Source organism: Hymenobacter miniatus, assembly GCF_016427455.1.
GTDB lineage: Bacteria > Bacteroidota > Bacteroidia > Cytophagales > Hymenobacteraceae > Hymenobacter > Hymenobacter armeniacus.
Map to the genome: position 1 here is coordinate 1 of NZ_JAELXR010000019.1, position 92,185 is coordinate 92,185.

At 62.9% G+C, this 92,185-nt stretch carries 89 protein-coding genes; 52 read left to right on the plus strand and 37 right to left on the minus strand.

Features of this window, described 5'->3' with window-relative positions; all coding sequences use genetic code 11:
• The first annotated feature begins 138 nt into the window (after positions 1 to 138).
• From JAO73_RS20965 to JAO73_RS21010, 10 genes are all read left to right on the plus strand, one after another.
• The gene (locus JAO73_RS20965) at positions 139 to 1,083 is read left to right on the plus strand and encodes an alpha/beta fold hydrolase (protein ID WP_198979217.1); all 945 of its coding nucleotides are present in this window, start codon (positions 139 to 141) and stop codon (positions 1,081 to 1,083) included.
• Between the two features lie 43 nt (positions 1,084 to 1,126).
• Positions 1,127 to 1,732, plus strand: coding sequence for a DUF7010 family protein (locus JAO73_RS20970; RefSeq protein ID WP_198979302.1), 606 nt, complete (start codon positions 1,127 to 1,129; stop codon positions 1,730 to 1,732).
• Positions 1,719 to 2,870, plus strand: a complete 1,152-nt coding sequence (locus tag JAO73_RS20975; protein ID WP_198979218.1) for a sensor histidine kinase — start codon at positions 1,719 to 1,721, stop codon at positions 2,868 to 2,870. The genes JAO73_RS20970 and JAO73_RS20975 overlap by 14 nt, the downstream gene beginning before the upstream one ends.
• Positions 2,870 to 3,613 (plus strand): LytR/AlgR family response regulator transcription factor, encoded by a 744-nt coding sequence (locus JAO73_RS20980; RefSeq protein ID WP_198979219.1) that lies wholly within the window; start codon positions 2,870 to 2,872, stop codon positions 3,611 to 3,613. The genes JAO73_RS20975 and JAO73_RS20980 overlap by 1 nt, the downstream gene beginning before the upstream one ends.
• A 136-nt stretch (positions 3,614 to 3,749) precedes the next feature.
• Positions 3,750 to 4,580: a metallophosphoesterase family protein gene (locus tag JAO73_RS20985; RefSeq protein WP_198979220.1), complete on the plus strand. Its 831-nt coding sequence runs from the start codon at positions 3,750 to 3,752 to the stop codon at positions 4,578 to 4,580.
• 4 nt (positions 4,581 to 4,584) lie between these two features.
• Positions 4,585 to 5,217, plus strand: coding sequence for a hypothetical protein (locus tag JAO73_RS20990; RefSeq protein WP_198979221.1), 633 nt, complete (start codon positions 4,585 to 4,587; stop codon positions 5,215 to 5,217).
• A gap of 127 nt (positions 5,218 to 5,344) precedes the next feature.
• The gene (locus JAO73_RS20995; RefSeq protein WP_233169332.1) at positions 5,345 to 6,070 is read left to right on the plus strand and encodes an SGNH/GDSL hydrolase family protein; all 726 of its coding nucleotides are present in this window, start codon (positions 5,345 to 5,347) and stop codon (positions 6,068 to 6,070) included.
• Positions 6,071 to 6,189: 119 nt separating this feature from the next.
• On the plus strand, positions 6,190 to 6,918 hold the full coding sequence (locus tag JAO73_RS21000) for a hypothetical protein (RefSeq protein WP_198979222.1): 729 nt from the start codon (positions 6,190 to 6,192) through the stop codon (positions 6,916 to 6,918).
• A gap of 43 nt (positions 6,919 to 6,961) precedes the next feature.
• The gene (locus tag JAO73_RS21005) at positions 6,962 to 7,972 is read left to right on the plus strand and encodes an MBL fold metallo-hydrolase (RefSeq protein WP_198979223.1); all 1,011 of its coding nucleotides are present in this window, start codon (positions 6,962 to 6,964) and stop codon (positions 7,970 to 7,972) included.
• Positions 7,973 to 8,531: 559 nt separating this feature from the next.
• Positions 8,532 to 11,309 carry a TonB-dependent receptor gene (locus JAO73_RS21010; RefSeq protein ID WP_198979224.1) on the plus strand — a complete coding sequence of 926 codons (2,778 nt, stop codon included), beginning with the start codon at positions 8,532 to 8,534 and terminating at the stop codon, positions 11,307 to 11,309.
• 97 nt (positions 11,310 to 11,406) lie between these two features.
• On the opposite strand, the gene JAO73_RS21015 is transcribed toward JAO73_RS21010, so the two are convergent.
• Both JAO73_RS21015 and JAO73_RS21020 read right to left on the minus strand, forming a co-directional pair.
• On the minus strand, positions 11,407 to 12,786 hold the full coding sequence (locus JAO73_RS21015; protein ID WP_198979225.1) for a hypothetical protein: 1,380 nt from the start codon (positions 12,784 to 12,786) through the stop codon (positions 11,407 to 11,409).
• A gap of 171 nt (positions 12,787 to 12,957) precedes the next feature.
• Positions 12,958 to 13,971 (minus strand): OmpA family protein, encoded by a 1,014-nt coding sequence (locus JAO73_RS21020; protein WP_317191265.1) that lies wholly within the window; start codon positions 13,969 to 13,971, stop codon positions 12,958 to 12,960.
• Between the two features lie 358 nt (positions 13,972 to 14,329).
• Between JAO73_RS21020 and accD the strand changes: the two genes are divergently transcribed.
• From accD to JAO73_RS21050, 6 genes are all read left to right on the plus strand, one after another.
• Positions 14,330 to 15,235, plus strand: coding sequence for an acetyl-CoA carboxylase, carboxyltransferase subunit beta (gene accD / locus JAO73_RS21025; RefSeq protein ID WP_198979226.1), 906 nt, complete (start codon positions 14,330 to 14,332; stop codon positions 15,233 to 15,235).
• Between the two features lie 111 nt (positions 15,236 to 15,346).
• Positions 15,347 to 16,096: a YiaD family glycine zipper/OmpA-like lipoprotein gene (locus JAO73_RS21030; protein WP_198979227.1), complete on the plus strand. Its 750-nt coding sequence runs from the start codon at positions 15,347 to 15,349 to the stop codon at positions 16,094 to 16,096.
• A 169-nt stretch (positions 16,097 to 16,265) separates the two neighbouring features.
• Positions 16,266 to 16,541, plus strand: coding sequence for a YMGG-like glycine zipper-containing protein (locus tag JAO73_RS21035; RefSeq protein ID WP_198979228.1), 276 nt, complete (start codon positions 16,266 to 16,268; stop codon positions 16,539 to 16,541).
• Positions 16,542 to 16,764: 223 nt separating this feature from the next.
• Positions 16,765 to 17,481 carry a YiaD family glycine zipper/OmpA-like lipoprotein gene (locus JAO73_RS21040; protein WP_198979229.1) on the plus strand — a complete coding sequence of 239 codons (717 nt, stop codon included), beginning with the start codon at positions 16,765 to 16,767 and terminating at the stop codon, positions 17,479 to 17,481.
• Positions 17,482 to 17,614: 133 nt separating this feature from the next.
• Positions 17,615 to 18,388 carry an endonuclease III domain-containing protein gene (locus JAO73_RS21045; protein WP_198979230.1) on the plus strand — a complete coding sequence of 258 codons (774 nt, stop codon included), beginning with the start codon at positions 17,615 to 17,617 and terminating at the stop codon, positions 18,386 to 18,388.
• Between the two features lie 106 nt (positions 18,389 to 18,494).
• The gene (locus tag JAO73_RS21050; RefSeq protein WP_198979231.1) at positions 18,495 to 19,478 is read left to right on the plus strand and encodes a radical SAM protein; all 984 of its coding nucleotides are present in this window, start codon (positions 18,495 to 18,497) and stop codon (positions 19,476 to 19,478) included.
• Here the strand turns inward: JAO73_RS21050 and JAO73_RS21055 are convergent.
• On the minus strand, positions 19,475 to 19,966 hold the full coding sequence (locus JAO73_RS21055) for a hypothetical protein (protein WP_198979232.1): 492 nt from the start codon (positions 19,964 to 19,966) through the stop codon (positions 19,475 to 19,477). The two genes, JAO73_RS21050 and JAO73_RS21055, sit on opposite strands and share 4 nt — an antisense overlap.
• Positions 19,967 to 20,034: 68 nt before the next feature.
• Here JAO73_RS21055 and JAO73_RS21060 point away from each other — a divergent pair, with 68 nt between their 5' ends.
• The gene (locus JAO73_RS21060; protein ID WP_198979233.1) at positions 20,035 to 20,547 is read left to right on the plus strand and encodes a gamma carbonic anhydrase family protein; all 513 of its coding nucleotides are present in this window, start codon (positions 20,035 to 20,037) and stop codon (positions 20,545 to 20,547) included.
• A gap of 189 nt (positions 20,548 to 20,736) precedes the next feature.
• Entirely contained in the window at positions 20,737 to 21,435 is a 699-nt protein-coding gene (locus JAO73_RS21065; protein ID WP_198979234.1) for an NINE protein, read from the plus strand.
• Positions 21,436 to 21,459: 24 nt separating this feature from the next.
• On the opposite strand, the gene JAO73_RS21070 is transcribed toward JAO73_RS21065, so the two are convergent.
• Entirely contained in the window at positions 21,460 to 22,794 is a 1,335-nt protein-coding gene (locus tag JAO73_RS21070; protein WP_198979305.1) for a hemolysin family protein, read from the minus strand.
• A gap of 268 nt (positions 22,795 to 23,062) precedes the next feature.
• Between JAO73_RS21070 and JAO73_RS21075 the strand changes: the two genes are divergently transcribed.
• The 9 genes from JAO73_RS21075 (at position 23,063) to dnaE (ending at position 39,220) form a co-directional block, all read left to right on the plus strand.
• Positions 23,063 to 25,270: a protein-disulfide reductase DsbD family protein gene (locus JAO73_RS21075; RefSeq protein WP_198979235.1), complete on the plus strand. Its 2,208-nt coding sequence runs from the start codon at positions 23,063 to 23,065 to the stop codon at positions 25,268 to 25,270.
• Positions 25,271 to 25,686: 416 nt separating this feature from the next.
• Positions 25,687 to 26,151 (plus strand): Lrp/AsnC ligand binding domain-containing protein, encoded by a 465-nt coding sequence (locus JAO73_RS21080; protein ID WP_046244611.1) that lies wholly within the window; start codon positions 25,687 to 25,689, stop codon positions 26,149 to 26,151.
• Between the two features lie 155 nt (positions 26,152 to 26,306).
• Positions 26,307 to 27,329 (plus strand): glycosyltransferase family 9 protein, encoded by a 1,023-nt coding sequence (locus JAO73_RS21085; protein WP_198979236.1) that lies wholly within the window; start codon positions 26,307 to 26,309, stop codon positions 27,327 to 27,329.
• Between the two features lie 94 nt (positions 27,330 to 27,423).
• Positions 27,424 to 28,662, plus strand: coding sequence for a M16 family metallopeptidase (locus tag JAO73_RS21090; protein ID WP_198979237.1), 1,239 nt, complete (start codon positions 27,424 to 27,426; stop codon positions 28,660 to 28,662).
• On the plus strand, positions 28,659 to 29,114 hold the full coding sequence (locus JAO73_RS21095) for a YDG/SRA domain-containing protein (protein WP_198979238.1): 456 nt from the start codon (positions 28,659 to 28,661) through the stop codon (positions 29,112 to 29,114). The genes JAO73_RS21090 and JAO73_RS21095 overlap by 4 nt, the downstream gene beginning before the upstream one ends.
• A gap of 118 nt (positions 29,115 to 29,232) precedes the next feature.
• Positions 29,233 to 29,877 (plus strand): O-methyltransferase, encoded by a 645-nt coding sequence (locus JAO73_RS21100; protein WP_198979239.1) that lies wholly within the window; start codon positions 29,233 to 29,235, stop codon positions 29,875 to 29,877.
• Between the two features lie 90 nt (positions 29,878 to 29,967).
• Positions 29,968 to 32,865 (plus strand): outer membrane beta-barrel protein, encoded by a 2,898-nt coding sequence (locus JAO73_RS21105; protein ID WP_198979240.1) that lies wholly within the window; start codon positions 29,968 to 29,970, stop codon positions 32,863 to 32,865.
• A gap of 148 nt (positions 32,866 to 33,013) precedes the next feature.
• A complete protein-coding gene (locus JAO73_RS21110; RefSeq protein WP_233169337.1) occupies positions 33,014 to 35,278 on the plus strand; it encodes a LysM peptidoglycan-binding domain-containing protein in 2,265 nt (754 codons plus the stop codon).
• A gap of 228 nt (positions 35,279 to 35,506) precedes the next feature.
• Entirely contained in the window at positions 35,507 to 39,220 is a 3,714-nt protein-coding gene (gene dnaE, locus JAO73_RS21115) for a DNA polymerase III subunit alpha (RefSeq protein ID WP_198979244.1), read from the plus strand.
• Positions 39,221 to 39,288: 68 nt separating this feature from the next.
• Here dnaE and JAO73_RS21120 read toward each other — a convergent pair whose 3' ends face one another.
• Positions 39,289 to 40,089 (minus strand): T9SS type A sorting domain-containing protein, encoded by an 801-nt coding sequence (locus JAO73_RS21120; RefSeq protein ID WP_198979245.1) that lies wholly within the window; start codon positions 40,087 to 40,089, stop codon positions 39,289 to 39,291.
• A gap of 277 nt (positions 40,090 to 40,366) precedes the next feature.
• Between JAO73_RS21120 and trxA the strand changes: the two genes are divergently transcribed.
• Positions 40,367 to 40,696 (plus strand): thioredoxin, encoded by a 330-nt coding sequence (gene trxA, locus JAO73_RS21125; protein WP_046244603.1) that lies wholly within the window; start codon positions 40,367 to 40,369, stop codon positions 40,694 to 40,696.
• An 80-nt stretch (positions 40,697 to 40,776) separates the two neighbouring features.
• Here trxA and JAO73_RS21130 read toward each other — a convergent pair whose 3' ends face one another.
• Positions 40,777 to 41,157 (minus strand): hypothetical protein, encoded by a 381-nt coding sequence (locus tag JAO73_RS21130; RefSeq protein WP_198979251.1) that lies wholly within the window; start codon positions 41,155 to 41,157, stop codon positions 40,777 to 40,779.
• A 303-nt stretch (positions 41,158 to 41,460) separates the two neighbouring features.
• On the opposite strand from JAO73_RS21130, the gene JAO73_RS23160 reads away from it, so the two are divergent.
• Together JAO73_RS23160 and JAO73_RS21140 are read left to right on the plus strand one after the other, a co-directional pair.
• Complete coding sequence (locus tag JAO73_RS23160; protein WP_233169333.1) at positions 41,461 to 41,919, plus strand: hypothetical protein; 459 nt, start codon at positions 41,461 to 41,463, stop codon at positions 41,917 to 41,919.
• A gap of 134 nt (positions 41,920 to 42,053) precedes the next feature.
• Positions 42,054 to 43,349 carry an aminopeptidase P N-terminal domain-containing protein gene (locus JAO73_RS21140; RefSeq protein WP_198979255.1) on the plus strand — a complete coding sequence of 432 codons (1,296 nt, stop codon included), beginning with the start codon at positions 42,054 to 42,056 and terminating at the stop codon, positions 43,347 to 43,349.
• A gap of 75 nt (positions 43,350 to 43,424) precedes the next feature.
• Here the strand turns inward: JAO73_RS21140 and JAO73_RS21145 are convergent, their stop codons facing one another.
• The 8 genes from JAO73_RS21145 to JAO73_RS21180 form a co-directional block, all read right to left on the minus strand.
• Positions 43,425 to 43,979 (minus strand): DUF4252 domain-containing protein, encoded by a 555-nt coding sequence (locus JAO73_RS21145; protein WP_198979257.1) that lies wholly within the window; start codon positions 43,977 to 43,979, stop codon positions 43,425 to 43,427.
• A 160-nt stretch (positions 43,980 to 44,139) separates the two neighbouring features.
• On the minus strand, positions 44,140 to 45,738 hold the full coding sequence (locus JAO73_RS21150; RefSeq protein ID WP_198979259.1) for a hypothetical protein: 1,599 nt from the start codon (positions 45,736 to 45,738) through the stop codon (positions 44,140 to 44,142).
• A 103-nt stretch (positions 45,739 to 45,841) separates the two neighbouring features.
• Positions 45,842 to 46,252 carry an EVE domain-containing protein gene (locus tag JAO73_RS21155; protein WP_198979260.1) on the minus strand — a complete coding sequence of 137 codons (411 nt, stop codon included), beginning with the start codon at positions 46,250 to 46,252 and terminating at the stop codon, positions 45,842 to 45,844.
• A gap of 115 nt (positions 46,253 to 46,367) precedes the next feature.
• Positions 46,368 to 47,732 carry a DUF3570 domain-containing protein gene (locus JAO73_RS21160; RefSeq protein WP_198979261.1) on the minus strand — a complete coding sequence of 455 codons (1,365 nt, stop codon included), beginning with the start codon at positions 47,730 to 47,732 and terminating at the stop codon, positions 46,368 to 46,370.
• A gap of 20 nt (positions 47,733 to 47,752) precedes the next feature.
• On the minus strand, positions 47,753 to 47,950 hold the full coding sequence (locus tag JAO73_RS21165; RefSeq protein WP_394354896.1) for a DUF4266 domain-containing protein: 198 nt from the start codon (positions 47,948 to 47,950) through the stop codon (positions 47,753 to 47,755).
• A 63-nt stretch (positions 47,951 to 48,013) separates the two neighbouring features.
• On the minus strand, positions 48,014 to 49,048 hold the full coding sequence (locus JAO73_RS21170; protein ID WP_198979262.1) for an FAD:protein FMN transferase: 1,035 nt from the start codon (positions 49,046 to 49,048) through the stop codon (positions 48,014 to 48,016).
• Positions 49,049 to 49,159: 111 nt separating this feature from the next.
• Entirely contained in the window at positions 49,160 to 49,792 is a 633-nt protein-coding gene (locus JAO73_RS21175) for a thioredoxin family protein (RefSeq protein WP_198979263.1), read from the minus strand.
• 234 nt (positions 49,793 to 50,026) lie between these two features.
• A complete protein-coding gene (locus tag JAO73_RS21180) occupies positions 50,027 to 50,449 on the minus strand; it encodes a hypothetical protein (RefSeq protein ID WP_198979264.1) in 423 nt (140 codons plus the stop codon).
• Positions 50,450 to 50,588: 139 nt separating this feature from the next.
• On the opposite strand from JAO73_RS21180, the gene JAO73_RS21185 reads away from it, so the two are divergent.
• Together JAO73_RS21185 and JAO73_RS21190 are read left to right on the plus strand one after the other, a co-directional pair.
• Positions 50,589 to 52,340 carry a DNA polymerase/3'-5' exonuclease PolX gene (locus JAO73_RS21185; RefSeq protein WP_198979265.1) on the plus strand — a complete coding sequence of 584 codons (1,752 nt, stop codon included), beginning with the start codon at positions 50,589 to 50,591 and terminating at the stop codon, positions 52,338 to 52,340.
• Position 52,341: 1 nt separating this feature from the next.
• The gene (locus JAO73_RS21190) at positions 52,342 to 53,403 is read left to right on the plus strand and encodes a glycosyltransferase family 9 protein (RefSeq protein ID WP_317191266.1); all 1,062 of its coding nucleotides are present in this window, start codon (positions 52,342 to 52,344) and stop codon (positions 53,401 to 53,403) included.
• Here the strand turns inward: JAO73_RS21190 and JAO73_RS21195 are convergent.
• The 3 genes from JAO73_RS21195 to JAO73_RS21205 are packed head-to-tail and all read right to left on the minus strand — an operon-like array spanning position 53,400 to position 55,383.
• Entirely contained in the window at positions 53,400 to 54,116 is a 717-nt protein-coding gene (locus tag JAO73_RS21195) for a pirin family protein (RefSeq protein ID WP_198979267.1), read from the minus strand. The two genes, JAO73_RS21190 and JAO73_RS21195, sit on opposite strands and share 4 nt — an antisense overlap.
• The gene (locus JAO73_RS21200; RefSeq protein WP_198979268.1) at positions 54,094 to 54,627 is read right to left on the minus strand and encodes a hypothetical protein; all 534 of its coding nucleotides are present in this window, start codon (positions 54,625 to 54,627) and stop codon (positions 54,094 to 54,096) included. Before JAO73_RS21200 ends, JAO73_RS21195 begins: the two co-directional genes overlap by 23 nt.
• A gap of 21 nt (positions 54,628 to 54,648) precedes the next feature.
• Complete coding sequence (locus JAO73_RS21205) at positions 54,649 to 55,383, minus strand: dioxygenase family protein (protein WP_198979269.1); 735 nt, start codon at positions 55,381 to 55,383, stop codon at positions 54,649 to 54,651.
• Positions 55,384 to 55,601: 218 nt separating this feature from the next.
• Here JAO73_RS21205 and JAO73_RS21210 point away from each other — a divergent pair, with 218 nt between their 5' ends.
• A complete protein-coding gene (locus JAO73_RS21210; protein ID WP_198979270.1) occupies positions 55,602 to 55,868 on the plus strand; it encodes a UBP-type zinc finger domain-containing protein in 267 nt (88 codons plus the stop codon).
• Positions 55,869 to 55,871: 3 nt separating this feature from the next.
• Positions 55,872 to 56,276, plus strand: a complete 405-nt coding sequence (locus JAO73_RS21215) for a hypothetical protein (protein WP_198979271.1) — start codon at positions 55,872 to 55,874, stop codon at positions 56,274 to 56,276.
• Between the two features lie 63 nt (positions 56,277 to 56,339).
• Here the strand turns inward: JAO73_RS21215 and serS are convergent, their stop codons facing one another.
• Positions 56,340 to 57,614 carry a serine--tRNA ligase gene (gene serS, locus JAO73_RS21220; RefSeq protein WP_198979272.1) on the minus strand — a complete coding sequence of 425 codons (1,275 nt, stop codon included), beginning with the start codon at positions 57,612 to 57,614 and terminating at the stop codon, positions 56,340 to 56,342.
• A 430-nt stretch (positions 57,615 to 58,044) separates the two neighbouring features.
• Here serS and rho point away from each other — a divergent pair, with 430 nt between their 5' ends.
• Positions 58,045 to 60,255, plus strand: a complete 2,211-nt coding sequence (rho, locus tag JAO73_RS21225; RefSeq protein ID WP_198979273.1) for a transcription termination factor Rho — start codon at positions 58,045 to 58,047, stop codon at positions 60,253 to 60,255.
• A gap of 164 nt (positions 60,256 to 60,419) precedes the next feature.
• Here the strand turns inward: rho and JAO73_RS21230 are convergent, their stop codons facing one another.
• On the minus strand, positions 60,420 to 61,322 hold the full coding sequence (locus JAO73_RS21230) for a DUF3667 domain-containing protein (RefSeq protein WP_198979274.1): 903 nt from the start codon (positions 61,320 to 61,322) through the stop codon (positions 60,420 to 60,422).
• A gap of 98 nt (positions 61,323 to 61,420) precedes the next feature.
• On the opposite strand from JAO73_RS21230, the gene JAO73_RS21235 reads away from it, so the two are divergent.
• Positions 61,421 to 62,092: a DsbA family protein gene (locus tag JAO73_RS21235; RefSeq protein WP_190927841.1), complete on the plus strand. Its 672-nt coding sequence runs from the start codon at positions 61,421 to 61,423 to the stop codon at positions 62,090 to 62,092.
• Positions 62,093 to 62,110: 18 nt separating this feature from the next.
• Here the strand turns inward: JAO73_RS21235 and JAO73_RS21240 are convergent, their stop codons facing one another.
• The 4 genes from JAO73_RS21240 to JAO73_RS21255 form a co-directional block, all read right to left on the minus strand.
• A complete protein-coding gene (locus JAO73_RS21240) occupies positions 62,111 to 62,740 on the minus strand; it encodes a hypothetical protein (protein ID WP_198979275.1) in 630 nt (209 codons plus the stop codon).
• An 80-nt stretch (positions 62,741 to 62,820) separates the two neighbouring features.
• On the minus strand, positions 62,821 to 63,693 hold the full coding sequence (locus JAO73_RS21245; RefSeq protein ID WP_233169335.1) for a UbiA family prenyltransferase: 873 nt from the start codon (positions 63,691 to 63,693) through the stop codon (positions 62,821 to 62,823).
• Positions 63,694 to 63,768: 75 nt separating this feature from the next.
• Positions 63,769 to 64,566, minus strand: coding sequence for a class I SAM-dependent methyltransferase (locus JAO73_RS21250; protein ID WP_198979276.1), 798 nt, complete (start codon positions 64,564 to 64,566; stop codon positions 63,769 to 63,771).
• 75 nt (positions 64,567 to 64,641) lie between these two features.
• Entirely contained in the window at positions 64,642 to 65,151 is a 510-nt protein-coding gene (locus tag JAO73_RS21255; RefSeq protein ID WP_198979277.1) for a hypothetical protein, read from the minus strand.
• A 477-nt stretch (positions 65,152 to 65,628) separates the two neighbouring features.
• Here JAO73_RS21255 and JAO73_RS21260 point away from each other — a divergent pair, with 477 nt between their 5' ends.
• The 12 genes from JAO73_RS21260 to JAO73_RS21315 all read left to right on the plus strand — a co-directional run bounded on the left by JAO73_RS21260 (position 65,629) and on the right by JAO73_RS21315 (position 75,868).
• Entirely contained in the window at positions 65,629 to 66,312 is a 684-nt protein-coding gene (locus JAO73_RS21260; RefSeq protein WP_198979278.1) for a hypothetical protein, read from the plus strand.
• Entirely contained in the window at positions 66,309 to 66,602 is a 294-nt protein-coding gene (locus tag JAO73_RS21265; RefSeq protein WP_198979279.1) for a winged helix-turn-helix domain-containing protein, read from the plus strand. Before JAO73_RS21260 ends, JAO73_RS21265 begins: the two co-directional genes overlap by 4 nt.
• A gap of 162 nt (positions 66,603 to 66,764) precedes the next feature.
• The gene (locus JAO73_RS21270) at positions 66,765 to 68,219 is read left to right on the plus strand and encodes a B12-binding domain-containing radical SAM protein (RefSeq protein WP_198979280.1); all 1,455 of its coding nucleotides are present in this window, start codon (positions 66,765 to 66,767) and stop codon (positions 68,217 to 68,219) included.
• 131 nt (positions 68,220 to 68,350) lie between these two features.
• Complete coding sequence (locus JAO73_RS21275; protein WP_198979281.1) at positions 68,351 to 68,617, plus strand: hypothetical protein; 267 nt, start codon at positions 68,351 to 68,353, stop codon at positions 68,615 to 68,617.
• 40 nt (positions 68,618 to 68,657) lie between these two features.
• Complete coding sequence (locus JAO73_RS21280; RefSeq protein WP_198979282.1) at positions 68,658 to 69,458, plus strand: ferritin-like domain-containing protein; 801 nt, start codon at positions 68,658 to 68,660, stop codon at positions 69,456 to 69,458.
• A gap of 88 nt (positions 69,459 to 69,546) precedes the next feature.
• On the plus strand, positions 69,547 to 71,175 hold the full coding sequence (locus tag JAO73_RS21285) for a DUF4153 domain-containing protein (RefSeq protein ID WP_198979283.1): 1,629 nt from the start codon (positions 69,547 to 69,549) through the stop codon (positions 71,173 to 71,175).
• 55 nt (positions 71,176 to 71,230) lie between these two features.
• Positions 71,231 to 71,452 (plus strand): hypothetical protein, encoded by a 222-nt coding sequence (locus tag JAO73_RS21290; RefSeq protein ID WP_190927818.1) that lies wholly within the window; start codon positions 71,231 to 71,233, stop codon positions 71,450 to 71,452.
• Complete coding sequence (locus tag JAO73_RS21295) at positions 71,437 to 71,790, plus strand: hypothetical protein (protein ID WP_198979284.1); 354 nt, start codon at positions 71,437 to 71,439, stop codon at positions 71,788 to 71,790. The genes JAO73_RS21290 and JAO73_RS21295 overlap by 16 nt, the downstream gene beginning before the upstream one ends.
• A gap of 17 nt (positions 71,791 to 71,807) precedes the next feature.
• Complete coding sequence (locus tag JAO73_RS21300) at positions 71,808 to 72,167, plus strand: hypothetical protein (protein WP_198979285.1); 360 nt, start codon at positions 71,808 to 71,810, stop codon at positions 72,165 to 72,167.
• A 284-nt stretch (positions 72,168 to 72,451) separates the two neighbouring features.
• Positions 72,452 to 72,844 carry a hypothetical protein gene (locus tag JAO73_RS21305; protein WP_198979286.1) on the plus strand — a complete coding sequence of 131 codons (393 nt, stop codon included), beginning with the start codon at positions 72,452 to 72,454 and terminating at the stop codon, positions 72,842 to 72,844.
• Between the two features lie 48 nt (positions 72,845 to 72,892).
• Positions 72,893 to 73,354, plus strand: coding sequence for a hypothetical protein (locus JAO73_RS21310; RefSeq protein ID WP_198979287.1), 462 nt, complete (start codon positions 72,893 to 72,895; stop codon positions 73,352 to 73,354).
• Between the two features lie 117 nt (positions 73,355 to 73,471).
• Entirely contained in the window at positions 73,472 to 75,868 is a 2,397-nt protein-coding gene (locus JAO73_RS21315) for a transglycosylase domain-containing protein (protein ID WP_198979288.1), read from the plus strand.
• Here the strand turns inward: JAO73_RS21315 and JAO73_RS21320 are convergent.
• The 4 genes from JAO73_RS21320 to JAO73_RS21335 form a co-directional block, all read right to left on the minus strand.
• A complete protein-coding gene (locus JAO73_RS21320; RefSeq protein ID WP_198979289.1) occupies positions 75,865 to 76,401 on the minus strand; it encodes a hypothetical protein in 537 nt (178 codons plus the stop codon). The genes JAO73_RS21315 and JAO73_RS21320 overlap by 4 nt on opposite strands.
• A 190-nt stretch (positions 76,402 to 76,591) precedes the next feature.
• Positions 76,592 to 77,524 (minus strand): TIGR01777 family oxidoreductase, encoded by a 933-nt coding sequence (locus tag JAO73_RS21325; RefSeq protein ID WP_198979290.1) that lies wholly within the window; start codon positions 77,522 to 77,524, stop codon positions 76,592 to 76,594.
• 93 nt (positions 77,525 to 77,617) lie between these two features.
• Entirely contained in the window at positions 77,618 to 78,277 is a 660-nt protein-coding gene (gene folE, locus JAO73_RS21330) for a GTP cyclohydrolase I FolE (protein WP_190927804.1), read from the minus strand.
• A complete protein-coding gene (locus JAO73_RS21335) occupies positions 78,270 to 78,677 on the minus strand; it encodes a 6-pyruvoyl trahydropterin synthase family protein (protein WP_198979291.1) in 408 nt (135 codons plus the stop codon). The genes folE and JAO73_RS21335 overlap by 8 nt, the downstream gene beginning before the upstream one ends.
• A gap of 340 nt (positions 78,678 to 79,017) precedes the next feature.
• Between JAO73_RS21335 and JAO73_RS21340 the strand changes: the two genes are divergently transcribed.
• Both JAO73_RS21340 and JAO73_RS21345 read left to right on the plus strand, forming a co-directional pair.
• Positions 79,018 to 79,653 carry a DNA repair ATPase gene (locus JAO73_RS21340; protein WP_198979292.1) on the plus strand — a complete coding sequence of 212 codons (636 nt, stop codon included), beginning with the start codon at positions 79,018 to 79,020 and terminating at the stop codon, positions 79,651 to 79,653.
• 160 nt (positions 79,654 to 79,813) lie between these two features.
• Complete coding sequence (locus tag JAO73_RS21345; protein WP_198979293.1) at positions 79,814 to 80,236, plus strand: hypothetical protein; 423 nt, start codon at positions 79,814 to 79,816, stop codon at positions 80,234 to 80,236.
• Between the two features lie 89 nt (positions 80,237 to 80,325).
• Here JAO73_RS21345 and rplS read toward each other — a convergent pair whose 3' ends face one another.
• From rplS to JAO73_RS21395, 10 genes are all read right to left on the minus strand, one after another.
• The gene (rplS, locus tag JAO73_RS21350) at positions 80,326 to 80,706 is read right to left on the minus strand and encodes a 50S ribosomal protein L19 (protein ID WP_190927796.1); all 381 of its coding nucleotides are present in this window, start codon (positions 80,704 to 80,706) and stop codon (positions 80,326 to 80,328) included.
• A 168-nt stretch (positions 80,707 to 80,874) separates the two neighbouring features.
• On the minus strand, positions 80,875 to 81,549 hold the full coding sequence (trmD, locus tag JAO73_RS21355) for a tRNA (guanosine(37)-N1)-methyltransferase TrmD (protein ID WP_198979294.1): 675 nt from the start codon (positions 81,547 to 81,549) through the stop codon (positions 80,875 to 80,877).
• Between the two features lie 86 nt (positions 81,550 to 81,635).
• A complete protein-coding gene (gene rimM / locus JAO73_RS21360; protein WP_198979295.1) occupies positions 81,636 to 82,217 on the minus strand; it encodes a ribosome maturation factor RimM in 582 nt (193 codons plus the stop codon).
• A gap of 96 nt (positions 82,218 to 82,313) precedes the next feature.
• A complete protein-coding gene (locus JAO73_RS21365; RefSeq protein ID WP_198979296.1) occupies positions 82,314 to 82,859 on the minus strand; it encodes a 30S ribosomal protein S16 in 546 nt (181 codons plus the stop codon).
• A gap of 155 nt (positions 82,860 to 83,014) precedes the next feature.
• Entirely contained in the window at positions 83,015 to 83,803 is a 789-nt protein-coding gene (locus JAO73_RS21370) for an acyl-CoA desaturase (protein WP_190927787.1), read from the minus strand.
• Between the two features lie 257 nt (positions 83,804 to 84,060).
• The gene (locus JAO73_RS21375; protein WP_190927785.1) at positions 84,061 to 84,771 is read right to left on the minus strand and encodes an RluA family pseudouridine synthase; all 711 of its coding nucleotides are present in this window, start codon (positions 84,769 to 84,771) and stop codon (positions 84,061 to 84,063) included.
• A 36-nt stretch (positions 84,772 to 84,807) separates the two neighbouring features.
• Positions 84,808 to 85,164, minus strand: coding sequence for a four helix bundle protein (locus JAO73_RS21380; protein ID WP_198979297.1), 357 nt, complete (start codon positions 85,162 to 85,164; stop codon positions 84,808 to 84,810).
• Positions 85,165 to 85,257: 93 nt separating this feature from the next.
• The gene (gene panB / locus JAO73_RS21385; protein ID WP_198979298.1) at positions 85,258 to 86,073 is read right to left on the minus strand and encodes a 3-methyl-2-oxobutanoate hydroxymethyltransferase; all 816 of its coding nucleotides are present in this window, start codon (positions 86,071 to 86,073) and stop codon (positions 85,258 to 85,260) included.
• Between the two features lie 159 nt (positions 86,074 to 86,232).
• Positions 86,233 to 86,616 (minus strand): response regulator, encoded by a 384-nt coding sequence (locus JAO73_RS21390; protein WP_198979299.1) that lies wholly within the window; start codon positions 86,614 to 86,616, stop codon positions 86,233 to 86,235.
• A 124-nt stretch (positions 86,617 to 86,740) separates the two neighbouring features.
• Complete coding sequence (locus tag JAO73_RS21395; RefSeq protein WP_198979300.1) at positions 86,741 to 89,944, minus strand: putative LPS assembly protein LptD; 3,204 nt, start codon at positions 89,942 to 89,944, stop codon at positions 86,741 to 86,743.
• A gap of 181 nt (positions 89,945 to 90,125) precedes the next feature.
• Here JAO73_RS21395 and JAO73_RS21400 point away from each other — a divergent pair, with 181 nt between their 5' ends.
• Both JAO73_RS21400 and JAO73_RS21405 read left to right on the plus strand, forming a co-directional pair.
• Entirely contained in the window at positions 90,126 to 90,872 is a 747-nt protein-coding gene (locus JAO73_RS21400; RefSeq protein WP_190928160.1) for an N-acetylmuramoyl-L-alanine amidase family protein, read from the plus strand.
• Positions 90,873 to 90,990: 118 nt separating this feature from the next.
• Positions 90,991 to 92,001 (plus strand): MlaD family protein, encoded by a 1,011-nt coding sequence (locus JAO73_RS21405; RefSeq protein ID WP_198979301.1) that lies wholly within the window; start codon positions 90,991 to 90,993, stop codon positions 91,999 to 92,001.
• Positions 92,002 to 92,185 lie beyond the last annotated feature (184 nt).

Here is a 92,185-nt window from a genome sequence, read left to right on the forward strand (position 1 = left end):
TTGCGCGAAAAGGCGTGCGGCTCGGCCGGGTTTGCGCCCGTTCGAGGGCCGGAATAACCGTTCGCCCAAATTGCCTTTGGGGTGGGAGCGGGGCGGGGGAAGTTTGAGGAAACAATCACCCAAAAACGCTCCAACGCCATGAACTACGCTACCTTCCGTCGTCCTTTTGCCGCCCTGTTGCTGGGCCTGGCCCTTGCCCAGCCGGTGGTGGCGGCCACACCTCCGACGGCTCATCCGGCCGTGGCCGACAACCCCGCCGCCCACCCCAGCTTCACGGTGCGCGTGGTGGGCAAGGGGCGGCCCGTGCTGCTGATTCCGGGCCTGACCTGCCCCGGTGCCGTGTGGGACGAAACCGTGGCCCGCTACCAAAGCCGCTACCAGTGCCACGTGCTCAGCCTGGCCGGGTTTGGCGGGGTGGCGCCGGCGGCCGGCGTGCCCACGGCCGCGTTTCTGCCCGCCGTGCGCGACCAGCTGCTGGCCTACATCAAAACCCAGAAGCTGGACCGGCCCGCCGTCATCGGGCACAGCCTGGGCGGCTTCATGGGCCTGTGGCTGAGCACTACCCAGCCCGACGCGGTGGGCCCGCTCGTCATTCTCGATTCGCTGCCCTTCATGGCGGCCGTGCAAAACCCGGCCCTGACCGCCGAGGCCGCCCGCCCCATGGCCGAAAGCATGCGGAAGCAGATGAGCGCCGGCAAAATGCCCCTGGCCCAGCAGCGCCAGATGGTGGCCGGCCTGGTAACCGATACCGCCCGCCAAACCCTGGTGGCCCGCTGGGGCCAGGCATCGGCCCCCGCCAGCGTGGGCCAGGCCATGTACGAGCTGTACACCACCGACCTGCGCGCCGAGCTGGGCGCCGTGCGGCAGCCCGCGCTGGTGCTCGGCAGCTGGGCCGCCTACCAGCCCTACGGCGCCACCATGGCGTCGACGCGGGCCATTTTCGCGGCGCAATATGCTAAGCTGCCGCAGCACCGCATCGAGATGTCGGAGGCTGGCCGGCATTTCCTGATGTACGACGACGCGGCCTGGGTTTTTGCGCAGACCGATGCTTTTTTGCAGGCCAATTATGCGGCCCGCAAATAGTGTAACCACGCGTGCTTTTCTCTCCTTTTTTTCTGCTATTGTGATGCCTGCCACCTCCGTTTCTCCGCCTCCTGCCGAATTTCTGGACCAGCTTCGGCTTGAGCTGTCCGTGAAAGCCAAGAATGGTTTGGACTTCATCGTGGCCGCCACGCTGGTGTGGACGGCCATTGCCGGGGTGTGGCTGCTGCCCAACTCGGCCAGCCGCAACGGCTTCATCACCTTCTTCGTGGGGGCCCTCACCTTGCCGCTGGCCCGCCTGCTCTCGAAGCCGCTGCGCACCACCTGGACGCTGCCGCACAACCCGCTGCAGCCGCTGGGACTGTGGCTGAACGTTGCCCAGCTGTTCTACTTTCCGCTGCTGCTGTTTATGTTCGGGCGTTATCCGCAGCATTTTCTCATGGCCTACGGCATCATCACGGGCGCCCACTTCTTCCCCTACGCCTGGTTCTACCGGGCCCCGGCCTTCGCCGTCATGGCCGGGGTGATAAGCGCGGGCTGCCTGGGACTCGGCCTGCGCCTGCCCGCAGGCCAGCTGTACCTGATTCCGGTGTTCATAGCGGTGTGCCTGGCGGTGCTGGCCGTGCTGCTGGCGCGCTCGTATCGCCAAAACCAACGCCTTTATCAGGGCCAAGCCTATGCTGAAAACTAGCTTGCCTTCGTCGCGGCCGTTGCCGCCGGGCCGCCGCTACTGGCGCACGCAGGTGCTGGCCTGGGGGGCATACGCCGTGTTCAACCTGGTGCTGTTCAAAGCCTTCGCGGGCAAGTCGGCCGGGACGTGGGCCTGGGTGCTGAGCCTGGTGATTGCGGCCGCGCTGCTGGCCGCCTCGCACCTGCTGCGCCAGCTGATGCAGCGCCGGGGCTGGCTGGGCCGGCCACCGCTGGCGCTGCTGGGCCGGCTGCTGCTGGCCAATGCGGCCCTGGCGGTGGGCTGCGAGGTGGTAATTGGCCTGCTGGCCTGGCTGCTGCTGCCGCGGCAGTCGGCCGCTCAGGGGCCGCAGGGCTGGCTGCCCTACCTGGGTTACATTTTGAACATGAACGTCATGCTCTGGCTGTGGTCGGCGGCGTACGTGGGCTGGCACTATTTGCAGCGCTCGCAGCGGGCCGAGGTGGAGAAGTGGCGCCTGACGGCCGCCGTGCGCGAGGCCGAGCTGAACACGCTGCGGGCCCAGCTCAACCCGCATTTTCTGTTCAACGGCCTCAACAACATCCGCGGGCTGGTGAGCGAAGACCCTGCCCGCGCCCGGGAGGCCCTGGCCCACCTGGCCGAGCTGCTGCGCTACGTGATGCAGCACAGCGCCACGCCGCTGCTGCCGCTGAGCCAGGAAATGGAAATCGTGACCGACTACCTGGCCCTGGAAGCCCTGCAGCTGGAAGACCGGTTGCAGTACTCGCTCGACGTGGACCCCGCCGCCCGGGCCCTGCCGCTGCCGCCCCTCACGGTGCAGCTGCTGGTCGAAAACGCCATCAAGCACGGCGTGGCGGTGCGGCCGGCGGGCGGGTTTGTGGCCGTCACGGCCCAGCTCGACGCCGAAGGCTGGCTCTGCCTCACGGTGCGCAGCCCCGGGCGCTTCAGCCCCGACGCCGCCACCGGGCGCAGCGGCCTGGGCCTGCGCGGCCTGCGCGAGCGGCTGGCCCAGGCCGTGGGCCCGGCCGCGGAGTTTGAGCTGAGCAACGACCCCGCCGCGCCCGACGCCGTGCGCGCCACGCTGCGCCTGCCCGACCTGCGGACTCAGGCGCCCGGCCCCGCAACAGTTCTTTCTACCTCCCTTTCCCCCGTTGCCTCCTGATGAAAGTGCTCATCGTTGACGACTCCCGCCTGGCCCGCGCCGAGCTGCGCCGCCTGCTGGAAGCGCATCCCGACGTGGAAGTGGCCGGCGAAGCCCGCAACGCCGAAGAAGCCCGCGCCCAGCTCGCCGCCCAGCCCGTCGATTTGCTATTGCTCGACATTCACATGCCCGGCGAGACCGGTTTTGAACTGCTGGCCTCGCTGGAAGCGGCCCCGCCGGTGATGTTCACCACCGCCTACGACGCCCACGCCCTGCGCGCTTTTGAAGTGAACGCGCTCGACTACCTGCTCAAGCCGGTGCAGGAGGCCCGGCTGGGCGCCGCCCTCGACAAGGTGCGCGCCCAGCAGCCCGCCGACGCGCCCGGCCCCGCCGTGGAGGCCGCCCCGGCTCCCGCGCCCGTGACCCCGCTCACGGCCCAGGACCAGGTGTTTGTGAAGGACGGGGAGCGGTGCTGGTTTGTGCGCCTGGGCGACGTGCGGCTTTTTGAAATCAACGGCAGCTACACCCAGATTTACTTTGAGCAGCACCGGCCGCTCATTCCGCGCACGCTCGCACAGCTCGAAGCCCGCCTCGACCCCAAGCTGTTTTTCCGGGCCAACCGCCAGCAGATTATCAACCTCAACTTTGTGGAAGGAGTGGAGCCCTGGTTCAGCCACAGCCTGCGCCTGACACTGCGCGGCGGCGAGGTGGTGGAAGTGTCGCGCCAGCAGTCGGTGAGGTTCCGTGAACTGCTGAGCTTGTAGCTAAAAAACGAACCAAACGGGGCGTCTGCCGGGAATCAGGAATTAAAAGGGGGTTAAATCTCAACGAAGCGGCCGGAATGCCGTTTTAGGCCTTATTTATCTCCTGTTGGGCCGGCTCGGTGCCGGCTTTTTGCCCATGTCTTGTTTTACCCTGGTGCGCGGCCTGAGCCGCGTGGCGCCCGTGCTGGCCCTGCTGAGCCTGACGGGCTGCGACCTCATCGAATTCAGCCCCAACGACCACCGCGTCCCCGAAGAGTTTACCAACCTCACCGAGAAGAACCTGGCCAAGCTGGCGGCCCGGCCCCTGGCGGCAGGCGACACCTTGCGCTTTGTGTTTACCGGCGACTCGCAGCAGTTCTACGACGAGGCCGAAGCCCTGGTGGCCAGCGTGAACCAGCAGCCCGGTATTTCCTTCTTGGTGGTGGCCGGCGACATTTCCGATTTCGGCCTGGCCCGCGAGATGCGGTGGGTCGACGAGAAGCTGCGCCGCCTCACGGTGCCCTACGTCACGGTCATCGGCAACCACGACCTGGTGGGCAACGGCCGGCCCACCTACCAGCACATTTTCGGGGCGTTCAACTATTCGTTCGTGTACGGCAACACCAAGTTCATCATGGTGGACACCAACGGCCGCGAATACAACTTCGACGGCACTGCGCCCGACATGGCCTGGCTCCGGCCCCAGCTCGCCAGCTTCGACGGAGCGCGGCGTAAGGTGGTCGTTTCGCACGTGCCGCCCACCAACGACGACTTCGACCCCGCCCTGCGCACGCCCTACGTGCAGGCCCTGCGCGAGACCCCGGGCCTGGTGTTCGAGATGAACGGTCACAACCACTCCTACAGCATCACGCAGCCCTACAACGACGGCGTGACCTACGTCAACTCCGACGCTTTTTCGGAGCGCCACTACATGGTCGTTACCGTGTGGGGCGACAAGCAGTTTCGCATCAAACGCGTGAAGTTTTAAGGGTATGAAAACGCTATTTTTTGCCTTACTGCTCACCAGCCTCCGCGCTGCCGCCGTCACCCCACCCGATACCACCACCGGCAAGCCCGCGCAGGCCGCGCCCCGCACCGAGCGCCCCTGGTACCGCCCCTCCCACCTGGCCCTGCAAACCGGCGGCGGCCTGGGCATGGTGGCCGCCGGCGCCGGCTATGAGTTCTCGAAAAGCCGCCTCGAAACCGATATCCTCATCGGCTACGTGCCCAAGTACTACGCGGGTTCCACGCTCAGTCTGGCTTCGCTCAAGTTCATGTACTCGCCGTTCCGGCTGCCGGTGGGCGAGAAGTTTCAGGTGGTGCCGCTCACGGTGGGTGCCTATTTCAGCTACACCCACGGCACCATCAACGACGAGCTGAAGGGCCAGTATTCGAGCGACTACTACTGGTTTTCGACCGATACGCGCTACGGACCACTGCTGGGCAGCCGCCTCACGTTTCTGGCGCCGCCCATTTCGGCCACCGGCCAGCCGCGCAAAATATCGGCTTACTATGAGCTCGGCAGCAACGATTTGTACCTGGCCAGTTACCTCAACAACCGCAACGGCGGGCTTGGCGTCGGCCAGCTGCTGACGCTGGCGCTGGGCCTGAAGGTCGACTTCTAGCGCCCGAAAACAGGTCCTGCATAAAAGCCCCTGCGGCCGGTAATGAAAAGCCGGCTGGCAGGGACTTTTGCAATCTGCGCGGGCACCATTGGCGTAGGTGCGGCGGTTGTGGCCTGAAATCGTACGCATGAATCGGTTGTTTTCTCTTGTGCTGGCCGTGCTGCTGGCCGGCAGCATGGGCTGCGCCACGCCGGAAGTGGCGCCGGCGGCGGCCTCCGGCGGGGGCACCGCCAGCCCCACGGCGCTCACCTACCTCGCGCTGGGCGACTCCTATACCATTGGCGAAGGCGCAGCCGCCGCCGACCGTTGGCCCACGCAGCTGGCGGGCCTGCTCACGGCCCAGGGCCCGGCCGTCGCCGCTCCCGACTACATTGCCCGCACCGGCTGGACCACGGCCGAACTGCAAGACGCCATTGCCGCGGCTAAGCCGGCTTCTTCGTACGGGCTGGTGTCGCTGCTGATTGGGGTGAATAATCAATATCGAGGTCAGTCGGTGCCTCAGTACCGCGTCGAGTTCCGGGCGCTGCTGCAACAGGCCGTTGGTTTTGCCGGCGGGCGGCCGGGCCGCGTGGTGGTGCTCTCCATCCCCGATTGGGGGCAGTCGCCTTTTGGCCAGCGCCAGGGGCGCGCCCCGGCCACTATTGGGCTTGAAATCGACCAGTTCAACGCCGTGGCGCAGGACGAATGCCGCCAGGCCAACGTGGCATTCGTCGACATCACGCCCCTGACGCGGGCGGCGGCCGGTACCAGCAGCCAGTTCACCAGCGACGGCCTTCACTACTCGGGCCCGCAGATGCGGCTATGGGCCGAGCGCGCCCTACCCGTAGCGCAGGCGCTGCTTTCCGTAAAATAGCCGGCTGCTGCTGAAGAGGTTGTAGGCTGGAGGCAAAGCCGTGCAACGGCCCGGGGTAGTTGCCGGTCATCGGGGAGCGGGCTGCCGGTCCGGCAACGTCGCACCACCCTTTCCCCGACATGAAAAGCACCCTTCTTCTGTTGCCGCTCCTGGCAGTGGCCCTGCCGGCAGCGGCTCAGCATACCGAAATCAGTGGCCGGGCCGGCGTTGGGCTGTTCTGGTTTGGGGGCCCGAGTGCCGAAGGCACGTCATTCGTCAACTTCGCCAACAATTTTGGGCAGCCCAACGGCTATACCAATAATCCATACAGCAGCCGGCTGGGTGCGGGCCTGGCGCTGGGAGCCCGGGTGCAGCGCGTGGGGCAACGCAATGGTTTGGTGGCCTTCGATTTGGGGTATGAATGGCTGCGCAGCCACACCACGATTACCCAAATCTACTATTCGCAGGCAGCGACCAGTTCATTCTCGGGGGCTTACCGCGCCGATGGCCGCACCGAGCTCATGGCCCAGCACGCGACGGCCTTTGTGGGGGTGGGCCACCGTTTCGACGCGGGGGCGCTGGCCATAGATGCGCTGGCCGGGCCGGAGGCCGCCTACGTGTTCGGCTTTCGGGAAAAAGGCAGCGGCACCTACAACGGCAACCTGAACTGGGCCATCGACCAGCCCAACCGCGCCGCCAGTCGCTTCGACGCCCGCCTGCGGGCCGATGCCACCGTGTGGTACCAGCGCCTGGGCTTCAATGCCAGCTACTCGCACGGCCTGCTGAACTACCAGCGCGGCCTGCTGGGCGCCAGCCCCGAAGTGTTCGCGCGCACGCTGCGCCTGGGTCTGGCCTACAAGCTGCGCTAAGCCGCCGCAAAATATGTGGGCCGGCCGTGCGTCTGCAGCGGCCATGAGCCTCCAAACTGACTCCGCGCCCCGCCTGCAAGCCGCCTACAACGGCAAAACCTACGAAAACACCCTGCCCACCACCGTCAGCCCACCCTCGGGCTACGGCGCGCTGCTGAAGCGCTGGCTGTTTGATAAAGCCGAGCGCGCGCCCCGCGCCCCGTTGGGACCTTTCCGGGCCGATGCCCCTGCGCTGGCCGCGCCCGTGCCGGCCACGGCGCTGCGGGCCACCTGGCTGGGCCACAGCACCCTGCTGCTCGAAGTCGACGGTCGCCGCATCCTTACCGACCCGGTGTGGGCCGAGCGGGCCTCGCCCTCGCAGCTGATGGGGCCCAAGCGCTTTTTTGCCCCGCCGCTGCCCCTGGATAAGCTGCCCCGGCTGGATGCCGTGGTGCTCTCGCACGACCATTACGACCATCTCGACCCGGCTGCCATTCGCTTTCTGGCCAAAACCAACGTGCCGTTTTTCTGCCCGCTGGGCGTGGGCGCGCACCTGCGCCGCTGGGGCGTGCCGGCCGCTCGCATCACCGAGCTAACCTGGTGGGAAACCGCTGCGTTGGCGCCCGACTTCACGCTGGTGGCCACGCCGGCGCGCCACTTTTCGGGCCGCGGCCTCACCCGCAACGACACGCTGTGGGCCTCGTGGTGCCTGCTGGGGCCCACGCACAAGGTCTTTTTCGGCGGCGACTCGGGCCCCTTCGACGAAGCCTTCCGGCAGATAGGGGAGGCCTATGGGCCGTTCGATTTGGTGACGCTGGAAATTGGGGCCTCCGACCCCGAGTGGGCCGACATTCACCTGGGCCCCGACAACGCCCTGGCCGCCCACCGCCTGCTGGGCGGCGGCCCGCTGCTGCCGCTGCACTGGGGCACGTTCAACCTGGCGTTTCACGCCTGGCGCCAGCCCGTGCAGCGCCTGCTCGAAGCCGCCGATGCCGGAGTGCCCTTGCTGCTGCCCGCCCCCGGCCAGCGGGTAGACGTGGCCGCCGGGCCGCTCAACTCGCGCTGGTGGGAATAAAAAAATAAGCCCGGCCGGAAACATTCGGCCCGCGGCCCGCTTATACACGCTCGATTCCGGCCCGCTGCCGCGGTGCCGAAATTCGGTTTTAGCTTTGCCCCGTGATACAGTTTCTCGCAGCCGCCCCCTCCTTGCAGGGAAGCCGGTTGGTCCCAACCCGCTTCTCCTTGACCCCTGCCAACCTGTCGGCGCCCGTGTGCGCCGCCGGCATGGGGTGCTGTTGCTGTTGTTGGTAGAAGGGCGCTAGCCGCCGGCCGGGCCTTGTGGCCCTACAAGCTCGGGGCGTAGCGCAAGCGTTTGGCGCAAATGGTTTTTTGGGGGTGATGCAGCGGAAGCAGGCGGCAAGACCGCCTGCCCTGTTGTGGCTCATGGCGAACCGTCGCGCGGCATTCATTTGTTCATTTATGGGAGTGTAGCTGCTTGATTAATAAAGCGCTACCGTAAAGCGTGTTGGTTCCAACGCCGCCCGGTCCTCTTTTCTTTTTTGGCGTTTCACATGCAAGCGGCCGTTGCGGCGGCTTCGCAAACGCCTTTTTTTTCTCTCCTTATTTTTTTGACGATGACACACCCTACTACTACCCGAACCGGGCTGCTGGCGCTGCTGCTGTGGCTGACCATGGCCGCCGCCTGGGCCCAGAATATCACCGTGACCGGCCGCGTGCTCGACGCCACCAGCCAACCCCAGCCCGGCGTGACGGTGCTGGAGCAAGGCACCAGCAACGGCACCAGCACCGACGGCGACGGCCGCTTCACGCTCAGCAACGTGCCGCCCACGGCCACGCTGGTGTTTTCCGCCGTGGGCTCGCTCACCCAAACCGTGCCGCTGAACGGCCGCACCAGCCTCGACATTCGCCTCGCCGCCAACCAGACCGAGCTGAACGAAGTGGTGGTGACCGGCTCGCGCGCCACCGAAGGCCGCTCCAACATCCTCACCACCGCACCGGTGGACGTGATTTCGGCCCGCGAAATCAAAGCCTACGCCCAAACCGACGTGACGCAAATTCTGACGTACATCGCGCCCTCGTTCCAGAGCACGCGCCAGACCGTGACCGACGGCACCGACTTCGTGGACCCCGCCACCCTGCGCGGCCTTGGCCCCGACCAGGTGTTGGTGCTCGTGAACGGCAAGCGCCGCCACACCTCGGCGCTGGTCAACATCAACGGCACGCCCGGCCGCGGCTCGGTGGGCACCGATATGAACGTGATTCCGCCCGCCGCCATCAAGCGGATTGAGGTGTTGCGTGACGGCGCGGCGGCCCAATACGGCTCCGACGCCATTGCCGGCGTCATCAACATTCAGCTGAAAGACGACACCACCGGCGTGAGCGTGAGCAGCACCGCCGGCCAAACCAGCAAGAGCGACGGCCAACTGTTCCAGGCCGATGCCAACCTGGGCTTCGGCCTCGGCCACCGTGGCTTCGTGAACGTGAGCGGGCAGTTCTCGAACCGCAGCTACGTGGACCGTAGCGGCCTCGACACGGCTCCGCTCATCTATCTGGGCACCAGCGGCGGCGCCTACCCCGGCGGCCTCACCGACGCGCAAAAGCTCGACCTGAAAGCCCGCGACAACGCCCTGGTGGCCCAAAACGGCTTCAATCGCCGCGACATACGGGTGGGCAGCGCCGATACCCGCACCTACGGCAGCTTCGTGAACGCGGCCTACACGCTGGCCCCCAGCATTGGCCTGGAGGCCTACTTTGCCGGCGGGCTCACGCGCCGCACGGGCCGCTCGGGCGCGCTCTACCGGCTGCCCACGGCCGTGACGCAAACCGATGCCAGCATCTACCCGAATGGCTTTTTGCCCTTCATCAACAGCACCGTGAACGACGGCTCGGCCATTGTGGGCCTGCGCGGCCGGGTGCTGGGCTTTGCGGCCGACCTGAGCAATACCTACGGCCGCAACGCGCTGGATTACGACATCACCAACACCATCAATGCCTCGCTGCCGGTGGGCACCAGCCCCACCCGTTTTTACGCCGGTCAGCTGGCGTTCCAGCAGAACACTACTAACCTGGGCTTCTCGCGCAAATTCACCGAAGTGGGGCCGTTGGCGACGCTGAACGTGGCCTTTGGCGGCGAGTTTCGGGTCGATAATTTCCAGATTGTGGCTGGCGAGGAAGCTTCCTACCGCAACTACCAGCGCGTGGTAGCGCCCGCACCCACGCCCAACGGCTCGCCCACTTACGCCGCCGGCGCGGCCCAAGGCTTCCCCGGCTACCAGCCGCAGGACGCTACCAACAAGTCGCGCACCAACGTGGCCGGCTACCTCGATTTGGAAAGCGACATCACCGACAAGCTGCTGGTGGACGTGGCCGGCCGCGCCGAGCGTTACTCCGATTTTGGCTCGAACGTGAGCGGGAAAGTGGCGGCCCGTTACAGCATTCTCGATGGGCTAGCCTTGCGCGGGGCCATCAGCAACGGCTTCCGCGCGCCGTCGTTGCAGCAGCGCTACTTCACCAACTCCAGCACGCAGTTCAGCGGTAGTGTGCTGCGCGATGTGCTCACCACCAACAACGACAGCCCGCTCACCAAGGCTTTCGGAATTGAGTCGCTGAAACAAGAAAAATCGAACAACTACAGCGTGGGCCTCACGGCGCGCCTGTTGCGCACCATCACCCTGACCGTGGATGCCTACCAGATTGACATCCGCGACCGGATTGTGCTCAGCAGCCAGTTCAACCGCGACAACTCCCTCGTGAACACGCTGCTGGGCACGCTGCCGGTGCAGGGCATTCAGTTCTTTGCCAATGCCGTGAACACCCGCACGCAGGGCCTCGACATCGTGGCCAACGAGCGCCTGACCTTCGGCCCCGACAGCCGCCTGACCCTGACGGCCGCAGCCAACTTCAACGAAACCGTGGTGCGCAGCTTCAACAGCTCCAGCTTCATCGACAACAACCCCAGCCTGCAAAACACGCTCTTCGACCGCGCCCAGCGCGCCCGCCTCGAAAACGGCCAGCCCCGCAGCAAAATCAACCTGAGCGCCGACTACGGCTACAAAATTTTCGGCGTGAACCTGCGCACCGTGCGCTTCGGCGAGGTGCAAACCAAAGACCCCAACCCCGCCCGCTCGTACATCGACCAAACCTTCTCGGCCAAGTGGGTGACGGACCTGACCATCAGCGCCCAAATCATCAAGAACATCGGCCTGAGCGTGGGCGTGAACAACCTGTTCAACGTGTACCCCGACCGCCTCTACCAGGACCCCAACAACAACGAGCAAAGCCTGACCTACTCGACGCTGGACGCCACCAACCGCGGCCGTTTCCTCTACAACTCTAATCAGTTTGGCTTCAACGGTGCGTTCTACTTCGGCCGCGTGAATTTTACGCTGTAATCAGTTCGCTTTCGTGAAGTAAAAAGGCCGTTCAGCATCCTGAATGGCCTTTTTTGTTGGCGCATGAGCCAATGCGTGCCCGTCGTTTGGAAAGACGCTACTTACCGCTGTACTGCAGCCGTGCTGCTTGCGTACCCGCCAAATTGCGGGCGAAATAAAGGCCGGCGGGCAGCGCTGTGGCGGGCCGCCATTCCACCCGGCCATCGGGCGCGGTTTCAAGCCGGGCCACCTGGCGGCCCAGCGCATCGGTGATGGCTACGGGCTGCACGCCCTGTTCCGCAAACTGGAACCGCACCGCCTCATTGAACGGAACCGGGGAAGGTAGCTCCGCCAGGGCCCGTCGTGTGCGTGTTGGCAGCGCCGGGCTCGTCACTAGAAACGATAAAGTGAGCACATTGTGGCCCAGTAAAGGGCAGGCATTGTCAATAGCCGTTACCGTCAGGCCATAACGGCCCGGCGGCAGTGTCGCGGGCACCTGCCAGGCCAGCTGGCCCTGGCCGTTGGCCAGTGGCTGAAACGTGGCCCCGGGCACCAGCCCGGCCACTTCGCTGCCCAGCGTCACCGATTGGCCCGCGTCGGCATCGGTGGCGGTGAGAACGAGTGTGGCGGTTTGGCCCGCCGCTACGCGAATGTCCTGCCCCAGCAGCTGGCCCATGGGGTTGCTTGCCAATGCCACGCGGCTGAAAACTGGCGTTTGGTTGGCGCCGCTCGACGCGTAGTAGTCCAGTTCCCGCGTCACACTGCCGACTTTCCGCCAGTTTCCGTTCACGCGCCGGTATTCGTTTACCCGGGCCGCCAGCGCGTAGATGCCCAATTGCCCGGCGGCGCCGGGCACGGTCAGCAGCTCACCCGTGGTGGCGTTCAGCTGGAAGTGCGGAGCCGCCACTCCTCCGGTTGCCGTCCCGCAAGGCATCGCTGGGTTGCTGCCGGGCATCAGGGGTTGCTCCGCCTCATACACCAGCGAATCGCCTTCGCTGTCAAATGCACTGACGCTGTAGCGTTGCGGCTGGGCGCTGACGAGGTGCACCGGCCGCGAAGCCGTGAACCGCGGCGAAGAGTTAATCAAGCCCGTGGAATTGTCAAGCTCCGCGCTCACATACAGCCCGACCGTGCTCGACTGCGGCACGTTGGCCATCGCGGCCATGCGGGCCGTGATGTTGATGCTTAACTGCCATTGCGCCGGGGGCAGCGCCACCAGCCCTTGCATGGTTGTAATGATGGTTGACTCGCCGGTGCTGGTGCACGACGTCAGGACGGTTTGGCTCGCCACCCGGGGCAGCGTCGTCGTGCTGATGAGTTGAGCGCACCCGTTCTGGGTGCAAGTGAGGGCAATGCCGGTGGGCGGCCCCGCCGTGCCGCCAGCCATGCTCCCGTCGCTAAAGATTCGCGCCGTCACGCGGTACAGGTGTGGCGAAGCGCTGGTGCCCGCGTACTCGTAGGTGAGGTCGGCCCCCAGCACGTGAGTGGCGTGGGCCACCAAGACGTTTCCCCAGCAGCAACAGAGGAGAATGGCAGCGCGAAAAACTGAAAAGCGGAGCATTATTGAGAACGAGGTAACAAAACGCCTTACCGTCAGCGGGCACGACTGCCGTCTAAATAAAGATGTAATTAGTTAAAAGCCAATAGAAAACCAGGCGTCCGGCGGTATTTATTTTCCGGCCGGTGCCGCCGAATTGCTGCCCAAAATCTGGAACAATTCGTCGAGCTTGGGCGTGAGGATGATTTCGGTGCGGCGGTTCAGGGCCTTGTTCTGGGGCGAGTCATTGGCGGCCACGGGCACGTACTGGCCGCGGCCCGAGGCCGTGACGCGCTCCGGCGACACGCCGCTGCTGGTGAGCAAGCGGGCGATTTCAGTGGCGCGCAGGGCGCTCAGGTCCCAGTTGTCGGTCATGCCGGCGGTGCCGCGCAGGATGGGCACGTTGTCGGTGTGGCCTTCCACCACCACGTTCACGTCTTTTTGCTCCTGGAGCACGGTGGCCAGCTTTTTCAGCGCTTCCTGGCCCTTGGGGTCCACTTTGGTCGAGCCCGATTTGAACAGCAACTGCTCGGAGAGCGACACGTACACCTTGCCGTCTTTCAGCTTCACCTGCAGGTCGCTGCTGTTGAAGCTGAGCAGGGCCTTGCTCACGCGGGCTTTCAGGTCGTCTACGGCCTTGTCTTTGTCGGCCAGGGCTTTGGTGAGTTCCGTAAGGCGGGTTTCGCGGGCCTGCAGGTCGGCGGCGAGGCGGTCGTTGTTGGCCTTGGCTTTTTGCAGGGTGGTTTCCAGCTCGCCCAGCTCGGCTTCGCGGCGGGCCAGGTCCTTGGCTACTTTGTTGTAGTCGGAAGACTTGTTGGCCAGCTCCCGGTCGCTGTTTTTCAGCAGCTTGTCGTAGCTGTTGTTCAGCTCATTGTACAGGGTGCGGGTTTTGCGGTAGGCGGCGCCGGTTTCGGCCGAGTCGTTCACGAGGCGCTTTTGAGTGAGGCGGAGCTGGGCCAGCTCATCGCTGGCTTTTTGCAGCTCGGCGGTGGTGGTGCGCAGCTGGCGTTCGGCGGCGTCTTTGCCCTGGGCATCGGCCCGCTGGCGGGCGCTGAGGTCGTCGTATTTTTTGGCCGTCACGCAGCCGTTGAGGACTGGGGCGGCGAGCAGCAGCAGGCCCAGGAGGGCAGGAGAGAAGGTTTTCACGAAAAGAGGGAATGCAGATACCACGCCAATACCGGCCAGACTGCCCGGCCGCGTTGGTGTGGCAAGGTAGCGCTTAGCGGCCGGCCCGGCCGTAGAAACTTGCCGCAGAGCCGTTGTCCGCTTGGCTTTTTCCGCGCCGCCGGGGCGGGCCGGGCCCGGGCGGGCGGTGCACCAAACCGTAGCGCTTGCGTAAACTACCGCCGTCCGGCGCAGCCACGGCCGGGCACTGTGGCCGAACGCAGCCGGTTTGGCTTATCTTTGACGCCCTGTTTCATCCGTTGCCGCCGGCCCGAAGCCTGCGGTTCTTCCCAAGAAATATCAGCTACTAGCCACCCGCTAACAGCTAAAAGCTAACAATATGGCCTGGTTTAAGCGCGTAGAGAAGGGCATCGTTACCCCCACCGAGCAGAAAAAAGAAACCCCCGACGGCCTCTGGCACAAGTGCCAGGAATGCAAAACCGTGGTGACCATGGCCGAGCACAAGCGCCTGCTGTACGTGTGCGGCAACTGCAACTACCACGACCGCATTGACGCCGCCGACTACTTCGAATTCCTCTTCGACCACGGCCAGTTCACGGAGCTCGACGCCAACCTGACGTCTGGCGACCCCTTGCACTTCGTCGACACCAAGGAATACCCCAAGCGGGTGGCGGCCACCGAGCGCAACACCGGCCTGAAAGACGCCGTGCGCTCGGCCCACGGCCTGAGCGCCGGCCAGCCGCTGGTGGTAGCCGCCATGGATTTTAAGTTCATTGGCGGTTCGATGGGCTCGGTGGTGGGCGAAAAAATTGCCCGCGCCATCGACTTTGCTCGTCAGAACCGGATTCCGTTTCTGATGATTTCGCGCTCCGGCGGCGCCCGCATGATGGAAGCCGGCTACTCGCTCATGCAAATGGCCAAAACCTCGGCCAAGCTGGCCCTGCTTTCGGAAGCCGGCGTGCCCTACGTGTCGCTGCTGACGGACCCCACCACGGGCGGCGTCACGGCCTCGTTTGCCATGCTGGGCGATTTTAACATTGCCGAGCCGGGCGCCCTCATCGGCTTTGCCGGCCCGCGGGTCATCAAAGAAACCATCGGCAAGGACCTGCCCAAGGGCTTCCAAAGCGCCGAATTTGTGCTGGAGCACGGTTTCCTCGATTTCATTGTGGACCGCCGCGAGCTAAAGCAGCGCCTCGCCGACCTGCTGGGCATGCTGCGGCCGGCCCCGGCCGCGGTCGTGCCGGAGCAGCGCGAAGCCCGGCGCACCGCACCAAAAGCCCACTAGCAAGCTCCAAAGCACGCTTTTTGCTTTCGGCACACTTCTTGAAAAGCCTGTTCCTGTCACCGGAACGGGCTTTTCCCGTATACGGCCAAACACTCACCAACTTTTTCCCTAATGAACACCTCCAAATCCCTCCTTTCGGTTCTGATGGCCTTCGTGCTGCTGTTTAGCTCTTGCGCCACTTCGCAGCAAGCCAGCACTACCCAGCCCGACCTGTCGACCAACAACGGCACCGGCGCTCGTAAAACGGGCATGAGCAAAACCACCAAAGGCGGCCTCATCGGCGCGGGTGGTGGGGCTGCCGCTGGCGCCATTCTGGGCCGCGTAATTGGCGGCGGGGCCAAAGGCACGGCCATTGGCGCCATCATTGGCGCTGCCGCCGGTGGCACAGCCGGCGCCCTGATTGGCCGCAAAATGGACAAGCAAGCCGCCGACCTGCAGAAAGACATGCAAAACGCCAAAGTGGAGCGCGTGGGCGAAGGCATCAAAATCACCTTCGACTCGGGCATCCTCTTCGACACCAACTCGTCGTACCTGCGTCCGGCTTCGGAAGCCGACATCACCAAGATGGCCGCAGTGCTGCAGAAATACCCCGACACCAACGTGCTGATTGAAGGCCACACCGACAACACCGGCACCGACGCCATCAACCAGCCGCTGAGCGAGCGCCGCGCCCAGGCCGTGGCTACCTCGACCATCGCCAAAGGCGTGTCGTCGAGCCGCATCACGGCCACCGGCTACGGCTCGACCCAGCCCGTGGCCGACAACAGCACTGCCGAAGGCCGCCAGGCCAACCGTCGCGTGGAAATCGCCATTTACGCCAACGAGAAGATGAAGAAGGCTGCCGAAGCCGGCACGCTCTAAACTCGTCTTTTCAGCGGCTCAATGTGCCGCGCATCAAGCAAAAAGGCCGCCCCGTTGGGCGGCCTTTTTTGTGTCATTATCCTAAAAAAAGCAGGCTTCCGGCACAACCTCCGCCAAAGCGGGTGCGTTAAAAGCGTGTTGTTATTTCAACCTTCAATTCACTTTTGCCATGAAGACCTTCAAAATATATTTCCTGATGGTGTTTGCCTTTCTGCTGCTGGCCGGCTCGGCCGCGCAGGCCCAAACGCCCAAAAAAGGCTGGAGCAATAAGGCCAAGGGTGCCGCCATTGGCGGTGGCGCTGGTGCCGTAACCGGGGCTGTGCTCGGCGGCGGCAAAGGCGCCATCATTGGCGGTGCGGCCGGCGTGGTGGGCGGCGGCCTCATTGGCCGCAACAAGGACAAGAAAAAAGACCCGGCCCGCTACGAAGCCTATCGCAAAAAGTAAGGAGGCAATGGCCCACGGCCGCACGCTTACCCCAGAAAAGGACCCAGCCCCTACGGCCGGGTCCTTTTTTTGTGGCTCAACGAAAGCACAAAGCCATTCATCTGCCCATTTATTCGGTTCGGCCGGGGAGTTTGGCAAGGTGGTTGCAAATGGCGTACTTGCCGGCTCAATACCCTGTATTCGGCCTTTTGCCGGCATCTTTTATCCAAACCCTTTTTTAAACATGAAATTTCTTCGTTCGTCACTCACGTTTCTGCTGGCCCTGCTGCTGTTGGTAAACAACTTTGCGCAGGCCCAAACTTCCACCGTCTCGACGGATAAGCCGAAAGGCATGAGCAAAACCCTCAAAGGCGGCCTCATTGGCGGCCTGGGTGGCGCTGTGGCCGGTGGCGTGGCCGGCCGCCTCATTGGCGGCAAGTCGGGCACGGCCAAGGGTGCCATCATTGGCGCCGTGGTGGGCGGCACCGCCGGTGCCCTCATTGGCCGCAAAATGGACAAAGCCGCTGCTGAGCTGCGTCGCGACCTCGAAGGCGCCAAAGTAGAGCGCGTGGGCGAAGGCATCAAAATCACCTTCGCTTCGGGCATCCTGTTCGCCACCAACTCGTCGAGCCTGACCCCGGAAGCTGCCGGCAACATCGACCAGCTGGCCGCCACCTTGAAGAAGTACGCCGACACCAACGTGGTGATTGAAGGCCACACCGACAGCTCGGGTTCGGACGCCATCAACCAGCCCCTCTCGGAGCGTCGCGCCCAGGCTGTGTCGAATGAGATTCAGGCCCAGGGCGTGGATGCAGCTCGCATCACGGCCACCGGCTACGGCTCGACCCAGCCCGTGGGCGACAACACGACCGCCGCTGGCAAAGCTGCCAACCGCCGCGTGGAAGTAGCCATCTTCGCCAACGAAAAAATGCAGAAGGCTGCCAAAAAAGGCCAGCTGTAAGACAAAGCCGGCTGTGTAAGAGCAGCCGGTATTCAACTAAAAAAGGCGACCACACAGGTCGCCTTTTTTTATGCTTTTTGGGCTGGGCTGCCTCGGAGGGCAACCTTGTGGCTCGGCCGTAGGTACACCCCCAATGCCTTCTCCCGACGCTACCTACGCCTCTGCAGCCGCCGAAAAAGCCTGGGCCGACCACCAGATTCTCGACCATTTCTACGGCCACCTGCCGCCCGAGCCGCGCCGCACGCCCATGCGCGAGCTGATTTCGACGGTTCTCTCGCACCGCACCACCCACGCCGACGAAGAACTGGCCTACGACCGCATGTTGGAGGCATTCGGCGACTGGGCCGGGGTGGAGGCGGCGCCCACCACCGAACTGGCCCACGCCATTCGGACCACGCGCTGGCCCGACACGCAGGCGCCGCGCATTCAGGAGATTCTGCGCCGCATTCGGGCCGAGACGGGCGGGCCGTTCGACCTGGATTTTCTGGCCGCGTGGCCGTTGGAAAAGGGCATGGCCTGGCTCACGGATATGCCCGGCATCGGCTTGAAAACGGCTTCGCTGCTGCTGCTCTTCAATTACCACAAGCCCGTGCTGCCCGTCGATACGCACGTGCATCGGGTGGCGCAGCGGGTGGGCTTCTTGGGGCCAAAAGTATCGGTAGAGAAGGCCCACGCCGTGCTGCTGGCCCTGCTGCCAGCCGATGGCGAAACGCTATTTAACTTCCACAAGCACAACTACTGGCACGGGCAGCAAATTTGTTTTTTTCTGAAGCCGAACTGCGCGCGGTGCCCGCTGAAAGGGTTCTGCAACTACTACGAGGAGCATTTCGGGCCAGCCACGGCCGAAGCGCTGGCCGCCACGCCCGATAAGTGGGACGCGGCCGCCTGGGGCAAGCTGCCGCATTAGCTTTGTAGCGCGGACTTGTGGTCCGCGAGTCGAAAACTATACGGGCGCGCCGTGTTATTGCGCCTGGAAGTCACTCACGCGCAGACCACAAGTCTGCGCCACCGCCATGCGCCTCGTCAAGCACCCCGTCCTCTGCAATTATTACGTGACGTATCGCTGCAATGCGAAGTGTGCGTTTTGCGACATCTGGGAAAAACCCTCGCCTTACATCACGCTGGAAGACGTGACGCAAAACCTGCGCGACCTGAAGCGGCTGGGCGTGTCGGTGATTGATTTTACTGGCGGTGAGCCGCTGCTGCATCGGCAACTGCCCGAGTTTCTGGGGCTGGCGCGCGAGATGGGCTTCATCACCACCGTGACGACCAACGGCCTGCTCTACCCCAAAAATGCGGAAAAGCTGCGCGGCAAGGTCGACATGTTGCACTTCTCGCTTGACTCGGCCGACCGCGACACCCACGACCTGGGCCGGGGCGTGGCCTGCTACGATTTCGTGCTCGAAAGCATTCGCGTGGCCAAAGAGCTGGGCGAGCGGCCGGACATTCTCTTCACCGTGTTCCGCAAAAACCTGGCGGACCTGGAGGCCGTGTACCGCGACATTACCCAGCCCAACGGCTTGGTGCTCATTCTGAACCCGGCCTTTGAGTACGGCGACGTGGAAACCGGCGAGCAGCTCACGCCCGCCGAGCTGGACTATCTCTCCGCCTTTGGCAAGCGCAAGGGCGTGTATCTGAACGAGGCCTTCATCCAGCTGCGGCGCGATGGCGGCAACCACGTGGCCGCGCCCGTGTGCCGGGCCGCCAGCACCACGCTGGTCATCTCGCCCAGCAATGAACTGGTGCTGCCCTGCTACCACCTCGGCGAGCAGAAATTCCCCATCGGCGGCCAGCTGTTCGACCTCTACCACGCCCCCGAAACCCAGCGCCTGGCCGCGTTGGAAGGCCGCCTGCCCGCCTGCGAAGGCTGCACCATCAACTGCTACATGCAGCCCAGCTTTGCGGTCGAAACCAGCAAATACTTCTGGCAGGCCCTACCCAGCACGCTCAAGTACAACTGGGAAAAAGGCACCTGGAAGCGGTTGGTGGGCGTTTAGCTAACTGGTGCAGTGCTTTGGTCCGGCACGCCCAGCTGGGTCAGGACCTGTGTGATTTCGGCCGGGCGTTGGGTGCCCAGCAGCAGGCGGTTGCCATTGCGCAGCACCAATTGCAGGCCTTGGTCACCGGAGATGTTGTAGGCGCGGTTGCTACGCGAGCCCTTTAGTCCCCACCCCCGGTATTCGCCCAGCGGGTCGTAGGCGCGCACGTAAGCCTGGGCCACGTCGGACCAGGGCCGGAACCGCCAGCTTGGTTGCAGCGGAAACAAACGGTAATGCGCCCCCGCGGCATCGAGCCGCGTTTCCAGGCGCAGCGTGAGTAGCAGGCCGATGCTAAGCGCCACCACCACGCCTGCAATAGCCGCAGTCCAGTCGGCGTGAAATGGTTTGGCCGGCACTAACCACACCAGCGCGACAATCACTACGGCCGGCGCCAGCAACAGCGGCCACCAGCGGCGGATGAATACCTGGCTTTCTTGAAAAAGCATGGGACAAGAAAAAAGATAGGGAACAACAACCGGCCGCATATTTACGGCCGAACAACTACTATATCGCCATGGCCGCCCTCGTATTACCCGTTCACGGCATTTTTCCGCGAATTCCTGCCGACTGCTTCGTGGCCGATAACGCCACCATCATCGGCGACGTGGTGCTGGGCTCGAACTGCACCGTCTGGTTCACGGCCGTCATTCGCGGCGACGTGCATAGCATTCGCATCGGCAGCGAAACCAACATTCAGGACGGCGCCGTGCTGCACTGCACCTACCAAAAAGCACCTCTTACCATTGGCAGCCGCGTCAGCATCGGGCACCGGGCGCTGGTGCACGGCTGCACCGTGGAGGACGACGTGCTCATCGGCATGGGCGCCATCGTGATGGACCACGCCGTGGTGGGCACGGGCTGCATCGTGGCGGCGGGGGCCGTGGTGCTCGAAAATTTCGTGTGCGAGCCCGGCTTCCTTTACGCCGGGGTGCCGGCCAAAAAAATCAAGCCCGTGACGGAAGAACAGCGCGAAGGCCTGCGCCGCACGGCCGCTAATTACCAGACCTACGCCAGCTGGCTGCAGTAGTTTGCTGCGGTAGAAAGTCCCTGATTATGGCGCGCGTATTGTGATTGATGGTCTGGTAATGAATTAAATAGTGCGGTTCTTTATAAGCTTCAATCGTATGATTAAAGTCTGATTAGGCAAAACTTCGGTTTGGCCACTCCTTGCGTTGCCGGGGTACTTCGTGGCGCATTTCATTGAGCACGTCCCCCAATGACCCCCTTTTACTTGGTGCGGCTGGCTTGTGTCAGCACGTTGATGATGGGCGCCGCCCTTACAGGCTGCCAACGGGCCGCTTTCTCGTTTCAGCCCGGCCAGGTTGTTTCTATGCGCGTTAGTGAGGAGTCAGCAGCAGCTTTCGCGCCCTCGAAGCCGATGCCTCCAGTGCCCGCGGCCCTAGCTGCCGGGCGGGGGAGGGCACGCACTCCGCGGCACGGCCTGGCTGCCGTGCCGCCGCAGCAGCAGCTTCAGCCTAAGCCAAGCCAGCGCCTGGGGACGCCGCGGATGCGCTCACAAGCTGCAGCAGTTACCAATGTGCCGCAACAGGCCCGGCCCGAACACCGGCCCTGGGCCGAACGCAAGGCGCCGCCGCGCGCCACCAATTCAGCGCCCCGGCGCAGCAAGGGCATCGCGCTGGTGCTGGCGCTGCTTCTAGGGGTATTGGGGGCTCACCAATTTTACCTGGGCTACATAGGGCGGGGGTTGCTCTACCTCGGTATCAGTGCAGCAGTTGCCTTATTTGCGGCGCTTGCGTTGTTGAGCCTCGCGTTCGGTGGCGCCGCAGCGGTTTTCTTTACCGTGGCGGTGCTACTGGCGACTTTGTTGCAGTACTGGATAATTACCGACATCCTGCGCGTCCTGATGGGAAATCTGATGCCCAAAAACGGCCAGTACTCCGACAAATTTTTCTAGTGATTCTGGCCGAAAACTGACGGCCTATAACTCGTCGTCGAGCTCCCCGCGCGGTGCTTCGCGCTCCAGGGGCGTGGTCACGCGGAGCTGCACCAGCTCCACGGCACGGCGCGAGCGTTGCAGCACGCGGAATTCGTAGGGGTCGAGCACGGCCACGTCGCCCACTTCCGGAATGCTGCCGTAAATGACGTTGAGCAGGCCGCCCACGGTTTCGTAGTCTTCGCCTTCGGGCAGCGGGAAGGGGAGGTACTCGTTGGCGTCGGAGATGGGCGTGGCGGGGTTCACGCGGTACTCGTCATCGGCCACTTTCTCCACCACGGGCACCTCGTTGTCGTACTCGTCCTGGATTTCGCCCACCAATTCCTCCATGATGTCCTCGATGGTGACAATGCCCGACACGCCGCCGAACTCGTCGCTCACGATGGCCATCACGATGTGCTTGCGCTGAAACTGGCGCAGCAAGCGGTTAATCTTCTTCGTTTCGGGCACGAAGTAGGGCGCGCGCATGATGCGGGCCAGGTCCACGGGCTCGCCGCGCCGGATGATGGGCAGCAGGTCCTTCACGTTGAGCACGCCCACGATGTTGTCGATGTTGCCTTCGTAGACGGGCAGGCGCGAGTAGCCTTCGTTGAAAATGGTGTCGAGAATCTGGTCGGCGGGGGCGTTCACGTCGAGGGCCGAGAGCTTGGTGCGGGGCACCATAATCTGCTTCACCATCCGGTCGTTGAACTGAAAGACGTTCTCAATCAGCTCGTGTTCCGAGTCCTGAATCTCGCCGCTTTCCTTGCTTTGGTCGATGAGCAGGCGCAACTCGTCGGAGGTGTGGGCCTCGGTGCCGTGGGCGTTGTGCACGCCAAAAGCGCCCAGCAACAGGTTCGACGCCTTCGACAGGAACCACGTGAGCGGCCGCGTGATGTAGTAAAAGCCGCGCAGCGGCAGCACCAGGGCCAGGCTCACGGCCTCGGGCCGCTGAATGGCCAGCGCCTTGGGGAACAACTCGCCAAACAGCACGTGCAAAAACGTGAGGATGATGAGGCCCAGGCCCACGCCAATGGTGTGCAGGGTGACCGCCGATACGGGCATGCCCAGGCGCGGCAGCAGCCCAGCAAATATTTCCGTGAACAGTTCTTCGCCCACGGCGCCGAGCAGCAGCGAGGCAATGGTAACGCCCAGTTGGGTGGCCGAGAGGTAGTCGTATAGCTTGCGCAATACCCCCAGGGCCTGGCCGGCCAGGCGGCTGCCTTCCTTGGCTTTAACCTCCAGCTGTGAGAGGCGGACCCGAATCAGCGAGAATTCGGCGGCCACGAAAAAGCCGTTTACTAAGACAAGTAAAACGGTGAAAAGTAATTGTAAACCCATGTTGGCGGCCCCCGCGACGCGGTCGGTCTGGGGGCCTTTGTTGCTCAAAAGTACGCAGTTTGACGCAGGTGGTTGGCCGGCTGAACTTTTGGCGCAGCAGTTTGTGGTAAGGACGCCCTTATTTTGTGGCAGCAAGCGCGTGTAAGCAACCGCAACTTTTTACGACTAATTACGGACATCAACGGGCCAGCCGCGTGCAACGGCCCGGCCAACTGGCCTGTTGTTGGCGCATACGCGGCCAACCCGTCCGCGCGAATATTTGTAAGCAATGAAGAATCTTTGGATAGTAAAATGCGTGGCCTTGTGGCTGGTTTTGGCCGGCTCGGCCGCCGCCCAGGTGCTCACGCCCACCCATTTGAGCACGGCGCTGAGCAAGCCCGCCGCCAAAGTGGGCGAGGAGGTGGAACTGGTCATCAACGCCCGCATCGACGACAAATGGCACCTGTACGCTTCCGATTTTAGCGACGAAGTAGGCCCGGTGGTGTTCACGGTGGCCTTCAAGCCCAGCCCGGCCTACGCGCTGGTGGGCAAGCTGCAATCGGTGAAGTCGCACCACGAGCAGGACGAAATTTTTAAAGGCGAGGTGGCTTTCTGGGAAAAAACCGGCCAGCTGCGCCAGCGCATTAAGGTGCTGCAGCCCGGCCCGCTCACCATCTCGGCCACCGCCGACTACCAGAGCTGCACTACCGTGGACGGCCGCTGCGTGCCCGGCAACGACCCGCTCACCTTCGGCCCGCTCACGGTGACGGGTCCGGCCGCCCCGGCCAAAGCCACCGGCGCCGTGACACCCCCGGCCGGCCCCGCCCAACCCGTAACCGCCGCGGCCACCACGGCTTCGAAAGATTCTTCCAGCGCGGTGGCCGCCACGCCGGCCGTGACGCCGCCAGCTGATGCAGCGCCGGCTGCCGCTACAGCGCCCACCACCGGCCCAGAAGCAGCGCCTGCAGCGGCCCCGGCGGCGGCGGCAGCCGGCACCAATGCCAGCACCGGCGTGGGCCTGAGCTTGTGGCAGTACCTGCTGCTGGCATTCGGCGGCGGCCTGCTGGCCGTGATTATGCCCTGCGTGTACCCCATGCTCCCCATGACGGTGTCGTACTTCACCAGCATGGGCGGCACGCGGCGGCGCAGCGTGCTCATGGCCTGCGGCTACGGCCTGTCCATCATGGCCATCTACACGGGGGCGGGCGTGCTGCTCAGCTTGCTGTTCGGCGCCGATGCGGCCAACTTCATCAGCTCGCACTGGCTGCCCAACGTGGTGTCGTTTCTGATTTTCATTGTGTTCGGCCTGTCATTTCTGGGCTTGTTTGAAATCAACGCCCCCTCGGCGCTGGTGAACAAGGCCGACGCCCAGGCCGACAAAGGCGGTTGGACGGGCCTGTTCTTTATGGCCGCCACGCTGGTGCTGGTGTCGTTTTCGTGCACCGTGCCCATTGTGGGCTCGGTAGCCATTGCGGCGGCCAATGGTGAACTGTTGCGACCCACGCTGGGCATGCTGGCGTTTTCGCTCGCCTTCGCCCTGCCGTTCATCCTGTTTGCCCTGTTTCCCACCTGGCTGAAGTCTCTGCCCCGTTCGGGTGGCTGGCTGAATGTGCTGAAGGTGGTGCTGGGCTTTGTGGAACTGGGCATGGCATTTAAGTTTTTGAGCTCAGCCGATTTGTCCTACCACTGGGGCCTGGTGCCGCGCCCGGTGTTCCTCACCATCTGGATAGTGCTGGCCGCGGTGCTGGGCTTCTATCTGCTGGGCAAAATCCGCCTGCCGCACGACAGCGAAACCCCGCACGTGAGCGTGCCGCGGCTGGTGCTGTCAATGGTGGCCTTCATGTTTGCGGTGTATTTGGTGCCGGGCCTGTTTGGCGCGCCGCTGCCCACGCTGTCGGCCCTGGTGCCGCCGCCCACCCGCCACGACTTTAGCCTAGCCGCTCCAAGTGGCGCTGCCGCTCCGGCCGTGGCCACGGCCGGCAGCGTGGCCACTTGCACCACCGCCCGCTACGCCGACATCTTGGAATTGCCGCTGGGCCTGAACGGCTTTTTTACCCTGCAGGAAGCTATTAAGTGCGCCAAGGAGCAGGGCAAACCCATCTTCGTCGACTTCACGGGGCACAACTGTGGCAACTGCCGCCGCATGGAAGCCGATGTGTGGTCGCACGAGGAAGTGCTGCGCCAGCTCAGCAACGACTACGTGGTGGTGGCCCTTTACGCCGACGACAAAACCACGCTGCCCAACACCGAATGGTACACTTCGCCGCGCGACGGCCGGGTGAAAGCCACCATGGGTGAGCAAAATCTGGACTTCCAAATCAGCAGGTTCAACGCCAACGCTCAGCCCTATTACGTATTGCTCGACCCCAACGACACGGGCAACAAGCCCCTGCTGGCGCCTATTGCCTATGAGCCTAGCGTGGAGAAGTTTAGCAAGTACCTGCAAGCGGGGGTGAAGCAATACCACGCTCAACGCCGCCCGGTAGCAACGCGTTAGGCAACTGCCTGATTAGCCAGCGCATAGTTGGGCAGTAGCGGCTGCCCGTTACCACAATCGTTTTAAAGCACGAAGAGGCGACCCCCACCCAGAGGTCGCCTCTTACTTGTGTGAGACATGCACCCACCCAGATGCAGTGCCTCGTTTTCCCCTCTTCTCCTCCGTATCCAACCACGGCCGTAGAGATTGGAAAGGTCCAATCAGTAAGTAATAAGTGACAAACCGCAAAAAAATCTGCGTTTATTTGCTCACTTTTCACTGCTACGCTGTTGCCGTGGCCTTCTGCCTTGGATTGTAACAAATGTAAGAGGACAAGTTAGATGGTGCAAATAATTTCACTGTTTAACTAAAAATTTACAATACCTTCAATTTATAGGCCTTAATTTCGCTTTCCTTTTAATCCTCCTCTGCAAAACATGGCTAGAAATTACGAACTTGATGATACCGACCGCAACATCCTGAATCTGCTCATTCAGGATGCCAAGATGCCGTACACGGAAATTGCCCGCAAGGTCAATGTCTCGGGCGGCACCGTGCACGTGCGCATGGCCCGCCTCGAGGAAATCGGCATCGTGCAGGGCGCAACCCTGCGCATCGACTATCAAAAGCTTGGCTACGGCGTGAGTGCATTTCTGGGCATCTACTTGCTAAAGAGCTCCGTGTACACCAGCGTGGTGAACCAGCTGCGCGACATTCCGGAAGTGGTGAGCATTCATTTCACCACCGGCGCTTATGGTGTATTTGCCCGTCTGGTGTGCCGCGACACCCAGCACCTGCGCGACGTGCTGCACGACCGCATTCAGCCCATCGACGGCATTGAGCGCACCGAAACACTCATTTCGCTCGAAGAAGTGGTGAACCGGCCTACGCAGCTGACGTAGCGTAGCCTCACACGCTTTATATAAAGCAACGGCCAGTCGTGCGGTTCGGGATTCCTCCGGGCCGTACGGCTGGCCGTTTTTTCAGGGTGATGGCCGTTAGGGGCTTGCAGCCCCGGCACAACACGGGCTGCCTGCCGTAATTTTGTGTTCTGCCCATGCCCGAGTCTTCGCCCGCGACCCTGCTCATCCAAACTGCTTTCATCGGCGACGTCATCTTGATGACGGCGCTGCTGGAGTACCTGCACCACGCCGAGCCCGGCACGCCGGTGGATGTGCTGGTGCGCCGCGGCAACGAGGGCTTACTGGCCGGCCACCCGCACGTGCGGCGCGTGCTGATTTGGGACAAGAAGCACCGCAAGTATGCGGCGCTGTGGCAGCTGCTGCGCCAGATTCGGGCGGCTCGCTACCGCCGCGTGGTCACGTTGCAGCGTTTTGCCAGCACGGGGTTCCTCACGGCTTTTTCCCGGGCGCCGGAGCGGGTGGGCTTCGCCAAAAACCCGCTGAGCCGGTTTTTCACCCGGCGCGTGCCGCACGCCATCGGCGACGGCACCCACGAAGTGACCCGCAACCTGCGCCTGCTCACCGATGCGGTGCCCACGCCGCTGTTGGCCCCCCGGCTGTATCCTTCGGCGGCCGATGAGGCGGCTGTGGCCCCCTACGCCGCGGTGGGGCCCTACATCTGCATTGCGCCCACTTCGGTGTGGTTTACCAAGCAGTACCCCGAAAACAAATGGCTGGAGCTGCTGGCCGAGCTGCCCGCCGGCCTGCGCGTGTACCTGCTGGGCGGCCCGCCCGACGTGGGCGCCTGCGAGCGCCTGGCGGCCGCCAGCGGCCGCGAAAACCTGGTGAACCTGGCCGGAAAAATCGGGCTGCTGGCCTCGGCTGCGCTGATGCGCGGCGCGGTGATGAACTACGTGAACGACTCGGCGCCCATGCATTTGTGCTCGGCGGTGGGGGCACCGGTTACGGCGGTGTTTTGTTCTACGGTGCCGGCCTTTGGGTTTGGGCCGCTGGCGCCGGTTTCGTTCGTGGTGGAAACCCGGGAGCCGCTGCCGTGCAAGCCCTGCGGGCTGCACGGGCACGGAGCCTGCCCGCTGGGGCATTTTCGGTGCGCGCACACCGTTGAGGTGGGGCAACTACTGGCGACATTGCCGGTTGATGCAGCAGGGCCGGAGTAGTTCGTCCCTCCCTGACCGTATAGCAATTTTTGGGCAAGCCGCTGCCGACTTTTCAAGTACGTGCCACGGCCCCGGCCCTACCTTTGTATTCCTTATGCTTGATTATCACATTCACGAATATCCCAACGGCATCCGCCTCTTACACAAGCAGGTACCGCATACCAAAATAGCGCATTGCGGCTTTTTGCTCGACATCGGCTCGCGCGATGAGGCGCCGCACCAGCAGGGGCTGGCCCACTTCTGGGAGCACATGGCTTTTAAAGGTACCGAGAAGCGCAAGTCGTTTCACATCCTCAACCGCCTCGAAACCGTGGGCGGCGAGCTGAACGCCTACACTACCAAGGAAAAAATCTGTTTCTATGCCGCGCTGCTCAGCACGCATTTCGAGCGCGCGTTTGAGCTGCTCACCGATTTGACGTTCAACTCCGTGTTTCCGGGCCGCGAGGTGGAAAAGGAGCGGGGCGTGATTCTGGAAGAAATGAGCATGTACCAGGACGCGCCAGAAGACGCCATTGTCGACGATTTCGACACGGTCATCTTCGGCGACCACCCGCTGGGCGTCAACATCCTGGGCACCCGCGAAAGCGTGAGCCGGTTTCAGACCGCCGATTTCCATGCCTTTTTGCACGAGCAGATGCGCACCGACCGGCTGGTGTTCAGCTCGGTGAGCAACCTGTCGTTTGAAGCGGTGAAGCGGCTGGCTGACAAGTTTCTGGCGCCGCTGCCGGCCCGGCGGGGCCCGCGGGTGCGCCGCCCGGTGGGCCCGTACGAGCGCAAAACGCAGGTGGAGGCGCGCCCCATTTCGCAGGCGCACTGTTTGGTGGGCGGCCCGGCCTATTCGCTGAACGACTCGCGGCGCATCCCGTTTTTCATGCTGAACAACATCCTGGGCGGGCCGGGCATGAACTCGCGCCTCAACCTGGCCGTGCGGGAGAAGTACGGCTTGGTGTACACCATCGACAGCACCTACTCGCCCTACACCGACACGGGCTTGTTCGGTATCTACTTCGGCACCGAGGGCAAGCAGCTTGCGCGCACGCTGGGCCTGGTGCAGAAGGAGCTGAAGCTGCTGCGCACGACGCCCCTCACCACCAACCAGCTGCACACGGCCAAGCACCAGCTGATGGGCCAGCTGGCCATGAGCGAGGAAAGCAACAGCGGCCTGATGCAGCTGCTCGGCAAAAGCACCCTCGACCTGGGCCGCGTGGAGCCGCTGAGCGAAATATTCCAGAAAATTGAGGGCGTGACGGCCGCCGAGCTGCGCGACATGGCCAATGAAGTGCTGACCGACGAGCACCTGAGCGTGCTGCAGTACGTGCCCGAGGGGAAATGAGCCAGCCGGTGTTTGGGCACGTGGGCACCTACCGGCCCGGCGATACCTTTCGCAACCGCATCGACCTGTCGCTGAGCCGGGTGCACCGCCCGCGCCGCACCGGCGTGTGCGGCACGCAGCAGCTGGGGGCCGAAAGCATTGTGCTGGCCGGCCAGTACGAAGAAGACGACTTCGGCGAAGACGAAATCCTGTACTCCGGCAACGGCGGCCGCGACCCCAAAACCGGCCGCCAAATCATGGACCAAGTGGCCACTACCGGCATCCTGGCCTTGCTGAAGAGCATCGAAACCGGCCTGCCGGTGCGGGTGCTGCGCAAAGTGCCGGGCGAGGATGGTGAGCTGGAAGTGTACCGCTACGAAGGGCTGTACCGGGTGGTGGGCTCGACGTATGGGCCGGGCAAGTCGGGCTTTCAGGTGTATGTTTTTCGGCTGCGGCCGTTGATAGGGGTGTAGAGACGCACTATGTTGCGTCTCGTCGTTGAACACACCAAGCCGCGCCGTTCGAATCGTGTAAGCGTCATCGTGCAACGACGAGACGCAAAATATTGCGTCTCTACCTCGTTCAACGTCCATGACTGACGCTTCCATCGACATTTACGCCGCGCTCCATACGGCCCCCGAGCCGCCGCTGCTGGCCCAGCTCACCCGCGAAACCCACCTGCAAACCCTGCTGCCGCGCATGAGCAGCGGGCACCTGCAGGGGCGCTTGCTGAGCATGCTCAGCCACCTGGTGCGCCCGCGGCGCATCCTCGAAATTGGCACGTTTTGCGGGTATGCCACGCTGTGCCTGGCCGAGGGCCTGGCCGATAACGGCTTGCTGCACACCATCGAAGTAGACCCGGAGCGGGAGGCGCGCATTCGGCGCTACGTGGCCGCGGCGGGCCTCGCGGAGCGGGTGCGGCTGCACATCGGGGCAGCGTCCGATGTTTTGCCGGGTTTGGTCGATGAAGTGTGGGACTTGGTCTTTATTGACGCCGACAAGCGCAACAACGACGCGTATTTTGAAGCCGTCATTGACCACGTGCGGCCCGGCGGCTTGCTCATCGTCGACAACGTGCTGTGGAGCGGCAAGGTGCTGCCCACGCACGAGGTGCGAACGGGCGACAAGGACACGCCCCTGGTCCGGGCATTCAACGACAAAATGGCCCACGATGCGCGGGTAGAACCGGTGTTTCTGCCCCTGCGCGACGGGCTGCTGCTGCTGCGCAAAAGGTAGCAGTTTACGCAATCGATTGTCTGCCTGTTTCTAACCTTAGCCGGTCGAACTGCGTCTGACCCTTTTACAGCGCTTTACCTAACGTTTTACATGCGGCACTTTACCCTGTTTTTCTTCCTGCTTCTTGGCTTGGGCGTGGCTCATGCGCAAGCGCCCACCACGGTGAGCGGCCGCGTTACGGATGGCAAAGACCAGTCGCCACTCATTGGGGCCAACGTGCTGCTCATTCGGCTGCCCGATTCGGTGAAAACCGGTACCGCGGCCGATGCTGAAGGCCGGTTTCAGTTCGACAACGTGGTGCCCGGTCGGTACATCCTGGATGCCTCGTTTGTGGGCTTTGCCAAGCTGAGCCAGCCCGTGACGGTGGCCAGCCAGCCCATAGCGCTGGGTACGCTGGCCCTGCAAACCGGCGGCGTGCAGCTCAAGGGCGTGGTGGTGACGGGCCAGGCTGCCCAAAGCGTGCAGAAAGGCGACACCACGCAGTATAACGCCCGCGCTTTCAAAACCAATCCCGACGCCACCACCGGAGACTTGTTGGAAAAAATGCCCGGCGTGGCCCGCGGGGCCGACGGCAAGATTCAGGCGCAGGGCGAAAACGTGCAGCAGGTGCTGGTGGACGGCAAGCCCTTCTTCGGCAACGACCCCGACGCCGTGCTGAAAAACCTGCCCGCCGAAATGGTGGACAAGGTGGAAGTGTTTGACCAGCGCAGCGAGCAGAGCCGGTTCTCGGGCTTCGACGACGGCAACACCACCAAGACCATCAACATCGTGACCAAGGTGGAATTTCGCAACGGCACCTTTGGGCGGGTGCTGGCCGGCGCGGGGCCCGACCACTACAAAGCCAGCGGCAACGTCAACAACTTCAAAGGCGACCGCCGCGTGGCCGTGCTGGCCCAGAGCAACAACGTGAACGAGCAGAACTTCGGCACCGAAGACCTGCTGGGCGTGGTGGGCAACTCCAACACCGGCGGCGGGGGCCGCGGGGGCGGGCGCGGCGGCCAGGGCGGGGGCGGCAACGGCGGCAACGCCGGCGACTTTCTGGTGAACCAGAACGGCGGCATCACCACCACCAACGCGGCCGGCCTGAACTATTCGAACGCTTGGGACAAAAAAACGGAGCTGTCGGCCAGCTACTTCTTCAACCACGCCAACAACCGCAACCAGAGCCTGACCCAGCGCCAGTACGTGCTGCCCGAACAGGCCAATACCACCTTCACGCAGAACGCCAACACCAACAGCGTGAACACCAACCAGCGCTTCAATCTGCGGCTGGAGCACAAAATTGACTCGGCCAACTCGGTGCTGTTTCGGCCCCGCTTCAGCTACCAGATGAACGACGCCACCAGCGTGGTAGACGGCGTGACGCGCGTGGCCGGGGAGGAGCAAAGCCGCATCAACAGCTTGTATAATTCCAACAATAAAGGCCTGAACACGGGCGGCGACGTGCTGTTCCGGCACCGCTTTCCCAAGGCCGGGCGCACGGCCAGCCTCAGCATTGGGGGCACCTACAACCAGCGCAACGGCGGCGCCACGCTGAAAACCGACGACACGGGCTCGCCCCTCAACGACCTCAACCAGACTAACACGCTGCAGCAGCACGGCGGCAACATCAACGCCAACCTCGCCCTCACCGAGGCCCTGAGCCGGCAAGACCAGCTGCAGGGCAACTACGCCATCAGCTACGCGCCCAACAACTCGAACAAGTACACCTACAACCTGGTGAACGGCGACACGCCCGAGCTGAACGAGTCGCTGAGCAACGTGTTCGAGAACTACTACTTCACGCAGTCGGGTGGCCTGAGCTTTCGCCACAACACCCAGAAGTTTCAGGGCAGCGTGGGCGTGTCGGGGCAGTATTCGGAGCTCTACAGCGACGCGCAGTACCCGCGTCCCAGCATCGGGCGCTATTACTTCGTGAACGTGCTGCCCAACGCCAACCTCAACTACCGCTTCACTCGCCAGAAAAACCTGCGCCTGAACTACCGCACCAACACCAGCGCGCCGAGCGTGAGCCAGCTGCAGGCCGTGGTGAACAATTCTAATCCGCTGCAGCTCACCATCGGCAACCCCACGCTGCGCCAGGAATACCAGCATTCGGCCAACATTCGCTACTCGGCTTCCAACCCCGAGGTGTCGAGCAACTTTTTTGCCCTGCTGAACGGCTCTTACACCCAGAATCCCATTGCCAACCGCACCATCGTGGCCGCGCGCGAAACCACTGTGACGCCCGAAGGCGCCGACGCCGTGCGGCTGCCGGCCGGCGGCCAGCTCACCCAGCCCGTGAACTTGAGCCAGCAGTATTCGGTGCGCTCCCTGGTCAGCTACGGCCGGCCCATCAAGGCCATCAAAACCAACGTGAACCTGAGCGCCAACGCCAACTTCACGCAAACGCCGGGCCTCGTGAACGGCGCCTTGAACTACGCCCGCGTGCCTTCCTTCGGCGCCGGCCTCACGCTGAGCTCTAACATCAGCCCCAACCTGGACTTCACGGCCTCGACGACGTCGAACAAGAATTTTGTGCGCAACACGCTGCAGTCGCGGCTCAACACGAACTATTTTACCCAAGTCACCCGCCTGCGGCTGGGCTGGATTGTGGGGCCCGGCATCAACTTTCAGACCGACCTCGTGCACCAGTACTACGCGGGCCTGTCGTCGGGCTACAACCAGCCGTATGCGCTGTGGAACGCCAGCCTGGGCAAGAAAATATTCCCCGGCCAGCGCGGCGAAATCAAAATTTACGCTTTCGACTTGCTGGGCCAGAACCGCGCCATTCAGCGCAACGTGACCGAGGCGTACTACGAAGACGTGCAAACCACCATCCTGCAGCGCTATTTCATGCTCATGTTTACCTACAACATCCGCAGCGGCAACGTGGTGGCCCCCACCGAGCCGGCCGACGGTCCGCGCGAAGGAGGCCGCGGCTTTGGTCGCCCCGACGGTGGCGGGCGGCCCGATGGCGGCGGCTTTCCGGGCGGTGGCCGTCCGTAGGGTTTCGGCGGCAGCAGGAGTCACCGTGGCCGTCTTTTTGGCCAAAATTCAGGTTCTTTGCAACTTCCGGGCAGGAAGGGGCCGCGGTGGCCCCTTCCCGCCCGCGTAGCTTATGCGAAATCCAGTTGCCTTAATGCTCGTGCTGAGCATGTTATTCGTGAGCCGCCTGGCGGCCCAGTCTGCCGTTTCGGCCCCGCGCCCCACCGTGCCTGCGGCCTTCGACGTGGCCGGCCTGCACCTGGTGCTAAACCCCGAGGCGCAGCGCCTGGTGCAGCAAAAGGCCGACGGCCTGAGCCGGCACCAGCCCTCGTTTCAGGCCCGCGTGGACCAGGCCGATGCCGCGTTTCCGATTATCGACCGGGTGCTGAAGGAAGAGGGCGTACCGCTCGATTTCCGCTACCTCGTGCTGCAGGAAAGCGCCCTCATCGGCGACGCGCAAAGCGTACACGAGGCCGTGGGCTACTGGCAGCTCAAGCGCGAAACCGCCACCGGCCTGGGCTTGGTGGTGAATGACGAAGTGGACCAGCGCAAGCACCTAGTGGCCAGTACCCGCGCCGCCGCCCGCTACCTCAGCCAGAACAATAAGCCGCTGCACAACTGGCTCAACGCCCTGCTCAGCTACTACACCGGGCCCAGCGGCGTGCAACCCTACACCCTGCCATCGGACTTCGACGCCACCGAAATGGCCATCACCGAAGCCACTTCGCCCTACGTGCTGATGTTTCTGGCGCACAAGCTGGCCTTTGAGCCGTTCTGTGGCTTAAACCCCGCGCCGCCCCTGCGCCTGCAGGAGTTCCCCGCCGTGGCCGGCCAAACGCTGGAAGCCCAGGCCCTGGCCCTGCACGCCGACCCCGCCGCCCTGGCCACCCACAACCGCTGGCTGCTGGCCGCCGCCGTGCCCGCCGACCGCGCCTACACCCTGGTGGTGCCCGTGGGCGACGTGACCCAGGCCGCTGGCATCGCGGCCAACCAGCGCCTGCAAGCCAACGGCGAGTTGCTGAATATGCCCGCCGTGAGCAACAACACCGCCGAAGTGCGCCTCAACAACCTGCGCGCCCTCGTGGCCCTGCCTGGCGAAACCACCGCCGACCTGGCCCGCCGCGGCCACCGCCGCCTGGGCGAGTTCCTGCGCGACAACGAGCTGAAAGCCTTCGATGTGGCCGTGACCGGCCGCCCGTATTTCCTGGAGCGCAAGCGCGACGTGGGCCCCGTGGAATACCACGTGCTGCAGCCCGGCGAAAGCATTTTCGACGTATCCCAGAAATACGGCATGCGCCAGAAAGCCGTGCTGAACAAGAACCGCATGGCCCGCAACGAGGAGCTGCGCCCCGGCCGCCTGCTGTGGCTGCAGCACACCCGCCCCCGTGAAACCGCCGTGGAGTACCGCAGCCTGGCCGAGTCGGTGGCCCTGGAGCGGCCCAGCGTCGACGCGGCCACGACCAACACGGACGTACTGCTCGACCAGGCCAACGCCCCCGTGGCCGAGCGCCGCAGCACGGCCACTGAGAGTGGCCAGGTCAAGATTAAAACCAAAGTCAAAACCGAAGACGGGAAAATCAAAACCAAGCGCGTGGTGACCGATGAGGCCGACGGGTGGGGCGAAACGCTGTCGACGGCGTCAGCCGCAGCCACGCCGGCGGCGTCGGCGTCCGTTTCGGCACCTGCCCCCGCGCCCGTAGCACCACCCGCCCCCGTGCGGCAGCCAGCTCCAATTGCGGCGCTGCCCCCGCCCGCCCCGGCACCCGCTTCGGAGCCGCTGGTTGACGAGCCGACTCCGGTGGCTCCGGCGCCGGTTCCGGCAGCGCCCGCGCCAGTGGCATCGCGCCCGGCTGTGGAATACCGGCCGATGCCCACGCCGGCAGAAGCGCCTGTGTTGCCGGCTCCCACGCCGTCGGCCCCCGCGCCGGTAGCATCTGCCCCCAAGCCTGCGGCCTTACCTGCGGCGCCCGTTGCCCCTGCCACGCCCGCGGCCTTGCCTGCCACGCACCGCGTCGAGGCGCATGAGTCGGTGTATTCCGTGGCCCGCCGCTACGGCCTGCCCCCGGCAACGCTCATGGCCCTGAATAACCTGACGCCGGCTTCCGGGCTGGTCATCGGGCAAGTGCTGGTGCTGAAGGCCGAGGCCGCGCCAACGGCTGCGCCAGCCGCTACGGCTCCCGCGCCACGGCCGGCTCCTGTGGCCCGTCCGGCGGCTGCGGGCGCCAATCCGGCGCTGTATGTGCCCAAAGCGGCAGCCACGGCACCCCCAGCCACTGCCTCCGCCACCCTGCACACCGTGGCCAAAGGCGAAACCTTGTACAGCATTGCCCGCCTCTACAAAGTCACAGTGGCCGACCTCAAAGCCTGGAATACCAAAACCGACGACACCGCCAAAGTGGGCGAGGTGCTGCAGGTGCAAGCTGGCGCTAAGTAGCACAACCGCTGGCCCGAACGGGTAAAAATCACCATCTGAAGCCATCGGTGCGTTGCGCATCGGTGGCTTTGGCTTTATAGGGCTGCCTAAGGATTTGCCGGCAAGCCAAGCCAGGATGCGCTGCAAAAACGCAGCGCTCAGGGAATCAGACGGCAGCAAAATGGGGTTTGGGAATGCCTGCTCGCCGGGGGTATCTTTACGATTAGCCCGTTCTTCACGCCCTGTCCTATGCCCGTTTTCTCGCACCTCCACTCGCACACGCAATATTCCCTGCTCGACGGCCAGGCCAGCATTTCGGCCCTGATGAAGAAGGCGCAGAAGGACGAGATGCCCGCCGTGGCCCTCACCGACCACGGCAACATGTTTGGGGCGTTCAACTTTGTGGCCGAAGCCAACAAGTACAACGTGAAGCCCATCGTGGGCTGCGAGTTTTACCTGGTAGAGGACCGGTTCAAAAAGACGTTCAGCCGCGAGAAAGGAGAGAAGGACAACCGCTACCACCAACTGCTGCTGGCCAAGGACCAGGCCGGCTACCACAACCTGAGCAAGCTCTGCTCGCTGAGCTTCATCGAAGGCCAGTATTCCAAGTTTCCGCGCATCGACAAGGAGCTGCTGGTGCGCTACCACGAAGGCCTGATTGCCACGTCGTGCTGCATTGGCGCCGAGATTCCGCAGACCATCCTCTTCGGCACTGAGGCCCAGGCCGAGGAAAAGCTGAAGTGGTGGCTCGACCTGTTTGGCGAGGACTACTACATCGAAATTCAGCGCCACGGCCTGATGGATTTCGACGGCACCGGCAAAAGCCAGGAAGACGTGAACCAGGTATTGCTGGGCTTTGCGAAGAAGTACAACGTCAAGGTCATCTGCACCAACGACTCGCACTACGTCGACCAGACCGACTACGCCGCCCACGACCTGCTGCTGTGCGTGAACACCGGCGAGGAGCACAGCATCCCGGTCGGCGACATCCGCACCAATTACTACACCCTGATGACGGGCAAGGGCGAGGTGAAATACGACCTGCTCGACAACCTGCGCCGCGACCACAGCCGCGACGAAAAAGCCCAGCGCCAGCTGCGCCGCATCGACGAGGAGCTGCAGAAACCCAAGCCCCATACCCGCTTCGGCTTCGCCAACGACCAGTTCTTCTTCAAGACCCAGGCGCAGATGAACGACTTGTTCTTGGACGTGCCCGAGAGTGTGGACAACACCAACGAAATCGTTGACAAAATCACGCCCCCGAAGCTGGCGCGCGACATTCTGTTGCCCAACTTTCCCATTCCCGCGCCCTTCGCCAACGCCGACGAATTCCTGCGCGAGTTGACCTACGTGGGCGCCTTCGGGCCGAGCGCCGGCACCGGCACCGTGACGATGACCAAGCCGCCGCGCTACTCCGAGCGCACGCCCGAAATCGAGGAGCGGCTTGATTATGAGTTGCGCATCATCCAGACGATGGGCTTCGCGGGCTACTTCCTCATCACCCAGGACTTCATCAACCACGGCCGCAACATCGGCGTGGCCGTGGGCCCGGGCCGGGGCTCGGCGGCCGGCTCGGCCGTGGCTTACTGCGTGGGCATCACCAACATCGACCCCATCAAGTACTCGCTGCTGTTCGAGCGTTTCCTGAACCCCGAGCGCGTGTCGATGCCCGATATCGATATTGACTTTGACGACGTGAACCGCCAGAAAGTCATCGACTACGTGGTGGATAAGTACGGCAAAACCCAGGTGGCCCAGATTATTACCTTCGGCACCATGGCCGCCAAGTCCTCTATCAAAGACGTGGCCCGCGCCATGGAGCTGCCCCTGCCGCAGACCAACGACCTCACCAAGATGGTGCCCGACAAGCCCGGCACCACCCTAGCCGGCGCCTTCGCCGAAAATCAGGAGCTGGACATGATTCGGCGCGACGAGTCGGCCGACAACCTCAAGGGCCAGATTCTGCGCTTGGCCACCCAGCTGGAGGGTTCGGTGCGCAACACGGGCATTCACGCGGCCGGCGTCATCATCGCGCCCGACGACATCACGAAGTACATCCCGGTTTCGACCTCGAAGGACTCCGACTTGCTCGTGACGCAGTTCGACGGCAAGGTGATTGAAAGCGCCGGCATGCTGAAGATGGACTTTCTGGGTCTTAAGACCCTGACCATCATCGTGGATGCTCTGAACCTCATTGAGCGCAACCACGGCGTGAAAATCGACATCGACGAGATTCCGCTGGATGATGAGAAGACCTACGCGCTGTACCAGCGCGGCGATACCATCGGCACGTTCCAGTTCGAATCGGAAGGCATGCGCCAGTACCTCAAGGACTTGAAGCCGACCAACATCGAGGACTTGATTGCCATGAACGCCCTCTACCGGCCGGGCCCGATGCAGTTTATTCCGAACTTCATCAACCGCAAGCACGGCCGCGAAGAGGTGGAGTACCCGCACGAGCTGCTGAAACCCATCCTGGAATACAGCCAGGGCATCATGGTGTACCAGGAGCAGATTATGCAGACGGCCCAGATTCTGGCCGGCTACTCGCTCGGCGGCGCCGACTTGCTGCGCCGCGCCATGGGCAAGAAGGACATGAAAAAAATGGCCTTGGAGCGCGAGAAGTTCATTGAAGGCGCCAAGAACCTGCACAACATTCCCGCCAAGAAGGCCAACGAAGTCTTCGACGTAATGGAGAAGTTTGCCGAGTACGGCTTTAACCGCTCGCACTCGGCGGCCTACTCGGTGGTGGCCTACCAGACGGGCTACCTGAAGGCCAACTACCCGGCCGAGTACATGGCCGCCGTGCTCACCAACAACATGGGAGACATCAAGAAGGTGACCTTCTTCATTGAAGAAGCCCGCAAGCAGGGCGTGCCCGTGCTCGGGCCCGACGTGAACGAAAGCTTGCTCAAGTTCAACGTGAACCAGGAGGGCGCCATCCGTTTCGGCATGGGCGCGGTGAAGGGTGCGGGCGAACTCGCGGTGGAAAGCATGGTGCAGGAGCGCGAGAAAAGCGGCGAATACTCCGATATTTTCGACTTTGCCAAGCGCGTGAACCTGCGCACCGTGAACAAAAAAACGTTTGAAAGCCTGGCCCAGGCCGGCGCCTTCGACGGCTTTGGCAAGCACCGCCGCCTCTACCTCGACGCACCGCAAGGCGACCGCAACCTAATTGAGAAGGCCATGCAGCTGGGCCAGCAGCACGCCGCCGCCAAGGAGTCGGCACAGCACAGCCTGTTTGGCGCAGGGGCTTTCGGAGCGGTGGCCGCGCCCATGCCCAAAATCCACGAGATGGAGCCCTGGAGCAAAACCGAGCAGCTGCGTCGCGAGAAGGAAGTGGTGGGCTTCTACCTCTCGGGCCACCCGCTCGACAGCTACAAGCTGGAACTGGACGCTTATTGTACCTGCGGGCTGGAAAAGGTCGACGAAATCAAGAACAAGGAGATGGCCGTGGCGGGCCTCATCACCAACGTGTTGTTCAAGACCACCAAAACCGGCCAGCCGTTTTGCACCTTCACCCTCGAAGACTACGAGACGAGCATCAACCCGGCCTTGTTCCGCGACGACTATACCAAGTTCGCGCCCCTCATCAACCCGCGCAACTACCCCAACGAGCAGGTGCCGCCCATGTACGTGCGCCTCAAGCAGGAGCTGCGCCGCCACACCCAGGACCAGTGGGACCTGCGCATCCTGACCATGGAGCCGCTGGCCGACGTGGCCGAAAAACGCAGCAAAGGCGTGCGCGTGAAGCTGGACCTGCGCACCGTGACCGGCCCCATGCTCGACCGCCTGCAGGACGCCATCGACCACGCGCCGGGCTCGAAGCGTCTCGAAATTCAGTTCGTAGAGCCGCACGAGCACTTGGCTGTCGACATGTTCTCGCGCAAGTTTCAGATTGAACCCAAAACCTTCATCGAGAAGATGCACGAGATGGAAATGGAGGTGTGCACGCTGATTTAACAGGCAGCTCTAAAAAAGCAAAGGGCCGCTCTCAGTAAGAGCGGCACTTTGCTTTTTTAGGCAGTGATTCAGTCTTGTTTCTCAAGCCGGCCCTGGTAAGTGGCTTTGGGGGTGACGACGCGGTAAAAGTACTGGCCTGCCGGCAGCGCAGAAAGGTCGGTTTGCAGCGGGGTCAATTCGCCACGTTGGTAAACCTGGTGCTTCTCGGTGCGCACCACTTTTCCCGCGGCCGTGAGAATGGTGATTTCGGCCGTGGCCGGCAGGGGAGCAGGCAGCGCAAAAGTGAGGACGTTTTGCGCCGGCTGCGGGTAGGTAAGTAGGGAAGCATTGTCAGAGGCCATGAGAAACGGCGCAGCCGAGCTGCTGGTGGTCATGCCATTCTGCGTAAGGGCCCAGTTCATGCCGGCCGATTTCACCACCGAGAAGGGTTGTTCACGCAATGCTTCTTGCACTTCGTAATCGTCGCTGCCCGCCGGCAGGCACAGCAGAAACCAGTTCCACCACGGGTCGGGTAGCAGTGGCTGGCCGCTGGCGTCCACCAATAGTGAGTCGGCGGGGGTAGACCGGGCTATCATTTTAATGGCGTAAACGCTGCTTAAATCGAAGCCCAAACGGGCTTGCAGCGCATTGGCAACGGCCGGTTTGAGGAATGTGTGCAGTGGGCCTTGGTTGCCATTGGGGTTGCTCACGGCTCCCAGGTTGATGACGGAAGTGCCAAATTGCACCAGCAACTCGTGATTTTTGCGAATGGGCCGTCCCAACGAATCATACACCCATGACTGGGGTGGCCGCTGGGCCCATGCTACACCCGTGTTTCCGAGCAAAACCAGGGTTACCAGCAAACGAAAGAAGGAGTAGGTGTGCGGCATAATGGTGGGGTGGTGGAAAATAAATGTATGAATGTTTACATTACAAAAATCTTGCCTCGATTATCCTGTTTCTTCATTGCAGGTGAAGCAGGCAAAGCGTTTGCCTGCCAAACAAGTCCTTTCGCCGAGGAACTCAGGCCATTCGCGTCGGCGAGCAGACACGAAATCCTTCGGGCTGAACTTTCCCCGGCCCATCATGTTAAGCATCCAATATCTGCTACCTTGCGGCCCCTTTGGCCGTACCGCCAGAGCATCATTAACCCCAACCCAAATTGAAATGGGACACAAAGCAATTGAAATTACCGACGCCAACTTCGACGAAATCATTGGCGGCGACAAGCCGGTTCTGGTAGACTTCTGGGCCGAGTGGTGCGGCCCCTGCCGCATGGTAGGCCCCGTGGTAGAGGAGCTGGCCGGCGAATACGAAGGCAAAGTGGTAGTTGGCAAAGTCGACGTCGACGCCAACCCCCAGACGTCGATGAAGTTCGGCATCCGCAGCATTCCCACGCTGCTGGTGTTCAAGAACGGCCAGATTGTCGACAAGCAAGTAGGCGCTGTGCCCAAGCACGTGCTCGCTCAGAAACTCGAAGCCCAGGTAACGGCCTAACGCCCGTTGCACATTCATAGAAAAAGCCCCTTGCCGCGTTGGCAAGGGGCTTTTTTGTTGGGGTGTTGTGGTGTAGATGGCTAATCGTGGGTGTGGCTGCGGCGGGCGCGGGCGCTCAGCTTGGCGCGCGTTTTCAGTTGCTTTTGGTGCGAGTGCAGCTGGCGCTTCAGCTGGCGGGGCGAGGTCACGGTTTTGCTTTCTTCCATGCCCAGCACCACCAGCATCAGGTGCTCGAGCTTGTTGCCCAGGCGGTGCGATTTCACCGAAAGCTTCTTCATTTTGGAAACCTGCTTGGCCGCCGCGGCTTGCTCGCGGGCGGCCGCTTTGGCGGCTTTGCGCTCGGCTTTGGCTTCGGCTGGGTTTTCGATGAGCAGCGAATGGGGCAAAGAGGCCGATGCAGCAGCGGGGTTGAGGAACAAAAGCCCGCTGGCGGCCAAGACGGCGTAGAAGTATTTTTTCATCGAGCAGGGAGGGGAAACGTGTGAGAGAATTGACCTTGAAGTGCACTAAAGTAGGTATCAATACCATATTCGCAAAATATAGTGATAATAAATCCGGATATGTTAAAAAAATACAAAATGTGGCCTTTTTTAGCCTGAATATGTCCAAAGCGTGAGCAGTCTACGGTAGCGCTTGCCAGACCAAGCAAGTCGCAGAGATAACCTGCACTGGCAGCCTGTAAAAAAGCCTACATTGCCAGCCAACTACGCGGCACTTGCTTTCGTACTGGGCTCATCTTCTCACCCTTTCATTCACTCTTTTTTATGAAGCGCATTTTCGGATTACTCGTTTCGCTGGGCCTGCTGGGCGGCTCGGCTGCTCTGGCCCAAACCCCGGCCACGGCTCCGGCCACCGCGCCGGCCGCTTCCACGATGAGCACCAGCACGTCGCAAACGACCACCCGCGCCACCCAGACGCCCGCCACGCGCACGACTACCAAGTCGAGCACGATGACCAACCCGGTGGGCATGTCGAAGTCGAGCACCACGACCAAGAGCGCGGGCACGATGAGCAAGTCGAGCACCATGACCACGCCCTCGGGCACGACCAAAACCTCGTCCACGTCGAGCAGCACCCGCATGAAGGCCGACGGCACCGCCGACATGCGCTACAAGGAAAACAAGATGACCAAAACCACCGGCCCCATGAAGGCCGACGGCACGCCCGACATGCGCTACAAAGCCAACAAAACGACCGTGAAAACGACCAAGACCAAAATGTAGGCCGTGTCTTCACAACGCCGAAAAGCCCTTGCCATTCCTGGCGAGGGCTTTTTTGTGCGCTGGGCCCGGCACCGAACCGGCTCACTACAGCCGCCGGGCTAACTTGCGCTTCCCAATCCCAACCAACCCTTCCCATGCGCTACGCTCCCCTTGCTCCCGAGCTTTTTGTGGAAAACCGCCGCCGCTTCCGCGAACTGCTGCCGCCGGCCTCGCTGGCCATTTTCCAGTCCAACGACATCATGCCGACCAACGCCGACGGCACCATGGCCTTCCGGCAAAACAACGACCTGTTCTACCTCAGCGGCGTCGACCAAGAAGAAAGCATCCTCGTCATTTTTCCCGACGCGCGCCTGCCGCAGCACCGTGAAATCCTGTTCCTGAAGGAAACTTCCGAGCACATCCTCATTTGGGAAGGCTACAAGCTGACCAAGGACGAGGCGCGCCAGAACTCGGGCATCCGCACCATCATGTGGCTCGACAGCTTCAAGTCGGTGCTGCCGGCCCTGATGAACGAGGCCGAAAACGTGTACCTCAACTCCAACGAGCACATTCGGGCCGTGGTGGAGGTGGAAACACGCGACGCCCGCTTCGTGAAAATGCTGCAAAGCCAGTACCCGCTGCACACCTACCGCCGGGCCTCGCGCCTGCTGCACCAACTGCGCGCCATCAAGAGCCCCGAGGAAATCCGGGTGATGCGCCAGGCCTGCGACATCACGGGCAAGGCCTTCCGGCGGCTGCTGGGCTTCGTGAAACCGGGCGTGTGGGAGTTCGAGATTGAAGCCGAAATCGTGCACGAGTTCATGCGCAACCGCAGCCGCGGGCCGGCCTACGGTAGCATTGTGGCCAGCGGCAAAAACGCCACCGTGCTGCACTACACCACCAACGACAACCAGTGCCAGGACGGCGACGTGATTCTGCTCGACTTCGGCGCCGAATACGCCAACTACGCGGCCGACCTCTCGCGCAGCATCCCAGTCAACGGCAAGTTTACCACGCGCCAGCGGCAGGTCTATGAGTCGGTGCTGGCCGTGATGGCCTTCGCCAAAACGCGCCTCGTGGCCGGCAACGAGATTGAAGAATACCACCGCCAGGTGGGCGAATGCATGGAGCAGGAGCTCATGAAGCTCGACCTGCTGAACGCCTCCGACGTGAAGAACCAGGACCCCGCCGCGCCACTCTACAAGAAATACTTCATGCACGGCACCAGCCACTACCTGGGCCTCGACGTGCACGACGTGGGCTACAAGTACCGCACCTTCGAGCCCGGCATGGTCTACACCGTCGAGCCCGGCATCTACATCCCCGAAGAGGGCCTAGGCATCCGCCTGGAAAACGACATCCTCATCACCGCCTCCGGCAACGAGGACCTGATGGCCGACATTCCGCTGCAAGCCGATACCATTGAAGATTTGATGGCTGCCGGCCGATAGAGCAGGGCTGCCAAACACAAAAAAGACCGTCGTGCTCAGCACGACGGTCTTTTTTGTGGCATTGAGGGGCAAATGTTATTTGCCGGTGGCCTGCACAATCTGCGGCAAGTATTTGCCTAGGGCCTCTACCTGCGATTTGGTAAAATTGCCCTGCACCGACACCAGCACGAACGAGTCGGCCACGTCGGGCAGGGTGCCCAAGGCCGCAAACTCCGAGACGCTGTTGCCGGAGCCGCGCGTGGAAATGGCGTAGTTGCTGCCCCCAAAACCGGCCGTCGAAAGCGGGTCATACTTGTTGTTTTGGAGGATGCCAGCGGCCTCGCCGCGCAAGCCCTCGGCGGCCAGCTCCTTGGCGGAGGTGGTGGTGGGGGCGAAGCTGATGACTTTGGCCGAGCGAATGCCGGTGATGGCGTTGGTGAGGTCGGAGCCGCCGAGCAGCTTGGCGGCCTTCACCAGGGCCAAGCGTTGCAGCAGGTCGGCCGACCATTCGGTGGTTTTAAAGCCTTCACGGCCTTCGTATTTGGAAAAGAAGGAGGCCACGGTGCGCGCCGGGGTGCCCGGCCCGCCGGCCCGGCAGCCCGCCAGGAGCAAAATGAGAAAAAGAGCGGAGAAACGGAGCTTGGTAATCATGCGGCAAAATGGGTGAGAAGAAACAACCTGGGCGGCTGGTGTGGGGAAGTACGACGAAGCCCGCCCTGCTGTTCGCTGCGGCCAGGCGGGTGCGGAGGGTGCCGGCACCAAAAAGCCCCGGTACCGTGCGGCACCGGGGCTTTTTGCCGGGTGGCACTTTTCAAAACGCTACCGAATTCAAAAAGAATACTTCCCGGTCGCGGCCGTGCTCCACGCGCACTTTCTGGTAGCCTACGGCCACAAACCGGCTGCCAAACCACGGCAGCAGGTCGGCCTGCGAGGTGTCGGCGGTGCGTTCCTGGGCGGGGGTGGTACCATCGTTGCCGGTCTGAATTTCGACCTGACTGTCGTTAGGCGCGTCGTCGGCGCGGTTTATCACTTTGTAGCGCAGCTTTTCCTCGTCGAGGTATGCCAGCACGAGGCGGCCATCGGGCAGGGTCTGGAGGCGCACGGCTTCTTCGAGCTCGGCCCGGCGCAGGTTTTCCACCACAAAGGTGTTGTCCCAGAGCAGGGCGCCGGAGCGGTCGAAGCCGCACACCACGGCGTGCGTGGTCTGGTAGCCGTCGAAGATGCGCGAGCCGGCAAAGGGCGACGTGCCGAACTGGTTGCCCAGGTTGTTGAAGGGCCCGGAGTAGCTGCCGTAGCTGTTGTAGCGGTAGTGGGGGTAATACACCTCGGCCACCAGCACGTAGCCGCCGTCGGGCTGGGGCATGAGCTCGTGCAGGAGCAAGCGGTAGTGCCAGCGCGTGGGCGCGCTGGAGCGGGCCAGGCGGCGCGCGGTGCGGGCCCGCAGGCGGGCTTGGCGCGAAGGCTTGAGGTAATCGAAAAAGTGCTTCAGGTGGAGGAAATCGTAGAAGCGCAGCGGGGCCTTGGCGCCGGGCGTGGCGGGGGCCAGGTCGGTGGCGAAGAGGCCCTGGGCGTAGTCGAGGCCGCGCAGTGAGTAGGTGCCCATGAGCAGGCGCGCGGCGGTATCCTGCGGGGGCGTCACCTGGGCGGTGAGGAGGCTGCGCTCGCTCTCGGCCTGCACAAACTCGGACTTCACCAGTTGGCCGCGGTCGGTAAGCTGCTTGAGCAGGAGGCGACTTTTGCGGCCGTTGGTCTGGCTCAGCACGTACTCGGCGCGGCGGGTGGCGGCATCGGCCACGAAGGTGAGCTGGGTGGGCAGCTGCTCGTACACCGAAGGCAGGTACTGCATCTGGCCGGTGGCCACGTCGAGCAGCAGCGCCGTCACGTGCTGCTGGTCGTTGAGCAGCACCGTGGCAAACAGGCGGCCGTCGAGGGCCTTCAGCTCCACCACTTCGCGGCTCAGCTTGGTGTCGAACTGCTGGGTGTGCACCTGGCCCAGGCGCCCGCTGTAGGCCGCGGCCCACAGCCGGCCGGTGTTGCTGTGCGAAGTAAACAGCGCGTACACCGTGGTGCCCTCGGCGCACATGCGCGTAAAATCAAACTCGGTGGGCACGTCCAGCGGCGTTTCCTGGCGCAGGCGCAGGTGGCTGTCGTACTGCTGAAAGGAAAACTTCGTCTTGTTGGACAGCAGCTTTTCGCGGCCCACCAGCAGCACCACCGTGCTGTCGGCGGGCACGGCCTGCACGTGCACCTCGCTGTCGCTGGGTTCGAGCGGCAACTCGGTGCGGGCCGTTTGGCGCGGGGCATTGGGCGGCGGGGGCGGCGGGGCCTGCCCGCGCTTTTGGGCCAGCGCGGGGGGCGCGGCCGCCAGCGCCCAGCCCCAAATCAGCAGAAAAATATAGCGGAGTTTCATGCCCGTGCGCTCGGAAAAAGCAGCTGGAAATACCACTCCAACGAGCAGTTGCTTGGCTAAAGTTACGCCCAAAATGGCCGGTTTCGTGCCCACGCGGGGCGTTTTATTTCGCGCTCAGCGACAGCACCGCGTCGAATTCCTCGGGGCGCACGGGCAGCACCGACAGGCGCGACTGCCGCAGCAGGGCCAGCTCGCTCAGGCGGGCATCGGCCTTGAGCTGGGCCAGGGTCACGGGCTGGGGGAGGGGGCGCACGGGCCGCAGGTGCACGGCCACCCACGGCGACCCCGCCTCGGCGGTGGCATCGGGGGCGGCGGGGGCGGCTACTTCGGCCACGCCCACCACGGCTTTTTCGCTCACGCTGTGGTAAAACAGCACCAGGTCGCCGGGCTGCATCAGGTTGAGGTTGTTGCGGGCCTGGTAGTTGCGCACGCCGGTCCAGGCGGTGCCGTCTTCGGCCAGAAAGGTGTTCCAGGAATACGCTTCGGGTTCGGATTTAACCAGCCAGTGTTTCAAGTGGTGAGTTGGTGGGTGAGGGAGGTGGTGAATTGATGCTACGGCCGCGCAATTTGCACAAGCCAAACAGCAAACTCACCAACTCACCCCTCCATTACCCCGCTACGCCACTAGCTTACAGCGCAAAGCCCAGGTCAAAGCTCACGATGTTGGCTTTGAGGTCGGGCCGGTCGGCGGGGCTGTAGAGGCTGGCGCCGGTTTGCTGGTAGTTGGCGTAGCGCAGGTCAAACGACTTGAGGCGCATGACGTGGGGCCGGCCCTGGGCGTCTTGGCCCGGCACGCGGAACCGCGTGATGCCGTACACCGGCGAGTAGCGCAGGCCCAGGCCAATTTTATTGGCCGAAAACGCCGCCAGGTCGTAGTCCGACGTGTAAAATTCGTTGCTGACGGAGTGCTGCGCGAAGGGCGCAAAGTAGGTGGACGCCGTCTGTGTATGGTAACGGTAGAAGGGGTACAAAGCAAAAAACTGCGTCACCTTCACCGGCAATTCTACTTCAAACGTGTGGGCCCGGATGCCGAAGTTGTCGTTATAAAAGCGGTAGAAGCCGCGCACCTGCACCAGGTCGGTGGCGTAATAGTTCAGCCGCAGGCTCACGGGGTACTTGAAGCGCGAGCGGGGCAGGTTTTCCACCCGCGCCGCCGTAGGAAAGTGCGTAGAGAAGTCGCCGCCCAGCGTGGGCGCCGTATTGGCCACGGGGTTGTCGCGGAAATACACCCGGTGGAAGGGCGTGCTCAGCAGGCCGTTTTGCGACACCAGCTCGGTGCTCACGGCCGCTTGCAGGCGCTTGGTGAGCACCTGCGAGTAGGTGGCGGTGAGGTTGTAGGTCTGGCGCTGGTCGGAGCCGTTGTCGCCCTTGCCCGTGGTAGAGCCTGTCGAATAGCCTGACCGCAGCTCCAACGGTAAAATCAGCGTCACCCGGTCGAAAAACACCTGGCCGGCCAGGCTCAGCTGGCGGTTGCCATCGCGCGAGGTTTTGGCGAAGGAGGCGGCCACATTGGTAGAGAAATAGTCGTACTCTTTCGACACGCCCGCGCCCGCGCCCCAGATGGTGCCGGTGTACTTGTGCTCGCGGGAGTAGCCGAAATCGCCGTGGTAGCGCACGTCGTGGGCCGAAGGCGTGCTCAGCGCAAAGTCAATTCGGTCGGTCGAGGCCGAGGCGTAGAAGTCGGCGCCCACGTTGGCGGTGAGGCGGCTCACGGTATCGAGCGGCACGTTCACGATGATGGCGGGGGGCACGTCGGTGAGCTGCTGGGTGCCGCGGCCGCCTTCCACGGCGCCGTGGCTGCCGTCCTGCTGGTAATAGCCGCCGATGATGTCGATGGTCGTTTCGTCGGCGGCCCGGTTGGTGGGCACCGACGGGCTCACCGGCGCGCCGTAGCCGTCGATGCGGTTCGGGTTTTGGGTGGTGCCGGGGTTGGTCTGGGCCAGGGCTGGGGTGGCCAGCGCCGCCAGGGCCAGAAGGGTAAGGATGTTTTTCACAGGAGAAGTAATATCGGCCGCTAGTTGCAGCCACAGCCGCCGCCCACTTTGCCGCCGTTGGCGCCGCCGGCGCCTTCGCGGTAGCTCTCGAAGTTGGTTTCAGGGGTTTCCACGGTTTTGCTGGCCAGCTTCATGTCCTCGTCGTTGAGGTACACTTTCTGGTAAGCCGCCACCGATACGCAGCTGGGCAGCGCCGCGCCCAGCGGAAACAGCACCAGCGCCAGGGCCAAGCGCGGGCGGGAGAGGAGCAAAGGCTTTTTCACAATCGGTAATACGCTAAATCAGGGACGGGTGGCGGTGCTGCCGTGATAATAATTGAGCTGCATGCCCTTGGAAACCAGCGTGCGGTTGTCGTCGGTTATCAACGTGCAATCAACGTGTTGAAGTCCGTTGATAAAGGCCAAACCGGCGGTTGGGCCTTTCACGAAGACGACTTCGTCCAATCCATCGGCCAGCTCCACGTCGGGGCAGATGATGGTGACCGAGCGCAGGCCGACCGACGGGTAGCCGGTGTGCGGGTTGATGATGTGCCCGTACACCTGCCCGCCCACCGTGAAGTACTGCTCGTAGTTGCCGGCCGTCACCACGGCCACGTCAGTCACGTCAATCCAGGCGGCCACGCTGCGCGGGTGGTCGGGGTCGCCGATGGCCACGCGCCACAGCGAGCCGTCGGCCTGCCGGCCCCAGCAGTAGATGTCGCCCGAACCGTTCATCAGCCCGCCCTTGATGCCCATTTTATCGAGCACCTGTTTGGCGCGGCGCAGGCCATAGCCCTGCAGAATGCCCGCCAGGTTGACGCGCATGCCCTTCTCGGGCAGGAAAACGGTGTGCTGGGCCGCATCGAGCTTGATTTTTTGCCAGCCGATGCGCCGCACCGAGGCCCGCACCGCGGCCGAGTCGGGCAGGCTGGCGTGCGCCTGCCGGTCAAACTTGTATAGCTTGTCGGCGCTGGCAAAGGTGATGTCGAAGGCGCCGTCGCTAAGCTGCGACAGGCGCAGGGTGCGATTTATTAGGTCAAATGTTTCCTGAGAAACCGCCACGGGCCGCACGCCCGCCAGGCGGTTGATGCGCACCACCTCCGAAGTAGAGTCCCAAAACGACATGAGCCGGTCGATGCGCCGCACTTCAAGCAAGCCGGCCCGTAGGGCCCGCTGCCCGGCCGAGTCGTTTTCGGCCACCACCGTGAAGGTGAAATGCGACCCCATGAGGTGGGCGCTGCGCGTGAAGGTGTGGCGCGGCGCCCCCGTCTGGGCACGGCCGGGCACGGCGCTCAGCAGCCCCAGCAGCAATAAAATCAGCAGCGGTTTGGCAGGCACTGGCGGAGGAACGGAACTGTAGAGACGCGACACTTCGCGTCTCGGCGTTAAACGGAGAAAAGCCAAACGGATACGGACGGCGCGGACGCCGAGATGCGACGTGTCGCGTCTCTACAGCGTGGGCACCACCTTCTTCAGGTAGGCTTCGAAGGCCGTGGGGCCGCCGGCGATGTAGCCGGTTTTGGCCAGCACCTTGCCCTCGGGCGAAATCACCACGGCTAACGGAAACTCGCCCTCGCGGTTGAGCTGGGCCGCGGCCGCTTCGTTGAGCTTGAGCTGAGCGGCGCTGGGCTGGTTGCGCTTCTGGCGCGGGAAGTCGAAATGGGCCAGCACCAGCTTGTCTTTGGCGTAGGCCGAAAACTCGGGCTTGGCAAACACTTCCTGCTCGTACATGATGCAGGGCTTGCACCAGTCAGAACCCGAAAAAACGGCCAGGATGGGACGGTTGGTGGCTTTGGCCTGGGCTTGGGCGGCGCCCAGGTCGGCGAGCCAGCCGGCGGCTTCCAGGTTCGGGGCCGCCTGCACGGCCTGCGGCGCCGAGGCCACCGGCGAGGTGGGCTGTGGGGCGGCCACAAGGCCCGTGGCTTTGGTTTTGCTCACGGTGCCGTCGGCGGCCGTGGTTTTGGCCTTGAGCTTGTCGTCTTTGGCCTTCAGGGTGGTTCTTTGGGCAAAGGCCGGGCTGATGCTTAGGGCCAGGCCCAGCGTGAAGGCCGGCAGCGTGCGAAGGGAGGTGCGGAATGACATGCGGGAAGGAATTAGGAGAAGAGGCTTGAAGAACAGCCGACTGCCGCCGTAAGGTTCTTACGTGCGGCCCCGGCCCCGGCTGGCCCCTTGGCAACGACTGTGCCGTGCTCCAGCAAAGGAGTTCGGCCCACATGAAAGCGCCGTGAATTTTCGGCCCAAACGCCGCTCACTTTCAAAAAGGAATCGGCGAACAAAGGCCTGCGCACCGCCGGGCAGCGCCCGCGGCTCCGTGGCTCAGGGCTTCGAATTGGCCACTCGCCGCACTTTTAGCACTTTGTTTTCGACGGATACTACTTCCAGGGTGTAATCGGGCTCCTGGCCCTCGGTGAGGTGAATGCGGACCCTGTTTTCGCCTTCGAGGACCCAGGTGCCGGGGCGGCCGGCCAGGCCGTCGGTGGGCGCAATGTCGAATTGCTCAAAACGGCCGTACGACTTGAACGCGAAGCCCGTGCGGCCCCGCGAAGGCGGAAAGGCATAGGTGTTGGGACGGTACACCAGCGTGTCGCCCCGGTCTTCCTCGCGCGAGCTGAGCCAGGTGCCTTCGAGCTGTTTCATGGAGGCGGGGGAGGAAACGATGACGGGCTTGCGCTGCTGGCAGGTGGCCGCCAGCAACAGCAGCGACAGCGGCAGCAGCCGCAGGTACGAAGGAAAAAGCATAAGCCGGGCAAAAAGAGTGAGCACGCCAAGGTAAGGCGTCTCAGGCGCCTACGCAGAAACGGCCCGGCTGGCCGCGGCCTCACCTTTCCGCGTAAGCAGCCCGGTACGCTACTTTCGTTTTCCCAACAACTACTTCCCCGTGGATAACCGCGCCCTGACCCGCGCTTTTCAGCTGGCTGCCCAGCTGATGGAGCTGCACGACGAAAACCCCTTTAAAATCCGCGCCATCGAAGGCACCGCCAATGCCCTCGACGCGCTGAGCTTCCCGGTGTCGGAAGTGGAGCGCTCGGGCCTGCCCGACCGCACCGGCCTGAGCAAAACCGCTGCCGCCAAAGTGGCCGAGCTGCTCGACACCGGCACGTTTTCGGACCTGCAGCGCCTGCTCGACATCACGCCGCCCGGCGTGGTCGAGATGCTCAAAATCAAAGGCATCGGCCCGAAGAAAATTCGCAGCCTGTGGCGGGAGCTGGGCATCGAAACCATCGACCAGCTGCGCGAAGCCGCCGAAACCGACCAGGTAAGCAAGCTCAAAGGCTTTGGCAAGAAAACCCAGGAGTCCATTCTGGAAGCCCTGGATTTTGCCGGCCAAAGCCAGGGCAAGGTGCTCTACCCCCAGGCCGAGCAGCTGGCCGCCGACCTCGCTCAACGCCTGCGCGAGGCCCTGCAAACCGAACAAGTGGCCGAAGCCGGTGAGCTGCGCCGCCGCCTCGAAATCGTGGAAACCGTGCGCCTCGTGGCCGCCACCGAGCAGCCATTGAAAGCGCACGAGCTGCTGAACTCGCTCGACGGCCTCACCGCCGACCCGCGCCGCTCCGGCCCCTTCGCCTGGCGCGGCCGGGCCACCGAATCGGGGGTGCAGGTGGAAGTGTTGGTGGTGGCGCCCGAAGCCTTCGCCACTGAGGTTTTCCTGAACTCGGCCGCCAATGAGCACCTCGACGAAACCCTGCCCGGCGTGCAAGGCGGGGCGCCCGCCACCCTGCGCCAGTGGGCCCGGCGCGAGAAATTCCAACAGGAAGAAGCGCTCTACGAGAAGGCCGGCCTGCAATTCGTGGCGCCCGAGCTGCGCGAGGGCCTGGGCGAAATCGCCCTGGCCGCCGAGAAAAAGCTGCCTCGCCTGCTCGAAGACGGCGACCTGCGCGGCTCCCTGCACAACCACAGCACCTACTCCGACGGCAACCACAGCATCCGGGAAATGTCCACTTGGCTGCGCGACCACGGCTACGAGTACCTGGGCCTGTGCGACCACAGCCAGGCCGCCCACTACGCCAACGGCCTCGGCCCGGAGCGGGTGCGCCAGCAGCACCAGGAAATCGACAAGCTGAACGCCGAACTGGCGCCGTTCCGCATTTTCAAGGGCATTGAGAGCGACATTCTCGGCGACGGCTCGCTCGATTATTCCAACGACGTGCTGGCCTCGTTCGACTTCATCGTGGCCTCGGTGCACTCCAACCTGAAAATGGACGAGCGCAAGGCCACCGACCGCCTGCTGCGCGCCATCGAAAACCCTTACACCACCATGCTGGGACACCCCACGGGCCGCCTGCTGCTGCGCCGCCAGGGCTACCCGATTGATTACAAGGCCGTCATCGACGCCTGCGCCAAGCACCAGGTCATCATTGAAATCAACGCCAACCCCTGGCGCCTCGACCTGGACTGGCGCTGGGTGCGCTACGCCCTGGACCAGGGCGTGCAGCTCAGCATCAACCCCGACGCCCACCACACCAACGGCTACGAAGACATGCGCTACGGCGTGCTCATGGGCCGCAAGGGACTGTTGACCAAAGAAATGACCTTCAATGCCAAGTCCGTGGACGAGGTGGCAACGTATTTCGCCGAGCGCAAAGCCAACATCAAGCCGCCGCTGGAATACAAAAAGTCCTTGTTTGAATAGCGTGAAAATTCTCGTTCTCCGCTTCTCTTCCATTGGCGACATCGTGCTGACCACGCCGGTGGTGCGGGCGCTGGCCCAGCAGGTGCCCCAGGCGGAGGTGCATTTTGCCACCAAGCCCGCCTACCGCGGCCTGCTGTTGCCCAACCCCTACATCAGCAAAGTGCATTGCCTCACCGGCAGCCTGGGCGAGCTGGTGCGCGAGCTGAAAGCCGAGCAGTTCGATTACATCGTCGACCTGCACAACAACCTGCGCACCCGCCTCATCAAGCTGCGCCTGGGCGTGCCCAACCACAGCTTCGACAAGCTCAACTTTCAGAAATGGCTGCTGGTCAACTTCAAAATAGACCGGCTGCCGCGCGTGCACATCGTGCAGCGCTACCTCGAAGCCGCCGCCCCGCTGGGCGTGCAGGACGACCGCAAGGGCCTCGATTATTTTATTCCGGCCGGGCAGGAAGTGGACGTGACCATGCTACCCGCGCCCTTCCGGCGGGGCTACGTGGCCGTGGCCATCGGCGCGCAGCACGCCACCAAGCGCCTGCCCGTCGACAAGCTGATTGAGCTGTGCGCCAAGCTGGCCCGGCCCGTGGTGCTGCTGGGTGGCCCCGAGGACGAAAGCATCGGCCACGTCATCGAGCAGGCCTTTGAAACGCAGGCTGTGGCGACCGAACCCGCTGCTACCGTGCCCGACAGCCCTTATTATTTTCCGGCCAAGCTTGTAGACGCCGACGCGCCCAAAACCTTTATTCACAACGGGTGCGGGCAGTATTCGCTGCACCAGTCGGCCTCGTTGCTGCGGCAGGCGCAGTTTGTGGTAAGCCACGACACCGGCCTGATGCACATCGCGGCGGCTTTTGGCAAGGAGATTTTCAGCGTGTGGGGCAACACCGTGCCCGCCTTCGGCATGTACCCCTACAAAACCGAATTTAAGGTGCTAGAAGTACTGAACCTGCCGTGCCGGCCCTGTTCCAAAATTGGCTTCGAGAAATGCCCGCAAGGCCATTTCAAGTGCATGCGCGACCAAACCCTGGACTTGGGGCTGCCGCCCACCCACGACGGCCGCTAAGCCCCGGCCAGTGCCGGCAACTCCAGCACCAGCATCAGGGCGTCGTTGCTTAGGGCTTCCAACTCAACGTCGGCCACGTGCCACAGGGCCAGCCCGTCTTTCGCGTGCAGCAGCCGGCCCTCCACTTCAAAGGCGCCGGCCAATACAAAGGCAAAAAAGCCAGAACCCGGTATGTTGAGGCGGTAAATGGCCTCGCACCGGCCATCGAAACGGCCCAGGCTCACCCTGGCAGGAACGGTACCCACCGGGGTTGGCGCCAGCGGCAGCAGGCAGTTGTGCAATTCCTCGAAGCGAAATGCGACCCGGTGCGCTGCCGGCGTGGCCACGGGCTCATCCGCCAGCAGCCAGATGTGCAGAAAGCTCACCAGCGCATCACTGAATGGGTTTTGCACGTGCAGTACGCTGCCAGCGGGCACCGCCAGCACCACCAGCTCTTCCACGCTCACTGTCGTTTCGGGGGCAGCGGCGCACCGTAGCGTCACGGCCCCGGTGATGGGAACGACGAGGACGTGCGAGGCCTCCGCCACCGTGAAATCCAGCACGTGCTGCCCGGCCAGGGTCTCTTCGTTGAACCCGTACAGCCGCCCGAACGGCCCTTTGTGCGGGTGGGCAAACGGCCCAAAATTGAACGTGCTAAACCGCCGGAATCGGTCGGATTCGGCCACACCTCGCTCGTCGGCCAGAAATATTTTACCTGGCGTTTGCGGCAGCATCGGTTTCGGGCGTGAGAATGGAATAAATGCTGAGGAAGGGCTGCAGCGGCACCAGATGAATCAGCACCTCGCCGCCGGAAGCGGACGCCGCCACCGGCGACACCAGCAGAAATTGGCCCACGGTGTCGTGCCACCGCAGCGGCTCCGAGACGAAATTGACCGCGACCTGATGCTTGCTTTGGTCCTGCAAGTCGGAATTAATCAGCTCGAACTGAAACCGATGGAAGCGCAGGAACTGGCGGCCCAGGTTGTCGGAAATGTCGGGCATCCGCTCGTTGAGCTGTTGGAGGTAGCCCGTCACCGCGCCGCTCACCAAGAAGTGCAGCCGGTCGGCGCCCGGCACGTAGTGCAGCATTTCGCCAACGGTGCGGTAGCGGTTTTCGGGGTTGAAATTCTGTGCCTGCAGCCGGAATTCTGCGTAACTGTCGTTCCACACCAGCTTATCCCAGGGCTTGGCAGCGCCGGCATCCATGATTTTGCGGTAGCACAGGGTGATGGTGCGGTTGGGCATACGCTTTGGTTAAGCAATGGACTACGCCGGTACGCTCAGCGCCCAAGTCAGCTCGAAGCCGGCCGTGGTGCTGCCGGTCACGGTGGCCAGCTCCAGGGCCACGCCGTCGCTGAACACGTTGTCCTGGGCGTTGGCGGTGTAGCCGCTCAGTCCTTTGGCGTAGCCGTTCACGGCGGCCACGGCCGTGCCGATGCCTTCGGGGAAGGCAATCTGCGTCACTTTCAGCGAGGTGCCTGTGGCCGAGTACACGTGCACGTGGATGTGCGTGGCGCGGCCCGAGTACCAGCCGGGGAAAATGCTCTTGAACGTGACCTTGCCGCTGGCATCGGTCACTTGCCGGCCGCGCAGGAAGTGCACCGACTGGTAGTTGGTGGCCTGCATGCCCGTGCCGCCGTATTCCGAGTAGTTGCCCTCGGCGTCGCAGTGCCAGATGTCGACCAGGGCCCCGGCCAGCGCCGCGCAGCTGGCGTTGCTGTTGCTCACGGTGATGTTGATGGTGAGCCCGTAGCCGGTTTTGCCGTCCGTGATGTCGCTGCGCAGGTACGAGGCCGGCGTCTTGGTGGGGAAGGGGCCCTCGGTTTCGGTGGGGGCCACCGTGCAGCTGCCCGAGCCGCTGCTGGTGCCGCCCGTGGTGGTGCCCGAGCCGGTGGTGGCGCCGCTGGCGGGCGAAACCGTCTCCTTGCTACAAGCCGAAAGCAGCACGGGCGTGGAGGCAGCCCCCAGCAGCAGGCTTTTCAAAAAATATTTTCTTTCCATGACGTTGAGGGAATGGGTAAGCTGATGCCGCGGAATGCCGCCGCAAACGGACAATCCAAAATTGCCTTTCAGCATTCCCATTCCTTTCCCTCAATCGCCGGTTGTCGGTTTCAAGTCGACGGTTTCGCGGTCCAGCTCGCGGAATGCGGAGTTGTAAATTTTCAATCCGGAGTGTTTCGTACTATTACCCATTCGAGTCCGCCGCCTATCTTCATGCCATGCCCGAGCCCTGCCAACACCTCACCGCCCTCACCAGCCTCAAAAAGGCTCCCTCGCACCTCTGCCCCGAATGTGTGGCCCTCGGCGACACCTGGGTACACCTGCGCACCTGCCAGGAGTGCGGCCACGTGGGCTGCTGCGACAACTCCAAAAACAAGCACGCCACCAAGCACTTCCATGCCACGCAGCACCCCGTCATTGCTTCCGCCGAGCCCGGCGAGCGGTGGCTCTGGTGCTACGTGGACGAGGAGATGGCCGAGTATTAGGCCATGAAAATGCTCTGGTGCTGGCGCTGCCAACAGGAAATGCCTATGCTGGAAACGGACGAGGCCGCATTGGTGCATAAGGCCCACTGGCATGGCATGCAGGTGGTTGAGGCAGAATACCGTCGCCGAGGCCGCGTATTCAATCCCATGCAGCTTGAGGGCGTGGTCGCACGCCGATTACTGCCGATGCTGGAAATGTACCGGCTGCTGACCGGCTTTGCCGAAACAAACCCCAACGCCGTGTGGCATCACAAAGTTGACGAATATGGGCCACCCTGTCCGCAATGCCACAAGCCGCTTCGGACCGTCGAAGCCCGCTTTTGTGCCGCTTGTGGTTTGGGTCAAGAAGATGCGAAAGCCGATGGGCTTTCACTGGTAAAGCGTCGGACAGAGCTATTCACTAGTTGAAAAAACGCAAAGAGCCTGCTCAATTAAAATTGAGCAGGCTCTTTGCAATTCATGAAGCAAGAGTTACCCGATAATCTTGCCGAACCCGCAGTAGCTGTGCAGCACCTGCGGCAGCTCGATGCCGTCGCTCGTCTGGTTGTTTTCCAGCAGCGCGGCCACAATGCGCGGCAGGGCCAGCGCCGAACCGTTCAGGGTGTGCAGCAGCTGGGTCTTGCCGTCCACTTTGTAGCGGCACTTCAGGCGATTGGCCTGGTAGGTTTCGAAGTTCGACACCGAGCTCACTTCCAGCCAGCGGCCTTGGGCGGCGCTCCACACCTCCAGGTCGTAAGTCAGGGCCGAGGTGAAGCCCATGTCGCCGCCACAGAGGCGCAGCACGCGGTAGGGGAGGCCCAGCTGCTGCAGCAGGCTTTCCACGTGGCCCAGCATGGCTTCGAGGGCCGCGTAGCTGTGCTCGGGCTCCGTGATTTGCACGATTTCCACCTTATCGAACTGGTGCAGGCGGTTGAGGCCGCGCACATCGGCGCCCCAGGAGCCGGCTTCGCGGCGGAAGCAGGGCGTGTAGCCGGCCATGCGCACGGGCAGCTTTTCCACCGGCACTATCTCGTCGCGGTAAATATTAGTCAGCGGCACCTCGGCCGTCGGAATGAGGTAGAGGTCGTCCTTGGCGTCGTGGTACATCTGGCCTTCCTTGTCGGGCAGTTGGCCGGTGCCGTAGCCGCTGGCCTCGTTCACCAGAATGGGCGGCTGCATTTCGGTGTAGCCGGCGTCGCGCGCCTGGTCCAGAAAGAAATTGACGAGGGCCCGCTGCAGCCGCGCGCCCTGGTTTTTGTACACCGGGAAGCCCGCGCCCGTGATTTTCACGCCCAGCTCGAAGTCGATGATGTCGTACTTCTTAATCAGGTCCCAGTGCGGCAGCGCGTCGGGCCCGAGGGCAGGTTTGGTGCCGTGCTCGCGCACCACTTCATTATCAGCAGCACCGCGGCCTTCGGGCACGCTGGCGTGCGGAATGTTGGGCAGCTTGTAGAGCAGCTGTTGCTGGTCTTTCTCTACCTGTGCCAGCTCGGCGGCGGCGGTCTGGGTGTGCTGCTTGAGCTCGGCGGTGCGCGCTTTCAGGGTTTCGGCGCCGGCTTTGTCGCCGGCTTTCATCAGGCCGCCGATTTGGCGAGCCAACTCGTTGGCCTCGGCCTGGGCCGAGTCGTGGCTGGTTTGGAGCTGGCGGCGGCGCTGGTCGAGGTCGAGAATGGCGGCCACGTCGGCGGGGCCGGTGGGGTAGTGGCGTTTGGCGAGGCCGGCCAGCACAAGCTCGGTCTGGTCGCGGAGAACGGAAAGTTGCAGCATAAAACAGGATGTAATGCGGGCAAAGGTCGGAAGAAAATGCAGCCGTGCCGCGCCCCGCGCCCGTCGGCTGGCAAGTGCAGCGCAACTTATTTTGCTGCGCGCCGTGTTTAAGCCCAACCGGACCATATTCAATTTGGCGGTTTGCCCATAATGCCCTAACATTGCGGGAGCAACCGGCCGCCGTGGTCCGGATTAGTGGGCCGCAGTGCCTGCCTCCGGCCCGTCTTTTGCTGAATTTCCAGCGGCCATCTTTGCCCCTCACTTCTTGCTTATTCGATTGCGCCCCGGGCGCGTATTCGGTGCATTTTGTGCACCCTGCGAGTATTAACTCCGGCCCGGCCGCGCCGTTGGCGGGCCGGCCCACGCCTTCGGGCTTTGGGGCCTTGCCGGCCTCCTCGCTTCCCGTCGATGTTCCCCCCTTATTCCCTTTATGTACACCATTAACGAGTTGAAGGACCGGCTGCTGTCCGACCTCAAAGAGATTGCCGAAAAAATGAACGTGGGCAATTTCAAACGGCTGAGCAAACAGGATTTGATATACAAAATCCTCGACCAGCAGGCCCTCGTGCCCTCGGCCGCCGAGCAACCCGCTGCGGCCGCCGCTCCCGTCGCCGAAGCGCCCGCCGCCCCGCGCCCCGGCAAGCCCGCCGCCCGCCGCCCGGCCCCCAGCACCGTAGAGCAGCCGTTTTCCGACGTGGCCCCGCCCGCCCGCAAGCCCCAGCCCGCCCGCCCGGCCCGCGAGCCGCGCCGCGAAGCACCGGCTGCCGCCGCGCCCGCGCCGGTTACGCCTGCAGCCGAGCCTTCTGTCGAAATTCTGGACCCCATCGAAGGCCTGGCCCTGGTGCCCGCCAGCGAAGCCACCGGAGCCGTGCTGGCCAATGAGCCGGCCCCTGCCCCCACCGAAACCACGGACGAAACTGCTCCTCGGCCCGATGCCCAACTGAACGGCGCCGACCAGCAGCAGGCCAACGCCACCCAGCAGCCCCGCCGCCGCGAGCGGGTAGACCGCGCCGGCCGCCCCATCACGGAGCAGCGTGCCGCCGAAATGGCTGCCGAACGCGCCGCTGAAGCCGCCGCTGCCGCTGCCAAGCCCGCCGAAAACGGCACCGACACCCGCGAAGGCAACCGCGAAAACCGCCGCGACTTTGGCGGCAACGGCTTTGCCGACCGCCGCGAAAACCGCGCCGACCGGTTTGAGCGCGACAACCGCGAGCTGCCGCTGCGCGACGGCCGCGACCAGCGCCCCGCCCGCCAAGACCAGCCCCGCGAGCAACGCAACGACCAGCCGCGTGAAAACCGCGACGGCCAGCCCCGCGAGCCGCGCCAGGACCAGCCCCGCAACGACCAACCCCGCGAGCCGCGCGACGGCCGCGACAACCGCAACCTCACCCGCGAAGAGCGCTACGCCCTGCGCGACCAGCAGCGCCAGCAGCGCCAGCAAAACCCCGACGGCACCCCGCGCACCGACCAGCCGCAGGGCCAGAACCAAAACCCGCAACAGCAGCGCCCCCAGCGCCAGGACCTGGATTTGGTGGTGCCGGGCGGCGGCACGTTTGAACTGATGCCCGACGGCGGCTACGGCTTCCTGCGCTCGCCCTACTACAACTACCTCAGCTCGCCCGACGACATTTACGTGTCGCCGCAGCAGGTGAAACAGTTTGCCATGAAGGCCGGCGACACGGTGGTGTGTACCATTCGGCCGCCGCGCGAGGGCGAGAAATATTTTGCCCTGGTGGGCGTGGAAAGCATGAACGGCCGCACCGTGGAGGAAGTCCGCGACCGGGTGCCGTTCAGCCACCTCACGCCGCTGTTTGCCGACTCAAAACTGAAGCTGACCACCAAGTCGTCGCAAATCAGCACCCGCGTGCTGGACTTGTTTGCGCCCATCGGCAAGGGCCAGCGCGGCCTCATCGTGGCCCAGCCCAAAACCGGCAAAACCGTGCTGCTGCAGGAGGTGGCCAACGCCATTGCCGAAAATCACCCCGAAGTATACCTCATGGTGCTGCTCATCGACGAGCGCCCCGAGGAAGTGACCGACATGGCCCGCACCGTGAAGGCCGAAGTGCTCAGCTCGACCTTCGACGAAACGGCCGACCGCCACGTAAAAATTGCCGAAATGGCCCTTGATAAGGCCCGGCGCCTGGTGGAGTGCGGCCACGACGTGGTGATTCTGCTCGACTCCATCACCCGCCTGGCGCGGGCCTACAACACGGTGCAGCCCAGCTCGTCGCGCATCCTCTCGGGTGGTATCGACGCGGGCGCGCTGCAAAAGCCCAAGCGCTTCTTCGGCGCAGCCCGCAACGTGGAAGGCGGGGGCTCCCTCACCATCATCGCCACGGCGCTCATTGAGACCGGCTCGAAGATGGACGAGGTGATTTTTGAGGAATTCAAAGGCACCGGCAACATGGAACTGCAGCTGGACCGCAAGCTGGCCAACAAGCGCGTGTTCCCGGCCATCGACATCCCGGCTTCGGGCACGCGCCGCGAAGACCTGCTGCTGGGCAAAGACGAGCTGAACCGCGTGTGGGTGCTCCGCAAGTTCATGTCGGACATGACGGCCACCGAGGCCATGGAATTCCTCAAGGACCGCATCAAAGGCACCAAGGACAACGAAGAATTCCTGTTGGCCATGAACGGCTAAGGGCTTGCGCTGTAAGTCCAAAAAAGCCCCGTTGCACTTCTGCAACGGGGCTTTTTGCTATAAGTCAACTCTAATCAAGCCTAGCACTACCGAGGTAGCATATTGGAGCCGCAACGGTGGGGCCGGCGAAAGGATTCAACTTCGGGCAACTATTCTTTTTGGCGCTACGAAGCGGCCCAGTAGCATACCAGAAACAGCACGAAACGGTAGGGGATTAGCAGCGCCAGGGCGAAGCAAAACGTAAGGGCCAGGGCTTTGCCCCAGCGCAGCGGCCACGACTGCCCCGGGAAGGCCCCCTTGAAAAAAAGAGCGATGTAGGTAGCGGTCAGCGTCACCATCAGCAAGGTATAAAAGCCATCCTGGTTAAAGGAGGGGGGCAGCAAGTGCAACAGAAAGAGCCCCAGCATGGCCAGCGCCATGGCGGCGTACACCAGCAGCATGCCGGCAAACAGGAAGGTGCTCAGCATTATCCACTCAACGAAGTAGCGCCGCTGCCGAAAGAAAAACAGCCACAGCGGCGCCGCCAGCAGCGGAATGAACAGGAAAACCAGGCTTTTGGAATACACGTGGGCCAGCCCGTTGAAGTGCTCGGCAAAAGCCGCAAGCGTGGTGCCGGCTTTCTGGACGTGCTGCTGCACGAGGCGATTGGCAAAGGCGCCGTAGAGGTTGTTGCCGACGAAATGGTATTTGAGCTTGGTTTCGAAGGCACTGAAATGAGACGCACTGGCCGCAAGGTAGAACAGCAGGTTGGTGACCAGGAACAACTGCACGGGCGGGGCGTGCGCCACGCGCCGGCCCTGCAGCCACTCGGCCGCCAGGAAGCCGGGCCGCCGCAGTTGCAGCCACAAGTCGCGCAGCACGCGCAGGTCGAAGTGTGTGACGGTGTCGACGGTGTGCTCCAGGAAATGCTTGAGGGCGTAGTCGTGGCGATGCAGGCGCTTTTCGCCGCAGGCGTGGCAGTAGGCGCCGGCCAGGGGCGTGCGGCAACTGGCACAAAGCGGCGTGTCGGGCGTGGCCGGCACGGGCACCGCCACCGCGGTGGCCAGGGCTGAGGGCAGGGTTTCCATCAGGTAGCGAATGAGTTGCCCGGTAAATTGGGGGAAAATTTCGACTTGCGTGCGGTCGCGGGCTCTGCTGCCAGCCCTTTGTGCGGTTATTTTGCTGCATGACCCCCGAAACCACGCCCCCGGCCCACCTGCCCGAACTGCTCTACATTCAGGACCCGCTCTGCGGCTGGTGCTACGGCACGAGCCCGGTTATTCAGCGGCTGCAGGCGGACTTTGCGGGGCGCGTCGACGTGTCGGTGCTGTGCGGCGGCATGGTGAAGGGGGAGGACGTGGGCCCGATTGGCGAGGTGTGGCCCGACCTGCGCCGCAGCCTCCACGACGTGGAAGAAGTGACCGGCGTGCAGTTCGGGGCCGCCTTCAAAGCGCTGGGCGAGGCCGGCGACTACGTCTACGATTCGGAGCCGCCCTGCCGGGCCATTGCCGCCTTCCGCCAGCTCACGCAGGACCCCGCCCGCACCGTGGCTTTCGCCCACGCCGTGCAGGTGGCGCTGTTCCGCGACGGCCAAGACCTGAATAACCCGTCCGTCTACAACGACCTGCTCGCGCCGTTCGGGGTCGACGTGGTGGCGTTTCAGCAGCGCTGGGCTTCGCCCGAAACGGCCCGCGCCGCGCAGCAGGAATTTGCCGCCGTGGCCCGCAGCGGCGTCGAGGGCTTTCCCACGGCCGTGGTGCGGGTGGCCGAGCAGGGCTACGTGCTGGCCCGCGGCTACCAGCCCTACGAGCAGCTGCGGGCCGGCCTGGAGCAGCTACTGGCGCAGGAAGGAGCGTAGACGCAACATATTGCGTCTCTACTGCACGCGCACCACTTGTTTTTTTAGCGCTGACCAAGCAATGCGCTGGCGGTCTTCCTTGCCCTTCAGGTACTCGAAGCCGATGGCGTCGGGCCGCTTGCGCAGGTCGTTCCAGGTGGCCTGGTCCAGGGTTGTGATGCCGGTGGGGAAGGTGGTGTTGGCGCCAATGGCGGGCGTGTGAAATTGGGCCGGCAGGAAAAATCGGTCGATGCGCCGCAGCACGAAGGTTTCGCGCTCGGCGCGGGTGGCCGTGGGCGCCTTCATCTCATATACCAGCGCGGCTTCCAGGTCGGGCTCGGTCAGCATTTCGCGAAAAATGACCTGCCCTTCGGGGTTGGTGATGGTGAATTCGGCGGTGCCTTCCAGGATGGACGGGCCGCGGAAGACCAGCTGAAACACATCGGGTGGGCCTTCGGCATGGCTGAAATTGTGCCGCTGGCGAGCCACACGCAGCGTGTCGCTCGCGGCCGAAACGGCTTTGGCGGCGGCCGTGTCCGGGGGAGGCAGGGCCGTGGTGTCGCGGGCTTGCCGGTCGGCCATGCGAGAAACCGTGCCCTCGTTCACCGCCGAAGGAGTGGAATTGCACGCGGCCAGCAGGGGCAACAGCAGTAGCCAGGAATAACGCATCGCAAAAGTCAAGTTGTTTGATGAAACGCCTTTCATACGTGCCACGGGGCGCGCAAAGTTGCCCGGGCCCGAGCCAGTTGTTAGCGCCACAGTAGCATGGCAATGAAGGCCGCGCTCAGGCACAACGACGATACTTGGTTCATGCGCATGGTGTGCTCGAAGTCGGCGGCGCGCTCGTCGTGCCACACGGCCCAGGCCCAGCGGCTGAACAGCGCCACCACCGGCCCCGTAGCCACCAGAAAGATGAGGAGCGGCCGCACCTCACGGCGCAGCCAATAGGCCAGGCCCAGCGCCGCCGCGCCCGCCAGCAGGCCCACCGCCGCAAACACAAACGTGCCCCGAATGCCCAACCGCAGGCTTAGGGTGCGGTCGCCGCGCCGGGCGTCTTCCTCGTGCTGGTACACCTGCGTGAGCGGGTAGGAGCCGCACAAAAACAGCGTGCTCACCAAAGCCAGCAGCAGATTGGTTTTCTCAAACAGTTGAGCCGGCGCGGCCCCCACGCCCACCTGCGTCATCAGCAGCGTGAAGGCGCCCTGAAAAACCACCACCACCAGCGTGCTCAGCAGCGGGTACTTTTTCAGGCGAATGCCCTCGTAGCTGTAGGCCTTCGACACCAGCAGATACACCACCACCATGGCGGCAAACGGCCATGACAACAGCGCCGCGCCCCCGACGGCCAGCGCATCGAACAGCCACACCAGGTGCAGCAACTCGGGCGTCACTTTCGGGGGCGCTTTCAGGCCGCCGATGCTGCCCTCGTCGCGGTCGTAGTAGGAATTGTAGCCGTTGGAGGCCGGGTAGGCCAGCAGGTGCAGCACCACAAACACGCCCACGGCCCGCCACCCGCTCCAGGGCCCGCGCAAGGCGCTCAGCCCAAACCAGAACACCGGCATGAGGTAAACCGAAAAGGGGATGCGCAGCAGCGGCAGCGCTTTTTTATAAGCAGTGAGCAAGGAAAGGGAGGCTATGAGCGGCGAGTGAACGACGGGCAAAGGTGCGCATAAGCAACATATGGCTGCCACCGCGCCTCACTTTTCGGGGGTTGCTGGCCAGCCAATCAAATAGGTTACTTCGGGCCCCCACCAGTGCCGCTTTTTGCCGCTTTGCCACACGAAACGGCCCTCCGGGTCGGCAGCGCGGGCCAGGCCCAGTAGCTCCGCCGTCGAATACATGCGCAGCAGCGACACCGAACCGTCCCAGATGGTGCACAGCGGAATGAGCGGAATCAGATAGGTAAACACCAGCCGGCTGAGCCGAAACGGCCGGTAGAACGGCGTGAGCAGCAACTGGGCCACGGGTAGCACCGTCCAGGCCAGCAGCAGCTCCACCCAGTGCTTGCCCGCGCCCTCAAATACGCCAATGCCGGTGCCCGCCCGCACGGCGTCGCGCAGCAAGGCCTCGGCCGCCGCTGGCGGGAAATGGTGGAAGGCCGAAAAGATGGCGCGGAAGCCCGTGAGCTCCGGCGGTACGGCCAGCGCATTCACGGCAGCCGGCGCAAAACCAATGGCGCCGCGGGTGCGCTCGGCAATGTCGGTCCAGGCGGCGGGCTGGGGGTAGAGGTCGGTGAGCAGGATGGTGGCGGCGGGCTGGCCGTGGGTGCGCAGGGCCGTAAGCACGGTTTCGGTGCCACCGCCGGCGCCGGCACCCAGCTCCAGCACGCGGGTGTGGCCGGTGCGGGCCAGGCCCTCGGCCAGCAGCGGCGCGATGGGCCGGTAGGTGCCCAGCGCCGAAATCATGAAGCGCAAATAGTCCATCATCCCGGCCCGAATGACGGCCGGAAACCACGGCAGGTCTTCAAACTCGAACAGGCGAAGGCGGAGGCGCATGGCCCAACAGTACGCACAAATGGCGGAAGTGGCCGATGCGGCGCTGGCACTTCGGGCCGCGCCGCCCTTGCGGGGCTAGTGCGCCAGGTGGGCGTAGGGGAACCGGCCGGGGCGCTGCCGCCACGCATTGAGCAGCGGCGCCGGTTGCGTGCGCGGCATGTGCCCGGCTGCGGGCACATGCCAATACCGCCAGCCCGCGCTGAGAAGCGCCGTTGCCAGGTAAGGCCAGGTCACGGCCAACAGGTTTTCGGGGGGACCCACAGGCAGCCCGCGCAGCAGCAAATAATTGGCTACCCCAAAGGCCAGCAGCACTCCCACCGCCGCCCTAAAACGGCGTGGCCAAGCTGCGCTGGCCCGTTGGGCCAGTGCGAAAAAGGGCAGCGCTATCGGTACTGCGGCGAGCGAAATCAGGCTGGCCAGCAGGCCGATGGCAAGTGGTACCTGAACATCTTGGGGCTCCTCTAGGCCAAAACTGGCAATCAGGTGTGCGGTGCCCCCCAGATTGCTGCACAGCCAAACGCACAGCGTGCTGCTGAGGGGAGAAGACGGCACCACGGAGCTAGTGGCAGGGTAAGTCAGTTTCATTGCAGTAAAAAAGAGTGGCGGCTGGTGGCTTCGCGGCAAGCAAGCGGTGCCACAACCGTTTTGGTGATGAGATGGCCGACTTACGACTCGCTGTAAATGAGCGGTTTGGGAGTAAAAAATTATATTTTTGGGAATGGATATTCCATTTTTGAATCTGCCGCTGCCTGCTCTGCCGTGCCTGGCAGTTTATTGATAATCAACATTTAGCATAAACGTGATTTGCCTCCAAAAGGTGATTTGCCTCCAAAAGCGCAAGCGGGTGCCGGCTTAGCCGAAAGCATTGCCAGGCTTCCTGATTTGGGAGGCGGCGTGGTGCCTTACCCCTTGCTAACGTCCGGCAATGCGCGCACATTGCCCGTGTTGCTCGTTTTTGGCGTGTGCTGGTGAGGGCCCTAGAATTAAAAAAAAATACAGACCGGTGTAGCAGACATACCAATTCTTTTCTGCAGCTTTGCATCACAAAGTACTTCTATGGTTATGAAGCCTGCCAACCCGGACCCGCTAGCCCAACTCACCGAAATCCGCGCCATCATGGAGCGCAGCTCGCGCTTTTTGTCGCTATCCGGCCTGAGCGGGGTAGGGGCGGGCGTGGTGGCGCTGCTGGGCACCGCATTTAGCATGCGGCTGTTGGAAAGCGCTTTCCAGGACTCGTCGGTGGTGGGGGGCTACGCGCGGCTGCTGCACTCCTCACCCGAAATGCGGCGGGCCGAGCTGCCCAGCCTGCTATTTCTGACCGGCGGCATGATTGGGCTGGCCCTGCTGGTGGCGTTTTTCTTCACCCAGCGCCGCACCCACAACGACGGCCAGAAGCTGTGGAGCGCCCCCGGCCGGCGCCTGGCCGTGGCCCTGGCCATTCCGCTGGTGGCGGGCGGCCTGTTTTGCCTGCGCTTGTACCTGGGCTCCGACGTGGCCATGGTGATGCCGGGCCTGCTGGTGTTCTACGGCCTGGCGCTGCTCAACGCCAGCAAGTACACCCTGGACGAAATCCGCTGGCTGGGCGTCACGCAAATTGGCCTCGGGCTGGTGTGCCTGCTGTTTCCCGAGTGGGGCTTGCTTTTCTTTGCGCTGGGTTTCGGCCTGGGCCACATCGGCTACGGCCTGGTGATGTACAACCGCTACGAGCGGCCCGGCAAGGCCGGTAAACCCGTTATTTCTTCGTGAAGCACCTCATCCACACCCTCAACAAGGCCTTCGACCACCGCGTGCGGCTGGGCGTGATGGCCGTGCTGATGGCCAACGAATCGGTGAGCTTCAACGACCTCAAAGAAGCCCTCGACCTCACCGACGGCAACCTCGCCAGCCACGTGGCCGCCCTCGAAAAGGCCGAATACGTGCTGGTGAGCAAGCAATTCGTGGGCAAAAAACCCAACACCACTTACACCGCCACCGCCGCCGGCAAAGTGGCCTTCCAGCAGCACCTGGAAACGCTGGAGAAGCTGCTGCGGGGGTAGGCCGTTTGTCATCCTGAGCGGCGCGAAGGACCTTATCACGCCTGAATCACCAAGCGTAGTTCTTACTAAGTAAGGTCCTTCGCGCCGCTCAGAATGACAGACGGGTTCAGAACACAATTCTCTTTTTTTGTCTGTAAGCTTTGAAACACAAAGTTCTTTAAGATGAAAGTAAAACTCGTCCTTCCGGCCCTCACCGAAGCCACTAATCCCTACTGGCGGCCCATCAAGTACTCGTTGTTTCCGCCGCTGGGGCTGGCCACGCTGGCCGCCTATCTGCCGGCGCACTGGGAAGTGGACATGCAAGATGAACACGTGGAAACCTTGAATCTGGACGATGAGCCCGACCTCGTTATCATCCAGGTCTACATCACCAACGCCTATAAAGCCTACGCGCTGGCCGACCACTACCGCGCCCGCGGCGCCTACGTGTGCCTGGGCGGCCTGCACGTGACCAGCCTGCCCGAGGAGGCCGCCCCGCACGCCGACAGCATCTTTCTGGGGCCGGGCGAGGAGATATTTCCGGAGTTTCTGCGGGACTGGCAGGCCGGGCGGGCCCGGCCGCGCTACGTGTCTGCGGCCGGGCGCACGCTGGTGGGCGTGCCGCCCATCCGGCGCGATTTGATAAAGCGGGAGCGCTACCTCGTGCCCAATTCCATTGTGGTGACGCGCGGCTGCCCGCACCACTGCGACTTCTGCTACAAAGACGCGTTTTTTCAGGGCGGCAAGGGCTTTTACACCCAGACGGTGGACGACGCCTTGGCCGAAATCGACCGCCTGCCCGGCCGCCACCTCTACTTCCTTGATGACCATTTGCTGGGGCACACACGCTTCGCGGCGGGGCTGTTTGAGGGCATGCGCGGCATGGGGCGGCTGTTTCAGGGCGCCGCCACGGTCGACAGCATTCTGCGCGACAACGGGCTGCTGGAGAAAGCGGCGCAGGCCGGTTTGCGCAGCCTGTTCGTGGGCTTTGAAACGCTGAGCCCCATCAACCTGAAGGCCAGCAACAAGCCTCAGAACCTGGGCCGCGACTACGCGGCGGCCATCCAGCGGCTGCACGATTTGGGCATCATGGTGAACGGCAGCTTTGTGTTCGGGCTTGACGACGACCGGCCCGACGTGTTTCGGCGCACCGTGGACTGGGGCGTGAGCCAGGGCATCACCACGGCCACGTTTCACATTGCCACGCCTTACCCGGGCACGGCCCTGTTCCAGCGCATGGAGGCCGAGGGCCGCCTGCTGCACCGCCGCTGGAACGAATACGACACCCGCACGGTGGTGTGCCAGCCCGGCCCTCACCTGACGGCCCGCCAGCTCAAAGACGGCTACGACCAGGCCTACCGCGACTTCTACTCCTGGACCAACATCACCAAAGCCAGCCTGGTGCACGACACCCTGCGCCACCAGCTCAAGCACTTCGCCTACGCCGGCGGCTGGAAAAAATTCGAGCCCCTCTGGAATTTTATGATAAAGTCGCGCCACCTCGACACGATGCGCCCGCTGCTGGAAGCCATTCTGAGCAAGGTGCGCGGCAAGGACGGAAAACCCGGCGCGGAGGCTTTGGCGCCGCCAATGGGAGAACCTGGGATGCTGATGCCGCTGCCGGTGCTGCAGCGGTGAAACGGCGTAATCTCAACTCGATTTTACCAAGCCACAGCCAAGGCGACTCAATGCACAATCCATTCGCAAGACCTCTCACATTAGGACAATGGCTAGCCGGCAGCTTATGCTGGACACTAAGCTGTGCAGGCATGTGGATATTGATTACAATGTTGTTTGAGCGGCATCTGCGTAGCGAGAATGCTGATTTTTTTATCCTGTCGAGTTTTTGGTTGGCACACTTAATTATTTGGCGGCGGGCATTGGCAGGAGGGGAGGAATGGTTGCAGTCTACAATAAAAGTGACTTCTGTATCCAAAGTGGCAGGCTGTATTTGGTACGCCACATTGACGGTTTTTCAACTAGCAGCACTGCTGATTGGTGGCGTTTGGACGCTCGTTTCCTTGGTCTTTCTCTGAGCCTGTTGCGCCGCTTTTCTCGCCATTAACCAATAAGCAGATGACTTTCACCGACGTCAAAACCTACTTCCAAACCAACCGCGCCAGTGCCGCCGAACTGCCCTGGCACGACACCGCGCCGCTCACGCCCGCCGAGTTGCGCGCCGTGCGCGCCTCCCTTCAAACCTTCCAGCGCGGCGAGGGCACGGGCGGCGCCCACCTGCTAGACCTGGCCCGCGCCTACGACGTGCCCGATTACGCGGCCGCCATGCAGCTGTTCATTGCCGAGGAGGAAGGCCACGCCGAAATGCTGGGCCGCTTCATGTACCAGCAGGGCATTCCGCGGCTGCACACGCACTGGCTGCACGAGGTATTCCGGACGCTGGGGCGGCCGCTGGGCCTGGAGCACATGGTGCGCGTGATTCTGACGGCCGAGGTGGTGGCCGCCGTCTACTACCGGGCGCTGGCGGCGGCCACGCCGTCGGGGCTGCTGCGGCAGATTTGCCGGCGCATTCTACACGACGAGGAAATGCACCTCGCGTTTCATTGCCTGGCCATTCGGCAGTGGTCGTTTGGGCGGAGCCGGCTGAGCGGGTGGCTGTGGCGCCAATTCTACCGCGGGCTGATGGCCGGCACGGCGCTGGTGGTGTATGTGGCCAGCCGGCGCACGTTTGCGGCGGGCGGCTACGCCGTGGGCCGCTTCTGCGCGGCTATCGCGGCCGAGTATGGCCGGCTGGAATCCATGCAGCGGCTCGGGGGCCTGCTGGCTTTGCGCAATGCGGACGAATTGATGCCCTCACCGGCCTCTGGCCATGCGGGCGCTTGCCCAGTGGCCAGCCCGCTGATTTCGGTGCCGCAATAGGGGAGAAGCCCGTTGGCTGCTGCCCAGACATAGCCGCACGGCTAATTTTTTTTGAAAATCTACTTTGAAATACAAAGCGTTTTAACTCATGGAAACTTCTCTGCAACCGGGCGCGCAATGGCCCGCGGTGCCGCCGGCCGCCTTTGCTGCCAGCGTGGCTCATCCCCCGCTCACGAGGGCCCAAAAGCTGCTGCTGCCGCTGGGCGTGCTGTTGTTCGACGGGCTTTTCTGGCAGGAAAAGCGCGGCGTCAATCTGCTCTTGTTTGGCCTGTTTGTGGTGGCGACGCAGCTGGTGCTGCTGCCCCGCGTAGCGGCCGTGCGGCGTTCGGGCTACTTCTGGCTGGCGGTGGCGGGCAGCCTGTTTGGCGGGGCCATGGTGGCCGTGTACGGCTCGCGCGTGGCCATGCTGGCCTGGGCCGCCTCGCTGCTGATGCTGCTGGGCTACGTGAACCAGCCGCACCTGAAGCTGGTGCTCTACGCCGTGCTCACGGCCCTGAACAGCGCGGCGCAGGCCTGGCTGCGGGTGCTGCGCGGCGTGCGGGCGCCGCGCCAGGGCGGCGCGGGCGTGCGCCGGGGCTGGTTCTACGGGCGTCTGCTGGTGGTGCCGGTCGTGATTCTGGGCGCCTTCCACCTGCTGTTTGCGGTGGCCAATCCGGTGTATGCCCGGCTGAGCGGGCGGGCGCTGGCGCTGCTGGGCAACTGGCTGGCGCGGCTCATTCCCGACATTTCGCTGGGGCACCTGCTGTTCGTGGCGCTGGGCTTCGTGGTGGTGGCCGGCGCCGTGGTGGTGGTGCCGGTGTTTGCCTTTGCCGACCACGAATCGCGCTTCGGCGAGTTCATTCGGCGGCAGCGCGACAGAGTGGCCTCCTTCGGCGTGCGCCGGCCCGATTTCCGGCTGAAAACCCGGCGGGCGCTCGATTTGCGCAAGGAGTTTTACGCCGCCGCCGCCGTGTTCGGGCTCGTGAACGTGCTGCTGCTGGCCGTGAATGCCATCGACATCAACTGGCTGTGGTTTGGCTTCGAGCCCGCGCCGGGGTTCGATTTGGCGCAGTTCGTGCACGAGGGCACGTATGTGCTCATCTTCAGCATTTTGCTGGCCATGGGCATCGTGCTGTGGTTTTTCCGCCGCAACCTCAACTTCTACCAGCCGGGCCTGCGCTGGCTGCGCGGCGGCGCCACGGTGTGGGTGCTGCAAAACGCGGTGCTGGCCGTGTCGGTGGGCTTGCGCAATTATTACTACATCCTGCACAGCGGTGTGGCCTACAAGCGCATCGGGGTGTGTTTCTTCCTGCTGCTGGTGTTTTTTGGGCTGGGCACGGTGCTGCTCAAAATCTGGCAGCGCCGCTCGGCCTACAGCCTGGTGCGCCTCAATGCGCTGGCCGTGTACGCCGTACTGCTGCTGCTGGCCGCCGGCAACTGGGAAGTCTGGATTGCGGAGTACAACCTGCAGCCGCGCTTCCGCAACGTCGACATCGGCTTCCTGCTCAACATGCCCGACCGGGTGCTGCCCACGCTGCAGGCCCGCCGCGCCGTGCTCAACCACGCCACCCAACTCACCATGGATTCGGAATACGGCACCGGTCAGGTCATCACGGCAGAAGAGGCCCAGCGCCGCCTCGATTTCGCCATCCACAACGCCAAAGCGGAATACGCCGCCTACACCCACTGGCAGGGCCTCAACTACGCCGACTGGCAAGCCCGCCAAGCCCTGCGCTAAACCCAGCCAATCAACATCAGCACATCAAATAATCAGCAATTCAGCAAATCCTCCCATGGCTTCCATTCCTCCTTTTCTGCTGACGTTTCTGGGCATCATTTTCTGCCTCGGCGACGTGGCCGTGCTGGGCGCACTGCTGTCGTGGCAGCAACGCGCGCCCACGCCCGATGCCCGCTTCCGGCGCTGGCTGCGCGGCGTGCTGCCGGCCACGGTGGTGTTGCTCGGCTTGCTGCTGCTGGCTTTCACGCAACTCATGCTGCTATGGTCGTCGAAATAAACCGTGCCGTGCGCATCGGGCGGCTGTTGCTGGTGGGGTTGGGCGGGTGGCTTTGGGCAGTGGGCGGCACCGGCTTTGCGCTGGCCCTCGAAAGCGCCTACCGCACCCGCGTGCCGTACTCCACGGCGCCCTTCTGGGCCGCATTGCTGGTCACGGCCGTGGGCATTCCGGGCTGGCTGGTGGCCGGCATTCGGGTGGCCTATACCGAGTACGACGGTGGCCAGGCGCGGCGCCGCGCCTGGGATGCTGCTGCGCGGGTTTTCTTTATGCTGGGGCTGTTGGTGCTGGAGGCGCTGCCGCTGCTGGCTTTGCGGGGCCAGCCGCCGCGCTTGTACTAACGCGTTTTTTCGTTCGTATGCTTCAACATCATCTGCGGCACCTGTTGCCGCATTGGCCTGAGGTGCCGGCCCGGTTGTGGGTCACGGCGGCGGGCATCGCCGTGGCGGGCCTTAGCCTGTGGTTTGAGCAGGAGATATGGCAAGAGCCCGAACCCGCCCGATTCTGGACCTGGGTAGTCCTCACGCTGCTATTGCTGGCCGGTGGCCTGCAAACCATCGGCGTGCTGCTGCGCTGGCCTGCCACCTACCGCGGACCACGCTGGATAGGGTTTGCGCTGGGTTGCGTGTCGCTGGCCCTGGGGCTCGGCGTGGCCCTTATCACCGTGGCGCTGTGCCTGCTCAGTGGCCTTCGGGCGGCGTTTCTGAGCGCAGGCTAGGCGCGTGCCAGCATGGGAAAACAGGGGAGGAGACCTGTTACGCGTTGGCAGTGAAGCTGTAGATTAATGTTGAAAAAATTGCGTCTTATCAAGATTGTGCTTTTGTTGAGCCTCAAGTTTGTGGCGGACAATGTTCGCATTAACAGCCGCTCATAGGTAATGCGGACCTGCTTCAGCAAAAAAGCAAATAGTAATTTATCCAAGTTATTTGGTTAGCTTGGCGGCCCGTTGGGCTTTCCAAGTCTGAGAAAGGCCCGTGACGGCTTCACGCTTGCCTTTGCTTCATGGCCCGTACGTTGCTTTTGGTTGTGCTCTTTATTGCCCTGCTCCTGGAGGTGGCGCTCACGGGAGGCGCCTTCTTTGCGCCCGGGTTCACACTGGCGCAGTTTGGGGTGAAATATGGCCCTGAAACCACCTTCCTCACGTACGTGCTGGGCTGGCTGCTGGGCTTTGTGTCGCTGGCCTCGCTGGTAGCGTTTATCCAGGTGCAGCGGCGGCGGCCGGGCTTTGCCACGTGGTGCTACCTGCTGGGTTTCTGGTGGATTGGCATTGGCGTGGGCATCTACTACGCCTTCGGCAAGCCCGATAACCTGCTGCTCGATTCGGTGAAAGGCCTGCTGATTGTGATACTGACCTGGCGCTGCCAGGCCAGCCGCATCATGGCGCGGCGCTACTAGCAGCGGCTGCCTATATTGGTGGTCCATTCGCCCCGTATCTGCCGCGCTATGCCCACGTCGTCGCACCTGCATCCGCTACCCGTTTTCCCCAAACTCTCGAAGCTGGGCCGGGGCCTGGCGGCCGCGCAGGTGCTGAAGGAAACGCTCAGCATCGTGTTTCTGGGACTGCCGCTGGTGCAGGAAGAGCCGCTGGTGCTGCTGTCGGCGCTGCCGGGGCTGGTGCTCTACTTGCTGCACTGGCAACTGGCCCTGGGCCGGGTAGGGCGCGTGTTTGCGGCCGTGGTCTGGGCGCTCACGCTGCTCGATGAGCTGTGGGGCCTGCTGCTCTTTCAAGAGTTGGATGCCCCCACGCGCGGGCAGGTCCGGATGCTGCACTGGAGCTATTTCCTGGGCCTGGGCATCATCCTGGTGGCCTTGGCCGAGCTGGGCTGGCGCTGGCAGCGCAACCGCGCCCGTGCCCGCCGCAACGTGCACCACCAGGCCGTATTGGCCGCCCGGCAGCGCCGGTAGGGCACCCGTTTTCGTGGGCCGCCGCGCGGCGCCGTGCAGACTTTTGGGGGCCCGGGCTGGTATATTTGTCGTTCTTCGCGACGGAGCTGTGGCTTCGCATTCCCCTTGTTGCCTCGCATGGCCGATTCCCAACCGACAAGTTCTTCCCCTTCTTCGGTCCCCAAACCGAAAGCACCGCGCCGCCGTCGCTGGCCCGTGCGGCTGGCCAGCTGGGCCTGGGTAGGGTTTGGCCTGCTGGTCATCCTGTTTTTGGTGTATCCGTTTCTGGTGAGCACCAATTTCATGTTCCTCTTCGGCAAGTCGCCCAGCTTGTCTGATTTGGAGAATCCCAAGGTGGAGCAGGCGTCCGAGCTTTATACTTCCGATGGCGTGCTCATTGGCAAGTACTTCCGCGAAAACCGTTCGCCGGTGGCCCTCAGCCAGATGTCGCCGCTGCTCATCAAGGCCCTGATTGCGACGGAGGACGTGCGCTTCTACGAGCATTCGGGCATTGACCTGCAAGCTGTTATCGGGGGGGCGTTTTCGTCGTTGCGCGGGGAGAAGCGCGGCGGCTCCACCATCACCCAGCAGCTGGCCAAAAACCTCTACAAAATCCGTCGGCAGCAGAGCCGGGGGGCCCTGGGCTATATTCCGGTGGTGAGCACCATCGTGGCCAAAACCAAGGAGTGGCTCACGGCCGTGGACTTGGAGCAGCGCTACACCAAGGAGGAAATTCTGCGGATGTATCTGAATACGGTGGAGTACGGCTCCAGCGCCTTCGGCATCAAGGTGGCGGCCAAAACCTTCTTTCACACCTCGCCCGACAGCCTCAAGCCCGAAGAAGCGGCCATGCTGGTGGGCGTACTCAACAACCCCACGGCCTACAACCCCAAGTTCCACCCGGCCGCCGCCCTGCGCCGCCGCAACGTGGTGCTCGACCGCATGGGCCAGGCCGGGGTGCTGCCCAAAGCTGAAATTGACCGCCTCAAGGCCACGCCCATCGTGCTCAACTACCACGTCGAGCCCCATATCGACGGCCCCGATACCTACTTCCGCAGCGCCATCAGCCAGTTCGTGGACGCCTGGTGCGACAGCACCGGCCACGACATGTACCGCGACGGCCTCAAAATCTACCTCACCATCGACTCGCGCATGCAGGCCCACGCCGAAGAGGCCCTGCACGAGCGCATGAAATCCTTGCAGCGCCAGTTCGACAACTTCTGGCGCAACCGCGGCTCGAACCCCTGGGTGGACGAGAAAGGCCAGGAAATCCCCGACTTCATCCTCACCCAAATGAAGCGCACCGAGAGCTACAAGAGCCTCGCCAACCGCTACCGAAACCAGCCCCAACGCCTCGATTCGGCCCTCAACGCCAAACGGCCGATGAAAGTCTTCACCTGGAAGCACGACGACAACGACACCACGCTGGTGATGTCGCCGCTCGATTCGCTGGCGTATTACAAGCACTTCCTGCAGTCGGGCATGATGTGCATGGACCCCTTCACCGGCCAAATTAAGGCCTGGGTGGGCGGGCTCGATTTCCGCTTTTTTCAGTACGACCACGTGAAGCAGGGCAAGCGCCAGGCCGGCTCTACGTTCAAGCCCTTCGTGTACCTCACGGCCCTCGACAACGGTTACTCGCCCTGCGACCGCATCCGCGACCAGCGCGTGACCATCAAGTACGTCGAAAACGGCCAGCCCATGGAGTGGCAGCCCGACAACGTGACCCGCGAATACACCGGCATCAACATGACGCTGCGCCACGCCATGGCCCGCTCCGTAAACTCCGTGACGGCCCAGTTGACCGAGAAAGTGGGCTGGGAAAACGTGGCCAAATACGCCCATAAAGTGGGCATCACCTCGCCGCTGCTGCCGGTGCCCAGCATCGGCCTGGGCTCGGCCGGCGATGTGAGCGTGTACGAAATGGTGGACGCCTACAGCACCTTCCTCAACAACGGCTTCCGCTCCGACCCGCGCCTCGTCACCCGCATTGAGGACCGCAACGGCAACGTCATCCAGCAGTTCGACCCCGTGCAACACCGCGCCATCCCGGCCGAAACCGCCTGGCTGATGACCTACATGCTGCGCGGCGGCATGGAAGAACCCGGCGGCACCTCCCAGGCCCTCTGGGACTACGACCTCTGGCACAACGACAACCAGATTGGCGGCAAAACCGGCACCACCTCCAACTACTCCGACGGCTGGTACATGGGCATGACCAAGGACCTGATGACCGGCGTGTGGGTGGGCGGCGAAGACCGCAGCATCCACTTCGTGGGCTCGCAGCAGGGCGAGGGTGGCCGCACGGCCCTGCCCATCTTCGGCAAATTCATGGAGAAAGTGTATAAAGACAAGGACCTGGGCTACACCTATGGCCACTTCCCCAAGCCCACCGTCAAAATCACCAAGAAGTACACCTGCGTGTCCGAGTCGGAGCCGCGCCGCCGCGCCGTGGCCGTCGATACCATCGCCGCCGACAACCTGCTGGAGCAGATGAACAACGGGGGAGGGGTGCCGGACAGTTTGCGGCGTTAGCGTTTGGTTACTCTTGAGTAGGCTACACCATCCATTGTGAAGCCTTTTGGTGATGCAACAACCCTCCACTGCTCTTTGAGAAAAGTAGAGTCCCAAACATAAATTCCGCGCTTAATTTTTTCGTCAAAGCTGATATTCAGCTTGGCCTGAGATTCCATGCTCTTCGGCGTCTTGTATGGAATCATCACGTAATCGTGATTCGTCACCAAAAGTTTGGCAATAATTTGGTTGCCCCGGCCATATACTTTGCCTTTGTAAGAGTAAAAGCCACCGTCAGAAGAAGAATAGGCTTTCGGCTGATTCTTGTAAAACACGACGGGGACACTCTCCAAAAACAGGGAATCTGCTTTGACCGTCACGGTGTTTTCGTGATACCATCGGTCAGTCGAATCATCCGGCGTAACATCCTGTTTGCCCATATAATCCATTCCTACATACCGGCCCGATTTCAGGATGGGTTCTGCTGGGGTCTCCTGCTGCGCACAAGAAACCGCGAGAAACAAGAGCGGCAAGAGAAACAACTGTTTAAACATGAATGCTAAGTTAAACAGTTTGCAGGTGCGCAGACACAGCCCCACGCCAGCCACGCCACCTCAGCTACCCAACGCTTCAATGGCCGCATACACCGTCCGCACGGTCATGCGGTCCAGCTCCTTGGCTGGCTCACTGAGTTGGGCGTAGGGCACCATCATTTTTTTATGGGTATCGCTCAGCAGCCCCAACTCACTCCCCGCCATACAGCGCCTCCAGCGCCCCGCGCAACTCCGGATACTCGAACCGAAAGCCCTGCGCCAGGACCTTTTGCGCGCTTACTTTCTGCGAAGCCAGCACGATTTCGCTCATTTCGCCCATGGCCAGTTTCAGGCCGAAGGCGGGCACTTTGGGCAGCACCAGCGGCCGGTGCAGCACCTGGGCCAGCGTTTCGGTGAACTGCTGGTTGGTGACGGGGTTCGGCGCCACTGCATTATAGGTGCCCTGCCAGGAAGCATCTTCCAGCATGGCGATGAACAGGCGGCAGATGTCGTCCAGGTGAATCCAGGACATGTATTGCTTGCCGCTGCCCAGCGCCGCGCCGGCGCCCAGCTTCACCGGCCGGGCAATCTGGGGCAGGGCGCCACCGTCTTTGCTCAGCACAATGCCAATGCGCGGCACCACCGTCCGGATGCCCAGCGCCGCGATGGGCTCAGCGGCCAGCTCCCACTGGTGCGCCACGTCGGCCAGAAAGTCCTGCGTGGGGAGGCCGGGCGGCGTTTCCTCGATGAGCAGCTTGTCGCCGGTGTCGCCATACACCCCTATGGCCGAAGCCGATATAAAGGCCTGCACGTGGTGCCGCGGGTTGGCCAGCTCGCGGTGCAGCAAAGCCAGCCCACCCAGGCGGCTGGTCATGATGTCGCGCTTGCGCTCATCGGTCCATTTGCCGTCGCTCACGCTTGCGCCGGCCAGGTTCACAATGTAGTCGGCGTAGAGAATGGCCGCATCATCGATGGTGCCCGCGCGCGGGTCCCAGCGGAAGCTGCGGTAATGGCTGCTCTTGGCAGGCTCGCGGCTGAGCAAGGCCACCTCGTAGCCGCTGTCAATCAGCATCTCCGCCAGGCGGGTGCCAATGAGGCCGGTGCCCCCGGTAATGAGAACTTTGCGCGGAGAAGTTTCGGTCATAGTGGTCATTTCCAACAAAAGTAAACCGCCGTTTCTCACTGCTGTTTGCTCCGCTCACCTGAGTTAAGCAGCCAGCTAGGCCGTCGGCCCGGCTTATTTCCCGATTTGCCGCAGAAACTCCCGCCGCAGGGCTTCGTCGGTGGCGAAACGGCCGCCGTACTCGCTGGTCAAGGTCGAGCTGCTGGTGTCGTTCACGCCGCGGCTCATCACGCAGAGGTGGTCGGCTTCGATGAGCACGGCCACGTCGTCGGTGCCCAGGCTTTGCTTGAGCTCTTCCGAAATCTGGCGGGTGAGGCGCTCCTGCACCTGCGGGCGGCGGGCGTAGTACTGCACCACGCGGTTGAGCTTGCTCAGGCCCACCACGTGCTCGCCGGGCAGGTAAGCCACGTGGGCCTTCCCAATGATGGGCACGAAGTGGTGTTCGCAGCACGAAAACAGCGTGATGTCGCGCTCCACCAGCAGCTGGTGGTAGTCGTAGCGGTTCTCGAACATGCGCACTTCGGGCCGGTTCGCGGGGTCGAGGCCCTTGAACCACTCCTTCACGAACATCTTGGCCACGCGGCGCGGGGTGCCGGCCAGGCTGTCATCGGTCAGGTCGAGGCCCAACTCGCGCATGATGGCCTCAAAGTGGCCGCTGATGGCCGAAATTTTCTCGTCGTCGCTGCGCGCGAAGGCATCGTCGCGGAGCGGAGTGCGCAGGCCCATAGGCAGGTGCGAATCGGTTGCCGGGGCCGGCCCGGAAGGGTTATCCATGGTATTCTACAAAGTTACGGTCCGTCTCGTAGAGCGTGACCGACAAGGCCAGGCCGGCGGCAAGGTGCGGCCGCAGGCGCTGCCAAATAACAACGGCAATGTTTTCCGCCGTGGGGTTGAGGGTTCGGAATTCTTCCGTGTCCAGGTTGAGGTTGCGGTGGTCGTAGCGGTCCAGCACCTCGTGCTTGATGAGGTCGCTCAACCGCTTAAGGTCGTACACATAACCCGTTTCGGCGTCCACCTCGCCGGTCAGGCGCACGGTCAGGTTGTAGTTGTGGCCGTGATAGTTAGGGTTGTTGCACTTGCCGAAAACCCGTTGGTTTTGGTCGTCGCTCCAGGCAGGGTGATACAGGCGATGAGCAGCGTTGAAATGCTCGGTGCGGCAAACGGTGACTTGCATAGGGGCTTACAACCCGCGCACGGCGGCGTTTGTTGCGTCCGGGCGTCCGGAGCAGAGCATTCACAAAATCAGCCTATCTGAATTTACTAGACTTAAAACATTATGAATTGAACAAAAGAAATAAAAACTGCATTATTCCTAAAAAAATTCTCGCGAAGAGAATTTGCATGAAAGAAAGGACTTAAATTTGAAAAGCCGGAAAACGATACCGGGGACAACAGTTCTTCCTTCGACCTCTTTTTTAGTTCTCATTAAGTTTATTGTTACCATGAAACGAAGCCTACTAATCCTACTTGTTGTATGCTTGGCAACGCTGGGTGGTTATGCTCAGAAATCCCCTGTGGATGAGGCCGATATGTCCATTGGCAACGTTCCGCGCACCGGCCAGCGCGTGAGCGTGCAGCTCGATAACAAGCGCGTGGAAGCCGCTTGGCTGAAGCAGCTGAACGACAAGTTTGGCAGCAAGGTGAAGAACAACAAAGGCGTCGTGACCATGGACGGCGTCATCATCGAAGAAATTGCACCCACGCCCATTCGCGTGATTTCTAAGGTGGACGCTACCCCCACCGGCACCACCGTGTGGTGGAGTATCGACCTGGGCAACGCCTACTTGGCAAAAGACAAAACCCCCGTGCAGTGGAAGTCGGCCGAGAAGTACCTGAAAGACTTCGCCCGCATGATGTACCGCGAAGACCTGGTGTCGCAGATTGCCGAAGCCGAGCGTGCCCTGGTGGCCTCGCAAAACAACCACATGGCCGTGATTGAAAAGGCCAACACCATCAAAAAGGACATCGAGAAGAACAAGGCCCGCAAGATTGAAATCCAGCAGATGCTGGCCGCCAACGCCGCCGAACTCCAGCAGTTCAACAACCTCATCGACCTGAACCTGAAAGAGCAGGAAGCCGCCCGCGGCGACATTGTGAACATGCGCGTGGCCCTGGAGGCCGTGAAGGACCGCATGAACAAGATTGAGTAGGCTGGCCAACCCAACCGGTACCCAAACAAAAAGCCCCGCCAGTCATGGCGGGGTTTTTTGTTTGGGCCGAGAAGCCAACCCCGTGGGGCGTTGCTACGTTGGCAAAGGTGACGGCGCGCCTCGCGCCGTGAGTGCTTACCGATTACCTAACACCCCACCCATGGAAAAGAAAGATTCGCAGCACCAAGTGCACCTCGACAGCGCCATTCACCTGCTCACCGGCGACCTTGCCACCACCACGGAGCGCGCCGGGCGCGACAACCAGCTGCAGCGCTGGATAGAGGACCTCAAAGAGGCCAACAACCCAGCCCTGCACCAGCTGGTGGTCGACCTGCAAGCGCTGAAGGCGCATTTTGGCAGCGGTACCCTCGACGTGAACGTGATTGCGCCCCTGCTGGCCCGCCTAGGTTCGCAAACCACCCAGGCAGCCAACTTTGCCGAGAACGTGAACACGGCCACCCGCATCACCAAACTGGGCGAAGTGCTGACCGCGGTATCGCAGCAGCTGCAAGGCGGCACTGTAGAAGTTGATGGCAGCTTGCCGCAGGACTTCTCTTCGCACAAGCCCCAGGGCCAGATTTAAGCGCCTCGTAACCTGAAACCTAAAAAAGCCGGCCCCACGCGTGGGGCCGGCTTTTTTATTGTGAGCAGCTGCTGGAGCTGCGGCTAAGCTTAGGCGGTAGCCTTGCTGGCCACGTTCAAGCGACGCTCTTTGATACGAGCTTGCTTGCCCGAGAGGCCACGCAGGTAGAACAGACGGGCGCGACGCACTTTACCGCGACGCACCACCTCGATTTTCTCGATGTTGGGCGACAGCAGGGGGAAGATACGCTCGGTGCCGATTTGGTTCGAAATCTTGCGCACGGTGAAGGTTTCGCCGTTCGAGCTGGGGTTGCGGCGCTGCAGCACCACGCCCTGGAACTGCTGGATGCGCTCCTTGTTGCCCTCGCGGATTTTTACGTGCACGTTCACGGTGTCGCCGGCGGCGAAGTCCGGAAAGCTGGCGCGGCGCTCTTGCGATTCGGCCTGGATAAAGTCAAGTAGTACGCTCATGGCTGAGAAATTGCGAAAGACGGCGCCGCCGTCGGGAATTAGTATTTTATCGAAACGGAGCGCAAAGATAGGGCTTTCCGTTGAGGATAGCAAGTCATTTGTAGAACATGCGTTAGCTTGTTCACTGATTTGCTGTTGATTCAGAAAACGAAGCGTCCGAATCTGGTTTTAGCCCAATAAATCGGGCCGCCGCTGCTGGGTGCGGGCCAGCGCCTGCTCGTGCCGCCACTCCTCAATCTTGGGCGTATTGCCCGATAACAGGATTTCCGGCACCACCTGGCCGCGCCACTCGGCAGGCCGGGTGTACACCGGCGGCGCCAGCAAATCATCCTGAAAAGAATCGGACAAGGCCGACTCCTCGTTGCCGAGCACGCCGGGCAGCAGCCGCACCACGGCATCGACCAGGATGGCCGCGCCGAGCTCGCCGCCGCTGAGCACGTAGTCGCCCACGCTGATTTCGTGGGTAATGTAGGTTTGGCGGATGCGCTCGTCGATGCCCTTGTAGTGGCCGCAGAGCATGATAATGTTCTGGAACAGCGACAGGCGGTTGGCCAGGGGCTGGCGCAGCGTTTCGCCGTCGGGCGTGAGGTAGATGACAGCGTCGTAGGGCCGCTGGGCCTGCAGCTCGTCTATCCAAGCGGCAATGGGCTCCACGCGCAGCACCATGCCCGCGCCGCCGCCAAACACGGCGTCGTCAATCTGGCCGTGCTTGTTGATGGCCTTGTCGCGCAGCTGGTGCAGGTGGATTTCCACGAGGCCTTTGTCCTGTGCCCGCTTCACGATAGAATGGGCAAAAGGGCTAACCAGCAATTCGGGCAAGCAGGTGAGGATGTCGATTCTCATAGGATGGCTGCAGGCCACATGCCGCAGGCTGCAAGCCAATGAGCCCCGGTGGGCTTACGGCTACTGGCTTGTGGCTTGTGGCTACTTTACGCTTCGTCAAATTCGTCGGGCTCGTCTTTGTCGCGCGAAGACGGCTTGAGGTACACGTCGAGCAACCCTTCGGGCAAGTTCACGTGGACCTGCTTCTTCTCGTGGTCGGCGTGGCTCACCAGCTCGTCCACCACCGGAATCAGCACTTCCTGGCCCTGGTAGCGCATGGCCAGCATGTCCTGCTGTGGCAGCTCGTAGAAATTTTCGACCGTGCCCAATTCGCCCAGGGTTTCATCAACCACGGTGAAGCCAATGACGTCGTGGAAGTAAAACTGGTCGTCTTCCAGCTCCGGCAGTTCGGCCAGGGGCAAGTAGAGCTGGGAGCCGCGCAAGGGTTCGGCTTCCTCGATGCGGTCGATGCCGCGCAGCTTCAGCAGCACGCGGTTGCCGGACTGGGGCTGCACTTTCTCCACCTTGTGCTCTACCAGCTTGGCGGGGGCGGCGGGCAGGGCGAGGTACACTGTTTTGAGCTTCAGGTATTCTTCCACGTCGTCCACGTCGAAGTGGGCGGCCACGTGGCCGCGCAGGCCGTGGGTTTTGAGGATGTAGCCGAGCTGATAGGTTTCGTCGAGGGTCATAGCGAGCGGAGGAGGGGAAACGAAAAAGAGTTTGGGGGTTGCCAGCCGGTCCGGCTCACAACTCCCAAACTCTTACGGTTTTCAGTTGCCTAAAAACTACTCGGCAGCTTCGGCGGCAGCCTCTTCGGCCGGAGCCTCGGTGGCTTCCTCGGTGGCCGGAGCGGGGGCGTTAGCAGCCAGCAGGGCAGCCTGCTTCTGACGCAGCGCCTCGGCACGAGCCTCTTTTACTTTGGTTTCGGCGGCGAAAGCAGCTTTGCGGGCTTCTTCCTTCGCGTCAACCAAGCCAGTGCGCTTGCCTTCGATTTTGGCGTCCTTCTCCTGCTTCCAAGCGTTGAAACGCTCGTCGGCCACCTCTTGGGTGATGGCGCCTTTGTCGACACCCAGCTGCAGGTGACGACGGTAGAGCACGCCGCGGTAGCTCAGCATGGCCCGCACGGTGTCGGTGGGCTGGGCACCGGTCATCATCCAGTAGAACGCGCGGTCGGCGTCGTAGTTGATGGTGGCGGGGTTGGTGTTGGGGTTGTAGGTGCCGAGTTTCTCGATGAAACGGCCGTCGCGGGGCGAACGGGAGTCAGCAACTACGATGTCGTAAGTGGCGGCCTTTTTGCGGCCACGGCGGGCGAGGCGGATTTTAACTGCCATAAACCGGTGGGGTTGTGCGACGCAGCTCGTGCGTCTGATGAAGATTTCCCGAAATTGGGAGTGCAAAGGTAGCGCTTGGTCAGTGTATTAGCTAGCAGAAGAATGAAAAAAGCCCTGGCGGTAAGGCCAGGGCTTTCTCTTTGCTCGTGTTGAATCTACGCCGCCATGGCTTCGCGCTTAGGCTTGGCCAACTTCGACATGGTGTTCAGGTTCATGTTTTTGCGCTTCACTTTGATGATGCCCACTTTGTTCAGGCCCCAAATGGCCACGTAGGTGGGGTCAAACTCCCACCACTTCACGCCGAAGTTGACGCGCATGGGCAGCTTGTGGTGGTTGTTCTGGAACAGCTCGCCAAAAGCCAGGAAGTCCAGCGCCAGCGTGTTCATCGACTTGTCGTTGTTGTCGAAATTCTGGTAGCCGTACTTGTGACCACCCCAGTTCACGATGGCGCCGTGAATGGGCCCCATCAGGAAGTGAATGGGCAGCAGCAGGTACTGCCACCACGCCGTGGCGAAATTGATGTAGAACAGCACGTAGGCCGTGCCCCAGCCCACCCGCGAATACACGGTGCCGCCGAATTTGTCGAGCCAGTTCCACTCCGGAATGTCGCCCTCGAAGCGCTTGGCGCCTTCGTGGTTGTTGTTCACCACGTCGTTGTAAATCACCTTGGTCTTCCACATCATGTCGAAGGCGTTGTTAGAAAAGTGGGGTGAGTGCGGGTCCAACTCGGTATCGGAGTAGGCGTGGTGCATGCGGTGCAACAGCGCGTAGGCCCGGGGCGAGAGGAAACTGCTGCCCTGGCAGAGGTAGGTGAAGAGGAAGAAAAACTTCTCCCAGAAGCGGTTCATGGTGAACATCTTGTGCGCCGCATACCGGTGCAGGTAAAATGTCTGCGTGAACAGCGACAAGTAGTAGTGGGCAACGAAAAAAATGAGGATAGCCATAAGGGGTTCGAAAGCTGAACTGCAGCCAGAAGCAAAATGCCCGCGCTTAGGTTCAGTGGAAACAATGCAAAATTACGGCCACCGCCAGGGTAGGGGAATTTTCGGTACCAGAAGGCCAAAATCTTGCACCTTTGGTGAAACAAGCAAACGCCTGTCACCTTGAGCACCGAAGGTCCTTGCCACGTGGGCACGACAAGCGCTGACGTGATACATTCCTTCGCGGCGCTCAGGATGACAGGCGCTTAGCTGGCAGCTGCTTACTTGTAGTACTCCCGGGCGGCGTCCCAGTGCGGAGCATCGGGGAGGGGCGCGATGAACGTGAGGGCTTCTTTCGTGACGGGGTGCTGCAACTGCAACTGGCGGGCGTGCAGGGCAATGCTCACGTCGGGCAGCGGGGCGATAAAGCCGTACTTCACGTCGCCCACGATGGGCGTGCCCAGGCCAGTGGCCAGTTGGGTCCGAATCTGGTGCGGGCGGCCCGTCACGGGGTTCACCTGCAGCAGAAAACGGTTGCCGGCCGGGCCCAGCAGCTCGTATTTCAGCTCCGAGCGCAAGCCCTGACCGTGGGCCGTGGGGTAGGCTTTGGTCACGTTGCGCACAGTGTCTTTCACCAGCCAGTGCACCAGCGTGCCGCTTTCGGGCACCGGCGGCTTGCCGGTGAGGGCCCAGTAGGTTTTGTGAATCTTGTCGTCGCGGAACATCTCGTTCAGCCGGCTCAGGGCCTTGCTGGTTTTGGCCAGGATGACGATGCCCGACACGGGCCGGTCGATACGGTGGCACACCCCCACAAAGGCTTCGCCGGGCTTCTTGTACTTGAAGCGCAGATATTCGGCGGCTTTTTTCGAGAGGGGCTCGTCGCCGGTGGCGTCGCCCTGCACGAGCAGGCCGGCGGGCTTGTTGATGACGAGGAGGTGGTTGTCTTCGAACAGAATTTCTCTGCCTTCGGACCAGAGGTTGGGACGATTCACTTAAGGGAAGCGGGGAGTGGGAAGTGGGAAGCGGGTCTATTGCTCACGTATGCGCCGGATGTACGACGTCAGCATCCGCGCAATTCGGTCGGCTTGCTGGCGTAGCTCTTGCGTGTCTGCATAGGCTAAATCGTGCGCAAGGCGCAAATGGTAAGCAGCCTCGTCGAGCGAAGCTTGAGCGATATTGTAATACCGTACCTTATCAGCAGCGCCAAGCTTGCGGTAACCTTCGGTGATATTGGCCGGCACGGATACAGACGCGCGACGAAGCTGGGAAGTTAAACCGAATACCTCCTCGCGTGGAAACTCCCGGGAAACGCGATAAACACCTAAGACAAACGCATGCGCAAACTGCCACACCTCCAAATGCTCTACCGAAGCATTTTCACTCATTGCACAAATATAATGGGAAGCATGGAGTGGGAAGCGGGAAGAAGAAATATGTTAATTCGGTTTTTCCTCGCTTCCCGCTCCTAGCTCCCGATTCTAGTACCCCTCTTCTTTGCTCGGAAACTCGCGGTTTTTTACGTCGGCCACGTAGTGCTGCACCGCCTCGGTCATCACGTCGTGCAGCTCGGCGTAGCGGCGCAGGAAGCGCGGCTTAAACTCCTTGGTGAGGCCCAGCATGTCGTGCACCACCAGCACCTGGCCGTCCACGTCGGGGCCGGCGCCAATACCGATGACGGGAATGGTCAGTTCTTCGGCCACCTGCTTGGCCAGCGCGGCCGGGATTTTCTCCAGCACCAGGCCAAAGCAGCCGATTTCCTGCAGCAGGCGGGCGTCTTCGAGTAGCTTTTGCGCCTCGGCTTCTTCCTTGGCGCGCACCGTGTAGGTGCCGAATTTGTAGATGCTCTGGGGCGTGAGGCCGAGGTGGCCCATCACCGGAATGCCGGCCGTGAGAATGCGGATGATGCTGTCCTTCACTTCGGCGCCGCCTTCCAGCTTCACGCCGTGGCCGCCGCTTTCCTTCATGATGCGGATGGCCGAGCGCAGGGCTTCCGAAGAGTTGCCCTGATAGGAGCCAAAGGGCATGTCCACCACCACGAAGGCCCGTTTCACGGCGCGCACCACGCCCTGGGCGTGGTAAATAATCTGGTCGAGGGTGATGGGCAGGGTGGTTTCGTGGCCGGCCATCACGTTCGAGGCCGAGTCGCCGACGAGCAGCACGTCGATGCCGGCGCCGTCGAGGATTTGGGCCATCGAATAATCGTAGGCCGTGAGCATGGAGATTTTTTCCCCCCGCTGCTTCATGGCGAGCATCTGGTGGGTGGTGACGAGCTTGACTTCCTTGTGCTGGGACATGGGGGTGGCCGGCCGGGGCCGGGTTGACGGGGATGGACAGCCGTTTGGCGGGGCAAAGCTGGCAACAATTTCGTTATCCGGCGGCGGCAGCCCAGCAAAAAGCCCCTGGCCGAAGCGCAGGGGCTGAAAAGATGGAGCGGAAATGAAAACGGGCGGCAGCTATTCGGCCGCGTCGCGAGGGGGTTCGGGCGACAGGTCAGGCTGGGGCAGCGACGAGGCTTCCGAGTGTTGGGGCCAGGCCGGGGCCTGCAACGCGAGCAGGCCCGGCAACTCGTCCGGGTCGTTCACCACGACGATGGGCGTGGGGGCCAGCACCTGCTGCTCCAGGGCCGTGGCCAGGCCCACGCCGTCCATGGCCCCCTGCAGGGCGCCGCCGAGCACGATTAGGTCGGGGTGCACGAGACGGGCGGCCTTGAGGGCGGCGTCGCCGCGGGCTTCGATGCGCACCACTTCGTGGCCGGCGTCGTGCAGGTGGTGCTCAAGCGCGGCAGCTTGTTCGGGCGAGTCGGCGGCGAGGAGCACGCGCAGAAAGAAGGGGTTCATGGCAGCGGCAGAATCGGGTAGGATGCCAAAGCACGTCCTGCCATTTTTTCCACGCCGCCAATAACGTTCAATCTGAGCCGGCGCCCCCCCAACGACGGCAATCCCTATGCGAACGAAAACGGCCCTACTGGAACTGTACCGTGCGGTTGCGATTAATCTTCAAATCCTGCAATAAACTGCTTTTGGCCGCAATGGTGAAATTATAGCCTTTGTATTGTCCGAACGGAATCCAAGTGCCATTTATTTGCCAGCAGTGCAAATCCCGGAAGAAGCTCACCGTAGGAAACGTGACGGCTTGGCTGGTGAAGTCGTAGCCGAAGCTGGTGGTGAGGCGCAGGTTTTCGGTGAGCTTCACCGAGCCATCGGCCCGAATGGTGTTGACGGCCAAGATGGGCGGCCGGCCATTAGCCCGGATGTATGCCTCGGTGAGCGGGGTGACGGCCGTGGTGTAGCCGGCGTTGTAGCTCATGTTGAGCTCCCACGGAATGTCGAAGTCGACGTAGTCGGCGTAGTAGTTGGGCGGCCCCACCGTGCCCAGCGAAGGCGTGTTGGAGGGGGCCACGGCGCGCGGCACGGCGCTTTTCTTCTTGCCCGAGGCCGGGTTGAAGGCGTAGTTGGTGGAAAACACGGCCGACTCTAGGCGCAGCAACCGGCGCGGGTTCGATTCGAAGAGGTACTTGTTGATGGTGCGGCCGGAGGCGTCGCGCTGGTAGGGGTCGAAGGTGAAGCTGCTGTTGAAGGCCAGCTTTTTGGCCAGTTGGGTGCGGAAGCTCACGCCCAGCTTGGACAGGCGCTGCGAGTCGGCCGCGAAGTTGTAGTTGAGGTTTAAATCAAGCCCTTCGATGAGGCTCACCTTGCGGAAGGGGTTGAGGCCAGTGGTGTCGTTTTCGTCCCGAATTTTCAGCTCCACCGCGTTTTGGAGCTGAAACGACAGCAGGCTTTGCCGGTTGCTGGTGGGCGCCCCAAACAGGAAGCCGTCGTAAGAATTGAACGTGTAGGCATTTAGTATTCTAGGGTCCGTCACCACGCGGCCAAACTGGTCCACGAAGCCGGTGAGTACGTCTTGCCCCTGCCGGTACACCGGCACGCCCTGCGGGAAGTTGTTGTCGAGGCCCAGGGCCGGGGCATAGGTGTAGCTGAGACTGGGCGTCACCTTGTGGCGCAGGGCCTGAATGCGGTGCGTGCCTTTGCGCACAATGGTGCCGTAGAACGTGGTGTTGAGGCTGGCCCCGCCCGAGTAGGTGCTCACGCGGTTGAAGCCGTACACCGTGTCGATGCGCACGGCCTGGGCCACGGGGCTGTAGCGGTAGCGCAGGCTCTGGGCATACCATACCTCGCTGTAATTCACGGTGGGGCTCAGCTTGAAATAGGGCCCCAGGTTGTAGGAGCCCAGGCCGATGCCGAACTGGTGCTGCACGCCGTTGCGGGAGTTGCGCAGCAGCTTGCCCAGGTTGTTGAAGCTGAACGGAATGCGGCTCACGTCGGTGGTGCCGCCCAGCAGGGGCAGGCCGTTGCTCAGCGAGCGGGCGCTCACTTGGTTGCTCACTTCGTTGCGGGCCACCAGGTTGTAGCTCAGCGTGAATTGCTCGTAGGAGCTGGCGCCAAACTTGCCGCCCGCGCCGGGCTTGATGCCGAACCACTGGTAGGGGTACTGCCGGGCCACGCCCACGCTGATGTCGGGCAGGGTGAACGTCATCGTGCCGTCGGTGCCCTGGCTCTGGCTTAGGCGGATGTCGTAGTTGATGGGCGAGTTCCGGATTTGCTTCGAGTAGCTGATGCTGGAGCTGAACTGCGTGGACACGTTGCGCCGCACGTCGAGGCTGTTGATGCGGTTGTAGCTGCTGGTACCGGCGTTCACGCTGGCCGAGAAGCGCCCGCCGCCGGGCTTGGGCACCGGCGTGTGGTTCCAGGTAATCCAGAACGAGTTTTCGGCCGGTGGCTTGATAAATTCCGGGCTGGTGGTCAGCGAGTTGGGGTCCAGTATCTGGGCCGTGGGGCGGGTGGTGAAGCGGAAGTTGAAGTTGCCTTGATAAGTGTAGCGCTTCAGATAAGATACGTCGGCGGTGGCACCCCAGCCGCCGGGAGTTACCTGGGCATTGCCGGCGTAAATGTCGCCGGTGAGGCGAACGCCTATATAGTCGTTGGGCGCAAAGTAATAGCCGCCGTTGGTGAGGTAGTAGCCTCGGTCGGCCGACTGCCCAAAGGTGGGAATGAGCACGCCCGAGCCCCGGCTCTTGCTGGGCGTGGGGAAGAAGCCAAACAAAAAGCCCAGCGGCGTGGGCACGTCGCCAATCACCAGGTTGAAGGGGCCGGTCACCACCTTGTCGCCCGGAATCACCTTCATTTTCTTGGCCTGAATGTAGAAGTGCGGGTGCTCCAGGTTGCAGGTGGTGTAGCGCCCCATCAGGCCGTTGATGTCGCCGTTGGGCAGGCGCTTGATGACCTGGGCGCCCACGTAGCCTTCGCCCTGCGTGGTCACGGCCTCGGTCACCTTGGCTTTGCGGCTTTTGAAGTTGTAGGCAATGCTGCGGGCCTCGTACTTCTGGCCGTTGTCGGTGAGCAAGGGCCGGCCCACCAGCTTGTTCTTCACCGTGTCCTGCTTGCCTTCGGCCTGCATGGTGTTGTTGCCGTAGTTCACCGTGATGAGGGCCGCCTTCAGGTCGGTTTTGCCATACACCACGCTGGCGTTGTCGTAGAGGCGCGCCACCTTCTTGGTCACGTCGAACTGAATGGAGTCCTTGGCCGTGTAGTTGATGGTGGTTTCAATCTGGCCCTTGCGCTTGGCCGCCAGCTGCAGCGAGTCGCCGGAGCGGCTCACGCCGTTCACCAGGCCGGTGGTGTCGGTGGGCGTGAGGCCGGGCAGGCGGGTGGTGCCGCCGGGGGCCAGCGTGTCGGGCACGGGCTTGTGCGAGGCGCCGGGAATGCGCGACTGGCCGGCGTTGACGGCGCCGGGCGGCGGCGGGCCCACGGGGTCGCGCGGGTCGGGCGAAATGTTGCGCACCGGCGGGGTGGGGGCGCTGCCGGGGCGCTGGCCGGGCTTGGCTTTGGGAATGGGGCGGGCCGGCACCACGGGGGCGCGGTCGGGGGTGGCGGGCGTGGCCAGTATGGCCTTGCGCCGGTCTTTGCGGGCTTGAATCTTGGCCTTGCGGGGCGTTTGCGCTTTGGGCGCCGAGGGCGTCACGGTTTGGCCTGCCGTCGGGCCGGCCACGCCGCAGAGCAGCAACAAAAACAGGGCCTGGTGCAACACCGCGCGCAGCCGGGCCCGGCGGAAACGGGACGGCCGTGCCCGAAAATCGGTGGCAGCAGGTAGGCCAAACCAGAGAGGCAAAGTATAGTAGCGGTTAATTCGTTTACTTTTGGGGCTTCTACAAAGGTAGCAGGTCGCTACCGCCCCTTCAACGAACGACGTGCGGATTATTGTCATCCTGGCCAGTGCCGCCCTTTTGCTGCTGGGCGCCGCAAGTGGGGAGTGGAAAGCAGAGGCCCAGACCACGGCCGACTCCACCCGCGTGGCGCCCGACTCGGCGGCGCTGCCCGACGCCAACGCGCCCTACCGCTACCGCCTGCGCACCGTGGTGCTCGACGCCGGCCACGGCGGCAAGGACCGGGGCTGCGCCGGCGCCAGCGCCCGCGAGGCCGACGTGGCCCTGGGCCTCATCCTGGCCCTGGGCAAGCAAATAGAGCAGAACATGCCCGACGTGAAGGTGATTTACACCCGCAAAACCAACGTGTTTGTGGAGCTCGACGAGCGGGCCGCCATTGCCAATCGCAACCACGCCGACCTGTTCATCTCCATTCACTGCAACGCCGGCCCCAGCCAGAGCCACGGCACCGAAGTGTGGACCATGGGCCTGCACAAAACCACCGCCAACCTCGGCGTGGCCCAGCGCGAAAACTCGGTTATTCTGCAGGAGAAGAACTACCAGACCCGCTACAACGGTTTCGACCCCAGCTCGCCGCAGTCACACATCATGTTTTCGCTGTTTCAGTCGGCCTACATCACCAACAGCCTGCGCTTCGCTCAGCGGGTGGACCGGCAATTGCGCACCACCGTCAGCCGCCCCAGCCGCGGCGTGAAGCAGGCCGGTTTTCTGGTGCTCTGGAAGTCGACCATGCCCTCGGTGCTCATCGAGTCGGGCTTCCTGACCAACCCCGCCGAGGAACGGTACCTGAACGACAAAGCCAATCAGTCGTATATGGCCGCGGGCATCTACCGCGCATTCCGCGAGTACAAGCGCGAACTGGAAGGCGGATAGCGCCCAGGCTACGGTTGAGGTTGGTTTTTGCCCGCCTGCCCGTCCTTGGAGCATCCGGTTCTCGTACGTGACCAAAGCATAGGCCAGTTCCTCAATTCATCACTCAATATCTCTACACGTGTCTAAAGAAATCAAAGTGGCGCTGCTCACCATCGTCGCTGTTGTCGCTCTGGTGTTTGGCTATAATTTCCTGCGGGGCAGCAATTTGCTGTCGAACGACCGCACCTATTATGCCTCCTACCCCAACGCCGAAGGCCTCAACGTCGGCGCCGTGGTGCTGCTCAACGGCATCAAGGTGGGCCAGGTGAAAAACCTGGAGCTCATGCCCGAGCGCGGCAACATTGTGCGCGCCACCCTGGAGCTGGTGAAGGGCGTAACCGTGGGCGACTCTACCACCGCCGGCCTCAGCGGCTCGCTGCTGGGCTCCAAAACCATCACCCTGTTTCTGGGAAAAAACAGCAAGGAGTTCAACGGGGGCGAAGAGCTGCGCACCAAATCGGCCGTGAGCAGCATCGACGCCTTCCAGGCCAAGGCCCTGCCCGTGCTCGACACCGTGGGCGCCACGCTCTCGCACATCAACGGCTTCCTGAACAAAGACGCCCAAACCAACATCCAGAGCACGTTGCGCGGCGCCCGCGCCAGCACCGAAGCCCTGCAGGCGCTCATCGTGGCCAACCAGGCCAACATCAACCTCATCACCCGCAACCTGGCCCAGATGAGCACCGCTCTGAACAAAACCACCGGCAAGCTCGACAAGATTGCCGTGAACTTCTCGCAGCTGTCCGACTCGCTCAAAACCGCGCCCGTGGGCCCGGCCCTGCGCCGCCTCAACGCCACCCTGGCCGACGCCCAAACCACCGTGCAAAGCCTCAACACGGCCCTCAACGACCAAAGCGGCTCCATGGGCAAGCTCCTGCACGATTCTACGCTCTACAACAACCTGGCCGCCACCACGGCCAGCTCCAACGAGCTGCTCACCGACCTCAAGGCTAACCCCAAGCGCTACGTGCATTTCTCGGTGTTCGGCGGCGGGGGCAGCAAGAAGAAAACCGAAGTGGAAACCACCACGACCAAGCCCAACGGCAACGTGGTGGAAACCGAGAAGAAAACGACGACGAAGCAAAACTAGACCGTCGTGGGGGGGGGGGGGGGGGGGGGGGGGGGGGGGGGGGGGGGGGGGGGGGGGGGGGGGGGGGGGGGGGGGGGGGGGGGGGGGGGGGGGGGGGGGGGGGGGGGGGGGGGGGGGGGGGGGGGGGGGGGGGGGGGGGTGGTCGGTCTCCCGCTTCTTCGCCTTTTCTTTTTTTTTTTTTGTT

Coding starts and splice junctions, on each gene's coding strand:
- JAO73_RS20965 (WP_198979217.1), top strand. CDS start 139: ATGAACTACGCTACCTTCCGTCGTCCTTTTGCCGCCCTGTTGCTGGGC.
- JAO73_RS20970 (WP_198979302.1), top strand. CDS start 1,127: ATGCCTGCCACCTCCGTTTCTCCGCCTCCTGCCGAATTTCTGGACCAG.
- JAO73_RS20975 (WP_198979218.1), top strand. CDS start 1,719: ATGCTGAAAACTAGCTTGCCTTCGTCGCGGCCGTTGCCGCCGGGCCGC.
- JAO73_RS20980 (WP_198979219.1), top strand. CDS start 2,870: ATGAAAGTGCTCATCGTTGACGACTCCCGCCTGGCCCGCGCCGAGCTG.
- JAO73_RS20985 (WP_198979220.1), top strand. CDS start 3,750: ATGTCTTGTTTTACCCTGGTGCGCGGCCTGAGCCGCGTGGCGCCCGTG.
- JAO73_RS20990 (WP_198979221.1), top strand. CDS start 4,585: ATGAAAACGCTATTTTTTGCCTTACTGCTCACCAGCCTCCGCGCTGCC.
- JAO73_RS20995 (WP_233169332.1), top strand. CDS start 5,345: ATGAATCGGTTGTTTTCTCTTGTGCTGGCCGTGCTGCTGGCCGGCAGC.
- JAO73_RS21000 (WP_198979222.1), top strand. CDS start 6,190: ATGAAAAGCACCCTTCTTCTGTTGCCGCTCCTGGCAGTGGCCCTGCCG.
- JAO73_RS21005 (WP_198979223.1), top strand. CDS start 6,962: ATGAGCCTCCAAACTGACTCCGCGCCCCGCCTGCAAGCCGCCTACAAC.
- JAO73_RS21010 (WP_198979224.1), top strand. CDS start 8,532: ATGACACACCCTACTACTACCCGAACCGGGCTGCTGGCGCTGCTGCTG.
- accD (WP_198979226.1), top strand. CDS start 14,330: ATGGCCTGGTTTAAGCGCGTAGAGAAGGGCATCGTTACCCCCACCGAG.
- JAO73_RS21030 (WP_198979227.1), top strand. CDS start 15,347: ATGAACACCTCCAAATCCCTCCTTTCGGTTCTGATGGCCTTCGTGCTG.
- JAO73_RS21035 (WP_198979228.1), top strand. CDS start 16,266: ATGAAGACCTTCAAAATATATTTCCTGATGGTGTTTGCCTTTCTGCTG.
- JAO73_RS21040 (WP_198979229.1), top strand. CDS start 16,765: ATGAAATTTCTTCGTTCGTCACTCACGTTTCTGCTGGCCCTGCTGCTG.
- JAO73_RS21045 (WP_198979230.1), top strand. CDS start 17,615: ATGCCTTCTCCCGACGCTACCTACGCCTCTGCAGCCGCCGAAAAAGCC.
- JAO73_RS21050 (WP_198979231.1), top strand. CDS start 18,495: ATGCGCCTCGTCAAGCACCCCGTCCTCTGCAATTATTACGTGACGTAT.
- JAO73_RS21055 (WP_198979232.1), bottom strand. CDS start 19,966: ATGCTTTTTCAAGAAAGCCAGGTATTCATCCGCCGCTGGTGGCCGCTG.
- JAO73_RS21060 (WP_198979233.1), top strand. CDS start 20,035: ATGGCCGCCCTCGTATTACCCGTTCACGGCATTTTTCCGCGAATTCCT.
- JAO73_RS21065 (WP_198979234.1), top strand. CDS start 20,737: ATGACCCCCTTTTACTTGGTGCGGCTGGCTTGTGTCAGCACGTTGATG.
- JAO73_RS21070 (WP_198979305.1), bottom strand. CDS start 22,794: ATGGGTTTACAATTACTTTTCACCGTTTTACTTGTCTTAGTAAACGGC.
- JAO73_RS21075 (WP_198979235.1), top strand. CDS start 23,063: ATGAAGAATCTTTGGATAGTAAAATGCGTGGCCTTGTGGCTGGTTTTG.
- JAO73_RS21080 (WP_046244611.1), top strand. CDS start 25,687: ATGGCTAGAAATTACGAACTTGATGATACCGACCGCAACATCCTGAAT.
- JAO73_RS21085 (WP_198979236.1), top strand. CDS start 26,307: ATGCCCGAGTCTTCGCCCGCGACCCTGCTCATCCAAACTGCTTTCATC.
- JAO73_RS21090 (WP_198979237.1), top strand. CDS start 27,424: ATGCTTGATTATCACATTCACGAATATCCCAACGGCATCCGCCTCTTA.
- JAO73_RS21095 (WP_198979238.1), top strand. CDS start 28,659: ATGAGCCAGCCGGTGTTTGGGCACGTGGGCACCTACCGGCCCGGCGAT.
- JAO73_RS21100 (WP_198979239.1), top strand. CDS start 29,233: ATGACTGACGCTTCCATCGACATTTACGCCGCGCTCCATACGGCCCCC.
- JAO73_RS21105 (WP_198979240.1), top strand. CDS start 29,968: ATGCGGCACTTTACCCTGTTTTTCTTCCTGCTTCTTGGCTTGGGCGTG.
- JAO73_RS21110 (WP_233169337.1), top strand. CDS start 33,014: ATGTTATTCGTGAGCCGCCTGGCGGCCCAGTCTGCCGTTTCGGCCCCG.
- dnaE (WP_198979244.1), top strand. CDS start 35,507: ATGCCCGTTTTCTCGCACCTCCACTCGCACACGCAATATTCCCTGCTC.
- JAO73_RS21120 (WP_198979245.1), bottom strand. CDS start 40,089: ATGCCGCACACCTACTCCTTCTTTCGTTTGCTGGTAACCCTGGTTTTG.
- trxA (WP_046244603.1), top strand. CDS start 40,367: ATGGGACACAAAGCAATTGAAATTACCGACGCCAACTTCGACGAAATC.
- JAO73_RS21130 (WP_198979251.1), bottom strand. CDS start 41,157: ATGAAAAAATACTTCTACGCCGTCTTGGCCGCCAGCGGGCTTTTGTTC.
- JAO73_RS23160 (WP_233169333.1), top strand. CDS start 41,461: ATGAAGCGCATTTTCGGATTACTCGTTTCGCTGGGCCTGCTGGGCGGC.
- JAO73_RS21140 (WP_198979255.1), top strand. CDS start 42,054: ATGCGCTACGCTCCCCTTGCTCCCGAGCTTTTTGTGGAAAACCGCCGC.
- JAO73_RS21145 (WP_198979257.1), bottom strand. CDS start 43,979: ATGATTACCAAGCTCCGTTTCTCCGCTCTTTTTCTCATTTTGCTCCTG.
- JAO73_RS21150 (WP_198979259.1), bottom strand. CDS start 45,738: ATGAAACTCCGCTATATTTTTCTGCTGATTTGGGGCTGGGCGCTGGCG.
- JAO73_RS21175 (WP_198979263.1), bottom strand. CDS start 49,792: ATGTCATTCCGCACCTCCCTTCGCACGCTGCCGGCCTTCACGCTGGGC.
- JAO73_RS21180 (WP_198979264.1), bottom strand. CDS start 50,449: ATGCTTTTTCCTTCGTACCTGCGGCTGCTGCCGCTGTCGCTGCTGTTG.
- JAO73_RS21195 (WP_198979267.1), bottom strand. CDS start 54,116: ATGCTGCCGCAAACGCCAGGTAAAATATTTCTGGCCGACGAGCGAGGT.
- JAO73_RS21200 (WP_198979268.1), bottom strand. CDS start 54,627: ATGCCCAACCGCACCATCACCCTGTGCTACCGCAAAATCATGGATGCC.
- JAO73_RS21205 (WP_198979269.1), bottom strand. CDS start 55,383: ATGGAAAGAAAATATTTTTTGAAAAGCCTGCTGCTGGGGGCTGCCTCC.
- JAO73_RS21210 (WP_198979270.1), top strand. CDS start 55,602: ATGCCCGAGCCCTGCCAACACCTCACCGCCCTCACCAGCCTCAAAAAG.
- JAO73_RS21215 (WP_198979271.1), top strand. CDS start 55,872: ATGAAAATGCTCTGGTGCTGGCGCTGCCAACAGGAAATGCCTATGCTG.
- serS (WP_198979272.1), bottom strand. CDS start 57,614: ATGCTGCAACTTTCCGTTCTCCGCGACCAGACCGAGCTTGTGCTGGCC.
- rho (WP_198979273.1), top strand. CDS start 58,045: ATGTACACCATTAACGAGTTGAAGGACCGGCTGCTGTCCGACCTCAAA.
- JAO73_RS21230 (WP_198979274.1), bottom strand. CDS start 61,322: ATGGAAACCCTGCCCTCAGCCCTGGCCACCGCGGTGGCGGTGCCCGTG.
- JAO73_RS21235 (WP_190927841.1), top strand. CDS start 61,421: ATGACCCCCGAAACCACGCCCCCGGCCCACCTGCCCGAACTGCTCTAC.
- JAO73_RS21240 (WP_198979275.1), bottom strand. CDS start 62,740: ATGCGTTATTCCTGGCTACTGCTGTTGCCCCTGCTGGCCGCGTGCAAT.
- JAO73_RS21250 (WP_198979276.1), bottom strand. CDS start 64,566: ATGCGCCTCCGCCTTCGCCTGTTCGAGTTTGAAGACCTGCCGTGGTTT.
- JAO73_RS21255 (WP_198979277.1), bottom strand. CDS start 65,151: ATGAAACTGACTTACCCTGCCACTAGCTCCGTGGTGCCGTCTTCTCCC.
- JAO73_RS21260 (WP_198979278.1), top strand. CDS start 65,629: ATGAAGCCTGCCAACCCGGACCCGCTAGCCCAACTCACCGAAATCCGC.
- JAO73_RS21270 (WP_198979280.1), top strand. CDS start 66,765: ATGAAAGTAAAACTCGTCCTTCCGGCCCTCACCGAAGCCACTAATCCC.
- JAO73_RS21275 (WP_198979281.1), top strand. CDS start 68,351: ATGTGGATATTGATTACAATGTTGTTTGAGCGGCATCTGCGTAGCGAG.
- JAO73_RS21280 (WP_198979282.1), top strand. CDS start 68,658: ATGACTTTCACCGACGTCAAAACCTACTTCCAAACCAACCGCGCCAGT.
- JAO73_RS21285 (WP_198979283.1), top strand. CDS start 69,547: ATGGAAACTTCTCTGCAACCGGGCGCGCAATGGCCCGCGGTGCCGCCG.
- JAO73_RS21290 (WP_190927818.1), top strand. CDS start 71,231: ATGGCTTCCATTCCTCCTTTTCTGCTGACGTTTCTGGGCATCATTTTC.
- JAO73_RS21295 (WP_198979284.1), top strand. CDS start 71,437: ATGGTCGTCGAAATAAACCGTGCCGTGCGCATCGGGCGGCTGTTGCTG.
- JAO73_RS21300 (WP_198979285.1), top strand. CDS start 71,808: ATGCTTCAACATCATCTGCGGCACCTGTTGCCGCATTGGCCTGAGGTG.
- JAO73_RS21305 (WP_198979286.1), top strand. CDS start 72,452: ATGGCCCGTACGTTGCTTTTGGTTGTGCTCTTTATTGCCCTGCTCCTG.
- JAO73_RS21310 (WP_198979287.1), top strand. CDS start 72,893: ATGCCCACGTCGTCGCACCTGCATCCGCTACCCGTTTTCCCCAAACTC.
- JAO73_RS21315 (WP_198979288.1), top strand. CDS start 73,472: ATGGCCGATTCCCAACCGACAAGTTCTTCCCCTTCTTCGGTCCCCAAA.
- JAO73_RS21320 (WP_198979289.1), bottom strand. CDS start 76,401: ATGTTTAAACAGTTGTTTCTCTTGCCGCTCTTGTTTCTCGCGGTTTCT.
- JAO73_RS21325 (WP_198979290.1), bottom strand. CDS start 77,524: ATGACCGAAACTTCTCCGCGCAAAGTTCTCATTACCGGGGGCACCGGC.
- folE (WP_190927804.1), bottom strand. CDS start 78,277: ATGGATAACCCTTCCGGGCCGGCCCCGGCAACCGATTCGCACCTGCCT.
- JAO73_RS21335 (WP_198979291.1), bottom strand. CDS start 78,677: ATGCAAGTCACCGTTTGCCGCACCGAGCATTTCAACGCTGCTCATCGC.
- JAO73_RS21345 (WP_198979293.1), top strand. CDS start 79,814: ATGGAAAAGAAAGATTCGCAGCACCAAGTGCACCTCGACAGCGCCATT.
- rplS (WP_190927796.1), bottom strand. CDS start 80,706: ATGAGCGTACTACTTGACTTTATCCAGGCCGAATCGCAAGAGCGCCGC.
- trmD (WP_198979294.1), bottom strand. CDS start 81,549: ATGAGAATCGACATCCTCACCTGCTTGCCCGAATTGCTGGTTAGCCCT.
- rimM (WP_198979295.1), bottom strand. CDS start 82,217: ATGACCCTCGACGAAACCTATCAGCTCGGCTACATCCTCAAAACCCAC.
- JAO73_RS21365 (WP_198979296.1), bottom strand. CDS start 82,859: ATGGCAGTTAAAATCCGCCTCGCCCGCCGTGGCCGCAAAAAGGCCGCC.
- JAO73_RS21370 (WP_190927787.1), bottom strand. CDS start 83,803: ATGGCTATCCTCATTTTTTTCGTTGCCCACTACTACTTGTCGCTGTTC.
- JAO73_RS21380 (WP_198979297.1), bottom strand. CDS start 85,164: ATGAGTGAAAATGCTTCGGTAGAGCATTTGGAGGTGTGGCAGTTTGCG.
- panB (WP_198979298.1), bottom strand. CDS start 86,073: ATGTCCCAGCACAAGGAAGTCAAGCTCGTCACCACCCACCAGATGCTC.
- JAO73_RS21390 (WP_198979299.1), bottom strand. CDS start 86,616: ATGAACCCCTTCTTTCTGCGCGTGCTCCTCGCCGCCGACTCGCCCGAA.